This window comes from Bradyrhizobium sp. Rc2d (assembly GCF_900099855.1).
Classification (GTDB): domain Bacteria; phylum Pseudomonadota; class Alphaproteobacteria; order Rhizobiales; family Xanthobacteraceae; genus Bradyrhizobium.
The window spans coordinates 1-83443 of record NZ_FNCU01000035.1 but is presented as its reverse complement, the minus strand read 5'-3'; the positions used below and the strand labels follow the sequence as shown (position 1 = coordinate 83443).

The 83443-nt window shown below is 59.2% G+C and carries 74 protein-coding genes, 1 tRNA gene and 6 pseudogenes; 40 read left to right on the top strand and 41 right to left on the bottom strand.

Translation table 11 applies throughout. The features are described 5' to 3' along the window. A pseudogene (locus BLV07_RS32380) lies at positions 1-415 on the top strand (IS5/IS1182 family transposase); the annotation flags it as partial. A gap of 230 nt (positions 416-645) precedes the next feature. On the opposite strand, the gene BLV07_RS46675 reads toward BLV07_RS32380, so the two are convergent. Both BLV07_RS46675 and BLV07_RS50415 read right to left on the bottom strand, forming a co-directional pair. Next, positions 646-933 carry a hypothetical protein gene (locus BLV07_RS46675; RefSeq protein WP_143035544.1) on the bottom strand — a complete coding sequence of 96 codons (288 nt, stop codon included), beginning with the start codon at positions 931-933 and terminating at the stop codon, positions 646-648. A gap of 115 nt (positions 934-1048) precedes the next feature. Further along, a pseudogene (locus tag BLV07_RS50415) lies at positions 1049-1786 on the bottom strand (Mom family adenine methylcarbamoylation protein). 435 nt (positions 1787-2221) lie between these two features. Here BLV07_RS50415 and BLV07_RS32370 point away from each other — a divergent pair. Further along, positions 2222-3100 carry an SMP-30/gluconolactonase/LRE family protein gene (locus BLV07_RS32370; protein ID WP_165405242.1) on the top strand — a complete coding sequence of 293 codons (879 nt, stop codon included), beginning with the start codon at positions 2222-2224 and terminating at the stop codon, positions 3098-3100. 288 nt (positions 3101-3388) lie between these two features. Then, a complete protein-coding gene (locus tag BLV07_RS32365) occupies positions 3389-3763 on the top strand; it encodes a hypothetical protein (protein ID WP_244551272.1) in 375 nt (124 codons plus the stop codon). 66 nt (positions 3764-3829) lie between these two features. On the opposite strand, the gene BLV07_RS32360 is transcribed toward BLV07_RS32365, so the two are convergent. The 4 genes from BLV07_RS32360 to BLV07_RS32345 all read right to left on the bottom strand — a co-directional run bounded on the left by BLV07_RS32360 (position 3830) and on the right by BLV07_RS32345 (position 6203). Continuing rightward, positions 3830-4138, bottom strand: coding sequence for a hypothetical protein (locus tag BLV07_RS32360; protein ID WP_091894045.1), 309 nt, complete (start codon positions 4136-4138; stop codon positions 3830-3832). 26 nt (positions 4139-4164) lie between these two features. Next, positions 4165-4452, bottom strand: coding sequence for a ParB/Srx family N-terminal domain-containing protein (locus tag BLV07_RS32355; protein ID WP_091894043.1), 288 nt, complete (start codon positions 4450-4452; stop codon positions 4165-4167). Positions 4453-4779: 327 nt separating this feature from the next. Beyond that, entirely contained in the window at positions 4780-5028 is a 249-nt protein-coding gene (locus BLV07_RS50410; RefSeq protein WP_502690266.1) for a cupin domain-containing protein, read from the bottom strand. Positions 5029-5171: 143 nt separating this feature from the next. Then, the gene (locus tag BLV07_RS32345; RefSeq protein WP_091894039.1) at positions 5172-6203 is read right to left on the bottom strand and encodes a Bug family tripartite tricarboxylate transporter substrate binding protein; all 1032 of its coding nucleotides are present in this window, start codon (positions 6201-6203) and stop codon (positions 5172-5174) included. Positions 6204-6270: 67 nt separating this feature from the next. Here BLV07_RS32345 and BLV07_RS32340 point away from each other — a divergent pair, with 67 nt between their 5' ends. Then, on the top strand, positions 6271-7233 hold the full coding sequence (locus BLV07_RS32340; RefSeq protein WP_091894037.1) for a LysR family transcriptional regulator: 963 nt from the start codon (positions 6271-6273) through the stop codon (positions 7231-7233). Between the two features lie 446 nt (positions 7234-7679). On the opposite strand, the gene BLV07_RS46670 is transcribed toward BLV07_RS32340, so the two are convergent. The 5 genes and pseudogenes from BLV07_RS46670 to BLV07_RS32325 all read right to left on the bottom strand — a co-directional run bounded on the left by BLV07_RS46670 (position 7680) and on the right by BLV07_RS32325 (position 12076). Beyond that, a complete protein-coding gene (locus tag BLV07_RS46670; RefSeq protein ID WP_130212571.1) occupies positions 7680-7868 on the bottom strand; it encodes a hypothetical protein in 189 nt (62 codons plus the stop codon). A gap of 353 nt (positions 7869-8221) precedes the next feature. Next, on the bottom strand, positions 8222-9115 hold the full coding sequence (locus tag BLV07_RS32335) for a ferritin-like domain-containing protein (protein WP_091894061.1): 894 nt from the start codon (positions 9113-9115) through the stop codon (positions 8222-8224). Between the two features lie 1016 nt (positions 9116-10131). Beyond that, positions 10132-10386, bottom strand: a complete 255-nt coding sequence (locus tag BLV07_RS47870; RefSeq protein WP_165405674.1) for a hypothetical protein — start codon at positions 10384-10386, stop codon at positions 10132-10134. A 146-nt stretch (positions 10387-10532) separates the two neighbouring features. Next, positions 10533-10820 (bottom strand): annotated as a pseudogene (locus tag BLV07_RS49060) (hypothetical protein); the annotation flags it as partial. Positions 10821-11215: 395 nt separating this feature from the next. Then, complete coding sequence (locus tag BLV07_RS32325; RefSeq protein WP_143035543.1) at positions 11216-12076, bottom strand: hypothetical protein; 861 nt, start codon at positions 12074-12076, stop codon at positions 11216-11218. A gap of 186 nt (positions 12077-12262) precedes the next feature. Here BLV07_RS32325 and BLV07_RS32320 point away from each other — a divergent pair, with 186 nt between their 5' ends. Beyond that, entirely contained in the window at positions 12263-14899 is a 2637-nt protein-coding gene (locus BLV07_RS32320; protein WP_091894033.1) for a bifunctional diguanylate cyclase/phosphodiesterase, read from the top strand. 14 nt (positions 14900-14913) lie between these two features. On the opposite strand, the gene BLV07_RS32315 is transcribed toward BLV07_RS32320, so the two are convergent. Both BLV07_RS32315 and BLV07_RS32310 read right to left on the bottom strand, forming a co-directional pair. After that, a complete protein-coding gene (locus BLV07_RS32315; RefSeq protein ID WP_244551270.1) occupies positions 14914-15891 on the bottom strand; it encodes a DMT family transporter in 978 nt (325 codons plus the stop codon). 1483 nt (positions 15892-17374) lie between these two features. Then, positions 17375-19336 carry a putative bifunctional diguanylate cyclase/phosphodiesterase gene (locus tag BLV07_RS32310; protein WP_091894059.1) on the bottom strand — a complete coding sequence of 654 codons (1962 nt, stop codon included), beginning with the start codon at positions 19334-19336 and terminating at the stop codon, positions 17375-17377. 897 nt (positions 19337-20233) lie between these two features. Here BLV07_RS32310 and BLV07_RS32300 point away from each other — a divergent pair. Then, entirely contained in the window at positions 20234-20998 is a 765-nt protein-coding gene (locus BLV07_RS32300; RefSeq protein WP_091894027.1) for a ferredoxin--NADP reductase, read from the top strand. Positions 20999-21615: 617 nt separating this feature from the next. Here the strand turns inward: BLV07_RS32300 and BLV07_RS32295 are convergent. Together BLV07_RS32295 and BLV07_RS32290 are read right to left on the bottom strand one after the other, a co-directional pair. Then, positions 21616-21897: pseudogene (locus tag BLV07_RS32295) on the bottom strand (ISL3 family transposase); the annotation flags it as partial. A 525-nt stretch (positions 21898-22422) separates the two neighbouring features. Beyond that, positions 22423-22647: a hypothetical protein gene (locus BLV07_RS32290; protein WP_091894025.1), complete on the bottom strand. Its 225-nt coding sequence runs from the start codon at positions 22645-22647 to the stop codon at positions 22423-22425. Between the two features lie 617 nt (positions 22648-23264). On the opposite strand from BLV07_RS32290, the pseudogene BLV07_RS32285 reads away from it, so the two are divergent. The 3 genes and pseudogenes from BLV07_RS32285 to BLV07_RS32275 form a co-directional block, all read left to right on the top strand. Continuing rightward, a pseudogene (locus BLV07_RS32285) lies at positions 23265-23474 on the top strand (tyrosine-type recombinase/integrase); the annotation flags it as partial. A gap of 167 nt (positions 23475-23641) precedes the next feature. Further along, positions 23642-23926, top strand: coding sequence for a helix-turn-helix domain-containing protein (locus BLV07_RS32280; RefSeq protein WP_091894021.1), 285 nt, complete (start codon positions 23642-23644; stop codon positions 23924-23926). After that, positions 23923-25206, top strand: coding sequence for a type II toxin-antitoxin system HipA family toxin (locus tag BLV07_RS32275; protein WP_091894019.1), 1284 nt, complete (start codon positions 23923-23925; stop codon positions 25204-25206). The genes BLV07_RS32280 and BLV07_RS32275 overlap by 4 nt, the downstream gene beginning before the upstream one ends. Here the strand turns inward: BLV07_RS32275 and BLV07_RS49800 are convergent. The 7 genes from BLV07_RS49800 to BLV07_RS32240 all read right to left on the bottom strand — a co-directional run bounded on the left by BLV07_RS49800 (position 25203) and on the right by BLV07_RS32240 (position 30350). Continuing rightward, positions 25203-25331 (bottom strand): hypothetical protein, encoded by a 129-nt coding sequence (locus tag BLV07_RS49800; RefSeq protein WP_283806548.1) that lies wholly within the window; start codon positions 25329-25331, stop codon positions 25203-25205. The genes BLV07_RS32275 and BLV07_RS49800 overlap by 4 nt on opposite strands. 1008 nt (positions 25332-26339) lie before the next feature. Beyond that, positions 26340-26582, bottom strand: coding sequence for a hypothetical protein (locus BLV07_RS32270; protein ID WP_091894017.1), 243 nt, complete (start codon positions 26580-26582; stop codon positions 26340-26342). 445 nt (positions 26583-27027) lie between these two features. After that, positions 27028-27762, bottom strand: a complete 735-nt coding sequence (locus BLV07_RS32260; protein WP_091894013.1) for a hypothetical protein — start codon at positions 27760-27762, stop codon at positions 27028-27030. A gap of 74 nt (positions 27763-27836) precedes the next feature. After that, a complete protein-coding gene (locus BLV07_RS32255) occupies positions 27837-28073 on the bottom strand; it encodes a hypothetical protein (RefSeq protein ID WP_210187827.1) in 237 nt (78 codons plus the stop codon). A gap of 931 nt (positions 28074-29004) precedes the next feature. Beyond that, entirely contained in the window at positions 29005-29361 is a 357-nt protein-coding gene (locus BLV07_RS32250) for a hypothetical protein (protein ID WP_091894009.1), read from the bottom strand. Positions 29362-29412: 51 nt separating this feature from the next. Next, positions 29413-29742, bottom strand: a complete 330-nt coding sequence (locus BLV07_RS32245; protein WP_091894007.1) for a hypothetical protein — start codon at positions 29740-29742, stop codon at positions 29413-29415. Positions 29743-30101: 359 nt separating this feature from the next. Further along, positions 30102-30350 carry a type II toxin-antitoxin system HicB family antitoxin gene (locus BLV07_RS32240; protein WP_244551269.1) on the bottom strand — a complete coding sequence of 83 codons (249 nt, stop codon included), beginning with the start codon at positions 30348-30350 and terminating at the stop codon, positions 30102-30104. Between the two features lie 733 nt (positions 30351-31083). On the opposite strand from BLV07_RS32240, the gene BLV07_RS32225 reads away from it, so the two are divergent. The 7 genes from BLV07_RS32225 (at position 31084) to BLV07_RS32200 (ending at position 40448) form a co-directional block, all read left to right on the top strand. After that, positions 31084-32304: a tyrosine-type recombinase/integrase gene (locus BLV07_RS32225; protein WP_176945898.1), complete on the top strand. Its 1221-nt coding sequence runs from the start codon at positions 31084-31086 to the stop codon at positions 32302-32304. Positions 32305-32398: 94 nt separating this feature from the next. Then, complete coding sequence (locus BLV07_RS47865) at positions 32399-32563, top strand: hypothetical protein (protein ID WP_176945897.1); 165 nt, start codon at positions 32399-32401, stop codon at positions 32561-32563. A gap of 530 nt (positions 32564-33093) precedes the next feature. Then, entirely contained in the window at positions 33094-34620 is a 1527-nt protein-coding gene (locus tag BLV07_RS32220; protein WP_091893999.1) for a Wadjet anti-phage system protein JetA family protein, read from the top strand. Then, complete coding sequence (locus BLV07_RS32215; protein WP_091893997.1) at positions 34613-35251, top strand: DUF4194 domain-containing protein; 639 nt, start codon at positions 34613-34615, stop codon at positions 35249-35251. The genes BLV07_RS32220 and BLV07_RS32215 overlap by 8 nt, the downstream gene beginning before the upstream one ends. Then, positions 35248-38685 (top strand): SbcC/MukB-like Walker B domain-containing protein, encoded by a 3438-nt coding sequence (locus tag BLV07_RS32210; RefSeq protein WP_091893996.1) that lies wholly within the window; start codon positions 35248-35250, stop codon positions 38683-38685. The genes BLV07_RS32215 and BLV07_RS32210 overlap by 4 nt, the downstream gene beginning before the upstream one ends. A gap of 2 nt (positions 38686-38687) precedes the next feature. Next, the gene (locus BLV07_RS32205; protein ID WP_091893995.1) at positions 38688-39866 is read left to right on the top strand and encodes a Wadjet anti-phage system protein JetD domain-containing protein; all 1179 of its coding nucleotides are present in this window, start codon (positions 38688-38690) and stop codon (positions 39864-39866) included. 186 nt (positions 39867-40052) lie between these two features. After that, complete coding sequence (locus tag BLV07_RS32200) at positions 40053-40448, top strand: MFS transporter (RefSeq protein ID WP_244551268.1); 396 nt, start codon at positions 40053-40055, stop codon at positions 40446-40448. Positions 40449-40762: 314 nt separating this feature from the next. Here BLV07_RS32200 and BLV07_RS32195 read toward each other — a convergent pair whose 3' ends face one another. Further along, entirely contained in the window at positions 40763-41992 is a 1230-nt protein-coding gene (locus tag BLV07_RS32195; protein ID WP_244551267.1) for an aminotransferase class V-fold PLP-dependent enzyme, read from the bottom strand. A 264-nt stretch (positions 41993-42256) separates the two neighbouring features. Between BLV07_RS32195 and BLV07_RS50405 the strand changes: the two genes are divergently transcribed. Further along, positions 42257-43408, top strand: a complete 1152-nt coding sequence (locus BLV07_RS50405; RefSeq protein WP_091893991.1) for a diaminopropionate ammonia-lyase — start codon at positions 42257-42259, stop codon at positions 43406-43408. 29 nt (positions 43409-43437) lie between these two features. On the opposite strand, the gene BLV07_RS32185 is transcribed toward BLV07_RS50405, so the two are convergent. After that, a complete protein-coding gene (locus tag BLV07_RS32185; RefSeq protein WP_091893989.1) occupies positions 43438-43920 on the bottom strand; it encodes an Lrp/AsnC family transcriptional regulator in 483 nt (160 codons plus the stop codon). A 134-nt stretch (positions 43921-44054) separates the two neighbouring features. On the opposite strand from BLV07_RS32185, the gene BLV07_RS32180 reads away from it, so the two are divergent. The 7 genes and pseudogenes from BLV07_RS32180 to BLV07_RS32150 all read left to right on the top strand — a co-directional run bounded on the left by BLV07_RS32180 (position 44055) and on the right by BLV07_RS32150 (position 51708). Continuing rightward, the gene (locus tag BLV07_RS32180) at positions 44055-45170 is read left to right on the top strand and encodes an ABC transporter substrate-binding protein (RefSeq protein ID WP_176945896.1); all 1116 of its coding nucleotides are present in this window, start codon (positions 44055-44057) and stop codon (positions 45168-45170) included. A gap of 7 nt (positions 45171-45177) precedes the next feature. Further along, a complete protein-coding gene (locus BLV07_RS32175) occupies positions 45178-46974 on the top strand; it encodes an ABC transporter permease subunit (RefSeq protein ID WP_176945895.1) in 1797 nt (598 codons plus the stop codon). Positions 46975-47073: 99 nt separating this feature from the next. Next, positions 47074-48216, top strand: a complete 1143-nt coding sequence (locus BLV07_RS32170; RefSeq protein WP_091893982.1) for a M24 family metallopeptidase — start codon at positions 47074-47076, stop codon at positions 48214-48216. Then, positions 48213-49340 carry an ABC transporter ATP-binding protein gene (locus BLV07_RS32165; protein WP_091893980.1) on the top strand — a complete coding sequence of 376 codons (1128 nt, stop codon included), beginning with the start codon at positions 48213-48215 and terminating at the stop codon, positions 49338-49340. The genes BLV07_RS32170 and BLV07_RS32165 overlap by 4 nt, the downstream gene beginning before the upstream one ends. A gap of 29 nt (positions 49341-49369) precedes the next feature. Next, a complete protein-coding gene (locus BLV07_RS32160; RefSeq protein ID WP_091893978.1) occupies positions 49370-50764 on the top strand; it encodes a M20 family metallopeptidase in 1395 nt (464 codons plus the stop codon). Positions 50765-50928: 164 nt separating this feature from the next. Next, complete coding sequence (locus BLV07_RS32155; RefSeq protein WP_091893976.1) at positions 50929-51108, top strand: hypothetical protein; 180 nt, start codon at positions 50929-50931, stop codon at positions 51106-51108. Positions 51109-51225: 117 nt separating this feature from the next. Continuing rightward, a pseudogene (locus tag BLV07_RS32150) lies at positions 51226-51708 on the top strand (YybH family protein). A 119-nt stretch (positions 51709-51827) separates the two neighbouring features. Here the strand turns inward: BLV07_RS32150 and BLV07_RS32145 are convergent. The 6 genes from BLV07_RS32145 to BLV07_RS32120 form a co-directional block, all read right to left on the bottom strand. Then, positions 51828-52454 carry a LysE family translocator gene (locus tag BLV07_RS32145; protein ID WP_091893974.1) on the bottom strand — a complete coding sequence of 209 codons (627 nt, stop codon included), beginning with the start codon at positions 52452-52454 and terminating at the stop codon, positions 51828-51830. A 38-nt stretch (positions 52455-52492) separates the two neighbouring features. Continuing rightward, positions 52493-53122, bottom strand: coding sequence for an FMN-binding negative transcriptional regulator (locus BLV07_RS32140; protein WP_091893971.1), 630 nt, complete (start codon positions 53120-53122; stop codon positions 52493-52495). A gap of 103 nt (positions 53123-53225) precedes the next feature. Continuing rightward, positions 53226-54695, bottom strand: coding sequence for a MocR-like pyridoxine biosynthesis transcription factor PdxR (gene pdxR, locus BLV07_RS32135; RefSeq protein ID WP_091893970.1), 1470 nt, complete (start codon positions 54693-54695; stop codon positions 53226-53228). Positions 54696-55294: 599 nt separating this feature from the next. Next, positions 55295-55780, bottom strand: coding sequence for a hypothetical protein (locus BLV07_RS46665; RefSeq protein WP_143035541.1), 486 nt, complete (start codon positions 55778-55780; stop codon positions 55295-55297). A 303-nt stretch (positions 55781-56083) separates the two neighbouring features. Beyond that, positions 56084-56341, bottom strand: coding sequence for a glutathione binding-like protein (locus BLV07_RS49055; RefSeq protein WP_283806547.1), 258 nt, complete (start codon positions 56339-56341; stop codon positions 56084-56086). Between the two features lie 137 nt (positions 56342-56478). Beyond that, complete coding sequence (locus BLV07_RS32120) at positions 56479-56871, bottom strand: avidin/streptavidin family protein (RefSeq protein WP_091893964.1); 393 nt, start codon at positions 56869-56871, stop codon at positions 56479-56481. 553 nt (positions 56872-57424) lie between these two features. Between BLV07_RS32120 and BLV07_RS32115 the strand changes: the two genes are divergently transcribed. Beyond that, positions 57425-57946: a hypothetical protein gene (locus BLV07_RS32115; protein ID WP_091894055.1), complete on the top strand. Its 522-nt coding sequence runs from the start codon at positions 57425-57427 to the stop codon at positions 57944-57946. A gap of 145 nt (positions 57947-58091) precedes the next feature. On the opposite strand, the gene BLV07_RS32110 is transcribed toward BLV07_RS32115, so the two are convergent. From BLV07_RS32110 to BLV07_RS32095, 4 genes are all read right to left on the bottom strand, one after another. After that, positions 58092-59351, bottom strand: coding sequence for a type II toxin-antitoxin system HipA family toxin (locus BLV07_RS32110; protein WP_091893962.1), 1260 nt, complete (start codon positions 59349-59351; stop codon positions 58092-58094). Continuing rightward, entirely contained in the window at positions 59348-59581 is a 234-nt protein-coding gene (locus tag BLV07_RS32105) for a helix-turn-helix domain-containing protein (protein ID WP_176945900.1), read from the bottom strand. Before BLV07_RS32105 ends, BLV07_RS32110 begins: the two co-directional genes overlap by 4 nt. Before the next feature lie 164 nt (positions 59582-59745). Continuing rightward, complete coding sequence (locus BLV07_RS32100) at positions 59746-60051, bottom strand: hypothetical protein (RefSeq protein ID WP_091893960.1); 306 nt, start codon at positions 60049-60051, stop codon at positions 59746-59748. A gap of 74 nt (positions 60052-60125) precedes the next feature. Further along, positions 60126-60347, bottom strand: coding sequence for a hypothetical protein (locus tag BLV07_RS32095; protein WP_091893958.1), 222 nt, complete (start codon positions 60345-60347; stop codon positions 60126-60128). Between the two features lie 446 nt (positions 60348-60793). On the opposite strand from BLV07_RS32095, the gene BLV07_RS32085 reads away from it, so the two are divergent. Next, a complete protein-coding gene (locus tag BLV07_RS32085) occupies positions 60794-61360 on the top strand; it encodes a hypothetical protein (protein WP_091893954.1) in 567 nt (188 codons plus the stop codon). A gap of 772 nt (positions 61361-62132) precedes the next feature. Here BLV07_RS32085 and BLV07_RS32075 read toward each other — a convergent pair. Continuing rightward, complete coding sequence (locus BLV07_RS32075) at positions 62133-62762, bottom strand: LabA-like NYN domain-containing protein (protein WP_091893952.1); 630 nt, start codon at positions 62760-62762, stop codon at positions 62133-62135. 575 nt (positions 62763-63337) lie between these two features. Here BLV07_RS32075 and BLV07_RS32070 point away from each other — a divergent pair. From BLV07_RS32070 to BLV07_RS32055, 4 genes are all read left to right on the top strand, one after another. Continuing rightward, positions 63338-63547 (top strand): hypothetical protein, encoded by a 210-nt coding sequence (locus BLV07_RS32070; RefSeq protein ID WP_091893950.1) that lies wholly within the window; start codon positions 63338-63340, stop codon positions 63545-63547. A 1177-nt stretch (positions 63548-64724) separates the two neighbouring features. Continuing rightward, positions 64725-65489: a tonB-system energizer ExbB gene (gene exbB, locus BLV07_RS32065; protein ID WP_244551265.1), complete on the top strand. Its 765-nt coding sequence runs from the start codon at positions 64725-64727 to the stop codon at positions 65487-65489. 4 nt (positions 65490-65493) lie between these two features. Continuing rightward, positions 65494-65919 carry a TonB system transport protein ExbD gene (gene exbD, locus BLV07_RS32060; RefSeq protein ID WP_244551264.1) on the top strand — a complete coding sequence of 142 codons (426 nt, stop codon included), beginning with the start codon at positions 65494-65496 and terminating at the stop codon, positions 65917-65919. Continuing rightward, positions 65916-66668, top strand: coding sequence for an energy transducer TonB (locus tag BLV07_RS32055; protein WP_091893944.1), 753 nt, complete (start codon positions 65916-65918; stop codon positions 66666-66668). Before exbD ends, BLV07_RS32055 begins: the two co-directional genes overlap by 4 nt. A gap of 25 nt (positions 66669-66693) precedes the next feature. On the opposite strand, the gene BLV07_RS32050 is transcribed toward BLV07_RS32055, so the two are convergent. Then, positions 66694-69870, bottom strand: coding sequence for a TonB-dependent receptor domain-containing protein (locus BLV07_RS32050; protein ID WP_176945893.1), 3177 nt, complete (start codon positions 69868-69870; stop codon positions 66694-66696). Positions 69871-70092: 222 nt separating this feature from the next. On the opposite strand from BLV07_RS32050, the gene mntR reads away from it, so the two are divergent. The 6 genes from mntR to BLV07_RS50395 all read left to right on the top strand — a co-directional run bounded on the left by mntR (position 70093) and on the right by BLV07_RS50395 (position 75842). Further along, entirely contained in the window at positions 70093-70566 is a 474-nt protein-coding gene (mntR, locus tag BLV07_RS32045; protein ID WP_091893940.1) for a manganese-binding transcriptional regulator MntR, read from the top strand. A gap of 1200 nt (positions 70567-71766) precedes the next feature. Continuing rightward, positions 71767-73020, top strand: a complete 1254-nt coding sequence (locus tag BLV07_RS46660; protein WP_176945892.1) for a hypothetical protein — start codon at positions 71767-71769, stop codon at positions 73018-73020. A gap of 30 nt (positions 73021-73050) precedes the next feature. Next, positions 73051-74409, top strand: a complete 1359-nt coding sequence (locus tag BLV07_RS32030; protein WP_091893934.1) for a nucleotidyltransferase family protein — start codon at positions 73051-73053, stop codon at positions 74407-74409. A gap of 307 nt (positions 74410-74716) precedes the next feature. Beyond that, entirely contained in the window at positions 74717-74923 is a 207-nt protein-coding gene (locus BLV07_RS50400) for a transposase (protein ID WP_502690264.1), read from the top strand. Next, positions 74917-75696, top strand: a complete 780-nt coding sequence (locus BLV07_RS32025; RefSeq protein ID WP_502690265.1) for a DDE-type integrase/transposase/recombinase — start codon at positions 74917-74919, stop codon at positions 75694-75696. Before BLV07_RS50400 ends, BLV07_RS32025 begins: the two co-directional genes overlap by 7 nt. Further along, complete coding sequence (locus BLV07_RS50395; RefSeq protein ID WP_502690263.1) at positions 75585-75842, top strand: integrase core domain-containing protein; 258 nt, start codon at positions 75585-75587, stop codon at positions 75840-75842. Before BLV07_RS32025 ends, BLV07_RS50395 begins: the two co-directional genes overlap by 112 nt. Positions 75843-76195: 353 nt before the next feature. Here the strand turns inward: BLV07_RS50395 and BLV07_RS32020 are convergent, their stop codons facing one another. Then, on the bottom strand, positions 76196-76645 hold the full coding sequence (locus BLV07_RS32020; RefSeq protein WP_244551263.1) for a mobile mystery protein B: 450 nt from the start codon (positions 76643-76645) through the stop codon (positions 76196-76198). Between the two features lie 829 nt (positions 76646-77474). On the opposite strand from BLV07_RS32020, the gene BLV07_RS32015 reads away from it, so the two are divergent. After that, positions 77475-77870: a hypothetical protein gene (locus BLV07_RS32015; protein ID WP_143035539.1), complete on the top strand. Its 396-nt coding sequence runs from the start codon at positions 77475-77477 to the stop codon at positions 77868-77870. A gap of 517 nt (positions 77871-78387) precedes the next feature. On the opposite strand, the gene BLV07_RS32005 is transcribed toward BLV07_RS32015, so the two are convergent. The 3 genes from BLV07_RS32005 to BLV07_RS31995 form a co-directional block, all read right to left on the bottom strand. Then, positions 78388-78462, bottom strand: a tRNA-Val gene (locus BLV07_RS32005). Between the two features lie 157 nt (positions 78463-78619). Next, on the bottom strand, positions 78620-79918 hold the full coding sequence (locus tag BLV07_RS32000) for a coiled-coil domain-containing protein (protein ID WP_091893926.1): 1299 nt from the start codon (positions 79916-79918) through the stop codon (positions 78620-78622). A gap of 118 nt (positions 79919-80036) precedes the next feature. Then, the gene (locus tag BLV07_RS31995) at positions 80037-80642 is read right to left on the bottom strand and encodes a DUF1134 domain-containing protein (RefSeq protein WP_091893924.1); all 606 of its coding nucleotides are present in this window, start codon (positions 80640-80642) and stop codon (positions 80037-80039) included. Between the two features lie 138 nt (positions 80643-80780). Between BLV07_RS31995 and BLV07_RS31990 the strand changes: the two genes are divergently transcribed. Continuing rightward, positions 80781-81275, top strand: a complete 495-nt coding sequence (locus tag BLV07_RS31990) for a YHS domain-containing (seleno)protein (protein ID WP_091893922.1) — start codon at positions 80781-80783, stop codon at positions 81273-81275. On the opposite strand, the gene cysQ is transcribed toward BLV07_RS31990, so the two are convergent. Continuing rightward, positions 81269-82093, bottom strand: a complete 825-nt coding sequence (cysQ, locus tag BLV07_RS31985) for a 3'(2'),5'-bisphosphate nucleotidase CysQ (protein WP_244551262.1) — start codon at positions 82091-82093, stop codon at positions 81269-81271. The genes BLV07_RS31990 and cysQ overlap by 7 nt on opposite strands. A 206-nt stretch (positions 82094-82299) precedes the next feature. On the opposite strand from cysQ, the gene chpT reads away from it, so the two are divergent. Both chpT and BLV07_RS31975 read left to right on the top strand, forming a co-directional pair. Further along, entirely contained in the window at positions 82300-82953 is a 654-nt protein-coding gene (gene chpT, locus BLV07_RS31980) for a histidine phosphotransferase ChpT (protein WP_164935214.1), read from the top strand. Positions 82954-83150: 197 nt separating this feature from the next. Further along, positions 83151-83443, top strand: a 293-nt coding sequence (locus BLV07_RS31975; RefSeq protein ID WP_176945891.1) for an Hpt domain-containing protein, incomplete at its 3' end; no start/stop codon positions are given.

Sequence of the window (83443 nt, the reverse complement as noted above, 5' to 3'; positions counted from 1 at the left end):
TCGCGGCTATTACGATGGCGAGGAGATCAGGGCCTGCGACGAAGCCGACATCACGGTGACGTTGCCGAAGCCGATGACTTCGGGCGCCAAGGCTGCTGGCCGCTTCGGCAAACAGGACTTCGTCCATGTCGCCGCCAATGATGTTTAACGCCGCATCTCACGCTGGGAGCATGAGGCCGTTCTGGAAAAAGTTCAGGATCGGCTCGACCACAACCCCAATGCAATGGGTGTCCGCCGTCAGACAGCGGAGCATCCGTTCGGCACGATGAAGTGTTGGATGGGAGCAACACACTTTCTCGCGAAAAAGCTGCCAAAGGTGGCCGCCGAGATGGCGCTCAACGTGCTCGCCTACAACATGAAGCGCGTGATGATGCTCGTGGAGGTAGGCGGATTGCTGGAGGCGATGCAGGCGTGAGGCCGGCCTCTGCGCGACCAAATCGGCGCCTGCATGAAGCTCCTGGTTGCCACCGAGATGACAGGAGGTCGATTCCACCGAATTAGAAGCTCGGCGGCGGAGCTCCCCAAGTTGCCGGATTTTCACACGGCCTGGACCACAAGCTGACATGGCTTGCGTGCCAATGTCGCCCAGCTTTGGGCGTTGGCATCGGCAAATCACAAGCTTGGTTGATGAGTCAAAGCCCTGGTTCAACCTTCTAGGCTTGTCTCTACTTTCCTGGCGGTACGCTTTACGGCGCCGGCCGCTTTCTTGGCTGCACGTTTTGAAGCTTCAGCCGAGTAGCTGGCCGCACGCTTTACGGCGCCAGCCGCTTTCTTGGCCGCACGCTTTACAGCTCCAGTTGCAGCTCCGGCCGAGTATTTGGCCGCACGCTTTACAGCGCCGGCCGAACGACGCGCCTTCTTCGCCGGATCGCGCACGAGGCGCCGGACTTGCTTGCGGCTTCGGGCGGTCTGCTTTTTCGCCTTTTTCGCCATTGCTGATCCTCCCACTTGAGGATGCTGATCCTCCCACTTGAGGATAATACGAAGTCTCGCAGCGGGGTTCCTAAAACCGGAACAAACAGCAAGCGCGCCTCCAATATGTGTCGGCTCAAAGTGGAGCGTGGTGGTTGCCGCTGCCGCGCCGCTGTTCCGATTGGTAATCGGCCATCGCCTGCTTACCACGCGCAATACCGCGATACATGCCGGCGCCGCGGCGCTCGATCTCCGCATATGGGATTTCTTTGGAGGCGAGCCGCGCACGCGCGGACGGATTGAGAAAATAGATATATCGCATCTGGTAGCCGTCGAGCGGCACGCCCTGGCCCGACCATGAACCGCCGGTCTTCGCGAAATGCTCCGCGCGGTTCTTTCCGGTCACTTGCGTCATCTTGTGCGTGACCGAACCGTCGGGCAGTCGCGGCAAGCTCTTGTTCAGCTTGATCCCGGTCAGCACGAAGCCGGCCGCGCGATAGATCGTCCCGTCGCCGCACTGACATCAATCGGCGAACGAGATCACCCACTCGATATGCGGATAATGCTTCCGGATCATCCGCAGCGCGATCGAGAGTGCGCGGCTTTCGGAATTGCGCGGCAATGCCTCGGAGAACGCCAACCGGTTCAATTCGAGAAAGCCATTCCATGCGGTATCGCGCACAAGTCCGAGAATATTGCTCTTGTCCATCGAGGGGCCGAACGTCATCGCGCCTTCGAGCCGGCCATTCAAAAAGACGCCGAGCGCGAGGAAGGCATTGTTGACGGTCTTGTGGCTGTAGTGAAGCCGAATGATCAGCGCGTCCGCGTCTTTCTTCGCAATCGGCGCAACGCGGATTTCTTTAGCCTGTCCCATCGTCGATAGCTCCACGCAGAGCCGGTGACAGCGAGGCCGTGGTGCATGCGCTAAAGATCAACTCATTGGCGACGTCGCCCGGCCCGATGATTCTGTTGCCGAACCGCCCGCCTTATGCCGGATTGCGGTATAGTTTCCTCCCAACAAAAATGGGAGAAAACCATGGCAAGTGCAATGACCTTTCCCTACAGGCAACTCAACCGCCGCAACATCATCAAAGGTGCTGCGGCGTTGGCCGCGACGGCGTCGAGCCTCAAAGCGGCCTCTGCGGCGACCGTGACGCCGTTGGGCCAAACGGGCGCTCCAACACCGGCGAGCGAGCCGTTGCCCTTGGGGCCGCTGCCCGGCGGCCGCTATCCGGACTCCCATCTGGAATCTGCCAAGAAAGGGCCACCATCGTTCGGGCCCCCCGATTTCCCGGCCTTCGCCGGCACTATGGCGGTTGAGCGCGTCGCAACCGGGTTCCGCTGGGCCGAGGGCCCGGTCTACTTCGCGGCCGGGCGTTACGTGCTCTTCAGCGACATTCCCAACAACCGCATCATGCGGTTTTCCGAGGACGACGGTCACGTTAGCGTCTATCGTCAGCCTTCGATGAATTCGAACGGCAACACCATCGATCGGGAAGGACGGCTGATCACTTGCGAACATAGCGGACGGCGGGTCACCCGGACCGAACTCGATGGATCGATCACGATCATCGCTGATAAGTATAACGGCAAGAGATTGAACTCGCCGAACGACGCGGTTGTCACGTCCGACGGTTCGATCTGGTTCACCGATCCAATCTACGGCATCGGCGGTTATTACGAGGGCGTCAAGGCCGAGCCCGAGCAGGAAAAGCATAACGTCTACCGGGTGGATCCGAAATCCGGAGACATCAAGGTCGTCGTCGATGACTTCGTTGAGCCCAACGGCATTGCCCTCTCGCCTGACGAGAAGAAGCTGTATGTCATCGACACCGGCTTCACCGACGGGCCGAATAATCCCTCGCATATCCGGGTGTTCGATCTCGATGTCGCGGCCGGAAAGGCGTCGAATAGCAAGGTCTTTGCGGACATGCCGAAGCCCAGCATCACAGACGGGCTGCGCACGGATACTGACGGACGCGTCTGGTGCTCGGTGGGCTGGGGCGATCCGAACGAGGACGGCGTGCGTTGCTATACTCCCGCCGGCGAACTGCTCGGCAAGATCCATATACCCGAAACTGTTGCCAATCTTTGCTTCGGCGGTCAGCAACGAAACCGGCTGTACATCTGCGGCTCGACGTCGCTCTATGCCGTCTACACCAGTGTGCAGGGCTCTATGAAGCCGTGAGGCCAGCAATATTCCAGCCAATCTTAGAAAGAGAGCCGCTCCCTCCGGGGCGGCTCTTAGGTTTTTCCCAGTCGTCACCATTGCTTGCGGCAGTGGCGCCCATAAGTCGCTCGCTTTACTCAACGCCAGGCTTCATCCTTGCTTTGGCATCAGTTTTGCAAAGGGAATTTGCAAAGGACAAACGTCGAACTTGATGGCGGCTCGTTGGTGCTGCCGTCATCCTCTTCGGCATTTTCGAGAGGCATTAATGCGATGATCGCGCCTGAAGAATCAGGAATACGAGACTGGATGATTTTTGTCGCCTCTATCTTGCCACTCGTTCTCGCCAGCCCCACTCTAACACTTCACAAAGCGGCCGCCCGGGATCTCGAGGGCCGATATGCAAACTCTCCCCTCAAACCCTGGTTCGACAGCCTCCGCTCAGGCAAAGGCCCCTGTTGTTCCGACGCTGACGGGACCGCGTTGGCAGACGTCGATTGGGAAACAAAAGGCGGGCATTATCGCGTCCGCATCGAAGGCCAATGGTGGGACGTTCCGGACGACGCCGTGATCAAAGAACCGAACCGAGTTGGCCGTACGATGGTGTGGCCGGTCTACGTGAGCCCGATGGGTGCTCCAGTACGGATCGACATCCGCTGCTTCATGCCCGGCAGCATGACATAACGGATGGCCGCGATAGCTGGTCGGTACGGGGCATAGCGGAGATCGAGTAAGCCGCACCAATTGATGTCAATTGATGCGCGCTAGATAGTCGGCGCAGATCGCCACCAGCGCGTTGCCCTGTGGCGATCGATTGGGATTGCTCGCCTCGCGCGGCTTGGTCGCCCTGGCTATAGCGCGCTCGACGATCCCGAATTGCTCCCCGTACAGAATGAACGTCATGTCGCGGAATGGCGACCGATCGCCGTCCGGCAATTCGGGCATCTGCTCCAACTCGCCGACCCCTACGGACAGCCGCGATAGTTCGTCCTCGGTTATGCCGGTCAGCGCGATCTCGAAACCGCCCTCCACGAGATCGGCCAATCCGAGCCGCAGCATCTCGTCATCCCAATCGCTCGCATCGGTCAGCCGATTATCGGCGATGACATAAGCGCGCTTTTGCTGATCGGTCCATCCGCGCGCCACGATGACGGGACCTCGGTAAGCAGCTTGCCGGCGGCGAGGCGCCCATGACCGGCGAGAACCATGCCGTCATCGGCCGCGAGGATCGGCATGGTCCAGCCCCATTGCCGGATTGACGCGGCGATTTGCGCGATCTGCTCGGCCGGATGCCGGCGCGAATTGCGCTCATAGGGCCGTAAACGCTCAATCGGCCATGTTTCCACGGCCGGCTTGCTCGCCAGTGCATCCATTATTTGCTGCCTGAAGGGCGGTTTATAGCCCGGGAAAGCCCGTTTTTGCGAGAAACCAAAGGCCCAAAACGCCGCCGCGAAATATCCGCAAAGCGGGCGGTCCCGCGTACCCGCGTGGCGAGGGCAGGCCCAAAGTACCTTTGAAAGCTTAGGAGCCGCCGGTCCGTCATCGAAAGATCACTGACGCCAGCGCTAACGCCAGCCACATGGCAACTACCGCGACGGTCGCTTTCAACTAGGTTGGCGTCTCACAGGTAAGACCCGCTGAATCTGGTCGAAAATGACCCGATTCGGACCTCGGTACCGCGGTCTGCTATGTCCTGCTGATCAGGAAAGTCCGACAAAGTCATAGTCGCCGAGCCCCTGCAGAACTAGAAACACAGCGGAGCTGTCGCCAGCATTCGTGACTCGGTGCGGTCGACCAGGGCGTACAGCGTAAGTTTGGCCAACGCTAAGACATACCTCCTCGTCCGGATCGCGTGTCGTGACGCGGATTTTTCCACTAATTACATAGAAGGTGTCTTGTACTTCGTTGTGATGGTGCCAAGGCACGCATTGTGTTGGGCTGATCTGCATTTCGGCGATCCGGAATCCGGGTCTCGCCGCGTAATAGGATCGGCGTTCGACTTCGTAGATTCGGCTGCTATCTCTCACCGCTTGCTGCATGTCAGCGTCTCCCTTGCAGGCTCATTGCCCATCGACAGGGTTGTTGAACTGGATTAGTCCACCGGCTTGATGCGCGCGTCGCGAATGACTTTTGACCAGCGTGCTACCTCCGATTGGATCTGTGCGGCGAAGCTTGCCGGCGTATTAACGACTGGTTCGAGGCCCAATGAAGTCAGCCGGTCCCGGACTTCGGTCAATGCGACGATATCTGCTATTTCGCGATACCAGCGAGCGACGATGTCCTGTGATGTGCCCGCGGGGAACAGGACGCCTTGCATGAAGATCGACTCTTGATCCTCATATCCGGCCTCCGCCATCGTCGGAACCTCGGGAAGCAGTTTCGACCTCGCATTGCTGGTGATTGCCAGTCCGCGCAGCTTGCCTTCTTTGATAAAAGTGACCGCGGCCGGCAAAGAGATGAAGGCAATCGGAACGTGGCCGCCTACCACCGACATCATGGCAGGTGATGCGCCATTGAAAGGGACGTGCACAAGGTCAAGACCGGCAGCAAGTTTGAATAGTTCGCCAGCGAGGTGTGACGACTGGCCGGTACCTGCCGAGGCATAGCTGTATTTGCCTGGATTCGCCCGCACGAGGGCGACGAATTCCTTGAGATTGTTCGCTGGAAAGGACGGATGCACGATCAAGACATGCGGCGCCGCCGCAATGACGGTGACAGGCGCGAAATCCTTCACTGGATCGTACCGAAGCTTGGCGTAGAAGCTCGGGTTGAGCCAGAAGCTCGACGTTACGATGACGACCGAGTAACCGTCGGCTGGCGCGCGTGCCGCCACGGCAGTGCCGACATTGCCTGCACCAGCAGGAATGTTTTCGACATAGAACGCTTGCGCCCAACGTTCGGATAGCTTTGCGGCGATGATGCGGGCGACAGCGTCGTTCGGACCTCCTGGCGCGTACGGCACAATGATACGAACCGGGCGAGCTGGATAAGATTGCGACCATCCCGGACCGGACACAGTCTCAATAAAAGCGGCCGCGGATAGGCTGAGAAACGCTCGACGCGCAATCATTGTGGTACCCCGTGTTCGATTGGCCTCGGTGTACTGCGCCAGTGAATTCGTCATTGCGATCGTACGTCGGTGGGCTATAAGGAGAACCCGGTTTCTGCCCCTAGCCTTATAGGTGGCAGCTATGGCTGGCGTGACGATGGAATGGGAAAGCCGTCTCGGGCGCCGCCTGCGGGTGCGGGACCTCTACATCCTTTCGACCGTGGTGAAATGCGGCGGCATGGCAAAGGCTGCTCGTGAGCTCGCAATGACCCAGCCAGCAGTCTCGGATGCCATTGCCAATCTCGAACTCTTATTGCGTGTCCGGCTGTTAGACCGTAGCCCGCGCGGAAGCGAGCCGACGCATTACGCTGACGCGCTGCTCAAGCGCGCATCCACCGTATTTGACGAACTCAAGCAGGGCGTCCGCGACATCGAATTTTTGGCTGACCCAACTAGCGGCAATGTCAGGGTTGGATGCGCGGAATCGTTCATGGCTGGGTTATTGCCGGCAATTATCGAAAAACTGGCGCAGCGGTATCCGAAGATCACGGTTCATGCGGACTACGCGCAGCACGCAACGGCTGAATTCAGAGAGCTTCGAGAACGCAATGTTGACCTAATCATCGGACGGGTTTCCGAGCCGATCCCTCACGATGATCTTAGTACAGAGCCTCTCTACGAAGAGCGGTATTATGTCGTTGTGGGTGCTCAGAACCCCTGGGCGCGCGCCCGTAAAGTCTCTTTGGGAGATTTGGCGAATGAACAGTGGATTCACATGCCGCCGAACAACATCATTAGCGATTTGATCTCTGCCGCTTTTGCGAAGCAAGGCGTTCCGGTCCCGCAGGAAAGAGTAGCGTCATTGTCGATGCACTTACGAACACAGTTGGTTGCCAATGCCGGCTTTATCACGATCATGCCCAATTCAATGTTTCAGTTTAATGCCAAGCGATGGGGGCTAAAGGCACTCCCGATTGATCTTGGGATCAAAGGACGAAACGTCTCAATCGTTACACTCAAACACCGTACTCTGAGCTCGGTGGTTCAGGTGTTCATTGAGCATGCGCGTTTGGCGTCTAGGCAACTAGGTCAAGAAACCAACTAGGCACTTCTGCGTCTGGCCCATCGCGTCGGTTCGCTGCTGCGCAGTAATTGCGTTGCTTTCGAACAGAATGACAATTGTTTGTTAAAATGGGTTTGGTTGGTAAATGGCAAGTCCTGATCGCAAACACGGCTCGCAGAACCGGGACGTTCCTTACCCCAGAGCAGCGCTGCCGAGGTAGTAGTCGAGAAGCCAAAATGTCCCGTAGAGACTCGCGACAAGCATCAACAGAATGGCGACGCCCATCAGCAACCATTCTCGTTTGGAGAAAAGATCGAAGTCCCACATAGGCCACCACCCTCGCAGTAGAACCAATCACCTTGGACCTGGTTCCACCGCCGGGCAATACGAGCTTATCCAAGCAGGTTCGGCTTCAGCCGCAACAGGCGCCATTGTCCGAGCCTGTCGACGAACCGAGCCGACCCGCCGGTCCAAGAGCCTGGCCGCCGCTAAATGATTTCCACGCCAGGATCGTTGCCTGGTACGGCAAAATCCGGGTTTGCAGGTGACGGGGATATACGGCGCTCAACGACGCCAGTGGCTATCAGCCACTCGTTTGCATTGAAGCTTGCAATGATTACAAGTGCATCCTGGTTGGGAAGCGCCTGCAGTCGAGCTATGAGCTCCTTGACCGTCATTGCGATTTCACCTGACGATAGGCTTGACGGACGGGAGATCATCGCCGCCCAAACCCGTTGCCCTGTTCCGCCTGTTGCGCAAGCTTCAGCCAATCCTCGGCAAGCCGCAACCAAGCCTCCTTATCCAGCGGACTCGTCGCCTCCTCCGCCAGCTCACGGCACTCCTCAGCTGCCTTACGGAACCTCTCCGCATTGGCTGGAGGCGACGTCATCGGCAGTCCCTCCCCGATTTGTACATTGGGGTGGAGGTTGTCGATGTGGGAACACGCAGTGCAACATCGCGGCCCGCCGAACTCAATGGTCCCGGCCTCGCCTCATTGCGAAGGCCGATCCGAAGTACAACAGGAGAGATCTCACGTGGTCCTGAGAGCTCCATTCATCCCATTGGGGTAGAACCCACCCTTATTAACGCCGGTCTGATCGGTCAGGTAGACGATATGCAGAACCTCTTGCGGCGTCCGCCGGAAGGCAATCGCGTCTGGCGTTGAAGGCACAAAGTTGGCTTTGCCGTCGATCCTAATCCCCTCGTCTTCTTTTTCGGGGGTCCCATCGATCTTGTCCCGTGCATCCGATATTGCGTTGGCGGCATCCCAGGCCTTCTCGCCCATCGTGTACAGCTGGGAGCGGGCCATTCCCATATGGTAAGCCTCGACGGCGAGGATGCCGGCCGCTGCTTCCACGAATTCCTTTTTCTTCAGCAGCGGAGCCGCACCCGCATAGGCTGTCACGCCGACGTCTTCAAACAGCATGCCCCCGAGCAGAACCGACATGTCATCGGCAAACGGATCAAAATCGGCAGGCAATCCCGCAGCCTGAGCGGCGGCCTTGAAGCCCGCATCGAAGTCGATCGCCGGTCGTGAAATAGCGCTCCGGCCAAGCGTCTTGCGGTAGAACCGAACGTGGGCCAGCTCATTCCCCGCAATCTCTTCGACGAACTCGCGAATCGCCTTCTCCTTGAACTGGGCCTCGTGTCCCCCGACCACCCTGCCGGCGTCCGCGCCGGCATCGGCGTCGCTGATACCCTTGCCAGTGGTGGCGCGCAGATAGAACTCAGCTTCCATATACTCCAGGTTCAGAGCGAAGGTAAAAATGTCCTCATCCTCGATGGCTGACCCTTTCGGGCCGATCCCCACGCCCGTCGTCTCGCGCTTCTTCTGCGCATAGGCAGAGGGCAGTAGCAGTCCGGAGAGCCCGGCGACCGACAGACCGGCAAGCGATTGCCGCCGGGAAATACGAAATCCGTCCATGGCGTAACCTCCTCTGTTCTGATTGAGGGGCCGCGCCATCGGCATACCCATCGAGGGCGCATATTGGCCGCGACCTCGGCACCAGCGCCTGATGCTCGGAACGCACAACGTGAACCGATCGTGCCTGTTCCTAGCATTCACGCGGTGAGCAAAGGTCCGAATACGTGAACTGCCGACCAGACCGGAGCCACCGCGGCGGTTCGGTGGTCGCCAGACAGCGCTTTTGACCTAACGCCGGCATCCTTTGCCGTCTGTTTCCGATCCCGCATTGCAATTGGGAACTGAAGATGGCCCGGTCTGTTTGGTACTTTAGCCAAGCGGAGATCGCAGTGCGGCTTATTCTGATAGCGACGATTTGCTGGGCGTTGTCGTGCGGAGTCGCAACGGCACAGGCCGATTCGAAGAGAGATTTGAACTCGGCAACCGGACGCTCGGCTCCCGAAGAAAAAGGTCAATTGCAGCCACAAGGTTGGAGCGGACCGGTCGACACGAAATCAGGTGGCGCGCCGCCGGAAAGTCCGCAAGGCCAAAGCCCACCGGGGATGCAGGCAGCGCCGGATGGATCAACAAAAACAGTCGTGGAGCCCCGGAAGTGAGTCCCACGCGCGCGTCTTGAGAGATCAGCTTCGCTCGCGGCGAGCCCACTCCCCAACGTCTGGACAGTACCCGCAGCGGATCTAGACATGGCCCGGACTGCAGTCATCGTCTTCGGCCGGAGGTGCTGAAATACACTGGAGAAGCCGGCCAAATGGAGGATTAGGTGCGAACGTGCGTCTCGTTGCATTAATCGATTAAACAAAGCGCTCCAATGTGAAGCCGACACGACGCAAATGTGAAGCCGAGACGATACACCCAGGTAAGAAAGGAGATTGTTCGTTCGTTTCGTACAGTGTTGGTCGAGCAAAAGCGCCCAAAGAGCTGGCAAAGTCAGTGTGCCGGCCAAGCCTAACAGGGGCAGCGCGGATGGGAGATATAATGTTCGAGCGCGATGGTGACTTGATCTCTCAACTTCTGCTTTACGCGATCCTGTTGCTTATTCTTGCGTCTCTGATGATCGCTGCATGGCAGACTGCAGGATGACAGAAACCGATCGCCGCGAGTTGCTGGAGACTTTGATCGAGCGCGATCGTGGCAGGGAAGTCGGGTTCGGGCGGCAACACTCTCTGCTGCGTAACGATCATTCCGTTGCCGCGTAGATCCAATGTCAGGTTCGTGCCCGAATGATAGCCCCGAACAAGGTCGCGCTCTTCATCGACGGCGCCAATCTCCATGCAACCACCAACCAGAGCTGCGAAAGCTGGCATGGCCCCATGGGTGCGTCCTTGCTAACGGTCCCGGCGGCCTCGTTCACAGACTTTACAAAAGGTGCATTTTAGAGGGGTCCAAAGGCCACAGCCCAGCCGGGGATTAACCCAGGTCAGCGAACTGTGGTGACGGGTATTGGTGCCGGCCGGTTAGGCGTTGCGTTCCTAGAAATGCGGATGGGAGCGGCGGATTCCGCGGGGCGTTCAGAGTCTCTCTGGCACTCCGATTTTCGAGCCCGGCGCTCGTTCTGACGTGGGTCTAACGGATCGGACAGATTGCGACCCAGCTTCAGCTTCGACTGTGCCAGGTCGATAAATTCGTCCGCCTGCCGTCGAAGTTCGTCGGCTATCATTGGCGTCTGGCTCGCGATCGTGGACACGACAGTCACCCGCACGCCGCGCCACGTGGATTCGCGCAATTATGCCACAGCGCAGGAGGGAGCTTTCGATCAAAGTCGGGTTGATGATGATTGTCTGTGTCGTTATCGCTTCGGAGCCGGCCTACGCGGCGCGAGCAACACCGGCTGCGCAAACGCCGCAAAGTGCCAAGGGCAAATAGTGCGCACGCGAGATGGCAAGGGCGGTCGCGATTCGATGGGCGCACCCGCGACCAGATCTGAGCCGCGTGTCTTGGTCGATGATGGTCGCTTGACTTCCTACACGAGCCTCGAAATTCCCACGCGTTATCGACGTTCGCGGAGCGAGGCTAGATCAGGCGGCCGCTGTTGTTGCGCTTCGGGGCTCATGCGGCGTGAAGGAATTTCATCCACTAGCGCGGCCTTTCCAATACGCGAGACTAACTTGCTCGCTGTTCGCAGGCGGCCGTATCTGGGAAGAGAAACCAAGGTTTGATGCTGATCCCTTTGCGAAGCGAATACATGTAGAAGATTGGAAGGCTTTGGGGAAAAAGCTCTCGAAATTCGCTTCCATTGAAGGTGATGAAAATTGAGTCAGGAAATGCGCGTTCGACCGCACGTTTTTCGACCATGTTCATCCGGTAATATTCTAATGCGCCCTCTTCACAACTTCCATTTCCACGATACCATTTCATCGCGCTAGCAAGCAGCCGCTGGAACGTCGGCTCCGGTACGATTCCATCGATTAAAGGACTTGTGTTATCCGCTTCCGCGGCCTTTGTGAGGTCACCCAACCAACAGCTCTCGAAACCGCGTTCGCGGGCGCCATCCGCAACCTCATCAAAATATTGGCGTATGTTCTGTGATGAATGTCCGTTCAATTCCGCATGGGTATCGGTGAAAATCAATCTTAGTGCCGCCCCGGGCGCGTATGTTTTACTGATTCGGTGGGTGAAGGCAGCCAAATAGTTCAGACATTCGAAGTCTGGCTTGTCGATGTTGGACCGCGGACCTTTGCCCCAATAGAGCACAAACGGAACAGGATTTCTGACCGCAATTGATTTCGAAATGCTCTGCAACATTGCAACAGAGTTGTCAGGTTGCTCACGCTTAAAAGCCCAGGTATTGAAGGCTTGCAGGACCTTTTCTGGCGCGATCTCCTTGGCTCGAGGAGTGACAGGCACCGCAATTTGGATTGATCGTCCGTCAACAGCTTTGTTGCCAAAGGATTGCGGACAAGCCGTTATTTGAGTGTTGGTTAATGTGTCTTCTTTCGAAACAACCGTATCGCAACCCGACATATGAACTCCGAAAGAAGATCTTTTTATCGCGAGTTAATAATCGGTTATTTTTCTCAGCGTCAACTCGGAAGAGTGGTGACTCATCTATTAAGGTTAACCTTCCACGCTCCGGTGGCCGATCAATGAAGTTAAGTCGCCCGAAATATCCGACGAGTAAGCCCTGCCGATAGGGGGCCTGTTTTCGGCATGAATTTACAAATCCTAGAGCTGCCAAAGCTGATTGCTGAGCGTCGAAGCTCGGCAATTTTCGGCCTGGTGATCATCACCATGGTGTGGGCAGGAGTTGCTGTAAAATACTTCGGCGATGTTCGGGGGGATCAAAGAGAGGCGCATCGGGACGCTCATAACTTTGCGCTGGTATTCGAAGAGAATGTTCTTCGATCAATCGGAGAAATTGATAAGGCGCTCCTATACTTGCGACGGAGCATTGAGACCCGGAAAAATTCGGTTAGTTTCAGCGCTATTGCCAACACGACCGACGTGCTGAGCGACATTATCGTCCAAGTCGCCATTATTGATGACAAGGGAATTATGCGCGCGTCGAACAGCGGTCCTCAACCCGCGCCTGCCCTGGATCTGAGCGATCGAGAGCACTTTAAGTTTCATTTGAACAACATCGCGGATCAGCTTTTTATCAGCAAGCCGGTGGTTGGCCGTGTCAGCGGAAAATGGTCCGTGCAATTCACGCGGCGCTTCGTGAACAGTGACCAGACGTTCGGCGGCGTCGTCGTGGCCTCGCTCAATCCAGACCATTTGACGAAATTCTACAACAATATCAATTTTGGATCGGCGGCGGCGATCGCCCTGATCGGAAGTGATGGCGTGGTTCGTTCGAGTGGCGGGAGCGCGGTCGGTTACGCACTTGGAGACGATCTTAGCGGAACAGAACTGCTCGACCAAATGCGAGCCGGGGTCGAAACTACATTTGAGAGCATTGATCCTGCCAACAACGAGACGCGTTTCATTACTGTCCGCAAGGTCAAGGGCTATCCATTGTGGGTCAGCGTTAGCTTGAGCAAAAGCCAGATCTTGGAAAGCTCTCGGAACGCGCTCAAGTTGAATTCGTTGGTGGGCACCGTACTTACTTTGCTGGTTCTCATTGCTCTTGAGCAGCTTCTACGGATAGACGCGAAGGCAAGACAAAAAGCGAATCAGCTTGACCTTACGCTCGAGTATATGAACCAAGGAATTATGCTGGTTACCTATGACCAGCAGATTCCGATTATCAATCGTCGCTGCGGCGAGTTGCTCGATTTGCCCGTAGAGTTCATACAGAACCCACCAAGAGTCGATCAACTCGCCGAATACGAGACACCGACGGGCAGATTGACCGCGGTGTCTGTTCGGATCTTGGCAGATCTTGTCGCAGGAGAACTCGGCGTTAGCGAACGAACGATGCCGGATGGATCAATCATCGAGATTCGCAGGGAAAGTCTTCCCGATGGTGGATTCGTTCAAACCTTCACTGACGTCACAAAAAGATCGCGCGCTGAAGCAGATGCAGTCCGCCTTAGTTCCGAGGATTCACTCACCGGTCTCCCAAACCGGCGGATGTTCCGCTCTATGCTCGACCAGATGAGCCGCCGGCAACCATCGGCAGTAGACAACGGGCAGCCACCGGCGGAATTCGCCGTCCTGTTTCTTGATCTCGATCGTTTTAAAGCTATCAACGATACGCTCGGCCATCAGACCGGCGACTTGCTCCTTCAGGAGATGGCCCGGCGCCTAAAGAGTACGCTCGGTGCAAATGAAGTGCTGGCACGCCTCGGTGGCGATGAATTCGCAGTTGTTGTGGCGACGGTTGAGTCTCGACCAGCGCTCGAGGCCCTGGCGAATAGGATGATCGAGGCAGCACAGAAGCCCTTTGAGATTGGCGGCCACCGAATCCGTTCTGGAATCAGTATCGGCATCGCCGTTGGACCGTGCGATGGAGTAAATTGCGACGACCTTCTAATTGCCGCCGATCTGGCACTATACGCGGTCAAAGCCCAAGGTCGGGGCAGCTATAAATTCTATCATGCTGCAATGAACAGGGAGCTTAGGCAACGACGGCGGCTTGAGATCGATCTGCGAGAGGCGATCGAGCAAAATGAGATGGAATTATACTATCAGCCCATCCTCAATTTGCGGAGCAACATCATAACCGGATTCGAAGCCCTGGCGCGATGGCGCCATCCGGTCAATGGCATGATACCGCCGGCAACATTCATCGCGGTAGCGGAGGATACTGGACTCATTCAACCTCTTGGCGAATGGGCTCTGAGAGAGGCGTGCCGTTGCGCCGCGCATTGGCCGAACGATCTTAAGATTGCGGTCAATCTTTCTCCGATTCAGTTTGCGGCTTCCAATCTCTCCGAGGTCGTGAGACACGCCCTTGCGGAAACCGGACTTCAGCCGCATCGCCTTGAGCTTGAAATTACCGAGGGAGTATTCATGACCAATAATGAATCCACCCTATCTACCCTGCGTCAGTTGAAGCAACTCGGCGTCCGTATTTCCCTGGACGATTTCGGTACCGGGTATTCCTCTCTCAGTTATCTGCGCAGCTTCCCATTCGACAAAATCAAGATAGATAGGTCGTTTGTTTCTGACCTTGCCGAAGGCACCGAGCACGTTGTGATTGTGCAAGCCGTGGTGAGTATTGCTCGCGCTCTGGGAATGACGACGTTGGCAGAAGGCGTCGAAACCGTCGGACAGTACGAATTTCTCGCGGCGCTCGATTGCGACGAAGGGCAAGGCTATCTGTTCAGTCCGCCTGTTCCAATAGCGAAAGTTCCTGAAATGATTGCCAAATGGTCGCTCGGGCGCAAATTTGTCGCCTAGAGCTTGGGACCAGCTTAGCCAGCGACTTTCTGAAGACCGTATTCTCCAGTTTGTTCACTGGAGATCGGCTTCTTGGTTGGCCGCCGAGCCTCGTGCACGAGCAGGAACAGGCCCGATGCAACAACAATGCCGGACCCGATCAGAAGCCAAAGCGTCGGTACGTCGCCCCAAACGAAAAATCCGATCGCAAGTGCCCAGACGAGCGTCAGGTAATAGAATGGTGAGACGGCGGCGGCCGGGGCTAGGTGAAGCGCTTGCGTCCAAAAATATTGTGCCGCGGCGTTTGTAAGACCGCTCAGGGTCAACATGATTGCGTCAGCCGGGGCGGGCATCCGGAATCCAAACAGCAGCAAGAAGGAGTGAAAGAAGGTCACCGTAAGCATCTGCCACATCAACAGCGTCTTCGCAGACTCAGTTGCGGTCATTCCGCGAACGGCAACCGTGACGCTGCCATACATAACCGCGTTTGCCAGCGCAAACAATGCGCCAATCTGCAGCGAATCTGCACCTGGATTTACCACAACGAGAACCCCGACGAATCCCGTTACCAGCGCACTCCAACGCGCGATTCCGGCACGCTCCTTAAGCCAGATAAACGACAGCAAGGCCGCCCACAACGATGCAGAAAAATTGATTGCGATCGCTCCTGCAAGCGGCATCAGACTAACGGCGATGACAGTGAACGTCTGCGAGATCGACTGCGACAGCCCGCGCGCAAGGTGGGCGCGGGGCCGCCGAGTCTTAAAGACTGACATGCCCGTTGCCGGGAGGATCAATGCGGCGCAGAGAACGAACGCAGAAACGGAGCGAAAGAACATAACCTCGCCAACTGGATAGAGAGCGGCTTGCCATTTCGATAGTGCGCTCGATAGTGCGAACATCACGCTCGCGGCGATCATGCAGTATATTCCGCGAACAACGTCATCCTTCCGTAAGCCGGGAATGGCAATTGGGTTCTGCGGATGGCGGGCGGTGTCCGTAAGATCGCTCATCATGCGTTCCATAAAATTGGATAGATAGCGTCAGCGTTTGCCGCGCGACTATTGCTCGCGAGCCACTAGCAAAAGTTGGTCTCGCTTAGCTTTAAGTCTTAGGGAAGTGTTATGGGTAACAGAAACAATTCTTGGTTAATTTTCGCGACACACGGCGGCGTCCGATTGCCGACCAGCCGAGCCGAACACCCCCTTGCCTGGCCCAGTGCCCCGGGCAATTGCCGAGGAAATGTCTAAAAGTCTTCATTTTCTTCCAACTAAATCTGGAGCCATTCGGGATAGGTTGCCGACACTGAAATCTGAATTGGGTGGGAGCGGAAATCGTGAAAGTTGAGCTTAACGACGTGCGTTCTGGCAAGGGAGATAAAATTCTCGTCTCTTCACCCTTGATATGCTTGGACGGAACGTGGTGGGCAATTGATGTCAACGATCCAGATCTAGAAGCTCATTTGAAGCAGTCGGCTCGCTGCGGCATTGTGCTGTCAGCTGTGCGTGAACGGAAAACCATTAATGGACCCGAACTGCCGCGCAAGGGGCGCCAGCGGCGATCGGCTCAAGACCGCGGTGGTCGAGGAGCAGAAGCTCGATGCGGTCGAGATCGTACAATAGGCGTTGATGGCAACCGTCGCCGCGCGCCAGGCGAGCTCGGCGAACAGTCGCGGTAGGCGCTCATAGAGCACGAAACGATTGTCGCGGCAGGGCTTATTTGCCGAACCTGAAGGTCAGCCAGTAGGACGCCGCCGGCCCTTCTGGCCTCTGGTTCAGATGGCCATTTTGACAGTCGCACGCATCGCGCTCCTAAATGTTAGGTCCTCGTTGAGCGGCTCCGTTCATTTTCCGCAGAGCTTGTTGGGTCTCGCCGGAGATTTCAGCCAGCTGTCGTCAGTGCATGGATGTCGCTTCGGCCGTGGCGCTGGATCGATGTGGAACAGCGGAAGCTAAGGTCGAGATAGGTTTCTAAGATGGCAGAGTTCCTATCATCTTCATAATCACGGTCTGATCCCCACGGCGATGAGATTGCCTGTCCCGATCTCGTCCTCCAGGAGCTTCATGGGGGGCGCAGCGATCTCGGTGCGCTACGGCTCGGGCAGCGAGTTCACGTGCGGCTTAGTCTACTCGACGAGGTTGAGAAGTCACGCGACGCCAGCGGATGAAGCTGGTCGAAGACGTTGATACGGCTATTCGTACGCAAAGTGGCGCGCAAATTATCATCGTGGAAGTGGTTCGTTATTTGCGGGATGCCCTGGTGCTGCGGAACGGCGGCTTCGCGCCTCCGATGTACCTACCGATAGACCTTCGACCTAGTTGATCGAAATCGGCCTTACCGTTGACGCTGGACAACAAGACGATGTGACGAACTTGGTGCATTAGGGTGCTATCGCAAGTTGGTCACATTCCTGTCCTGGGATTAATTCGGCTAGCAATGCGAGCGCCGCACGCCGCATCGCGCTTCATCATGGTCTGTCGGTTTGCCCAAGGCGTTTCAAGCGGCAGGCGTCGACCATTGCTTATTTTGGTCGAGCAGGGCGAAGATGCGGTCGGCCGATACCGGCCGACCGATGAGATATCCTTGGACTTCATCACAGCTGGTTTGGCGCAAACACTCGAGCTGCTCGGTGGTCTCGACGCCTTCCGCGACCACGCCAATGTGCAGATCCTGCGCTAGCGTGATTATTGATTTTACGATCGCCGCGCTATCCGGCCGTGTCAGCATGTCCCGTATAAAGGATTGATCGATTTTGATGCGGGTGTAAGGCAGTTTTAGCAAATAGGTCAGCGACGAAAATCCCGTTCCGAAATCGTCTAGCGCCACCGTCACCCCCAGTTGCAGGAGTGAACTCAGAATCGATGACGCCGGCCCGTACTTTGAGATCAGCATCGACTCCGTTATTTCGATTTCAAGCCGGCTAGGGGCGACTTTGGCCTGCGTCAGGGCCTGCACGATTGTTTGCAGGATGCTGGTGTTATGGAATTGAGCTGCAGAGAAGTTCACGGCGACCCTGAGATCAGAGGGCCAGTTCGACAGCGTTGAGCAGGCGCGTCGGACCACCCACTCACCGATCGGGTGGATCAAGCCGGTTTCCTCGGCAATTGGAATGAACTCAGCCGGCGAAATGACTCCCCGGACAGGGTGTTGCCAGCGCAGCAAGGCCTCAAAGCCGGTTACTCGGTTTTCGCGAATATCAAAGAACGGTTGGTAGACGAGAAAAAGCTCGTCTCTCCCGATCGCCTCCTCCAGATCCCTTTGCAGCGCCCTTCGATCGCGCGCTGATTTGTCGTCGCTGACCTCAAAGAAGCGAACCGTTCCGGGCCCCGCTTTTTTTGCGCGATAGAGCGCAAGGTCGGCATTTTTCAGGAGCTCATGAGGCGTATTGCCGTCGCGTGGGGCCAACACGATTCCGACGCTCGTCGTGCTCGCGACCTCGCATCTTTCGATCAGGAATGGCTGGCCGAAAGCGCCGACGAAGCGCTCGGCGATTTCCAACGCGTCTTCTACTTTGGCCAGATTGGTCATAGTCAGCGCAAATTCGTCCCCGCCGATCCGCGCGACAGTATCGGTCTCACGCGCGCATCGCTGCAGTCTCGCCGCGGCCTGAATGAGAAACTCATCTCCTGCGGGGTGGCCGAATTTGTCGTTCACTTCCTTAAAGCGATCGAGATCAAGGAGCAAAACCGCGAATTCCTCGCCCGAGCGAGCCAACCGGTTGAGGGCAGCTTCGAGGCTTTCGTTGAAGGCGAAACGGTTCGGCAACTGGGTCAGGGGATCCCGCCGGACCCTCCGTTCGGCTTCCAATTGAGCAATGGTGCGTTTCGTGAATTCGAAAGAATGGGCGAAAACGCCGCGCAGAAGCACGAAGCCATAGGCCACAACGAGGATAGCGACGAGCAGATAGACGAAATCGCCGTTTCTGCCGAGGCAGATTGCCGTACCCACGAAAATCGGAGCCGTGAATGCAACGGCCGCCACCGGAATCGTAGCGAAGGCGAATGCTCCGCCCGCGAGCATCCCGGAGCAAAGACATGTGATCACGAGTTGGCCGCCATTCGAGGCGTCGGCGAAGAAAGCTACCGGAACAACCGCCCAGGCGGTTCCAAGAACGAGCGCATTTCGCACCAGCCGATGCATGGCCTGTCGGGAGACGAACTGCGGCTTCGTAATCCGTCGGGATAAACGCGCCTTCAAGCCTATCGATAACGCGCCGCAAACCACGGCAGCTGCCCAGATCAAGGCATAGTTTCTGTTGGGCGAGTGCCAGAGGGCAATTGCAAGCACCGTCGCATTGCAGGCGTTGGCTAGCATTATGCCCAGGGAATAACCAAGCACGAGGGAGATCTGCTCCGCGCGAATGTGCCCTGCCACCGCTTCATCAGTCGCCGGGCCGCCGAAAGCCGCCAGATCCCCCGCGAATAGCTTTGAGAGATACGAGCTCAGATATGTCCTCATCTGGGACCCCCGCAGGACTGGCTCTTGCCGCCAGTACTGAAAGGTCGCGGCAAACATTTGAGAAAAGATAAATTCTTGACATTCGCCACGTCCGGCGCGGCATGGGGGGCCGAACTCATTATTTCGGTGGCTAAGGCGGGGCCGAGAGCTGGGCCGACCCCCCTTGTCCTCTGTCACCGCAAACGCGGGGGCATAGTTCTGTACGTTGCGTACTGACCTATGCCTTTAATCGATCGCCGAATTCAGCTCAGCGGCCATGATGGCAGCTTGTGCGCTAACCTGCGGTGGGGCGGTATGAGATCGATAGTTCTCGACGAAAATGAGATGCCGAACGCATCGTAAGTTACGGCCGCCTGCGCCGACGACTTTCTCTATCGATGACGTCGGTAGGATGACGCAGCCCTGCCGATCGTGGCCGCCCGAGATCTCGCCGCTTTCCCGCGCCATGTCCGATAGAACGAAGCAATACTGCGGGTTCAACCCAAAACACGCACGATACGAACGCAAGGGCAGGTCTAATGTCGCCAAGGCCATAGAGGTGATGTGGGCACGACGATCTCCGCATCCCTCTAACCGGTGTCCCATTCCCGAGACCTAAGTACGAGCGCTGGCGGCAGAAGGCGTTTGAGGCGGTGGCCGGCTGTTCTCTCGTTAAGCCAAGGCGGGACTGCTGCCCTCGCTCCTAGGAGCAATCGTGGGTGTTTCATGCGCAATCGTGACATTGTCTCCGACAGCTTCCTGACACTGACTGTGGTCGGTCTGGTGGTGCTCTGCTCGAGCCTGCTTGCCTTTGCGTTCGCTTAAAGCGAACGCGCTCGTTGCGTTTGGCGCCTTGACCATGATGTTTGCGGAAAACAGGTGCCCGGATCACACTCTAACCTTCGCGGGAGCGGTGAGATGAGCAACTTCAGCCAGGAAAGCGTGCTGAGCGTCCATCACTGGACCGACAATCTCTTCAGCTTCACCACCACGCGGAATCCATCGTTCCGCTTCCGCAGCGGCGAATTCACTATGATCGGGCTCAAGGTCTACGAAAAGCCGCTGCTGCGTGCCTACGGCCTCGCCAGCGCCCATTACGAGGACCGGCTGGAATTCTTCTCGACCAGGGAGCCGAACGATCCCTTAACCTCGCGTCTGCAGCATTTGAAGGAAGGTGACAAGATCACCGTGAGCCGCAAGGCGACCGGGACGCTAGTCATCGACAATCTCGAGGATGGGCGCAATCTCTATCTGATTGGCACCGGCGCTGGTCTTGCTCCGTTTCTGAGCGTGATCAAGGATCCTGAAACCTATCTGCGATTCGGAAATGTCGTGCTGCTGCACGGCTGCCGCCGCGTTGCCGAGCTTGCCTATGGCGAAATGATCACCGAGAAGCTACCGAGCGACGAGCTGCTCGGGGATTTCGTGCGCTACCAGCTGATCTACTATCCGACCGTTACCCGCGATCCTTTCCGCAACCGCGGCCGGATCACCGACCTGATCGCGTCAGGCAAGTTGTTCTCGGATCTCGAACTGCCGGAAGTCGAGCCGCAGCATGACCGCGTCATGATTTGCGGCAGCCCTGCGCTGGTGCGCGATACCCGCGAGCTGTTGGTGGGGAGGGGCTTGGTTGAGGGCAGTCACGGCAAGCCGGCGCAATTCGTGGTCGAAAACGGCGTTTGAACAGTAGCCCTAGATTGTGTGAGATCGAGCCAGGGCCTCAACTGTCACCGTCGCCCGCCGGTGGCCCTCAAAGCGTGCTTGTTCTTTACCCCGTTTGCAGGCTCGGAAGTCCGGCACCTTTGGCGATCTGGCCGTGCACTTTGCTCACGCTGCACTCGCGCGAGAGTCCGCTGTCATGTGGCCATGCCGCTGTCGCTATCACTGCCCCTCCTGTCGGCAAACGGTCTAGTCGCCCGCGGGGCACGATCAGCAGAAGTCGGAGGATCTGCAACAACACCTCGAAAGCTTTAGCAAAGAGTCCGAACAGGACGGCGCAATGCGATCGATTCCATCTGTGTTGACGTACCACTTGCCGACGTCCGCTGGTTGGCCATTCGAGTCGTCGAATACCGCGCGCTATTCGATCTGACTTCACAGCCCGACCCGCTTCAAGTTCTGTTTGAGGGCGCGTGCGGCTGGCTGACAGGGGACACTACCCGTCGAGATCATGGAGCCGCGTCTTGGTGGAAAGCTCGCCAGCGCCCTTAAATCTTCTGATTGTACTAGCCGACTTCCTGTCAATCGGCGTTCAAATTTGGCTCTCGTCTGCTCTGACGCGGCTTTGATGCAGCACCATTCTATTCTGCGCCGATTAGTCTGGCCTGAAGCAGATCGATTTTGCCGCGGCCGTACATTTGCCGTCTAACGAGTTTGAGGCGGATGATCTGCCCCTCGGTCTGCCCGTTAGACCAAGGCAAAGTGATTGCCGCCCGAACTGCCGCTTCATCAATCGTAACGCCACGAGCGAATGAGCAGATGAGACTGGCACGAGCGCGCTCGATCCATGACGATAGCTCGGCGGCGGCTCCGCGCCGGATCATCAAGTGGAATTCGGCTATGATCTCTCGAGCTTCGACAAGGGTGGGAGTGGCCGCGGCTTTAGCGAATGCTCAGACCAAGATATCGGCGGGCTCAAATGGACGCGAACCCACTTTTCATCGGCTTAAACCCGGAAGGGCCTTCCGATGCGCAAGCGTTTGAAACGACGATGCGGTGTACAGCGGAGCTAGAATAGAATGCAATAGCCGGCGAATGGTAGGTAGTAGAATCTGTTTCAATGCAGGCCGAATGACACATTGGAGGGGTTTGCTGTTCCGAGCTCCTCCATCTCGAGCAATCTCGACAACGGTAAAAGCGCCAGAGGCCGAAGCAAAAGAAGTCTAATCCGACTTCGTCACCGGGCAATGCCACGACAGTTTCCGTCGCGTGCGAAAACTTGCTCAACTTGATCGCGATATTTGCCGTGTCAGGCACCGTGCTGCTGGGCTTGCTAGCCGCCAAGCACTTTTAGCTTGGCACCGGGTCCGGCGCACCAGCGCACCCGACCCACCTAACCGAACATAGCGTCTCGCAGCCGGCTTGCCGTTCTGGTAGCGTCGCGCGATTTACGCCAGCAACTCCCGCTGACGCGCGTCACGTTGCGCTTTGAAAGCAGCGACGAAGGCCTCAAGGCCGGCCGAGGTTAAACCGTTCTCAGTGACGAGACCCAGCCGCGTGAGGTTGACCGTCTCGATCAGGCTGTCGCCATGCGTGGAACCTCCGCCGTACAGCTTAATGACAATTCTCTGCTCCTTGCGAGTCAGCTTGTTCCAGAGCGTCAAGTCGGGCATTCCATGCCTCACGCGAATCGCTGCATGACACTGAATGAATTAGCCGATCGCCCAGAGGCGAAATCGTGGCAGCGGTCTCAACGCTGTGAGTAGAGGCTAGTTTTTTGTAGATGCCCTGATGGTACCGAGCTCGCAACGCGGCGATGATGGTCGTGCACGGAGCCGACCCGCGCTAGAAAATGCGAGTTCGCTTGCGAATCTTACATCGCCGACGCTCGATCGCCAACACCTTGCGCGCGAGCCGATTGGCGTAAGCGGGAAGTGGCGCGAATGCGCCGCGATTCTTGAAGATCGCCTGATGCACGCAATCCCAGTGTCTTTGGTTCGTCCAACTCTGGTCTTGACGGCTATGCCGGGCTCAGGCGAGGACAGTACATACTCTACATTCACCCATAATTCATTTGGCAGGCCCGCAATTCTGATCCGGCACGCAAGTGCCCCTCGTTACCGCAAGCACTTCGATTTGAGGCCGGATTTTGCTCGATGCTGTTGAACTGAGCTTTGCAAGAGATCCCGAACTGGCGGAGCTAATCAATGCTGTCAGCCCATCAACGAAGCTGTGCTTTGTAGGCAGGCCCGCAAGCTCATCGATCCCCGCAGCTTCGAATAAACCCTAATATTCCGGGCTGCACTCACTGCGGCACTTCTTCGCGAGCTGGTGTATCAACCGCAAGGTCGATGGCCGCCTCGAATTGCCGCCGAAGGTGGTTCAGGAGCGCCTTGGTCATTCGACCATCGTGATGACGCTGGACATCTACGGTCACCTGTTTCCGCGTCATGATGACAGCGAGGAACTGGCCGCAGCGGAGCGGGTATTGCTTGGTTAATGCCAGGTTTTATCCGGGTTAAGCTATTGAAAAAATTAATACTTCGGGATTTTTGCTATGTCGTCGATCGATGACATCTCGAAATGTCGCCGAACGACGACTTTTTTGGTTGTCAGCGAACGGTGACATACGCTAACGTAAGCGAACGCTGACATTTGGATTGCCCCATGCTCATACGTACACCTGCCGAGCTCGGCGCCGTCATTCGCGACAAACGCAAACGCCTCAAGCTCGACCAGTCGACACTGGCCAAGCGCATCGGCGTCAGCCGTCAATGGGTGATCGAGGTCGAGCACGGACATCCGCGCGCAGAGCTGGCGCTTGTCCTCCGCGCTCTCGACGTCCTCGGCATCCCTGTGGACGCAAACAGTGGAACGCCCACCAGCCGCGGGTCAACCTCCGCGGTTGATATCAACGCCATCGTCACCAAAGCCAAGAAGGGCAAAGCATGACGAGTGAACTTGTCGCGCTCCTGGACGGCAATGAAGTTGGCCTGGTGCGCAGCGATGCCCGCAGCCGGCTGACCTTCGTCTATAACGACGACTGGCGCGGATCAGCGGGAGCTTACCCTCTCTCGCTGTCCATGCCCCTTGCCGCACAGGAACACGGCCCTGCCGCCGTGCAGGCCTTTCTTTGGGGGCTTCTGCCGGACAATGAGCGCGTACTCGATCGTTGGGCAAAGAAGTTCCAGGTCTCAGCTCGCAACGTCTTTGCTCTCATTTCCAATGTCGGCGAGGATTGCGCCGGAGCCGTCCAGTTTGTAACGCCGGATCGGCTGGAAGATCTAAAGACAGGCAAAGACGACAAGATCGAATGGCTGGACGAGCCCGAACTAGCAAACCGGCTTCAGGCGTTGCGTGAGGACCATGCTGCCTGGCGTCTGCCCCGCGACACGGGCCAATTCAGTCTTGCGGGCGCCCAGCCGAAAACGGCTCTTGCCCTGAAGAACAAACGATGGGGCATTCCGTCCGGACGCATTCCGACCACCCACATCCTGAAACCGCCGACAGGCCACTTCGATGGTCACGCCGAGAATGAGCATATTTGCCTGCAACTCGCGCGCGAACTCGGGCTGCCGGCCGCTGAAACCAAGGTGATGTGGTTCGAAAAGGAAATCGCGATCGTGGTTGAACGCTACGATCGGCAAGTCCGTGGGAACGACATCATCCGCGTGCATCAGGAGGACATCTGCCAAGCCATGGGCATCCTCCCGACCAAGAAATACCAGAACGAGGGCGGACCAACGCCCGCCGATGTGATCGAGCTCCTACGCACCTACTCGACAGACCGCGAGGCTGACCTTGAGACGTTCGTCAGCGCTTTGGGCTTCAACTGGCTCATTGGAGGCTCCGACGCTCACGCAAAGAACTATTCCTTGCTTCTGGCTAGCGGCCCGCACGTACGCCTCGCACCGCTCTATGATATAGCCAGCATTCTTCCTTACGATCACGTCGACCAGCGGAAGGTCAAACTCGCTATGAAGGTCGGAGGCGAATACAAGCTCGATCAAATTGGGCTGCGCCAATGGCAGAAGTTCGCGCGCGAAACGCGGGCTGACGCGGATGTGGTCATTGGGACCCTGATCTCCATGGCCGGGCAGATCCCCGACCTCGTGAACGACATCCGCGCGCGCGCGCAAAAGGAGGGGTTGGAGAACGCCGTTATCGAGCGATTGGCAACGGCTTTGACCAAACGAGCCCAGGACTGCGAACGCCTTCTAAAGGGGACCTAGCTTTTGGGGGCTGGCAAATAGACCAGCACCAGCACCAGATGATCGTCGGCGTCGACATCGAGACCGCGATCATCGCGGCCATGATCGGCGCCGGCATTGCCGGCGCCGCTGATCATGATCTTCATGCAGGTGGTCAACCCCTGAGCAGATCCAGCGCGTGGCCGACGCGATCAACGCGGGGAAAACAACAGCCCAATATTGCGGGAGGAAAACTCCGGAGCGCATCCTCGGCTTCAACAAGCTGGTTCTGCTTCGAAAGATCAACCCCGAGTTCGACCAGTTCTACCGATCGAAGCTGTTGCTCCGGCGACCGTGGATTTTGCGTCCGACTCCATCAAAGGAGATCGTCCTCACGCCGGAGAGGATCGAGTTCAACCAGATTGCAAACTTGGTCCCACGCTATCTGCCTCATGACGTCAGAGACGACGTGATACAGATGATTTTTCCTAGCTATCGCGGAGGGCTCGCTTCAGCGCGATCAGGTGCAGGCCCGAGTCCGAGAGTTCATCGGCGCTCACTACCGAGATGCTAGGCAACACAGCGTGGGGAAATACGGCCTGCGGTCGATCGACGCCCCGATCTATGCCGATACCCGGCTGACGCTGGCCGACACTGCAACACGCGTCATTTGGGACGCGGTACCCATCTAAGGGAGTCGGCATCTCGTCGTCCAGTTGATGACTGACTTCTGCAAATGAAAGAGGTCACCTTATCGGTGACCTATGGAAGCTGGTGATCTGTGGTGCCACTTCACGTGAGCTATTTTGAGGAATGAGGGGGTTCAAACCCCAGCCCAGAGCGGGTCTAAATTGCCTGTCAGCGGCGCGTATTTCACGATGGGCGAACCCACCGGGTAGGGGCATTTACCTACCAGTTCGTTGATCCTATCAACGTCTGCGGGTTTACCCGAAGAACACCAGATAGAACCGCAACAGCGCGAGGAATAATTCAGTCAGAGCGATGAACAATTCCCAACTCATTCTGCAGCTCCGTCATTAACCCCCCGCTCTGCGCCTTGAAGACATGGTGCAAAACGCGGGGCTAAAGTCAGAGCCAACTCGACATGGGGACGCCAACTGCGTCGCGCAAGGATGGCTAGAGAATTTCGATCTTCGATGCCGCAATCGTGATAGCTACCTAACTATCTTGTACGCCTTGGCAGGTTTGCGAGACGGCTCTAGCTGCTGAATCGGTTTATCGCGATTCAAGGCGCGCATGATCCTGATCCGCGCGAACATCGTCGGGCCGCCTTGCTCCGCCACCAGGATTAGGGCTTCCATCGCCGCTTGCCATTCCGGCGCGTCGTGCTGTTTCTTCGGCAGCTTCGCGATGTACTTGCCGGCATCACGCACCGTGACCAGCTTGCGGCCGTTCATCTCTATCGGATCGTCAAATGATCGGTCCCAGCCCCGATCAACCACAGATCAAACCTCGGGACGTTCGGTAAGGCCACCTCAGCTAGCGGCCTCTGTCTTCAAGAGCCTGACGTAGATCCCACTCTCGTGCAGCTCGAGCCAGGCGCAGTTCGTCTGGCCAGCGATCGGCGCTCAGGACAATGCAATGACCGCAGCGGTAGTCCGCGCAATAGATCAGGACGCCGCGCACGCCCATCTCGCGCATTTGGCCGAAGGTGATCTTTTGAGGCCGCATGCAGCGATTAAAACGGCGGCGGGTCAGGCTGGCAAATTATCAATCCCTTGGGCGTCTGAACGCCGCACACGTACTGCACATCGCGAATCGAGACTTGATCCGAGGGCGCGGGGAGGCGAGACGGAGCATCGGCGGCTGGGTATATCTGAAGGGGATAGCTTAAGAGTTTGACTAGGTCCCTGATTTGGACTTGGCCATTCTTCGGGAAAGTTCCTCGGCATATCGCTTTGGATCTTGGCCGATAGGCACACTGGCGATCGCGACCTGATGGCCAGCATCGCTCATGATTGCTACCCTCTCAGGCCCAGCAGATCGCTGCGGTCGGATCATCAGCTTATGAGCGTGCTCCCATCGGTCATCCATGACCGCTTGAACGTGCTCCAGCGGCAAATCTACTAGTTCGACTATCTCTTGGAGACTGATTTTCCCCGCCTTATAGGGCGTCACGAGTTGAGCTCGGACGGCAAAGGGGAACAAGACCGCCAGTGCATGGATGATTGCGCGACGATCGATGTCGGCGAGCGTTTCGTCCTCAGGCACCGAGTACTTCGAGCCTGGTTCTATCACTATTTGCTCAATCAGTTTTTCGAGCTTCTCAAAGGTGTGAACACGAAAATGCTCTTCATCCAGAAGGTGGAGAAGTTCCTTGCCTTCCACAAGGCGCCTTTCGCTCGTGTGAAGCTCCTCGGCGGAATAGATGTTGGCGATCTTCTTGGGCGGGATAACCGCCTCGTCGATCAAACGCTCGATTTCGCCCTTCAGGATGCCGATATCCAGCTTGGTGGTCGGGAAGAAAAATATCTCGTCCTGAATGCCCACGCCTCGAAGGTAGTTGACGATGTCGTCAACCTGCACAGGAACTTGCTCCCGCGTCGAAAAATGCATGATGAGCCGAACAATACTCACGCGGTCCCTCACATACGAAAAAGCCCAGGGCGTACCCTGGGCTGAAACCGATCAACGATTCGCCGGAAACGATATTACAACTTGGCCACGAAATTGCGAATATCTGTAACCGCTTTGTTGCTGCGGATGGGACCGGCGGCGGGGGCCAACCCTGCCTCACGCTGACGCGCAATAGAACATACCTGCGCGCTCAACTCCTCGGGGGAAATGATATTATTGTTTCCCCGAAAGAACTTGATGTCGACAAGCTTCTGATGGTCCCGCCTCGAGAAGAGGCAGCCCTTTAATTCCTCTTTCTCTTGCAACAACATGGACTTAGCCCTTTTCCCCGTTTGATGCACCACCGCGTTCGCCAACGGGTAAAACGAACGCGAATCTCCTCCACGAGTGATGTCGCCGTAATGGCTACGACGGTTCACCTTTCCAGGGGGTTAACGGCAAATTAAGTTTTTCCGGCTCCCGCTCTGGTTTCGACCACCCTAGAGGGCCAGCAGCGCACGTCAAGAAAATTTTCCTTGACACCCTGCGAATCTGACCCATGTGATCCGTCCCGGAATCGGCCTTTATTTAGGTCCACTTATCGCGAACACAACCGCGGGCTGTCAATGCGCAAACCGCATAGGTGGTTCCGAATTTCGCGCCCTGTGACGTTTAGGCCTGAGGCTTAAGCGCCGTCGCGCTGCGAGTAAACTGGCAGTTTACACAATCCTAAGTAGCTAACGACTGGGAGGTACTCCTTCCGAACCGACTCAGGCACTATTGGCGATCGCGAGGCCCATCCGTTCTGGGAAGTCCCACTCCTTCCCCGCGCACCGCCACTAGATGGTCCAGCGCTTTAACGTCCGGCGCAATTCCCTTGGCATTGCACCAGCTCAAAAGCTCGTCCGGCCGCACCAGAACCCGCACAGCCAAAAACCCACGCCCTTTTAATCTTTGCTCCCTGAGCTGAGCAAGCTCGTGCCAACGATTCCAGTCCCTCGAAAAGTCTTCTGGGTATCCCAATGTCTCGAGGATCTTGGAATAATCTTCGCGATCAAACCAAGCGAGCGCCGATCGATGCTTCCCGCCTCGGAGCGTGCGGGAGCTTCGCTTTCTGCAAAAGCCCATCCTAGCCGCTCCGCAGCCACGAGGGCGTATCGGCGATGGCCGGCGGCAAATCGTGCCCGCGTTCGTAGACGAGGTCCCAGAGAGTGCGGGCCAGCGATCGTTCACCCAACGATCGTTGCCACCAGCCGATCAGAATCATTTGGCATCGAGACGATCCGCGCGCCCGAGCGACAGTGCCAGCAATTTAGCTAAGACCTTGCGGTGCTGCTTTTCGCCGATTCTCAGCGAGCAGGAAGCCAAGAGGTTGGAGACAACGATTGCAGCGATGAGCCCGAGTGTCCTCGCTTGCGGGAAGGTCTTTATCGCAACCATGACCGTGTGATGGATCAAATAGAGGGTGAACGAATAGTCGGCGAAGAAGTGGATGCGCTCGGAGGCAAGCTTTGAGATGCCACTTGTTCCCTGCGACCAAGACACGAGCCCGACGAAGGCGATCAGTAGCAGAATATACGTTTGAAAGCTGTATTCCTCGCCCGGTCTCGTCAGAGCCATGCATGCGCAAAAACCTACAACGGCGAGCACGATTCCGAGTTCTCTCGAGATTTAAAATCTTGGGATCAGAGAGTAGGTGGCAGCCGCCGCTGCTACACCGTCAGCCTGGTAGGCTCCCCAAAGATAATGGATCGGCGTCTGTCCATAGAAAAGCAGCACCGGAACTAGAACTGCCAGCCTGCCGCGACCCTTGAAAAGAAAGAAGGCGGCACCTGCAACGATGTGCCATTCGATAGCCAGGGTCCACAATTGCGGGGCTGACCCGAATGGTTCGCGCGGTAGGACGTTCGGAAAAATGCCACGGTAGCCCTCGTTCATGAGGACATTGGCCAAGAGGCTGAGCAAACTATCGTTCTGACCAATGGCGGCATCGGCGAGCATAATGAACGCCAGCGAGGGCAGTAGCCCTGAATATATTCGGGCAGAGCGCTCAGCGGCGTATCGGAAGAATCCGTATTCGGGATTGATCGCCTTCCTTTAAAGAGTATGAGCGATCAGAAAGCCAGATAGTACGAAAGATGTGTCGTTCTTGCTCTTGTCAAGAAGCAGCATTAGCGGACTGATACCACTTCGCGGCGAACCGGAGCAACCGGTGGCAGAGGAAAATCGCGAACCGCGGCACTTTTCCCAGGGATAAGCCCGAAGCGCCTGCGCTGCCAACCGAGACCCGTCCGGATCGGCCGGAAGTTCACGGTAGTTCTGCACGGTAAGTCCTAAGAGAAAGCCCGCCATCTGGCGGGCTATTCGACTTCAACCAATTTGCGCATCGGAAGGGGCTCTTCCGGTCTCGGCTGTGGAATGGGTCGCCCGAGTTCGTGAGCGGCCTCGATCCAGCACGCAATTGTGTCCTGCGCGTTCTCCAGAGCCTCCTGAGGTGTCTCGCCATCCGACATGCAGCCCGGCAGATCGGGAATAACTGCGATAAAACCGCCCCCATCAGCGGCAGAAAGCGGCCTAATCATTACAGGGTAATCAGTCGAGATACTCACTTGATCCTCCTGACCGCTTCGAGGAACCTAACTAGGAGGCGAGTATATACAGCCTTGATGGGCCTTTTAAAGGATATCGTTAGAATGTGATTTATGCCGGGATGGGATACCTTGTAGTGGCCTCCGCCCCCGGTGGGCGGCTTGCACGTTACCCCGCCATGCTGCGCGCAAACCGTTTCCACGTCCTTAATCGTCCACGACGCCAAAGAGCAACGGGTAGGGCGGACGAGTCTAATGCTTTGTCGAGGGCGCAGAGACGTCAGTCGCTGCGGCGACCAGGTTGGCTCCGAGACCGGCCGCGCATCACAAAGATCTCAGTTCTTCAACCACTCTCGTTCTCGCGCGCACAGCTCATATGGCGATCTCCGGCACGCCAGCCTCAGTAAGTAACTGATAGAGTTCAGCCACGTTGTTTCGGTCGCCTGCTCAATTTTGCGACGAAATCGCCAATCCTGCGATGGAACGAAGGAAAGCTTTACTCTCAATAAGGCGCCGACATCCTATTTCGGTCTTTAACAGCCGCGCCGTGGGCGTCGATGCCAACTCGAACGCAACCTGAAATTACACCTGACACTCCTCTTCGCCTTGCTGATGCCGTGAACATCGCATTTCCTTTGGGAGGAATGACGGTCGCGGGTTTGCGTCGTGAGCGCGATCGTAATCGATTGGTTATCGAGAAGATTGCCGGCAAGGAATTTACAACGCTGGCTCATATCGAACGGATGCGAGCGCTATGCCGCGAAGAAGCAAAGGAGCCCGACTTCAGCTCAAGGCTGCCCGCCGAAACAAGAGCGGAAAGATCACTCACCAGGCAATCTGGATCATCAGAGACAACGGCCGGGATGTCAGCACAGGCTGCGCTGCAGATGAGATTGCGGCCGCGGAGGAAAAGCTAAGAGACTACATAAGCTCCAAACACAGCCCGAAGCGACGAATTCGCCACATAGACGATATCGCTATCGCGGATGTCCTCTCGATTTATTTGGACGCGCAGTTGGACAAGCTTCGCGGCCGTTTCAATGTCGATAGCGAGAGCGAAGATACCATCCCCGATATCCGCAAGTTCAAGAAGCGGATCGAACGGTTGAACGAGTGGTGGGGAGCAAAAATGTTGGGCGAGGTAAATGGCGAGGCATGTCGCTCGTACGCCAAGAAGCGCGGCAAGAGAGGAGGCGCGCGCCGAGACCTTGAAGACCTCCGCGCTGCCATTGGTCACCATGCAGCCGAAGGATATCATCGGGAAATTGTGAAGGTGTCGCTGCCGGAGAAGGGCCAACCGCGAGACAAGTGGCTGACGCGCAGCGATGCGGCCAAATTGGTTTGGACCTGCTGGCGCTATCGCGAAATGCAGAAGGGCTCGCGTCGATCGACGGATGATGTAAAGATCCCCACAAGTAAGCGTCCGCTGCGCCACCTTGCTCGGTTCATTTTGATCGGGATCTACAGCGGGTCCCGTGCGGGAGCTATCGCTGCGGCATCTCCCATTCCGGCGATCGGCCGCTCGTATGTCGATTTGGAGCGCGGCCGCTATTACCGTCTCAAGCAGGGCAGCGCTCAAACCAACAAGCGGCAGCCGACAGTGCCGATTCCTTTCCGCTTGCTTGCTCACCTACGACGTTGGCATCGGATCGACCCGGAGGCGAAACATTTCGTCGAATACAGCGGGAAGGCTGTTACCTCGGTCAAAACGGCGTTCAAGAGTGCTGTAAGGCTTGCGGGGCTCGCTCCGGGAGTCTCCCCCCATACCCTGCGGCACACCGCAGCGACTTGGCTCATGCAGAGAGGCGCAGATCCTTGGCAGGCTGCAGGCTATCTTGGAATGTCGCTCGAGGTGCTGCTCAACACCTATGGCCATCACCATCCCGACTATTTGTCTGATGCGATCGACAAAATCGCGAAGCGCGATTCATATACGGCCTCCGAAAGAACGATTCGGCTAAATCGCGGGTCGTGAATGTCGCCGAGTCGTCACCCGCCCACTCGAGCTTCCACCTGGCAAGCGCGGCGTCGGCCACCGTGCGGCAATATCCGTCCGGGGTCATGAACTGGTGCTGCTCTCCGGCGGAGGAAATCCCGCCGATGCGCGCAGTGCCCTCCATGAAGACCTGAAGATCCTGGACTTCGTGCTCGCCGAATGTATTCAGCCGACTGCGATTGAACGCGAACTCATACGCCCGCTCGAACGAGGCCGTGATGTCCGCAAACAACAATAGCTCCAGCTTCGAGGGCGACTCGTGGACGTACTCGCCCTTGTCTCGGGCCGGGAATCCGATGAAGGCCTCCGCCTTCGCCATCCGGAACTGATCAGGACGTGGTCGGCCTCGAACAGGAAGATGGTCCGCAACTCATCGAGCATTTGGTCATTGGTGGGAGGTGAGGGATGCGCAAAGCAAAATATGCATAAATGTTTGCATATATGCGTTTAATTGCTTCGCCGAATCTACGTATGTCGAGAAAGCAAAATGATTTCAACAGCTAGGCAGTAGTATCGCTGGCCGACACCCGTCGAACCTTTGGGAGCCTAGAGCCGCTGAAGCCAGCGGCGGTGGGATCCCTGCTGCGACTTTCGGAGACTCGACAACGCCGGGACTGGAAAGCTATATCAGGAACATAGTAAGAACTATTCCCCTGGTTGCACCCTATTGAACCCACCCTCAACCACAATATTCTGCCGCATATCATGAGTTTAGGGGCCGACTTGATGAGTCCTTCGGGATGAAGCCGGTCCAAGGAGCAGCGCCCATTGTCCTTGTTCCGCCATTTGCATGACGACGCGTTTCTGGCCTTTTCGCGCGATCACAAACACCTGTACGCAGCGTGTCTGCTCGACCTCCATGAGCGCTTCTTTTCGGGCGCGCCGGCGTTTCCGACGCCCCAACAGGTCGTCCACGCCGTCTACGACGTCATGCGAACGAATCCTGCGTTGTGGAACGAGGGCGATGATTTCGGCGCGCTGCCGGAAATGATCTCGGCGGGCCGCCGCCGCATCCGGAAGGCGGATGTCGCGCTCGCCTCCGAGAAGGGCGACAAAGCACTCGGCCTGGCACGGCAGCTCTACGCGCGGTTACTCGCCTGGGGATGGCTCGAGGAGGAGGAATACGGTCTGAGGGTCACCGTCGACATGGCGATGGGACCACTCCTCGTCATCCAGCGGTTGGCTAGTCTCAACAAGGATCTCTCGCAGCGGTTCGGCGGACTGATCGTGCAGATCCGTCTCAATCTCGAGGCAGTCGAAAAACTCACGCCCGAGATCACCGACCGTAAGCAGCGCGAAGCCGCACTAGCTGTCCGCGAGGCGCGCAACCAGGCCGACCAGTTCACCAAGAGCTTGCGGGCAATTCTCGCCGACCTGAAGCGCATCCGCCGGACGGTCATGGAGTCGAAGACCGTGGGCACTCGCCTGGAGGCCTTCTTCGAAGAGTTCGTCGACCAGCTCTTGTTGAAGGATTTCGAGTCCATCCTGACCGTCAACCATCCGTACCGGTTCCGCGACGCCATCGTCGACCTCGCCCGACGGGTCTCCTATACCCCCGAGACCATGCAGGTGCTCGCCGAGGAATACGTGGCAGCCAGTATGGCGTCCGATGTCGAGGACGGGCGAATGGCCGCTGCGGACGATCTGTTGGCGATCGAAAACATCTTCGAGCAGATCGGCGAGATGTTCGATCGGATCGAGACCTTCCGCAGGCAGCTCGAGGCCCGGGTCCGCAACACGATCAAATACGCCGAACGCGGAGCCCAGGGGCTCGTCGGACGGGCCGGCGACTTGGTACGTCGCTTGGACGCGCTGCTGCGCGACGGCCGGCACGACAAGGCGACCGTCGAGTGGAGCATCGAGCCGCTGCGGTCACCCTGGTCGGAGCATCATCAGGCGCCGACCAGGCTGCCGCGCCGCCCCGTCGAGGCGAGGGCGCTCGCCGGACCGCCATCGGATCCGCTGTACGAGCTGCGCAAGAAACTCCGTCTCGAATACATCGCGCGCATCGCGCCGAACCCCGAGGACGTAAGACGCTTTCTCGAAGGGCAGGTACCTCCCTTCGCGACCAAAGAAGCCCGCTTCATGGAGATCGACACCGTGGACGACTTTCTCGCATTCGATTGCGCCCGTCGTTATGCGCTGACTGGCGAAGTGCCGGTGCAGATCGCCGCCGGATTCGAACTCGAGCCGTGTCCAGACACGCCGCCGCACGACAGCGACTGGCTTCGGTGCGCCAACTTCCTGGTCCGGCGTTCGGGCCCGCTCCGGAAGGGCAGGACGGTCCATGCTTAGCGAATTCGAGAACATCGAGAATTCCGCCGGCGCCGAGAAGGCGGCCGATCTCCGGAAGGCGCTGCACTTCCTGTTGCGCCGACAATTCGTGTTCGCGGGAGACCCAAGGACCGGTAGCGTCTTCAACACGATCATGGACGGCCGCTTCCGCGATGTGATCGACGGCTTCTTCGACAGTTGCGGCTATCGGGTGCATCGCGATCCGGAGGCGCAGTGGGCAGGCATCGTCGCCATGGACGAGGACGTGCCATTGCCCCGGATGAAGCTCGACGAAACCATCGTGGTGCTGGTGCTGGCGGCATATTGGCAACAGGAGGTCAACATCGGCGCGGTCGAAGATCGCGCGGTCGTGGTGACGACCTTGAACGACCTCTTCGACCGTTATCGGGAGATGGCCCAGCACAGTGGCGGAGGGGCGATCTCCGCAGCCCGTTTCCGCGACATCCTGCGCGAGGTCGCCCAGCGCAACCTGGTCGAGATCGGCGACTTCGATGACGAGCAGCAGGATTGGGAGGTCAGAATTCGCCCGATGATCAAGCTAATCAGCGGCGGTGACGCCCTTCAGCGCCTGGAGCGTTACGTCCGCAGCGAGGAGGCTCGTTTCCCGCAAAGGACGGGAGGAGAGACATGATGGAGCTCCGCCATCTCACGATGGTGAACTGGCATCTGTTCGATGTTGCCGACATCGAAGTGGCCGGTCACGTCGGCGTGCTCGGCGAAAACCGCTCCGGCAAATCGACGATCCTGGACATGGCGCAGGTCGTTCTCACGGGCGGCAGCCGCCGCTTCCTGCGCCTGAACGCGGTCGCCGGCGACAGCGGAAAATCTCGCAGCGCCTCGAAACGCAGCGTCGTCGACTACTGTCTTGGAACTCTCGGCGAAGACCAGCGGCGGCGCGACGAGGCGCGCACCTACATCGCGCTCGGCTTCGAAGACGCGGACGGAGAGCGGCCGTCGGTCACCATCGGAATGGCACTGGAGGCCCGAAAGTCAGACACCAGGGAGACCGTGCTTGCACTGTTCGTCGCGGTTGGAGCGATCCTGACCTCCAAGGACTTCATCGAACAGAAAGGAGAGTCGCAGTACCCCGCGCAGTGGGACGACGTGCGCGCCAGGATCGTCGCCGCGGTCGGCGAGGCGAATTTCGTCAATCACCGCGACCGGGCGGGCGACTACGTCCGCGAGTACATGCGGCATCTCCTGCCGCACTCGCCGTGGGGCGAGCAGAACGCGAGCGCGCTGCAAAAGTCGATCGTCAACGCCATGACACTCGACCACAATCAGACCGCCACTCAGTTCGTGCGGAACTACATCCTCGAGGACAGTCCGATCGGGATCAAGGAGCTGCGCGAGTCGATCCAGACCTACCGCAACATCAGCGATACCATCCGGAAGATGCGCCTGAAGCTGGAGGCACTCAAGCAATTGAGGGAAATCCTGGCCAACCTGGAGGCGACATTCGAAGCCATTTTCCGCGAACAGTGGATCGCCAAGCGCGCGGAATGGCTCGCTGCGCGAGCCGCCAACCGCGAATTCAGGAACAAGCTGCGACTGGCTACGGCCCAGCGCGACGCAGCCACTGGCGAACTCAAGTTCCTGGACGACGACATCAAGGCGATCGACGACGAGATCGAACGACTGACCGAGGCCATCGCCCAGCACGACGCCAAGACCGGCAGGAAGTCGCTGCAGCAGAGCGCCTCGGTAGCCGAGCAGGCAGCGCAGCGCGCGACGTCCGATTTCAAGGCTCGGCTCGAGACCATCCGGCGGCTGCAGCCGCTGCGCGCGATGGCGGGCCACGGATTTGACGATCTCATTCCCGTCGTCGAGAGTCTCCTTGCCGTCGCAGGGACGAGCTCCGTCACCTCAGTTTCCGGGGAGCTCTCTGCCGCGGAAGCTGCCGTGACGGGCTTGGGCGCGCAGCGGCTCGCGAAAGTGGACGAGGGGCGTCAGACGATCATCGCACAGGTGTCGAAGCTGCGCAGCGAGCGGAACGAGCTCCTCGAGCGGATCCGGCAGCATGCATCCGGAGGACCCGGAGCGCACCTGGAGGATGATACGAAACTCCTCTGCCAACGGCTTCGGCAGAAAGGAATGGCGCCGCGCGTGCTTTGCGAATTGATCGAAGTCGCCGAGCCCGAATGGGCAGGAGCCGCGGAGGCCCTACTTGGCCGCGACCGCGATGCGGTGTTCGTCGACCGGACGCAGATCGGAGTGGCCACGGGAATCTTCAAGGAAGGACGCCGCGAATTCCGCCGTACCTCCCTTGTGAGTCTCAACAAGCTTGAACAGTTCAGGGCCAAGCCGGAGCGAGGAACGTTCCCCTCGATCTTCCGGACGCAGGATCCGGACGCGCTTTCGTTCATCATGCGCCGGTACGGCTCGGTGCGGCTTGCCGACACGCTCGACCAGTTCAATAGGCCCGGCCGCGCCATCATGAAGGACGGCCTCTACGACGACGGTCTCGTCCGGACGCATCGGTCGATCGACCCGTCGCAGCACAAGATCGGCAAGGCGGCGCAGGCGAGCGCGCTGCGCGCCCTGCAGGAGCGAGCCGAAGATCTGGCGGACTCGTTGGCGCAGGTAGAAAGGGAAGCTCAAATCGCCGACAGCGCCTTCATGGCGCTGAAGACGCTCTGTGATGACCCTTCCAACGACCTGAAGGCCGCAGCCACGGCGTTTGCCGCAGCGCAGGTCGATGCAACGGATGCGCAGGCGAGGCTCGCGGCCCTCGACGGCGCCGGCGACGGCGGCCTTCGGGACAAAAAGCTGGCCCAGCAACAACTCAAGCAGAGAAGGCTTACGGAGCGCAAAACCCAGCAGGATGCCTTCAACAAGCACGACGGCGAGGTGAGAACGGCGCGAAGCAGATTGAACGATGGCGAAAACGTGCCTGGCTCTCAGCTCAACCTGAAGATCGCTTGGTCGCTCTTCGCCAAGAACCTCTCGCTCTACTCGGTGGCGAAAGGCCGCCCCGTGCACCGGGCGCGCCTCGACGCCCGGCCGCACAAGAACGACGTCGAACGCCATCGCGTCATTGCGGAGAAGTCCGCCAAGGATGTCGAGGCGGCGAACAACAAGCGCAGGGAGATCGAGCGGGAGGTGCGCGAGGCGCTGGAGGTGTATTTCGGGGAGTTCGGCGTCAGCTCCCAGGTCGGCATCGAGAGCGAGCCTCTCCAGGAGGTCAAGCCCTGGATGACGCAGTTGATCGACGACATCGAGTCGAACGAGTTGCGCCAGTACGAGAGGCAGGCGCGTGAAGCGGCCGAGAAGGCAGCCACGCTTCTGCGCGGGGAGTTCATCAACGCGCTGACTTCGCGGATCGGCAAGATGGAGCGGGATCTGCAGTCGCTGACCCGCAGTCTTCATGCCCATCCCTTCCACAACGAGCGCTATTCGTTCCACCGGACCCAGGTGGTGGAATTCCAACCGATCCTGAAGATCATCGAGATCGGCAAGACGTCTCCGGAGGCGTTGGACATGCTGTTCCGCGGCGACGTCCCCGACGACTTTCCGCACAAGGACACGATCCTGGCGCTCGAGGCGTTGCTCGAGGATCCGGACAAGGATTTCACCCAATTTGAGGACTACCGAAACTTCTATACCTTCGAAATCCATATGGAGGACGTCGCGACCGGGCGGTCGAGCCGCTGGGAGCAGCGGCGCGGCACCGGATCAGGCGCCGAACAGCAGGTGCCGATCTACGTGGCCATCGGCGCCTCGCTTGCGGCCGTCTACGGCAGCGCGGAGCGGCGTGCCGGAAAGCCTTCGGGTTTCGCGCTTGCCATGTTCGACGAGGCCTTCTCTAAGATGGACGGCAAGAACCAGCGGCAGATGATGAGCTTCTACAAGAATTTGGGGCTGCAGTTCGTGATCGCGGCGCCATTCGAGAAGCGGGTCGCGGTGCTGGAGCACATGGACACGATCGTGGAAGTGGATCGCATTGGCGAGCAGTCGAGGGCGACCGTGGTCGCGCTAAAGGAAAAGGCCAAGCGCGAACTGATGGCGATCGATCCGGATCTGATGTCCGAAGATGAGCTCGCCACGCGCCTTGCCGCCGAGTAGCCATGGCGCGGCGCTTCACTGACGCAAACGAGCTACTGAACGACCTCCTGGACCGATACGAAGGCGGGGCCGCGAGCCCCATAGCGCATCCGGACTACGACGCGTTTTCTTCTGTGGTAGCTGCCGATACATTCCTAAAGCAAATCGCGCGCGCCGAAGAGGCCGGCGCAGTCAGTCTCGGAATGGGGAAGGGTGCCAGACGAGACCAGATCGCGCACGTCAGGCTGCGCGCGGCCAATGCGCTGTATGGCCATTTAGGTCGCGTTCCGGCCGGACAGCTCGCGCAAGATGCCGGTATGCGACTCGTCGCCGGCCTCGCCTTGGACGGGCGCCTGGTCGAGGCAATCCCGTCGATCACAGATGCTTGGGGAAGAGGGAAGAGCTGGCATGGATTCGGGGCGTCGGATGTCAACAAGCTGCGTGATGCCTTCGCTCTCGCTCAGGCGATCCTGGACAACAAGCATCTGGACGTCGATTATAAAACATTTTCACGAAGGACGGTGGGTTACAGCAAGACGCTCGAGCACATAGAAGGCGTCGTCGTGCGGCTTCTCAACGGAATTCTCGAATTTCCGCCCGGCGCCCGCCCGCGAGAGGCGCTGCGAACCATCGGGTTGGAGCGTTTCGCTCCGCCGCTCCTGATCGCGGGGCGGATTGATCTAGATGGGGCCGATCTGTCCCGCGCCTCACCCCACTATCTCGGAATTACGCCCAAGGAGGCAGATCGCATCCGCTTTCGCGAGCCTCCGACTTACGTCCTGACGATAGAGAACTTCGCAAGCTTCAACAGGCACATTGCCGAGGCGGACCCTGGTCGACTTGGCGCGACAATGTACGTGGGTGGCTATCCTTCGCTCGCCACCCAACAGGCGCTGCGAACGATCGCGGGCATGGTGTCCGAATGCACGCCGCTCTTCCATTGGTCGGACATCGATCCGGACGGCACCTGGATCTTCCATACGATCGAGCGTGCCGTCGGTCGCCCGGTTCGACCTCATTTGATGAGCGTCGAAATAGCTGAAAGATTCGGCGCGGTGTCGTCGAAAAAGTCCGCCCCGGCGAGATGTCCGCCGGAGTCCGGGATTGCAGCTCTGGCGGCGTACCTGGCAAAGGAAGATGCCAAGACGCTGGAGCAGGAGGAACTCGATCCCATCCTGCCTCTGCCTTTTTCCAACGAATAGAGGATGTTGAGACTGTACGGACTTCGACCATCTTCCGATGCGGAGCGGCGTTGTCACTCGCTTTCTATTGGGCTCTCCTTCGGCAAGCTTCAGCTCTAGCGAATCAGCAGGAGTTCCAAACTTGAGCCGTGGTCCTCGACACCCTTCCATAATCAGCAGAAGCAGCAGCAGAGGCAGCGGATCATTGTGATCACAGTCGCAGGCTTCGATAAAACCAAGCTTGTGAATGTGCTGACCGAAAAAGGCCTGCCATCGGCAAAGACGCCGGCGCAGCCCAACAGGCCGATGGTCATAGCCATCTTGTTAGCCATGGTCTTCCTGGCGACCATGGTTTACGAGCCGCTCGGAGTGCTTCTCGTTGAACTCTTTCCGGTCCGCATTCGATACAGCGGCGTTTCCGTAGCCCTGGAATTCGGAAACGGCTGGATCGGCGGATTCGCTCCGTTCGTCGCGACGGCGGTCGTCATTGCGACCGGTAACATCTTCGGTGGGCGCTGGTACACGGTGGTGTTTGCCGGCCTGACGGCGATCGTCGGTGCGCTGTTGTTGCCGGAAATTCGTGGCCGCGACATCAACGTCTGATCGGGTGCGATCTGCGACACGTGGCGTCAATGTTTGGCGCCCCGGTGTCGTCGTACCTGTGGGCACGCGGGTGTTGCCGCGTAGCCGATGGCTTCGTGATGGTCGGGGATGGCTTAGTTGGATGCTACCAGCACGGTGACAAGCAGTAACAGCCTAACGAAGCGTTAGGCCAGTAGCTTAGGCAGGTTCTCAGCTCTCGCGGAGTGGAAGCCGTCCAATTGTGCAGCGGCTTGCTTGCTGTCGTACCTTAATTATGAGCCGCTGCCCGATCGGGCGCCGATGCTTCCGACTAGGAAGCCTCGGCGAGGCTACCATCAACTGCTTATTCGGCGGACCGCCGACACGAAAGTTTCAACCTCCTGGAATGTATTGTAGTAATGCGGCGACGCGCGAACGACATCGGGAAGGTCTCTACGCGTTGCGTCCAACGGGGTGCTTGTTGGTGGCGAGACTGACACATTGATTCTCCCTGCTGCCAACTGACGCATGACCTCGCGTGCACCCACGTTGCGAATTGTGAAGGAGACGATTGAAGCGGGATGCTCTCCCAGATCATGAATCGACACTTCAGCGATTGCAGCGAGCAGTTCGCGCAGTCCCTTCGCAAGCAGACGGCAACGTCGTTCGATTCTCTCGATGCCGATCGAAAGCGCGTAATCGACAGCTATCCCAAGTCCAAGCCGCGCTGCATAGTTTGCTTCCCACGTCTCGAATCGTCGCGCGTCGGATCTAAGTTCGTAGCGCTCAGGTCCAACCCACGGTGCTCCGAACAGGTCGATCATGGCAGGTTCGACACCCTTCAGGAAATCGTCACGTATATACAGGAACCCTGTCCCGCGCGGACCGCGCAAGAACTTCCGGCCTGTTGCGGTAAGCATATCGCAACCAAGTGCACAGACATCGATCGGCATCTGCCCAACCGCCTGACACGCATCTAGCAAGTAGGGGATACCATGTCGGCGCGCGATCCGTCCCACGGCCTCAGCCGGATTCACGAGGCCGCCATTGGTCGGCACCCACGTGATCGCGATCAGTCGTACGTGAGCATCAATCATACGCTCGAGCGCTTGCGGGTCGAGAACACGATTGGCGTCGTCGGGTATGACCTCAACCCGTGCACCGGTACGACGCGCTACCTGCAACAACGCAACGTAGTTGGCCGCAAATTCGGCTGAGGTCGTGAGAATTCGGTCTTCTGGGCCAAAGGAAAGGGAATAAAAGGCGCGCTGCCATGCCAGAGTGGCGTTCTCGGCTAGCGCGATCTCCTCCCGTCTGGAGCCGACGAGCCGGGCGATGCTGTCGTATACGCCGTCGAGGCGAGCGGTGTTCTCAGCGCTTGCCTCATAGCCGCCAATCTCCGCTTCGCGCTGCAGGTATTCGATCATGCCGCCGACAACCTGCTTCGGCATCAATGCCGCGCCCGCATTATTAAAATGGAGTCGATTTGCGACGCCTGGTGTATCTTCTCGCAAACGAGCCACGTCGGAATCGGAAAGATCCGCGAATTCCGAATAGCCTGTCGGCTGTGAAAAAGACGGCTGCACCGGAAATCACCTTTCCTCAACTTAAGGCCCTGCTTATCGGCCAAGTTCAGTGCACGACTCTTCGAAGGGTAACTGGAGCTTCAGGCCCAAACCAGGCGTTTTACATCGAACAATGCCCAATTCTGTCATCGAGCAGCTCAATCTTTGCGGTAATCGCCATCGGGTTTCGCCAGAGTATGGTCTGACACGAGGGAGGACGAATTGCGAGCGCCCCTACAGCCTGTCAAGGCTGCATCGACCGATCCATCCAGCCATCTTCGACCCATGCTGCTGCGTCCGTCCTCGGACCTAAAGCACATTCCTTGGTGGTGCGACCGAAACGCAGGGGAGGAGCCGCTCTGCCTGCTTCGAGCTTGTCCGCGCTACGCTCCTACCAAACTGATCTCTCTGCCGCGTACAGCCGAGAAGCTGGGCGTCGGCGAGATCTGGATCAAGGACGAGACACAGCGACTCGGCATAGGCAGCTTCAAAGGGCTCGGCGGCGCATACGCGGTGCTGAAGCTCGCTATGAAACACGTTGAGGGACGGACGGGACGAGCGAGTCTGCCGGCAGAGTTGTTGGAGCCTGGTGTGCGATCCATGCTTTCCGAGCTCACATTTTCATGCGCTTCGGATGGGAATCATGGTCGTTCGGTATCGGCAGGAGCGAGGCTCATCGGAGCGCGGGCTGTCGTGTATCTCCACGAAGGTGTGAGCGACGAGCGAGCCGCTCATATCTCGAGGCTCGGCGCTGCGATCGTGCGTGTGGCTGGAGACTATCACGACTCTGTCGAGGCCGCGGCCAAGGCAGCTTCGCAGGACGGTTGGATTGCTGTCCCGGATACAGTCGGGCCGGGAGAAGATGCGACTGCCTGCACGCTCGTGGTCCAGGGCTACTCAATCCTGATCGACGAAATCATTGCAGCGACGGCGGGACAACCAAAGCCATTTACGCATGTTCTGGTTCAGGCTGGCGTAGGAGGCCTTGCAGCAAGCGTGTTCGGCCACGGCTGGGCGCGAGGTCTATTCGGGCGCGATACCCATCTGTGGATCGTGGAGCCAGAACGGTCGGCATGCCTCTACGAGAGCGCTCATGCAGAGAGGCCTGTACGTCTTCCGTCGGGGCCGCCCACGAACATGGCCATGCTCGAGTGCCAGAGCCCGTCGTTGCTCGTTTGGCCCATCATCGAATCCATGTCCACTGGCTTCCTTACTGTCACAGACGAGCAAGCGGCCGATGCGGTTCGTCTACTAAATGCAGGCGTGTCCGACGATCCGCGTCTTCGGGTTGGCGAGTCGGGAGCGGCGGGATTTGCCGGTCTCATCAGAGCAGCTGGCGAAGATCGAGACAGGCTCGCACTCGGACAGTCTTCGAAAGTTCTGCTGTTCGCGACTGAAGGCCCCACAGACCTCTCAGCCTGGAGCGGGAGCCGTTAGGCTGCGGCAAAGAGAGCGCGCACGCCCAGTCAGGAAACGTCGAGATTGATGCGCGTCGTGAACTTGACTGTCTGCATCGCAACGAAGGTTGTGAACGACTTGATATTCTTGTCAGGGAAAAACGCCCTTTCAGTGAAAGCTCCATACTCTTCCATCGAATCCGTATTGACGACCAATATGAAGTCGGCTGCCCCGGTCACGTAGTAACATTGCGTGACCTCGGGATAGCCGCTCATTCGGCTCTTGAAGGTGTCGAGCAGAGGAAGGTGTTCCTGTTCCAGAGCGACGAGCACAATTGACGTCACCCGCTTTCCCGTGACCGACGGGGCTACGATCGAAACATCAGACATGATCGCGCCGCTCTCGCGTAGCCGCCGTAGTCGACGCAGGCAGGATGTCGGTGACAGGCCTACACGCTCCCCAAGCTCTTCCGAGGTCTGCTGATTGTTCTCCTGAAGCAACATCAGCAACTTGAGATCGAGGCGATCGAGATCCGCGCGCGTGACGGCCATCCGAACTTCCCTCAAGATTGCAACTTTCCGGCACCGAGGAATGAAAAACGGCGAATTCCGCCGCCGGCACGTCACATTATATGCGCGAGCAGTGTCGGAGCAAGCGTCGTCATCAGGTAAAGGGAGAGCAGCTAATGGTCGACATCGTGAGACGCAGACTTCTTCAGGGCACCGCGCTCATCGGAGGCGTTGCGGCGACGCGCTCGTTGTTTCCGGCCCCCGCGATCGCTCAAATTCCAAAAGGCACCGGCGCAGTCGTCGTCTATGACGGCGGCGGGTCCTGGGGTGAAGCAAAGCGGATAGCCTACTTCGAGCCTTTCGAGCGCGAGACCGGCATCAAGGTGATCGCGCAACCTCGCACCGATACGGGAGCTGTGCGCGCGAGCGTTCTCGCGGGGGCGCCTCGGTATGACGTCACGATTCTGCCGGGTGGTAAGGCGCCGACATTCGAGCGAGATAATCTGCTGCTCCCGATCAACTACGGTTATTTCGACAAGTCCGACCTGGAGGCGTTTAGTCCTGTCAAGGTCGGCAAGTTCACCGTGCCTGCGATCGTCTATTCACTCTTCATCGCGTACGACGCGTCGAAGTTTACATCCAATGCTCCGAACTCGTGGGCTGATGTCTGGGATGTCCAGAAATTTGCAGGCCGACGTTCGTTGATGGCCGGTACCTGGGCCTCCGATGGCGGGACGTTCGAGGCGGCACTGATGGCGGACGGTGTTGAGCCCTCGAAGCTCTATCCAATCGATTGGGATCGGGCGTTCAAGAGCCTCAGTCGCATCAAACCGAACATCGTGAAGTGGTGGAACAACGGGGCGGAAGCGCCCCAGCTTATCATCGACAAGCTCATCACAGCTGGCAGCGCCTGGAATGGCCGGGTTTCCGCGGCGAACGAACAAGGGGCGAAAATCGGCTACACCTGGAATCAGGGTATCTTGCAATACGACTGCTGGGTCGTCTTGAAGGGTACCAAAAACGCGGAAAACGCGTTCAAATTCCTCGCCTTCTCCGCGCGAGCCGAAAACCAGGCGAAATTCGTGCAGCAGATACTATATGCACCGCCAAACTCGCGCGCTTACGACTTCATCCCGCCCGACCGCGCCAAGCTTCTGCCCACCTCGCCGGATGCGCGCAGACAGCAGTTCGTGCAGGACTATGAATTCTGGAACGCTCGGTCCGCTGGGGAGCGCGCGAACAACGAAATCGCCGTGGCTCAGTGGGAGCGATGGTTGGCTGGTGCGCGGTAGGATCGGGATGTCGAATTCGAGCGCAACCATAGAACCCAGGCGGAGCTGGTCGATTGGATGGGACAAGCTCACGCCTGTCCTTTTGCTTCTTCCGATCGTGGTGCTGTTCGCGTTCGGCTACCTGATGCCGCTGTCCCAGCTTGCGCTCAAGAGTCTGCAATCGGATGGTGGTTGGTCCCTCAAGAGCTATGTCGAAATCGCGAGCTCTTCCTCATTCTTTTGGATCGTGCTGAGGACGCTCACGCTTGCCTTGACGGTGACCGGCATCTGCCTGGTGATCGCATATCCACTGGCTTATACGATCTCTCGATGTTCACAGAGAGTGGCGACGCTTTTGCTCTTCATCGTCACTCTCCCGTACCTCACAAGCGTCCTCATCCGAACATATGCCTGGATCGTTCTGCTTAGTCCCAACGGGCCGATAAACAAGGGGCTTCTCGCGCTTGGTGCGATTTCCGAGCCGCTCCAGATGGTCTTTAATTCCATCGGGGTCTATATTGGCATGGTGCAGGTCCAGCTCCCGCTTATGGTATTTCCTCTGTATGCGGCGCTGACACGAGTCAATCCGAATTTGACGAGGGCCGCACAGAGCTTGGGAAGTCCACCATCGGATGCATTCCTTCGCATTACGCTTCCGGCATCGATGCCCGGCCTTGTCAGCGGATGTACGCTCGTTTTCCTCTCCTGCCTGGGATTCTATATCACGCCGGAGCTTCTTGGCGGGCCTGACGACTATCTTATTGCGCAAGGCATTAGCCTTAGAGTCCTTATCCTCGGGAATTTTAGCGAGGCGGCCGCGCAATCCTCTCTGCTCTTGCTCGCAGTCGTTGTGATCTTTCTTGTATTTCGGCGGCGCATTGCGGAAGAGCTCGACGACCGCCCCGGATCGGATGTTATCCCTACATCGAGCGTCCTCGACTTGCAGTCTCCCGTCAGGCGACCATTCGCAGAGCGCTTGTCCTCGCTGTCGCACGGTCCCATTTTACGCCTGCACGAATTTCTGTCTAAGATTCGTAAGCCGCTCCTGTACGCGTCAGCAGGACTCGCCCTTCTCCTGCTCGTCCTCCCCTTTGCCGCGGTCATTCCGCTGGCGTTCAGTGACGCTCCGTATCTAACGTTCCCGCCGCCAGCCTATTCGCTTCGGTGGTTTTCTCGGCTGTTCAGTAACACCCAATGGCTGGATGCGCTGAGCTTCAGCTTGCGCTGGGCGGGCTTGTCGGCGCTCTTGAGTGTTGCCGTTGGCGTCCCAGCCGCCTTCGCATTGGTCCGTCATCGCTTTTTGGGGCGACTTCCGATCTACCTTCTTCTGATCTCGCCCCTTATCGTTCCGCATGTCGTCATGGCCGTCTCGCTCTTCTTTGCGCTTGCGGGATCTCCGTTGATCGGCTCTCCCCTGGCATTCGCACTCAGCTACACGATCATCGGAACGCCATACGCTGTCGTCGTGATGATTGCCGGCTTGAAGCGCTTCGATCGTAACCTCGAGCGGGCGGCATCGAGTCTTGGCGCAGGCCCGATAACCACCTTACGGACCGTGACTTTGCCTCTTCTGTTTCCGACACTCGCGAGCGCGGCGATATTCGCCTTCGTCGTGGGCTTCGACGACGTGGTGTTTGGCCTTTTCCTGAGTGGGCCATCCGCGACCCCGCTGCCTATGCGAATGTGGGACAATATCCGCCTGGAGATCAGTCCGCAGATCGCGGTGATCGCTGTCTTGTTCCTGGCCGTGCTGCTTCTGCTTTGCTTATTGCGTCTCTTCGTCGGAGCAGCCCTTGAAGGACGCCGGACGCAGGTTGGAGCTTGACAATGAAGATGACGACTTTGGCACGCGTCGCATCGCATTGGCACACGGGTGATCTCGTTGGTGTCGCTAGGCAATAGTTTAAGAGCAGAAAGTTGTAACATGGTTCGCGATCTCACCTTCTCTGTCGACGAGTACAGGCGGCGATTGTTGTTGGTTCAGGCGCTGATGGCGGCTCGTCGCTTGGACTGCGTTATTCTCGATGAACCGGAGATGATGGCGTGGCTGTCTGGCTACACCGTCTCTGAGAACCTCTGGCGTACATGCGTCGTGCCGGCCTCGGGCGAGCCCTTCCTTCTGGTTCGCAAGCTCGATATACCGCCGGCGCGCCAGCGGAGCTGGATGGAAGATATCGTCGGCTTCGGCGACTGGGATGATCCGCTGGTCGCCCTGGTAGATGCCTTGCGCGAGCGGAGCATTACCCACAAGCACATCGGTGCCGACTTTCAATCGAACTCCTTCACCGTTCAGCGACACAATCGCCTTCGCGAGCTTCTCCCTGGCTCTGACATTCGCGATCTCGAACGCTCTGCATGGAGCCTCAGAGGACGAAAGTCGGCCGAGGAGATCGCCCACATGAAGCGCGCGGGCTCCCTTCTGGACAGCGCCCTGCAAGCGACCGTGAGGGAGATCGGACGTGGAAAGAGCCAGCGCGATGTCGCGGGGGCCGCTGCAAGCGCCTATTACAAACTCGGGTTTGACGATGGCTTCGTCGGTCCGCTGAATGTCGGATCCGGCTGGGACTCTCTACACGGATTTCTGGAAGAGCGACCTCTGGCGGACGGTGACATCGTTCACATCGAGCTCCTGCCTCGCCTGCGCTTCTATACTGTTCGCATCATGCGCTCTGTCATCGTGGGGCGAGCAACCGATGAGCAGAGGGCGGCTGCGGAGACCCTAATCTCGCTACAGGACCAGCAAATTGCTGCGCTTCGGCCTGGTGCGGCAGCTGCCGACGTCGATCGCATCGTGCGGGAAGGTGTTGTGGCGGCGGGCTTGCGTGATTCCTACGACAATATCACCGGCTATACGCTTGGAGTGACGCCACTCGTCTCTCAGCATACCAGTGATCTACATCGGTGCTTCACTCCCCACTCGGACTGGGTGATTGAGGAGGGCATGGTCTTCCACATGTATACCTCGGCCGCAGGTCTTGCGATGAGCGATTCCGTCGTCGTGACCAGGAGCGGAGGCGAACGACTGAGCAAGACGCCGCGCCAGATCTTCGAAACGGACGCAACATGACAATCATTGCAGCGATGACCGCCGAGCATTCGGCTAGCATTCCTGTGTCCAGCAAGGACAAGCGGGGCGCGGTGTCGGTCGACGCGATCACCAAGATGTTCGGTTCGGTGAAAGCAGTCGACGGCGTCTCGTTGTCGGTAGAGCCCGGCGAGTTCGTCGCCCTGCTCGGATCCAGTGGGTCCGGGAAGTCCACGCTCCTGATGATGATCGCTGGCTTCGAGATTCCTTCTTCGGGCGATATCAAGCTTGATGGCGTCCGGATCAACGATGTTCCCGGACATCGTCGTGGTTTTGGAATGGTTTTCCAGAACTATGCACTCTTCCCGCACATGACGATCGCTGAGAACATTGCGTATCCTCTTCGTAGGCGCGGCATGAGTGGTCTCGATGTCGAACGTGAGGTCACGAAGGCATTGAAGCTGGTCGCGCTCGACGGTTACGGTGCGCGGCTTCCAAGCCAGATTTCGGGAGGGCAGCAGCAACGTGTCGCGCTGGCCCGTGCATTGGTGTTCCGTCCGCCTCTTCTGTTGATGGACGAGCCGCTCGGGGCTCTCGATCGCAAGCTTCGGCAGCAGCTCCAGATGGAGATCAAGCTGATCCATAAGGAGGTAGGCAGCACCATCATCTTCGTCACTCACGATCAGGAAGAAGCCCTGTCAATGGCCGATCGCGTGGCCGTTCTTGAGCATGGCCGCCTGCAGCAGTTCGGATCTCCTCGTGAACTGTACGAGGAGCCGGCTACGGCCTTCGTCGCTGATTTCATCGGCGAGACGAATTTCTTGCCCGCCGAGCTAAGCCGGTCTGGCGAAAATGTTGAAGTAGCAACGCCGGATCTCGGGCTGCGCGTTGACCTAAGCAAGAAGCAGGTGCTCTCTCAGCAGGATCGAGGGCTGCTCGCGGTGCGCCCCGAATTTATCCGTTTGGAGATCGATGACGAGGGCAAAGCGACGGTGCTGGAGTCCGCGTACACCGGCACCAACCAGAGCGTTTTGGTGCAAGTGGGCGGGCTGAGGCTGACCGCGCGGATTCCGGTCAAGCCAGGACGGCCGCTATTCCAATCCGGTCAGCGGGTCCGCGTTGAGATCGAAGCTGTGCATACTCGCGTGTTTCCGGCCGCCCGTTGAGTTCCCTTTGGCGTAAGGAGGTGCCCTAGATGAGCCGGAACGCCGCAATCTCGCGCGCGAGAAGCCATCTCGATTCTGGGGACTTCGAGACCGTGCTTTCGCGGCTCGTCGCCATTCGTTCCGAGAGTCAGAATCCGGAGCGAGCACTTCAGATAGTCGAATATCTCAACGAACTCCGCTGCATGCTTGAAGAGCTCGGCTGCGATTACCAGCATTTGACTGCTGCAGGCGCGAATTTCCTCTATGCAGAGCGCAGAGAAGCGGGAGCGTTACTGACGGTGCTCGGATATGGGCACGGCGACGTGGTTCGAGGAATGGACGAATCGTGGGCCGCAGGAATATCGCCTTGGCGCCTCGCAAAGCTCGGTGATCGCTGGTATGGCCGTGGTGTCGCCGACAACAAAGGACAGCATGCCATCAATATTGCCAGCCTCCGCGCTGTCCTCGAGACGAGGGGGCGGCTGGGGTTCAACCTGAAATACCTCATAGAAATGGGCGAAGAGGTCGATTCCCACGGCCTCCGCGAACTATGCACGACGCACAAGAACCTCCTCTGCGCCGATCTTTTCTTGGCGTCTGACGGACCCCGTCTATCCGAGCATCGGCCTACTATATTCCTGGGCTCGCGCGGATGTGTCACATTCGACATCTCAATTGACGCGCGCGAGAGCGCATATCATTCGGGCAATTGGGGCGGTCTGCTTTCCGATCCTGCAATCCAGCTTGCGCATGCCCTGGCCACGATCGTCTCTCCGACCGGCCGCATCCTGATTCCAGAATGGCTTCCAGGTGGGCTGCCTGACTCCGTCCGGAGGGTGCTGGCCGATTGTGTCGTTGACGGGGGACTTGGCGGGCCTGATATCGATCCGGCTTGGGGCGAGCCGGGACTGAATCCGGCAGAGCAGGTGTATGGCTGGTGCTCGTTTGATGTTCTCGCCATGAGTTGCGGAAATCCGCGGGCGCCGGTCAATGCCATTCCCCCGAGTGCCTGGGCACGCTGTCAACTCCGCTTCGTGGTTGGAGTTGATCACGAGGATATTGTACCAGCGCTTCGGCGACACCTCGCGAAGTCCGGTCTCGACATGGTCCAGGTGACGCCAAGCCCCGACGATGGTGTTTTTCTTGCCACGCGCCTCGATCCTTCGGATCCCTGGGCTAGGTGGGCCCAAGCATCGATCGCTCGGACGACGCAGAAATCGCCGGCACTCTTGCCCAATTTTGCAGGATCGCTTCCGAACGACATCTTTGCGAACGTGCTGGATTTGCCCACGGTGTGGGTACCCCATGCCTATCCTGGATGCCGACAACATGCAGCCAACGAGCACCTGCCGATCGGACTCGCGCGCGAAGCTCTGGAGATTATGGCGGGGCTATATTGGGATCTTGGTGAGCCAGATACCCTGCCTTCAGTTCGACGAGGATGAGCTGATCGGCTGCGCTTTGCTGGCGCCCGTGGGCCGGGTGATCGCTTTTCCGCGAAGGCCCCTTGCGCATTTTCGAAGTACCGCTTCCCGGCTGATACGCCAAGCTCCGTCAAGGCGGCGCCGAGCGCCATCTTTGAATTCGCACGCTGAAGGGGGAAAAGCACATGGGTGATGCATCGGATCGTCATGGCTTCGCCGGCAAGAGTTGCAATTGCTGCGAGCTTGGTCCTGCTCAGCCGAGCCTTGAAGCTGCCGTCTCGAACCGAGTCGAGCAGGCGCTGCTGCAGGGTCTGTTTCCGCAGCCGACGTTGCGGCGCGAATTGTTGCGAAAGCCCTCGCACTAGCATTCGTGATCGAGTTCAGCCTCGGGACTGTCATTGCTGCACGGAGAACAAAATCTCACGATAGGCCTCACGAGGGTGACCCATTGCCCCCTTGACTGAAGAAAGGAGCCATTTGAGATGTCCTCAACTCCAACTGAGATATCCGGCGTCGAAAGCAAGAGAAACGACGGCGGCGCGCTCGATGCGCTGATCGACTTTTATCGCTGCTTCAACGCGCGGGACCTCGATGGTCTCGCGGCAAATTAGGCGGAAGGCGATGTGCCGAGCATGGACAACCCTATCGGCGGAATTCGTCGCGGTTGGCCCTCAATCTGTGATGGCTATGCCAAGCTGTTCGGAGGAGGCGCAGTCGTGAACGTGACGTTTCATGACTTTTCCTCGCAAGGCGGGAGTGACTGGCACCTTTTCGTGGGGCGTGAGAAAGGCGCCTGCAAGACGCCGTCGACCACCATCGACCTGCGCTTCCGAACTACGCGCTGGTTCACGAGGATGAACGGTGTCTGGAGGCAGCTCCATCATCACGGATCGATTGAGGAGCCCGCTCTGCTGGCCAAATACCAGCGAGCGATCTTCGGCGCTCCGCTGCAGAAGCCGGCGTGAGGCTTCTGGCCAGCCCATCACATGCAGGCTGGTCTGCCCAATCTGTGATCGCTGAATTCGGACCCTGCATTTCCAGCGAGGGCGTTGGCTTGCTCGCGCGGATAAATCAGCCTCCGGGTTCAATTTGCGCGACGCGCAAGTAGAAGCGTAGCTCCCAGGCCAACCATCACGGCGCCCGACGCCTGTCGCGTCTTGGCAATGAATGATGGTCGCTTGGCAAGTCCGGCTCTCGCTCTCGCGGCCCAATAGGTCACAACCAAGTCGACGCTTGTGTTGAGTGCAACCGAGATGAGCCCAAGCACGATGAACTGCGCGGCGACGTGCGCGGTTGGGTCGACGAATTGAGGAATGAAGGCGAGAAAGAATGCGGCCGTCTTCGGGTTGAGCGCTTCGACCACGATGCCTTCGCGAAAGGCGCGATGCGCCCCCGTCGTTCGAACCCCTGTTGGTTCGAGGACGCGGGCTTCGCGCCATGTCTTGATCCCGAGCCAGATGAGATACAGGGCCCCCGCGATCTTCAGAAAAGTGAACGCCTCCGCGCTTGCCATGACGAGCGTAGATATTCCGACGGCGCCGCCGAAAACGTGCACAAGCCCGCCGAGTCCGAGGCCAAGGCTCGATGCCAATCCTTCGGTGCGCCCGCCGGCAAGCGTTCGCGCCACGATGTAGAAGATGCCTGGCCCCGGCGTGATTGCGACAACGACGGCCGCTGCCAAGAACAAAAGGAGGGTCTGAAAGCCAGGCATCGTTTACCCGTGATCGTGTTAATTTGGGGACTCTCGCCTCAGCCCTGAACCGGAATGAGCAGTCCCGCTTCTCGATCCCTCGGCTCCTCGCTTGTCACAAGGCCGGCGGCGACGCGGGTGCGGTCAGCTTCGGGACGGTTCTGGCTCATCTTGCGCTTGCCTTCGAACCTGGTGACGGGAATGCGCACCCCAACGATCCCGCGCAACTGTGCTGCGATGTAATCGGCGGGAGCTTCGTCAACGGTCCAAGGCGTCGCGCGCGGCCTCTCGTGAATGTTCGTAAGGCGTGTGACAACCTCCAACAAGCGTTCGGGATCATGGAAGAAATCAACCGGGCCATAGGCGTGGACAGCGATGTAGTTCCATGTCGGCACCACCTTCCCGGTTTCTTGCTTGGTGGCGTACCAGGAGGGCGTCACATAGGCTTCTGGACCCATGAAGATTGCGAGGGCTTCGCCGATCGAGGAGGCCTTCCATTGTGGATTGGCCTTTGCCACGTGCCCGTACAGCACGCCGCGCTCGCCTTCGGTCTCATCGAGGAACAGCGGCAGGGGCGTCGCAATTGGACCGTCAGTCGTGGCGGTGACCAGATTGGCCAGCCGGGCAGAGCGGATCGTCGCTCGGATATTGTCGAGGTCATCGTCCCTGAAGGCGGGGGGCACATACATGGTGTTTCTCCATTCTGCGCCTGAGATAACGCCCGCCTGGTATGGATGAAACTGCCAGTTACTGAAAATTGTGGTAGTCCAGTTAGCCGCGCCGCTATCGGCGTTAACGAAGCTGCTCCACCGCTTGAGCCAGCAGTTGACAGCCACGCTCGATCTGGCGGGGCTGCAGGGCGGCATAACCCATGACCAGCCCAGCAAGATCCGGCCGGCGCCCACCACTGGCATGACGTCGATCGAAGAGCGGAGAGACGGGGTAGATACCTACGCCCCTCGTACGCGCAGCCTCGATCAATATTGCTTCGGACGCCTGGGGCAGATCGCAAAACCAGACTACGACATGCAAGCCGGCTGCGGCGCCGTCGATCTGGATGCGATCGCCAAATCTGCGGCGTAAGGCATCGAGCAGCATTTTCCGACGCTCGCCATTGCGCCTTCGGATGCGATTGACATGGCTGTCGTAGGTCCCGGTCTCGAGCATCGTGGCAAGCGCCTCCTGCTCGAACAACGGCGTGTGCCGGTCGATGCCCTGCTTGGCGGCAGAGAAGATGGACTGTAGTTCGGGCGGCACAACCAGGTAGCCGATCCTCAGCGTGGGCGAGAGCGTCTTCGAAACGGTACCAAGATAGATAACGTTCTCGCTATCTTCGAGGGCGTGCAGCGGGGGAATGGGCTTGGTGTCATAGCGGTACTCGCTGTCGTAGTCATCTTCGATCACGTAAGCGTTGAATTTCTCTGCCCAGTTGAGTAACTGCTGCCGGCGCCCTATTGGCATGACGCTCCCCAACGGAAATTGATGCGACGGCGTCACGTAGGCAACGCGTGCTTCCGTCTTTGTGAGCCGCTCTGTGAGCAATCCGTCCTTATCGACCGGAATTGGCACAGCGGTAGCCCCCGTGGCCGAGAAGGCGTGCTTTGCCATCAAGTAGCCGGGATCTTCCATGACGAACCGATCGCCGGGGTCTAGCAGTAGACGCGCGCACAGATCGAGCCCCTGTTGCGAACCATTCACGACAATGATCTGATCGGTGTCGCATCGGACAGCCCTCGAGCGCCAGAGATAGCCCTGGAGCGCGGCGCGTAACCGCCGACATCCGCACGGATCGTTGTAGGCCAATCTTTCGGGCCGCTGCGTAATCGCGGCAACCACGGCCTTTTTCCACGCGAGCACGGGGAAATCCGACGGAGAGAGGTCGCCATACCGAAAGTTTGCCACGAGGTCGCGAACTCGCTCCTCCGGCCGCGGCGCTGTCTGCCTCACACGCTCGCCATACATCGACAGCCGCACCTTGCGCGAGGACGGCCGGGACTTCGTCCCGTTGTGCTCCATTTCAGCAACAGCTCTTGCAACGCGCGGGCGGGCGCCATGACGGATATTGATGAAACCTTCGGCCGCGAGCTGTTCGTAGGCGACTGTCACGGTGCTGCGAGATACGCCGAGCTCGCCGGCAAGCCCGCGAGACGACGGCAGCAGGCCATCGGCGCCATAAACATGCCCCAGGATCTGGCCCTTGAGGGTGTCGTAGATTTGACGTGCTCCTACGCTCCCAGTGCCCTTTGGCGTGGACGTCTTCATCTGGCCATCAAAGTGAGTTAGCGTCGCTTCGCAGTCGGGCTAGTCTGTAGGCTTTCTTGCTGAATGCCAACTAACTTTGCCCAAGTCGGAGAATGGAGCAAAGAAACCTCAATAGGAGGCTTCTTGTCGAGAGCCGCATGCTTGAGAATCGAACGTTGTCGCTTGCAGCCGCGGCATTGCTGCGATGGCCACTTGCGGACCATTATGGCCCCGAACTTGCGTTTCCTTTCCGTACTTCCGCGAGTACCGATGTTCTTGCCCAATCCGAGGTTCGCACGAAGTTGAACTCGCTTGAGAACTCGCGAGTGACGCACGCGAACGGCGGATAATACGTTGGTTTGATTGGTGTGAGAAACGCGGATCGGGAGCAACTGAGTTCAGCGGCCGCGGCGTAGAAAACTTAAACCTAACTATCTCCCCAAAGTCCTGTCATGGACGCGAAGGGCGAGAATTCCACGCCCGGATCGGACCGAATGGACGCGGTTTCCGCCAAATATCCATCTCCGACATGTAATCGCCAGGCCCTTTGGGCGCCTGAATAGCCAGCTATCCGCGGATCGTTCCAAAGAATTTCAACGCGGCCGCGAATGTGTACCAGATCACCGGTCGAAAAATCGATGAAGAGCAACGCTGCATATGGATGGACTGAAAGTTGCCCAACGTGTTGAAATACAGGTTACCGGAGAAGTCACAGGCACACTTATCTCGTGATCGCTGGCAAGGACGAATCCGGGGCGTCCGCCACGATGGGATATATCGCAGTCGTAGGTGCCGGGCACTCTGTCCTGTGCCGGAGTGCAGGACGCCACAAAGAAAGTGTCCGCGTTCTGAATGACATGCTTCACCCGATCGTTGAGCTGTTTGAATTCAAATCTCGGCTTCTGGCCTGACCCGAGGCCATCCGCGGTTATGCCTTTGCGGATCTGGATGTATTTGGCGCAATTGCCGAAGCTTTGATGCACGATAAGCTCAAAGCCGTCGGCATCGACGCTTACAGTTCGTCCGTTGAGCCTGTTTCGCCGTCGATTGGTCAGGTCTAGACCTAGGAGCCCCAAATTCGCACCAGCCACCAGATTCTCGTTCAAGGGGTTGTCCGCAGATCGGCCAGCCCTTACCAGCAGGCGCGTCGGATCTGGCGACGATATGAACCCTCGCGGCCCAGTCAGGACCGATGCGCTTGGCCGCCCGTGTCGGCTGACCCGACAAAAACATAAGTCAGGTTGGTGAAGAAATCCCGATGCTGTACCGGCATCTCCTTTCGAATTGCCACCTTTGCATGCTTGCGGATGTTGTCATCCACACCAGCCCCGCCGCTGGACTTCTAGTTCACCCGAGTGAAACGGAGACGAATCGCGTTCCGGCACCATGATGCACTCTCTAGGAGCCTGCTATCGGGGCGCTGGCGGCATTGACTCGAACTTCGGCAAAGCCTCGATACGCTCAAGCCATCGAACGATGTTCTGATGGGACTTCAACGACACGCCGCCTTCCGGTGCGGCGCGCGTATAACTGTAGCATGCGATGTCAGCCACAGTGGGCAGGCCGGTCGCCACGAACTTCCGTTCTGCGAGATGCTCGTCCATCACCTTGAAAAGCCGATCCGCCAGCTCGATGGACCGCTCACGATCTACCGATCGTCCAAACACGGTGCCAAGAGGAGCGGTAGCTGGGCCAAACACGAGCGGGCCGGCAGCGACGGAGAGCTTACGCGTCTCAAGGAAACCCAGACCGAGACTCGCGAGAGCGAGTTCGATCTAAGGTCGCGACGTTGCAAGATTGAACACTACCATACGCGCGTGAATATATCCGCGCCCTTCAACTTGCTAGGCTTGCCGTTCTTATCAACGTAGAACAGCGTCCATGACGTTGGCATGTGAGGCCCGTTAACTTTTCCAACCCACTGGGTGAAAGAATTGCACTGGGCAAAAGTAACAACAAAATGCAGTCCGGTTGGACGAACGGCCCCCGATGCAGGATAAGGGATACCTTGGCAAGCAAACCCTTGAGCATGGTTTGTGAAAGTCCCTTGTATTGACCCGCTATTAGCGGACCAAACAAACAGTTCTGAACCCCGTTCATTCTTCCAGTATGAGGGAGCAGGAAGCCCTTGCGCCCTGGCCTCGGCGCAAAGCAAGCAAAACTGAGCGATCAACAAAAATCCCAGTAGTCTCTTCATATTGAAACCCCAAGAGAGTTCGCTTAAAAGTAGCAACTTAGATAACTAATTTGGTATAACTTGAGGTGACGTTCGCTGCTCTTTTCTCGCATTCGACAACGGAATGCGGCGCATATTCACGAAATCGGGCTGGATCGCGGCGAAGTCAGCGTCCCTCGATCCCAGCGGCCTTGCTTCCCTGCGTCGGTTCGCCTGGACGGCCGAGCTCGAGCCGATGCTCGGTTATTTTGGTGAGGCGCGCTTCCTACGACGGGGCGGGTCCTACTTCTTGATCTGCACCCGTTTTGCGGACCCGCCGAAGACAATGGATGCATCGGCGACCTGCGGGCTACGATGCTCTCACCGAGATCGTCGATTGATGGTGCCGAATGTAAAAGGGCGCTTCACCTGCAGCTGCGCGACGAGGTTCTGATCTCGAATCGCTACATCGCAACGCCATTGCTGACGCGGTGATAGCGAGATTGCGGTCAGCACCCGTGCTTCACGGCAGCTCTTGACGGTTGCCCGTTAGCACGTCAACGAGAATGACCGATGAATGGGAATGGCAAGGAGGATGATGGATGTGATTGACCAAGCGAGCGCCTCGGAGTTGCCACCCGTCTTGCACAAATCCCCACGACGTTTTTCCTGGATTCTCGCGATCGTGGTCATCTCCTTTGGTCTGTGCGCCGGGGCAGCCTACTATTGGACTGACATCGAGGCAGTTTCCGCGACATCGTCGGTGCGTGAATTTGCCTCAACACCAGGCTTGCCACCTGAAGATAGGGAAGCTCTCTCGGAGATTCGATCAGGGCAACAAAGGGCGAGAGATGAACTTGCAGAGCTCAATCGCAACATCGGTGCGCAACAAGCCGATTTGAAACGGATGGCGGACCAGATCGAGGCGCTCACCGCGAAGATCGAATCTTTGCAGAATATACCCGCGCCTGCCTCTGTGCTGTCGGCTCCTTCTCCGCCGGCCGCCCATCCCGCTTTGAGGCCAGCGAAGAGAGTGGTTCAGCCATCTAAACCAGAAGGGCCAATCTCGGTCGGGGGCGCGCCACTGATTCCTGAGCCCGGCTCCGACCAGCGTTGATCCAGAATACGGCTCTGACGTGGACTGATTTCGTGGTCATAGCGCTCCTGACACTGCGAGCCCTTGGCCATGGCTCGGTTGATGGCTCTGTGCGTCTAAAATGAGTGCCTGCGCAGATTCCATATCGCTAGTGATGCACTATTCTTCACCCTTTCTCTGTAATTCGCAGCAGATGAGAGGCGCGGGTTTCAATGACGGCCCGGATCGCCTTGAGAATAGTGTGGGTGATGCCTGCCTCTTCCAGCTCCATCAGGAGGCTGTCGGCCGCGCTTCTGATCCTGTCGGCCGATTCCTTGATATTCTTGATGAGCAGACGTTGTGCGCCGCGTGTTGCGGGAACGAGTGACAGCCAGTGCTGCAACTGAATCGTATCCGGAACCGAGCGCCCGCCGATGGCCATGGCGAGCTTTTTCGCCAACCGCTGGTAAGCGGCCGTGCACACGACGTCATAAAGCGGGGCGAGGTCCGGCACTTCACCTCGATAAAGCAGAGCATAGTTCTTCCCATGCGCGTCGGCATTGCCGACCAGATATTGGAAAATAAGCATGCGGATGAAATTCAACCGGTCGGCTGCCGGGCGTGCTGTGGCACGATCGATGAGGTCTAGTGAACGCTCGGTCCCTGGTCCTCCTTCCTCCTCGTACTTGAGCTCCGGAGGAACGCTCAATGCTTGGCAGAAATCCTCCTGATGCAGACGTGAGATGGCGCCGTCGTTGTGCCTTGAACGGTCGTGTCGTTCGACCAGAAGAAATGAAATGGTCCCCTGCCGGCGCATCTGGACGTCAGGCACAGACAGCTTCAGGCGCGCAGCGAGACGCAGACAAAATAGTTCATTCTCGACGCTGCCCTCCAGCGCCTGAATGAAGGGCTTTAGAATGTGCGTGGTCGGCCGCCCCCCCTTGGCGAGTCCAATTGTCTCTCCCTCGAGACAAACGGCGAGCTTGTCCTGCACTCCGGCGAGCGACAGCCGCACGCCCTCCTCGCCGCCGAGGAGAGGGCGCTCGCGGAGTTTGCCCAAAATTTCTTCGAGCCGGGCAGGGGTCAGCGCTTCGAGCCCATCGTCTTCCGAGGAGGCGGGTGCCTGACCGGGTGGATAGAGAGACAAAGCCCCGGCGCATTCCCCGCCGATCACTTCAAGCAGGCCGAAGGCATTTCCCGCGGAAATTCCAAGCGCGCCGGCGAGACGTTGCCGGGCACTCTCATCGGGCAAAAGGCCTGAAAAAAATGGGCGGACAATGCGATCCGGATGGGGCGCCTCCTGCAGCGGCAAGGAAAAGGAGATTGCCTGAGGTGCCCCGCCGGCAAGGTAGCCAGTGTCATAGCTGTAGCTGAGCATCCCGGCATCATCCTGACTGAGGATGCCGGCCCTTGTCCTTCCGAAATAGACATCCAGCAGATGGTTCATCGGGCAGTCTCCCGACGGCTGCTGACCGAGACGGTGAGACCCAATGCGGCCGCGACCTGAAGCGCGCGACCGAGCTGACAGCTTTCTTTTCCCGCTTCCAATTCGCGCACAAAACGCACACCGACCCCGGTGAGACCGGCAAGCTGCTCCTGAGTCAGTCCTTGACCCTTGCGCTCATCCCTGATCAGCGCTCCGAGGCTTTTGCTGGTTGTGATTGTTGGCAAAATCATCCCTATCGGGACGATCTTGGCAAGTTCCAAGAGCAATTACAATAAAAAAGAACCGATCGGGACGTTTTACGGTTGATTATTCCTTAGTTCCGTAAAATCGTCCCGATCGGGACGATTCGGGGTCCGGATGGGCTGTGCAACCGGAAACACATAATTCCATCATTTTAGCGCGCCCACGGCACCAGCACGGTTCGCCTTGCGATCGTTTTGCCGTCGCACAACTTGATGGGACCGCTTGCCAACTGGCCCAGTGCCAGCTTGCCGCTGTCAAGATCAAGCTTGCCCGGACCAAGACCGCAAACTCCGGAGAAGGTTTCATCTGAAGGTATTTCCCTCGGTCCCACAAACCAAAGTCGCAGAAAGTGATTCGCAGGCCGATATGTCGGGGCCGAGTGAGTGATGAAAAATGACCGCCTCCAAATCTCAAAGAGGCGATCTAAGCTGATTGCGTCATCGTCGTCGGTAATCATAAATCCTCCGCTGCGCGCGAAAGAATGCGCCAAGGACCAGCGAAGGTTGAGCACGGTAGATGACATGCGCCGGGCTATTGGTCCTCCACCGAATGCAAGTCCACGCCGTGGAGGCGGATCATCTCGCGATGGGACCGATTGATGAAAGCGCGCTCGACGCAAAAGCCGGAAGCGACTGAAGCGGCCAGCGCAAGGCCACAGGCGACGTAGCTATTGATGAAATTCCAAAAAATGTTGCTGCCGGCGACGACAATAAAAGTGAGTGCCATGACCGTATTGCGTATTGCCCCAACCATGTAGTTTCCCCGGCTAATCGGCGAGGGAGGTTAACATTGTAGTCACGACGATCAGCAGCGTTGATCGTGGTGATCCGCCGTATTTCTGCTAGACCAGCATGGGTTCGGGCGCCGTGGGTTTACTCCGTTGGTTGGCGCAGCTCGCACCGGGCGTCCTCAGCCACATGGCCCTAGAATTACAGCGCCGGTACAACAAGCACCAGTACGCAGACGAGAAGCGCGAGGCCTTGGACGCATATACTAAGCACGTTGCGGCGACCATGCTTAGGCGGTCCGGCCCGGAATTGATGCTGTCTACGGGTTGGGCGCGAGTTCCTGAACCCGACACTTCGTGCGAACGCGATAGCAATTCGCTAAGCACGACTGCAGCACTTAAGGCTCGTTAACAGCCCGGTGACCGCGCGAATGTACTTTGTGCGACAACCCCTGATAAGCGGAGAAGGCGCATGAATATCGCTATCAAGACCGCTGCTGTTTGCGGAGTTGGTGCGCTCCTCATTGGTGTGGTCGCCGGTCGCGGCAATTCGGCTCCGCCGCCGCCATCTGTTCCGGTACCTTACGACCAATCTGGTTTTATCCGGTCGATCTCTACGGCAAAGACTGCTTACAAAGCAGCAACCAACCAATTGGCCGCAGGAGGCGCCCGCAACAGTCGGAAGCAAGCAATCTGCAACGTCCTGCAAGGTCAAAGCGCGACCGGATGGATCGGAAAGATTGCGCAGCTCTCTTCTAACGGCGATGGAAAAGGAGTGATTAGCATCGAACTAGCACCTGACGTGCACGTCGCTACATGGAATAATGCTCTTTCCGACATGGGCTCGCGTACGCTGATCGAGCCAACGTCTTCTCTCTTTAAGAGCCTCGCTGGGATGAAGCGCGGCGATATGGTAAAGTTCTCCGGCAGCTTTACGTCGTCTGACGTCGATTGCGTGCGTGAGCAGAGTGTCACGCTAGATGGATCGATGACCGATCCGGTTTTCACGATGCGTTTTTCGTCCGTCGCTAAGCTCTGATCGACCCGGGCCAACAGCGCCTCCAAGCACATTTTCGAGCTGCGTCAAAGCAATAACAAGCGCAGGGTGCACGCGCGTGCCAATGGACGAGAAGCGCGAGGTGGTTCTCCGGGGATATGGGCGGGCCAGACGAGTACCGCCTCATGCATCAATTGTTCCTGCACGACACAACAGTGGCGCTTGTCTTGCTCGATCCCACGTGGTCGCACCGCGCTCGAAGAGGCGGAGGGGTGGACGAAGCGACCAGCAACTCGTCGGCAAAACCCCAGCGAAATTGCTGGTCGGCACGAAACTGGATGCAGAAAATGACCCGGTGGATGTGCGCGGGATAGACAAGCTCATCAGAAGTGCCGCGAAGCTTGACTGCGTTGACGAGCACTCTGCGAGAGATCGAGCCGAGCAAATGTGTGGCGAGCACGACGTTAAGCTTTGGGAAGTCGACCGGCTCGTTCTGTCTTTCGGTCGACCGGAACCAAAGTGCGCAGCGAAACGTGATTGGTGAAAGCTGAACGAAGGCGCAATAACCGTCGCGTTCTTAGCGGTATCCTCAAGCGTGGTGCGCTGCGCGGCTTGTTCGATAGCCTTAACTTGATGGCAGCCCAGTCACTCGTCAGTGAGTTCGTAGCGCATGATTCACCCCTCAATGAGGCGCTTGAATGACCGCTCGGCAGTGAAAGCCCGCTCAATGGCTTCCGGTGCGGCGACACGTCAAAGGCCGGATTCCGATTCCAGGAATCTACGGGATGAACAAGTTCCGACGTAGGCGTGCCGCTCAGCCCTCGAATTCGTCCGCCTTGTCGCGCGGCCTTGGCGAGGCGGGACGTTGCGCATTCTGCGCACGCGCCTCGTCTCGCTCGCGTACGGCTCGGCGCTCGGTCGGATCGCGGCCGACGTTCGCTTGCAAGTCCGCCAAATCGGTGAAGACATCGGCCTGGCGGCGCAGCTCATCGGCGATCATCGGCGGCTGGGTAGCAATTGTGGAGACCACTGTGACGCGGACGCCGCGGCGCTGCACCGCCTCAACCAGGGGACGGAAATCGCCGTCACCCGAGAACAGGATCATCTCGTCGATTTTTCCGGCAAGCTCCATGGCGTCGACCGCGAGCTCGATATCCATGTTGCCCTTGACCTTGCGGCGTCCGGAAGCGTCGACGAATTCCTTGGTCGGCTTGGTCACGACGGTGTAGCCGTTGTAGTAGAGCCAATCGACCAGCGGACGGATCGAAGAGAACTCCTGATCCTCGACAACGGCCGTATAGTAAAAGGCGCGGAGCAGGGTGCCCCGCCCCTGAAACTCCTTCAGGAGGCTCTTATAATCGATGTCGAAGCCGAGCGTCTTGGCCGTGGCGTAAAGGTTGGCGCCGTCGATGAAGAGGGCAATCCTGTTGGGTACGGTTGACATCCTGACACGGCCCGACTTGCCTCAACTGCGGAAATGCGCTCCCGCATGGGCCTGATTTAACGACCAATCCGAAGTTGATTTCGGGCGGCCTTGGTGCCGCTCGCTCGGCCCCTTTACGGCGTTGCCGTCCGAGCTCCGACAGCGACAGGCTACCTTCGATCGTTCGAGCTTTCAAAACCTTTTTCATGAACTCTTGAACCTTGCGTAACGCAGCAACGACGACAGAAGTATATAGCTGACAAGAAGGCGATGCCCGAGCACCTGCCGCTCTTCGAGATCCATCTGAGACAACGCCGCCGGACGTGCAGATGGTATCTCTGTACGACCGACGGCCGGCCGCTCATGCACGGATCGGAAGCCAGCAGGACCGCCGCCCGGTACCAGGCCAATCGCGCACTGTTTCTGATGTTGCTGGCCTCGGCCCACGGACGACCGGGCCTGGCGAAAGCGCCTATCGGGGCAAGTCCCCGGCATGTTTAAGATTGAAGAGGTATGTTGAAGCCAGCATCGCGGGTGCGATTTGACCAAAGGAATTCTCCTCAAAGGAGATCGGTGTCTGCGGCCTTGCCGAGAGATTGAAATCGCCGCACGATGACCTTCTCGTCGATCTCGAAACTCACCAAGTCCTCACCAACCTGGCTTTGTCGTCGCATGACGCCGCTGCCGCCTGCCTGGGCAACGTATGGCAGCTCTGCCCAGGCGCTTTAGACCTCGATTTTCCGCGCTCTCAATTCATCAATTTCGACGACGCCGAGATATCGACCATGCTCTCGATGTTGGTATAGCCCCTGCAGTTGAACCGCAGGCAGGTTGGCGGTTCGCCATTACTCAGCCTCCAAGCTTTGGCAGCGTGACGAATAAGCCAAGAATCCAAACCGTGCAGGGTTTTACAATGACTCTCACATCGCGTCATCAGAGGGATGTCCGCTGGACGGCTCCTCCACGGCAGAAGAGTGCCAAGGAGTGGGCGCCGTTTGAGGCTCCCACGATTCGGAGGAGCAGCCCAGCAGTGAATTCAACGATTGGTCTGGATATCGCGAATCAAGTGCACGGCGTTGATGCAGCCGGCCAGGTGGTGATACGCCGTCAGTTAGGCGCCGGCATGTTTAGCTTCTCGGGAAGATGACCAAGGTAGGAGCCATCCGCAAGGCACTTTTCGCTTCATTCCGACCTTCGGCCTCATAACCTGAAGGTCATAGGTTCAAATCCTATCCAGGATTTAAATATGCGCAGCCCACATTGGATCGCGCATGAATCGCCCCACTTGCATGCCATTCCGACAAAGAGAAAACCTATTGCGGGTTCAATGTAGGTTGAACGGCACGTTTGTTGAAATGACCTTTGATTTTCCTGCGAAATCACACGCCTCTTAATCAGCGGGTCCCAGGTTCGAGCCCTGGTGCGCCCACCATTTCAAGGCCCTGCTGATGCAGGGCTTTCTCAATTTAGGCAGTAGAACAAAGCGCGTCCCGTGCGACGCTTTCGGTGGTCGGACGTCGCACGGCCAGAGTGTGATTTTCGTACCTTCATCTCATTCGATAGGGCGCGCGGATCCGGCATAGGGCGACGAGCCCGTCGTAGAATAGGATACCAGGTCGAGCAAAACGGACCGTTTGTTCGTCTCGTCGCCGCACCTGTTGACGATCATAGAGCGAGATGCGCTGCTTGCTTGGGAAGGTGCGATCGGTGTCCTGACGGAGCAACTCGGTCTGCTTTCCAACCTTTTTCTTCAATTCGCCTCGCGCTGGTTGACGACCTCCGGCGCGCAAACGTCACCAGTCACGGGTTCCGTTAGCATTTGCACCAAGATGTAGTACATGCTACATGATGTGGCCTAGACCTAATCGCAAGTCGAGGAAGGCTTATTCCATGCAGTTGTGTTCAGGCTCGCGGCGGGCCGCTCGTTGCCCTGTCAGGGTGTCTTGCTTCGTTGCTGTAGGAGTATCGGTCGTTTTGCTTTGCTTGGCCGGATTCGCGGGGCCTGCCTTCGCAGAGGGAGCATCCGAAGGCACGGCCATCGGAATTGCGGTCCTGCCACGCGACCTCAGTCCCTGGGGCATGTTCCTGCAGGCCGATATCGTCGTGAAGGCCGTGATGACCGGGCTTGCCTTGGCCACTGTCGTGACCTGCACGGTGTGGCTGTCCAAGACCATCGAGCTGTTCAATGCGCGCCGTATCGTGCGGCGCTCGCTGCGCGAGCTCGCAGGGGCCGGAAGCGTCGAAGACGCGGTGCGGACGGTGCCTGCCGGGCCGGTGGCGAGGCTGCTCGACGGCGCGGCTGCAGAGCTGAAGCTCAGCGACGATCGCATGGACAGGGACGGGATCAAGGCCCGCATCCTGTCGCGCCTCCAGCAGATCGAGGCCGCTGCCGGACGGCGCATCGCTTTCGGCACTGGCGTACTGGCGACCATCGGTGCGACCGGGCCCTTCGTTGGCCTGTTCGGTACGGTCTGGGGCATCATGAATAGCTTCATCGGCATTTCGAAATCGCAGACCACCAATCTCGCGGTGGTCGCTCCCGGCATTGCCGAGGCGTTACTGGCGACCGCGCTCGGTCTCGTCGCGGCAATTCCGGCGGTGGTGATCTACAACCTTTTCGTCCGCCAGATCGGCGCCTACCGGGCTCTGCTCGGCGATGGGGTCGCCGAGATCACGCGGCTCGCAGGCCGTGATCTCGACAGTGGTGCGATCGTCGTGCGACGAGCGCACCTCACGGCCGCGGAGTGATCCGGTGGCGGTCAATCTCAGCCAGTCCGGCACCGAGCTTGCCGAGGTCAACGACATCAACGTGACGCCGTTCATCGACGTCATCCTCGTGCTTCTCATCATCTTCATGGTGGCGGCGCCACTGGCGACCGTCGATGTCGCGGTCGATCTGCCGGCTTCGAATGCGCAGCCGCATCCGCGTCCGGACAAGCCGGTGTATCTCACCGTGAAGCCGGATCTGTCGCTGTCGGTCGGGGACGAGGCGGTGAGCCGCGCAGCACTGGCCGCGGCGCTCGATGCGGCGACCCATGGACAGAAGGACAGCCGCATCTTCCTGCGCGCCGACAAGACGGTGCCCTATGGGGAGGTGATGCAGGTGATGAACGGATTGCGGACGGCCGGCTACCTCAAGGTCGCCCTGGTCGGCCTGGAGCAGTCGACTGCACCATGATCAGTCTTGCGGCGGAAGACGTCTCCGATCTGAGACGCTGGACGTTCAGCGGTCTTGCCGTGGTGACGCTGTACGGCGCGCTGACGGCATCGCTCCTGGGATGGCGCGAGCCGGATGACGTCCAGCCGGCCGAACCATCAGGCGCGGTCGTGGTCGACCTTGCGCCTGATGCGGCAGCGCCGCCGGTTACACCGTCCGATCTCCCGCCCGGTCCGGAACAGACGATGGCAGAGTCCCGGCCGGAGCCGAAGCCGGATGTGTCGCCACCCGACGAGACGCCGGAACTGCCGCAGGCAGTCAATCCCGAGGCCGTCGTCGATACTGCGACCAAGGCGCAGCCCGAAGCCGTCCCCGACCAGCAGGCCGTGGCGAGCACTTCGGCGCCGGCCGCGGTTTCGGAGCGCGTGGCGCCGGTGGCTGCCGCGCCGATCCAGGGCAGGCCGGAATTGAAGAACGAGCAGGCGGTCGCGACCTGGCGCTCGCAGATCCTCGCACTGGTCGAGCGCAACAAGCGCTATCCCGAAGCCGCGCGGTCGCGGCGCGAGCAGGGGATCACGCAGGTCCGGTTCATGCTGGATCGCAAGGGACAGGTGAGCAATCCTGAGGTTACGCAAAGCTCCGGCTCCAGCGCCCTCGACGGTGAAGCCATCGCATTGCTGCAGCGGGCGCAGCCGTTTCCAGCTCCGCCCGATTCATTCGAGGGCCAATCGGTGGCCGTGAGGCTGCCGATCCGTTTCACCGTCAAATAGATCTGCCCTGACGCGGCCGGTCGCGTCAGTTCGCCACGGCAGCGCGATCGGCCGCGCCGAACCTGTAATTGACCCCGACGCGCAGCGTGTCGGTTTTCACCCGCGCATCGGCATCGAACGAGGTCGCCATGCCGGCCGGCAGGTTCGGCGTCGCGCGGAACGATCCCAGGTCCGCGTGCAGGTATTCGAGCCGTCCGGACCAGTTGCCGGCTAGCCGGGTCTCGATGCCGGCACCGGCGGCCCAGCCAAAGCGGAACGTGTCCACATTGTAGGGCGTTGCGACGGGAGCCCCCGCGGCCGTGAAGCCTGCCACTGAACCCGATGCCGTGACGACGCCAAACGGAACGCCAGCGGTGACGTAAGCGACGGCGTTTGGCGTGACCGCGATGCCGATGCGTCCGCGAATGGATGCCAGCCAGTCGAGCCGGTAGCCGAGGTCAGCCGACATCGGCGCATTGAGCGGCAGCAGCGCCGCGTTGCAGACCGCACCGGGACAGTTGCTCGCCGAGCGGCCGTGCTGGTTCGCGTAAGTGAAATCGCCCTCGATCCCGGCGATCACGGGCCCCGCCGTCCAGTCGTATCCGGCCTGCACGCCGATGCCGGCATTGTCGAGCCGGGCCGTCGGCGTGCTGCCGAACAGCGGCGTCTGCGATGCATTGTCGATGAAGCCGGCATATGTGGTGGTGGTTTCCCAGACATAGCCGAGATTGCCGCCGGCGTAGAACCCGCTCCAATCCCAGGACGGCACTGTGGTCGCCTTGCGGTAGATCGGGTCCGCTTGCTGTGTCCGCACGGCGCTGATCGGTGCATTTGCAGGCGTCTCGGCGCCGTATTTGACGTTGAGGAACAGTTTGAACGTCCGCCCGGGCTGAAGAATCTCGTCCTTGTGGAATTGCACGGAGTTGCGGATATCGGCGTTCAGGAGATTGTCGCCGATCAGGCCGGTCGCGACCTCCACCGGTCCCCAGGGCGAGGTCTGCCATCTCTGCCGGTGCTCGATCTGAAGCTTGAGCAGGTCGTAGCCGTTGGTCGGCGTGTCGAATTCGGCGAAATCGTTCTGCGTGAACGCGTGCAGATAGTTCAGTCGCGTGTACCAGTTGTCGTTGCGCCAGTAGATGCCGCCTCCGGCCCGCAACGGCGGGATGCGCGGCACGTTGGTGCCGTCCACGAAGGTGGCGCGCACGGTATCGAACTGTCCTTCCACGCCGAATATGCCGTCCGAAAGCGGCAACACGTCCCACTGCCACGACAATTCACCGCCGCGGAAAATCGCGTCGCGCTGCGAGTAGGCGACCTGGATATAGTCCCCATCGCCGCCAGCGGCGCAAGTCGCGAAGGTCGCGCCGCAGAAATTTCCGGTGGCGCGGCCGTAGATGAACTTGTCGTAGAACGTATAATAGACGTTCGCATTGAATCTGAAGTCGCCGCGCGCCCGTTTCAGGCCGATCTCCGCGGTGTTGGCCGTCTCCAGCGTCAGGTCCGGATTGCCGATCTTGAAGGTCTTTTCGGAATCGTCCGGACCGGACGCGAACAGTTCAAGCGCACGCGGAGCGCGCTGGACGCGTTGGAGCGTGAGGCTCGCCTCGAGGTTCGCTGGGAGATCCTTGATCACGCCGAAACTGACGCTGGTCGGCAGGAAGCTCGATTTGGACGGCGAACTCGACGGCGCGTCCGGCGGCGGCAGATTGGTCGACGGAAAATCGAACGACGTGCCCGAGACGTTGACGGACTCGATGCGCCCGGCAAGCTGCGTTCGCAGCGTGTCGGTGTGCCTGAGCTCCTCGAAGAAATAGGCGGCGGCAGTCGTCGTCTGCGCGGGAAGCAGGATAGCCTGGCCGAGCGTGTCCAACTGCTGATAGGCGCCCTGCGTGCCGACGATGCTCCTCAGCATTCCGAGCGGCGTCGAGACCGGCACAGCTTCGAGCTCGAGCTTGCCCTCGGTCTGGCGGTTCTTGAAAGTCGCGCCGATGGTCTGGAAATCGCCGAGGTTCGTGCTGTTGACGTCGACTTCGTCGTGCCGATAGTCGGAATATCCGAGCCAGTAGCGGAACGCAGCGATGGCTGCGGCATCGGGCCGGTATTCGCCCTTGCTGGCAATCTTGGTCTGCTCGAGCTGGTTGTGCTGCTGGCTTTCCGACGAGGCGATGCCCGGGACGTGGTAATCGCTGGTGAAGCGCGAGATCGACAGGCCGGCAAAGCCCCCATCGAACAGATAGGAGCCGCCGATCGAGGCGCCCGCGCTCTGCGTGGCCGAATTCGGCTGTCGCCCATTAAACGCCGGCGCGGGAGTGGGGGGCACGAGGTAGGGATAGCTGGGGATGCGATAGTCCTGGGCGCCGCGACCGTAGACGTCGGCATGCACGGCGGCGTTGCCGCTTCCGGCGTCGAGCAACAGCCCGTTCTCCCAGCCGCTGTCGACCGAGGTGACGGCAGACCGCAGCTCCGTGGCCACGCCGCCGATCGGAACGGCCGTGGGAATCCGGTTGTTAGTCACATCGACGATGCCGCCGACCGCCTGCGATCCGAACCGGAGCGCGCCCGGTCCGCGGAACACCTCGGTCTTCTGGAGCGCCAGCGGATCGATCGGGACGCCGTGATCCTGCGCGATGTCCGACACGTCGACGCTGCCGATGCCGTTTTCCTGGATGCGCACCTTGGCGTCCGACAGTCCGCGCAGAACGGGGCGTGCAGATTGGGTCGACAGACCCGCCGACGTCGCCCCTGGGGCGGTGAAGAACAGGTTTCCGAAGCTTGCGCTGGTGCTCGACTGGATCTGGCTGCCGGTCTGGACCGAAGGCGCAAAGGGGGCCTGGCTGAAGGCCGTCGTCGAAGCGGGCGTGGGCGCGGTTGTTGCGTTGCCGGGCGCCGGCCGGCTTGGGGCTCCGCGGTTGGCGCGGCGGGCCGGCTTTGACTGGCGGCCTTCGACCGTGACGACGGGAATGTCGACCTCGGCCGGCGCAACGGATGATGCAGGTGACGCTGTTGTGTTCGATGGCTGCGAGGCGGGAGGCGCGGCAGCGTCGGATGGGGCCGGGGTCGCCGGAGTGGCCGTTGTGGCAGGAGGCGGCTGGCTCGGCGCGGCCTGCTCGGTTGGCGAAGCCGCAGGCCCCCCGGGAGCGGCTGGCTGGGCATATGCAAAGCCACCGAGGCCAATCATCACGATCGATGTCGTGCCCAGAAGAGCCGAACGGGTTACACGCATGTCCATCTTCAACCCCCGATGCGCAACCGGGGAGACGGATGCACTTAGCTTATGCATTAAAATGTAGCTTAGGCTACAATTGCGATGTCGAGGCTACAGAGTCAAGGCAGGGCTGTTGCTATTGCGAAGCTGTTGCAAGTGGGTGACAGGAGGGATGCCGCGTGTGCTTGCAATGTCGCCATGCAGAGCCCATGGTCAGATGGTGAGATTCTGGGTTTTTAGATGCGCCGGAAGACTGTGGACGTTGTGACATCGCTTCACGCCCTCCCCACCGAGCAGGCGCAGGCAAGGCGTTTTGGCAAGGCCCGGTCGGCGCGCTCGACTGCAATCCTTGAGGACTACGTCGAGCTGATTGCCGACCTGCTCGAATCGTCCGGCGAAGCTCGCGCCACTGATATCGCGCGCCGGCTCGGCGTGTCTCATCCGACGGCAATCAACACGATCACGCGGCTCAAGCGGGAGGGCTTGGCGATTGCCCGGCCTTATCGCGGTATCTTCCTGACCGAGAAGGGGGAAGCGCTCGCCAGGCGCGCGCGCGCGCGCCACCGCGTTGTGCTGGAGATGCTGCTCGCGCTAGGCATACCCCGGGAAACTGCGGAAGCGGACGCCGAAGGCATCGAGCATCATGTTTCCGAAGCGACGCTCAAGGCATTCTCGGATTTCATCAAGACGTCTGGAGTGAAGAAGGCCAGTTGACGAGCCGTTGAGATCCGCGTGGCTTGGAACTCTTAGCTTCGACACGCGGGTCCATCATGGCGGGCATCTGGCTGCGCCTCAGGCTCAACCTTACCGATTGCCAATCATCGGCAGGTTGAGGGCAAAATGAGTCTCGCGAAAACCATGAACCGAGCAGCTTTCCGTCAAGCGGGACTGCTCGAAGTCGCGCAATCCGTTGTGGACGGTCGCCCGCGAGATCCTGCGACCATTATCTTGTGCACGCGTGATGACCGCCCTGATCGTGGCCGGTCGTCCGCCGTCTTGCAGTAGGAAGTCGATCAAGATGACGGTCGAAGGCCCCGGGCGACCAATATTCCCCGAAGTTCATCGGTCGGACATGGAAACGACACCGTGCAGATACTACAAAATAAGCATATGCATTATGGCAGCGGCAGGTCAACATGGGCTTGGAAAGCCTGCGCCAGGATTGCGCAACGAAACTAGAATCAAGGCGGGGTGAGGAGCGCAGCCATTATGATCGTGCGACGAATTCCCCTTTTTCATCGGATAAGCCCAAAGGTGCGACCGGCAAGTCTTTGATTGTCCATCACCTGTGGCTGACTCTTAATCAGCGGGTCCCAGGTTCGAGCCCTGGTGCGCCCACCAAGCAAAAACCCTTGGTTTCCAATAACTTCGCCGGATGTCGGTTGAGAACAAAACGGGTCTCGTGCGACGTTTTCTGTGGTTGATGTTGCGCGGCCAGTTTGCTGTGCGACTTTTCCTTACTTCTGTATCTTCACCCCCATTCGATACAGCGCGCAGATGCGATGGTACAGGCCGTGCACGTGCTCGTCGCAGAATAGGATACTAGAGCGAGCAAAACGGACAATCTGTTCTGCCCGTCGCCACAGGAAACTGCTTGCTGCAGAACTAGAAGCGGATAGTTCAGCTCGGGGATTCGACTCGCTCTCCCGCCCACGATTTCCGGCGCCAAACCGCGATCGCCACGACTTCGTACGCGATGGTAGCGAACGCCGAGCTTAGGGGCTCCTTAAACCCGCCGCCTCGCTTTTCGTCCGGCAGACTGCGCGAAACTTGACATCGCTTAAAATCCCGTGGTTCTAGTTCAAGTTATAAGTCGACGATGGCCTTCGAATGCGTCACCAAGCCTTCCTTCTTCTCCGCTCCGTTTTTAAAGTAGTGCCACATTCCTCCTCGTAGGAGGCAGATCATCCCAAATTGGCTTTAAAGGCCCAAATCAATATTTTCACAGAAGTGAAATCGGAGAACGAGATGGCCAAAGAAGCGGGTCGCAAGGGTTCGCGACGCATCGTTCACCCACCGATGCCCCCCAAATTAAAGCTGTTCCGTCCTGTCAACTGGTACAGCGGCGCCATGATCGAGCCTGTTGGCGAATATGTTTCTCATATTCTGAGAGAACTTGGTCGTCTTGGCCTTCAAGTCCGCGATATCGAGCGACATGACCGGCCGCCAAATACGAAGACGGTTCTATCCGATCTGATCGGTTGGCTGAGCGATCGTCCTGGAGAAGCCTTTGCAAAACTCTTTAACTGGCAGACGCTCGATTTTGCTCAAGTTCGATCGCGCTTGGAAAAGGACCGTTTAGCCAGGCCACGTATCGAGGTGTCTGCGCATATCACCAAGATGAACAATCTGTCCGTGCGCTGGCATCCAGGTGGCTGGAAACTGACAGATTTTGACTGGCATCGAGCGGATCACCATTATTCCAATCTGATTACGCACCGAAAGTGGCGTGAGCCGCCCGACTTCCACTGGTTCGTCGGCGATGAAGATCCGACCTTTGATAGCCGCCCTTCCAATGAACTCATGTACATTCGTGGGGTAGGAAACTTGCGGCCAGAACCGCGCGAAAATTATGGCCCCTACGCTACCTACAATGCGGATGTCGTGGACTCTATTCTGATTTGCGCCGTTCGTTCTGCCTACGAAGGTTTGATCAGTCAGCTTGAATATAGCTTCGAGGTTGATGTCGTTGATGCGTTTGATTTTGTGACTCAAGAGGAAGTCGCTGAGGCTGATGCTTCCCGATATCGGTCTTCGATCCGCCGAGTGACAGCTTGGAGCCTTGAGGATGCCGCCGAACTGCGTGCCCGCCGCGAAAGGGATGCGGCGGCTGCGCAGGATAAGCGCGATCGCGCGGAGCTCGCAAACATTGCCGTCAGCCACGGTTTTTCACTCGAAATACTCGTCGCGGCGGTCCTTCGCGCATCTTCAAGGAAACCTACTGGACCTGCCCCATCTGGCGAGCATGTTAACCGAAACGCAGCCAAGCATTTGCGCAATGTCGGGTTCAAGGTCGATGCTGGGGACGTGCGTCGCATCCGGCAGCTCATTGAGCGTTACAATCCAGAGATTCTTCCGGAAGAGTTGCGGCCTGCTTCGTTGGCGCCGCCAGCGGCGCCGTTATCGTCAAACAACGTCGTACCGCTCCGTGGAGATGATGGTCGATAGTTTCTGCAGTTTCCGTTCTCCGAGCGCACGATGGGCGTCAGTTTTGGACGAGATATACTGATTGCGGGTTACAAGCCCGCCGTTTTCAAGAACGCGCTCCGTGGATTCATGAGAACGGGGTCACCCGGAAATCTGATTGACCTCAAGTCGGTTTTTCCGCTCCGCCGTGACGGCGCTATCGTGTTTGAAGAGTGCCTCGATCGCGGGCTGATCGAACTCAAAGATGGATTTACGGTCTCGGAAAAAGGTGAGACTGTTGCGCGCGGAAGGGTCGTGCGCCGGACTGCTTTGGCTCAGGCGCAGATGGTACTGGACGATTTCCTGCGCCATGTCGAAATGCTCAACCAAGACACAGATGCGGTACGATACGTTGAACGGGTCTGGGTTTTTGGCAGCTTGATGCGAGGTGAGGAGACAGTAGGAGACATCGATCTCGCGCTAGAAACGAGTCGGCGCCCAGAATATCTCGCGGATTATGCTTTGATGAAGCGGCATCTCAAGGAGCTTCTGTCGCGCCGCGACGACGTTCCGACCAGCCGCGGCTTGGTCTGGTCGGCAGAAACATGGATAACGGAACGCGCTCTTTATGGACCACGGCGGCATCCACTCCTCGCCGGCGTCCAATCCGATGTCAGCGATCTTGTCGACCTAGGGGCTCCCTGCCGCCTCATCTATGACCGAGCGAGAGGCGGACGGGTCAACGATCCGATATTATCTTGTCATCCCCAGTCCAATGGGCGACAAAATGACTTGGCCCCGCCTGCTGAAATGCCGGATTTTACTCCAAACGGTCTGCGCCCGATGGATGGTCGGTGGGTGGCGGGGTTCTCCAAATGGGGCGGTGTTTCTCCGTACGACATCTTTCGCGGTTGGACAGACGATGCACACAAGTTGTTCCCTCAGTACCCCGAGGGATTACGCATTGTCGGGGACAATCGCGATCTTGCTAGCTATCCGTGGGTGCCCAAACGTCTGAAAGCCGGAGGATTCGATGGTCGGGAAGCGATCGCGCTGGTCAATGCCACGCCCTTCAAGGGCACCAGCGTCGCACTCCGGCGCAAAGTTGAACACGGCTCCGATAAATGGATCCTGCACGCTTGGTTCGAACATTTGGAATTTTATCGGAGCCGCAAGCGGGTTGACTATTCAACGCTTCCTGACCTCGCAGCCGCAGCAGCTTTGATCCTCGCGGTCGACGCTGAAAGGATGCTGCGCCGAGCCGCAGAGGAGTCGGCCGGGGCGGGAATCCAAATATGCGTCAGACGTGATCTCGACGAAGATGTGAACGTGCACTTCATCGACGCCGTGCATAACCACTTGCAAGCGCGCAGGATCAGAATCGAACCCGAGGGATGGAGCAGCCCACCGGCCTCAGTTGTCCGCGCTTAATGCCTGTTTCCATTCAGAGTCGCGGTCTTCGGCAGGAAGTCGGGACCGTCCTTGCCCGCCGCTAACTGGCGCGCACCGCTCCCGACCTGTTTCCCGTCGCTTCCGAATATGACCTCGCGCAAGTCGTCCTCGTCCATGCCGAACAACCGTCAGAACCGGCGCCGTGCTGCTGACATCGGTTCACGGTGACCTGCCACTGCGTATTTCCTCCAGATGGAGTTAGAGTCCGGCCCGAAGAAGGACGGACAGATGAAGCGAGCAAGGTTCACGGAAGAGCAGATTATCGCAGTGTTGAAGGAGCATGAGGTTGGGGCAAGACGGCCGACCTGGCTCGCAGGCACGGGTCTCGGAAGCAACGATCTACAATTGGAAGGCCAAATTCGGCGGCATGGACGTTTCAGAGGCGAAGCGGCTGAGGGCGCTGGAGGACGAGAACGCGAAGCTGAAGAAGCTTCTAGCCGAGCAGATGCTCGACGCCGCCGCCCTTCGCGAGCTTCTTTCAAAAAAATGGTAGGGCCCGCCGCCAAGCGCGCTGCGGTCGCGCATCTGCAGGCCGTCATGAGCCTGTCGGAGCGGCGGGCCTGTTCGATTGTCGGAGCGGATCGGAAGATGATCCGCTATCGCTCCAGCCGTCCTCCGGATGCGACTCTCCGTGGCCGGCTGCGTGACCTTGCCAACGAGCGGCGGCGTTTCGGCTACCGCCGGCTGTTCGTGCTGCTGCGGCGGGAGGGTGAGCCATCGGGGATCAACCGGATCTACCGGCTTTATCGGGAAGAAGGGCTCACCGTCCGCAAGCGGCGGGCTCGCCGCAAGGCCGTGGGGACCCGTGCCCCGATCCTAGTCGAGGCGATGCCCAACGCGCGCTGGTCGCTGGATTTCGTCCACGACCAATTCGCCAACGGTCGGCGCTTCCGCATCCTCAACATCGTCGACGACGTCAGCAAGGAATGTCTGGGCGCCATTCCGGATACGTCGATCTCAGGACGACGCGTCGCTCGCGAACTGACGGCCGTCGTCGAACGACGCGGCAAGCCAGGAATGATCGTGTCCGACCACGGCACCGAGTTCACCTGCAATGCCATGCTCGCCTGGTGCAGGGACGCAGCCATCGACTGGCACTTCATTGCACCGGGAAAGCGATGCAGAACGGCTTCGTCGAGAGTTTCAACGGCCGGATGCGTGACGAGCTGCTCAACGAGACTCTCTTCTTCGATCTCGACGACGCCCGCGCCAAGATCGCCAATTGGGTTGCCGACTACAATCTTCAGCGGCCTCACTCGTCGCTGAAATACATGACTCCCGCGGCTTATGCCGCCCACCTCACCGCAACGGACGATCGGCTACGCAACCCCGACCAGCTCCGCCGATCGTCCGTTGCTCCAACCGCGCCACTTGGCGTACAAAACCCCGAGGCTCTAACCGCGGCCGGATGAAAGTTCGGTGGCAGGTCACCGGCATTTGATCTGCTCTCCTGGTCTCGGGGGAGGCCCAGTGTACGAGTAATGGCGCCTTCAAAGCTGCAGGATGAAGGAGGCTAGTCAAAATCAAGCGCGGGCGATTTCCCGATATGTGCGGCAGGCCTCGAACCAGCAACCAGGCCGTTATGAGCGACGGGATAGCGTCTGGCTTCGTTGAATATGCGGACTTTTTGTTTGAATCTGATCGCGTTCGTTGCGCCTCGGCCGGGTCGTTTCTGGTGCCAAACTGGTGCAGTAATCCGGCTATGAGCTCTTCGTTGCGATGCGGGACTTTGTCGAGGCTTTGCCGGAGTGATGATTTGACCAGCTCATGATCGTGCGAAAGCGATGAGCGGCCCAAGATCATGATTGTCGGCCGCCTGGAGCGCCGCGATGTAGGCTGTGCGGGCGGTGCCGGCTGTCTGCAAGTCGGCGGCGCCCCATGTGAAGCGTTGGCTGCCAAGCTGCACGATCAACACATCAGCAGCCAATCGTGACCATCGGCCGTTGCCGTTTGGAAACGGGTGTACGGATACGAGGCGGTGATGGAAGCGAACGGCAAGTTCGTCTGGTGGGTAAGTGTTGTTCTCGACCCAATACCTTGCGTCGTCGAGCACCTGATGCAGCGAGACTTCGATTAGATGTGGTGCGACGCCGAGGTTGGCAGCTTCAACAAATCCATATGCAGCGTGCCCGGCAGCCAGGACTTGTCGGGAAGTTGGACCGAATGAATTCGTCCAATCCAGCCTGACCAAAGTAGGTGCGGTACTGTTCGGCAATACGAAGTGGGTCCTTTGGCGCAGCGTCGGGATCGTGCGAATAGAGCCGCGCGACCATCTTCTTCAGCAAGTCCCCCCACAAGGGAGGCTCGGGCGAGTCGTCGGCCGGGCGTTGCGCGTTTTTGCTCATCCCGGCTCCCACCAGGATCGAGGCGCCCCGCTCCGACTACGACAACTGCAAGAGCTACATTCTGATGTTCTTGGGTGTGAAGGACGAGGCTGCCCGTTATCACCTGCAAGGCTGATGGCAAAGCAAGCTCGACCTCGCTCCGGGACGTCGTGAGGAATGCGAAAAAGGTGGGGGTCGTTCCATCATTCAAGCGCTTACGACCGTCGCGGGTGTTGCGTTCGCGGCCCAGGATGCGATCAAGTTTTTGGTTGGCGGCCACTAACGCTGGATTGTTCTTCATCAAGGTATTTCGCAACTCCGTCGCCGTGACACTTGATCCCACCGACGCCTCCATTCTGTGGGCCCTCAAGCGACTCGGAAACCGCGAAACCTGCTAGGAACTGCTCAGCGAGTGGCGCAATGTTGTAGCAGAGTCAAAGGACGTTGACGCCGTGATAAGCGATGTAAAGCTGTCCGCTCGCCTCGTCGAGCTTGAAAAGCTAGGATGCGTCACCATCGAAGGCGGCGCGTGGCGTTTGCGGAGAGCATTGCGGCCGACGACACCATCGCTCACTCGGCTTAGATTCGCTTGCCTTCGCTGCTGCATGCCATCGCTCCAGTGGCTGAGGCTGGCGATTTTTAGGTGAGGTATTGAAATGGGCCAGCGCTCAGCAGTCTTCGTTCGTGAGCATGCAAGCAGCGTCTCGGAGGAAAAATATCTTGACGGAAGGATTCGTGAACTCATTCGTCGTCGGGGTGGAAATCGTCTCGTCGACGCCAATTCTAGTCATCGGCATCGATCTCAATCACACCGAGACGGTAGGCATTCTGTTGGGCCGAGAGACTGCTGCCAACCTTCGCGAGGCGTTGGGCAAACTTTCAAGAGAGCCGCATTTCGGGAACATAAACTCGAGTGAGGTTCTGGCTAGACGCGCTGAGATCTTCCGCGCACGAGAAGAACTACATGGTCGGAAAATTGAAAACATCTACCACGCCTGGAAAATGAAAGTAGCCGTCCGGGCTGTGGGTGCGGTGCTAACGATTAGACCGAGGCAGGCGAAGAGGTCGTTCTCACGCTCGACCTTGCCATCATTCACGAACTGCTCGATGCGATAAATAGTGCCATTCCGATCGATGGACGGGAAGTATCACGGGGCAAATGTTCTCCAGGAGTGGCGCTCGCTGTTGTGCAGGACTTGAGACGAGTGGTCGCAGCTGGTCTGGCCGATTCATGCCTCGCGGCGAAGTCCCGCCTCATCGAGCTAGGCCTCCAGCCGGGCGGCCTCGGCGTCCTCTTACTTTGCTGCTCGAGGCCGGACAGGATCCTCGCTGTCGCGAACGTCGCCGAGGTCGGTCCAGATGTCGTAACGCAATTCCAGGAACTCGCTGCGAGAATGCTCGGCCCGGGTTCAGCGCCTTAGTGAGCAATGCATTAGTCGCCGCTTCGCCAAGCCGATCAACGGGCCGCGAATGTGCGCCGCCAACCACATCGACAATCTTGTTGGCCAATAAGGCGAGCGATTGCTCGCGCCCCTAAAGGTGAGACAAGCGGTGTGCCCCCATTGTGCCCCAGTTTCTTCCGGGCACACCGCGAGGGAAGCGAGGCAGTAAGTTACTGAATTTTCGGGGCTAATGGTGGGCGCACAAGGGATCGAACCTTGGACCTCTCCCGTGTGAAGGGAACGCTCTCCCGCTGAGCTATGCGCCCGGGACCATCATGCAGGCGGCCGGACTTTCGGCCGGCCGGCAGATCGGAGCCCGCGATTTAGAAGTGCGGGCCGAAGGTGTCAAGTTTCCAGGCGGGTTGCGGCCGGAAAACCTGCCGCAAGCCACGCAATTCGGTGGGAAGCCGGGTTTTGGCCCAATTACGCGCCCTGTTGGCGGGCGCGGGAGGCGTGGGCCTGGAGCGCGCGGATGCGCTCGGCGAGCGTTCCGCCGCCTTCGGGCAGGGTGCTACCGGCCGCGCCGTTGCTCGCGGCGTCGTTGGCCGGGCGCGGCGCCGGCTTCGGCGGCTGGCCCGCCTCGGCCGCGAGCAACGCCTCGATCGGCGAGTTCGGGCCTTCGAGCTGCATCGCGAGCTTGGCGACCTCGGCGGCGATGTCGTTGATGCGCTCGCGCAGCAGCGCATTCTCCATCCGCTCGGTCGCCCAGGAGCTCTCCGCCTGCTGCTGGATCGCGTTGATGTCGCGCTGGAGCTTTGCGCGCTCGTCGCGCGCGGTACGGAGCTGCTCCTCCAGCGCTGCCTTTTCCGCGCGCAACGCTTCGAACGCGGCCGACGACTTGCCGCCGCTCAAGGCGGCGATCTCGACGCGGAGCTCCTTGACGGTGCGTTCGGCACTTTCATTGGCCTGGCGGAGCTGGTTGTTCTCGTAGTCGCGCTCGGCGAGCAGCTTGCCCTGCGTGGCGAGGCGTCCCTCGAGGTCGGCGACGCGGCCCGACAGCATCTCGGCCTCCTTCACCTGCACGATGAGCTGGCGATCGAGCTCGGTGACGCGCTGGCTCAAATTCTCGACGCGGCCGCGCGCCTCGCCGAGTTCGCGCGAGGCGGTCTCGGATTCGGTCCGCTCGTGCGCGAGGCGCGCCTGCGTCGCGGCAAACTCCTTCTCGGCATCGCCGACGCGGTTCTTCAATTCCTCGATCTGCGCGCGCACCGCGACGAGCTCGACCTGGCGGCTCTCCGCCATGATCGAACGGTCGGACAGTTCAGAGTTGATCTTGGCGAGCTCGGCCTGCTTGTCGCTCAGCGCCAGCTCGGCGGCGTGCAGCGCCTCGGTCTTGGCGTTGAACTCCTCCTCGGTGGCGCGGAGCTGCTCCTTCATCGCCTTCTCGCGCGCCTCGAGTGCGAAGATCGTGGCGTTCTTTTCGCCCAGTTCGATCTTCATGCGGTTGATGGCGTCGCTCTTCTTGCCGAGCTCGGCGAGCTGGCTCGTGGTCTTGTTCTTGAGCTGCTCGACGCTCATCTCCAGCCGCCGCGCCGACATGGCGAATTCGGCGCGGAGCTGGTCCTTGTCGGCCTGGATCTCGGCCATCGACAGCGGGGTGGCGGCCTCGAGCCGGCGCGTGGTCAGGCGCACCGCACGGTTATGCACCAGCGGCACGAGGGCAAGCCCGCACAGCATCGAGAGCAGGAAACCGATCGCCAGGTACATGATCGGTTCGACCATGGGCCAAAACTCCCAGAGCTAAGGAAAAATTTACCAACGACAATGCCATGGCGGGCCGGCAAAAAGCCAGCCCCGCTCTGTCGTTAACCTTGATCCGTACCCAGCTGGGAGAGGAGACCTAGAACGGGTTCCAGGTCGCACGCGGCGTGTATTTGAGATAGCCGATATTGGCTCCCAGCCGCAGGCCGAGGCCGGAGCGAATCGGCACCAGCACGATGTTGTTGGCGGTGAGCGCCGTCATGCCGAAGCCGCCGATGATATAGGCCGATCCGTCGAGGCCGGCGAAGCGCTGGTAGATCGCGTTGGTCGCGGGCAGGTTATAGACCAGCGTCATGGTGCGGGCGCCGTCGCCGCCCCAGTCGAAGCCGAGCGAGGGGCCCTGCCAATAGACGCGCAGGTCGCCGGCGTTCTTGGTGTAGAGCGTGCCTTCACCGTAGCGCAGGCCGGCGACGAAGGCGCCGGAACCTTCCTCACCCAGGATGTAGCCGTTGGGCAGACCCCATTGGCTGACCGCCTTCTCGATGATCGAGGCGAGCCCGCGCGAGACGTTGCCGAAGAAGCGATGACCAGCGGTCACCAGCTCGTCCGGCCCATAGGTATTGGGCGTCGGGGAGCGCTGTGGCGGCGGCAGGTTGGGCGGCGGCGCCTGCTGGGCGGAGGCCGGCACGATCCAGCCGACCATCGCGGCGAGCGCGAGCGCAGCAAGGCGTGATGCGAAAGTCATAAAAGAACCCCTGGTATCGAAACCGATCGCTTCCTTAACCTGACGCCAACAGGCAGGTTCTAGGTTGCGCCGGATGTCCCCTCGACTCGGATGTTATCCGCAGCAACTATGACGGCACAACGGCAGGAAGATAGCCCTTTGCGCCCCGGAATTGCCTTGATCGGCCGCCGCGTTTGCCTCGTCTGCCTGCTGGCGGGCATTTGGATCATCTGCGCAGGGTTGCCGGCGGGGGCTGCCACCACCGAGCGGATCGTCGTCAACCGGTTCAGCGGCGTTGCCATCGAGGGCTTCGATCCCGTCGCCTATTTCGTCGATGGCGCGGCCATGCGAGGGAAGGCGCAGTTCGAGGCGAACCTCTGGGGCGCGGTCTGGCGCTTCCGCAACGAGGGCAACCGGGCCTCCTTCCTCTCCCATCCCGAGATCTACGGGCCGCAATTCGGCGGCTATGATCCGGCCGATATCGCCCGCGGTGTCGTCATCGCCGGCAATCCTCGCTTCTTCGCGCTCGTGGCGCAGCGGCTCTATCTGTTCAGCCGGGAAGCCAATCGCGACGCCTTCGCCGCCAATCCGGAGCGCTTCCTCTATGAGGTCGGCAAGCGCTGGCCGGCCCTCCAGGACCAGCTCGGTCAGTAGCGGTCGACCGCCTGCGGGTCGCCCCAGGCGATGAACTCCGGGATGATGAACCCGCTGCCGCTGCGCTGGCCGAAGCGGAGCTCGCCGCCCTGGCCGTCGGTCACCCTGCCGCCCGCCGCGGTCACGACCGCAGAGCCGGCCCCGACGTCCCATTCAGAGGTCGGTCCGAAGCGGGGATAGATGTCGGCGCTGCCTTCCGCGATCCGGCCGAATTTCACGGCCGAGCCGACCGTCCGCCTGACGGCATTGGGCCTGCCATCGATGAACGCCTCGCTCTTGGGATCGCCATGCGAGCGGCTCACCGCCGCGATCCAGGGCTCGCCCGGCGCCGGAAGCTTGCGAGTATGGATCGGCTCGGCCGCGCCGATGGTTGCGCCGTCAAACCTCACGCGCTCGGCGCCGCGGCCGACAATGCCGCGCCAGAGTAGCCCGAGCGCGGGCGCAGACACGATGCCGAGCAGCGGCACGCCTTCAGTCACCAGGGCGAGGTTGACGGTGAACTCGTCGCGGCCGGCGACGAATTCCTTGGTGCCGTCGAGCGGATCGATCAGGAAGAAGCTCTCGCGAAACGGCGGCGAGGCGAGCTGGCTCCGTTCTTCCGACAGCGTCGGCACGTCGGCTGCAAGCTGCGCCAGGCCCTCCGCGATGATGCGGTCGGCGGCAAGATCCGCCTCGGTCACCGGCGAGCCGTCCTGCTTGCCGTCCACCCGCATCGCCGCGCGGTTGACGGCAAGGATCGCTTCGCCCGCCTTGACTACCAGCGCGGTGAGCGGCTCCATCAGGCCGGATGCGGCCGCGGCGTCGATGATCCTTTTCACCTGGATGCCTCATTCATCGGCAATTTCGTTCCTCCTCGACTGATTCGCCCGGATTGATTCGATCGGGGGCTTATGGCCGCCTCGAAGTGATCGCAAGCTAGCTGCCGCGGGCTTGCGAATGTTAGAACCCGCAGCATCCGTCAAGCATGCGTGATTCGCGGCGTCCAGCGCCGTGCAATTCCAGGAACCCTCCAGGACCCCATTATATGTCTGACGCCTCGTCGCCCGCGACCGTTACTGCTCCCGATATGCTCGAACTCGCTGCGCTCTTGTGCTCGCGGGTCTGCCACGATCTCATCAGCCCCGTCGGCGCCATCGTCAATGGGCTCGAAGTGCTCGACGACGATCCCAAGCCCGAGGACCGCGAGTTCGCGCTCGACCTCATCCGCAAGAGTGCCAAGACCGCCTCGGCCCGGCTCCAGTTCTGCCGCCTTGCTTTCGGCGCCGCTGGGTCCTCCGGTGCGCAGATCGATCTCGGCGATGCCCAGACCATGGCGCGCGGCCACATCGAGGACGGCAAGTGCTCGATCACCTGGAATCTGCCGCGGCTGCTGCTGCCGAAGAATCGCGTCAAGCTGCTGCTCAACATGCTGGTGGTTGCCCAGCACACGATCCCGCGCGGCGGCATGCTGACGATCGATCCGATCGGCGAGGGCGAGACGATGAGCTTCCGCATCACCGCGACCGGACACAATGCGCGCCTGCCGCAGAACATCTCCGAGCTCCTGAGCGGCGAGCGCGGACCTGCCGCAGATGCGCATGCAATCCAGCCTTATTATACCAGGCTGTTGGCGCAGGCCTGCGGGCTCACCGTGAGGCTCGCACCGGAAGGCGAAGCCATCACCGTTACCGCTTCGTAAACGCGCCCTTCGCTCTCGAAGTCTTAATCCAATCTTTACGAGGCGCTTCGGTTTGTCCGGAGCGCCTTATCTCTTTGTTGGTTCCGTTCTTTTGCACTTACTCAACCAATATTAAACGCTTTGCGGTGAAGCTGGCCCCATTCCGAAATGGCGCATCACGCCTCGTGCGCGCCCTTCCTGTATGAAGGCCTGTTTTCATGGATGATCTGTTGCGGGAGTTTTTGACGGAGACCAGCGAGAGCCTGGACACCGTCGACAATCAGCTGGTGAAGTTCGAGCAGGAGCCGAACAACGCCAAGATCCTGGATAACATCTTCCGCCTGGTCCACACCATCAAGGGCACCTGCGGCTTCCTCGGCCTGCCGCGGCTGGAAGCGCTGGCGCATGCCGGCGAGACGCTGATGGGCAAATTCCGCGACGGCATGCCGGTGACCGGGCAGGCGGTGACGGTGATCCTGTCCTCGATCGACCGCATCAAGGAGATTTTGGC

Bases quoted from the DNA above. Each gene is read 5' to 3' on its own strand.
- BLV07_RS46675 (WP_143035544.1), bottom strand. From the start codon at position 933: ATGGCGAAAAAGGCGAAAAAGCAGACCGCCCGAAGCCGCAAGCAAGTC.
- BLV07_RS32370 (WP_165405242.1), top strand. From the start codon at position 2,222: ATGGCGGTTGAGCGCGTCGCAACCGGGTTCCGCTGGGCCGAGGGCCCG.
- BLV07_RS32365 (WP_244551272.1), top strand. From the start codon at position 3,389: ATGATTTTTGTCGCCTCTATCTTGCCACTCGTTCTCGCCAGCCCCACT.
- BLV07_RS32360 (WP_091894045.1), bottom strand. From the start codon at position 4,138: ATGCTGCGGCTCGGATTGGCCGATCTCGTGGAGGGCGGTTTCGAGATC.
- BLV07_RS32355 (WP_091894043.1), bottom strand. From the start codon at position 4,452: ATGGATGCACTGGCGAGCAAGCCGGCCGTGGAAACATGGCCGATTGAG.
- BLV07_RS50410 (WP_502690266.1), bottom strand. From the start codon at position 5,028: ATGCAGATCAGCCCAACACAATGCGTGCCTTGGCACCATCACAACGAA.
- BLV07_RS32345 (WP_091894039.1), bottom strand. From the start codon at position 6,203: ATGACGAATTCACTGGCGCAGTACACCGAGGCCAATCGAACACGGGGT.
- BLV07_RS32340 (WP_091894037.1), top strand. From the start codon at position 6,271: ATGGCTGGCGTGACGATGGAATGGGAAAGCCGTCTCGGGCGCCGCCTG.
- BLV07_RS46670 (WP_130212571.1), bottom strand. From the start codon at position 7,868: ATGACGGTCAAGGAGCTCATAGCTCGACTGCAGGCGCTTCCCAACCAG.
- BLV07_RS32335 (WP_091894061.1), bottom strand. From the start codon at position 9,115: ATGGACGGATTTCGTATTTCCCGGCGGCAATCGCTTGCCGGTCTGTCG.
- BLV07_RS47870 (WP_165405674.1), bottom strand. From the start codon at position 10,386: ATGGAGATTGGCGCCGTCGATGAAGAGCGCGACCTTGTTCGGGGCTAT.
- BLV07_RS32325 (WP_143035543.1), bottom strand. From the start codon at position 12,076: ATGTCGGGTTGCGATACGGTTGTTTCGAAAGAAGACACATTAACCAAC.
- BLV07_RS32320 (WP_091894033.1), top strand. From the start codon at position 12,263: ATGAATTTACAAATCCTAGAGCTGCCAAAGCTGATTGCTGAGCGTCGA.
- BLV07_RS32315 (WP_244551270.1), bottom strand. From the start codon at position 15,891: ATGAGCGATCTTACGGACACCGCCCGCCATCCGCAGAACCCAATTGCC.
- BLV07_RS32310 (WP_091894059.1), bottom strand. From the start codon at position 19,336: ATGAGGACATATCTGAGCTCGTATCTCTCAAAGCTATTCGCGGGGGAT.
- BLV07_RS32300 (WP_091894027.1), top strand. From the start codon at position 20,234: ATGAGCAACTTCAGCCAGGAAAGCGTGCTGAGCGTCCATCACTGGACC.
- BLV07_RS32290 (WP_091894025.1), bottom strand. From the start codon at position 22,647: ATGCCCGACTTGACGCTCTGGAACAAGCTGACTCGCAAGGAGCAGAGA.
- BLV07_RS32280 (WP_091894021.1), top strand. From the start codon at position 23,642: ATGCTCATACGTACACCTGCCGAGCTCGGCGCCGTCATTCGCGACAAA.
- BLV07_RS32275 (WP_091894019.1), top strand. From the start codon at position 23,923: ATGACGAGTGAACTTGTCGCGCTCCTGGACGGCAATGAAGTTGGCCTG.
- BLV07_RS49800 (WP_283806548.1), bottom strand. From the start codon at position 25,331: ATGAAGATCATGATCAGCGGCGCCGGCAATGCCGGCGCCGATCATGGC.
- BLV07_RS32270 (WP_091894017.1), bottom strand. From the start codon at position 26,582: ATGAACGGCCGCAAGCTGGTCACGGTGCGTGATGCCGGCAAGTACATC.
- BLV07_RS32255 (WP_210187827.1), bottom strand. From the start codon at position 28,073: ATGTTGTTGCAAGAGAAAGAGGAATTAAAGGGCTGCCTCTTCTCGAGG.
- BLV07_RS32250 (WP_091894009.1), bottom strand. From the start codon at position 29,361: ATGGCTCTGACGAGACCGGGCGAGGAATACAGCTTTCAAACGTATATT.
- BLV07_RS32245 (WP_091894007.1), bottom strand. From the start codon at position 29,742: ATGCTCGCCGATGCCGCCATTGGTCAGAACGATAGTTTGCTCAGCCTC.
- BLV07_RS32225 (WP_176945898.1), top strand. From the start codon at position 31,084: ATGCCGCGAAGAAGCAAAGGAGCCCGACTTCAGCTCAAGGCTGCCCGC.
- BLV07_RS32215 (WP_091893997.1), top strand. From the start codon at position 34,613: ATGCTTAGCGAATTCGAGAACATCGAGAATTCCGCCGGCGCCGAGAAG.
- BLV07_RS32210 (WP_091893996.1), top strand. From the start codon at position 35,248: ATGATGGAGCTCCGCCATCTCACGATGGTGAACTGGCATCTGTTCGAT.
- BLV07_RS32205 (WP_091893995.1), top strand. From the start codon at position 38,688: ATGGCGCGGCGCTTCACTGACGCAAACGAGCTACTGAACGACCTCCTG.
- BLV07_RS50405 (WP_091893991.1), top strand. From the start codon at position 42,257: ATGCTGCTGCGTCCGTCCTCGGACCTAAAGCACATTCCTTGGTGGTGC.
- BLV07_RS32185 (WP_091893989.1), bottom strand. From the start codon at position 43,920: ATGGCCGTCACGCGCGCGGATCTCGATCGCCTCGATCTCAAGTTGCTG.
- BLV07_RS32180 (WP_176945896.1), top strand. From the start codon at position 44,055: ATGGTCGACATCGTGAGACGCAGACTTCTTCAGGGCACCGCGCTCATC.
- BLV07_RS32175 (WP_176945895.1), top strand. From the start codon at position 45,178: ATGTCGAATTCGAGCGCAACCATAGAACCCAGGCGGAGCTGGTCGATT.
- BLV07_RS32170 (WP_091893982.1), top strand. From the start codon at position 47,074: ATGGTTCGCGATCTCACCTTCTCTGTCGACGAGTACAGGCGGCGATTG.
- BLV07_RS32165 (WP_091893980.1), top strand. From the start codon at position 48,213: ATGACAATCATTGCAGCGATGACCGCCGAGCATTCGGCTAGCATTCCT.
- BLV07_RS32160 (WP_091893978.1), top strand. From the start codon at position 49,370: ATGAGCCGGAACGCCGCAATCTCGCGCGCGAGAAGCCATCTCGATTCT.
- BLV07_RS32155 (WP_091893976.1), top strand. From the start codon at position 50,929: ATGGGTGATGCATCGGATCGTCATGGCTTCGCCGGCAAGAGTTGCAAT.
- BLV07_RS32145 (WP_091893974.1), bottom strand. From the start codon at position 52,454: ATGCCTGGCTTTCAGACCCTCCTTTTGTTCTTGGCAGCGGCCGTCGTT.
- BLV07_RS32140 (WP_091893971.1), bottom strand. From the start codon at position 53,122: ATGTATGTGCCCCCCGCCTTCAGGGACGATGACCTCGACAATATCCGA.
- pdxR (WP_091893970.1), bottom strand. From the start codon at position 54,695: ATGAAGACGTCCACGCCAAAGGGCACTGGGAGCGTAGGAGCACGTCAA.
- BLV07_RS32120 (WP_091893964.1), bottom strand. From the start codon at position 56,871: ATGAAGAGACTACTGGGATTTTTGTTGATCGCTCAGTTTTGCTTGCTT.
- BLV07_RS32115 (WP_091894055.1), top strand. From the start codon at position 57,425: ATGATGGATGTGATTGACCAAGCGAGCGCCTCGGAGTTGCCACCCGTC.
- BLV07_RS32110 (WP_091893962.1), bottom strand. From the start codon at position 59,351: ATGAACCATCTGCTGGATGTCTATTTCGGAAGGACAAGGGCCGGCATC.
- BLV07_RS32105 (WP_176945900.1), bottom strand. From the start codon at position 59,581: ATGATTTTGCCAACAATCACAACCAGCAAAAGCCTCGGAGCGCTGATC.
- BLV07_RS32100 (WP_091893960.1), bottom strand. From the start codon at position 60,051: ATGATTACCGACGACGATGACGCAATCAGCTTAGATCGCCTCTTTGAG.
- BLV07_RS32095 (WP_091893958.1), bottom strand. From the start codon at position 60,347: ATGGTTGGGGCAATACGCAATACGGTCATGGCACTCACTTTTATTGTC.
- BLV07_RS32085 (WP_091893954.1), top strand. From the start codon at position 60,794: ATGAATATCGCTATCAAGACCGCTGCTGTTTGCGGAGTTGGTGCGCTC.
- BLV07_RS32075 (WP_091893952.1), bottom strand. From the start codon at position 62,762: ATGTCAACCGTACCCAACAGGATTGCCCTCTTCATCGACGGCGCCAAC.
- BLV07_RS32055 (WP_091893944.1), top strand. From the start codon at position 65,916: ATGATCAGTCTTGCGGCGGAAGACGTCTCCGATCTGAGACGCTGGACG.
- BLV07_RS32050 (WP_176945893.1), bottom strand. From the start codon at position 69,870: ATGCGTGTAACCCGTTCGGCTCTTCTGGGCACGACATCGATCGTGATG.
- mntR (WP_091893940.1), top strand. From the start codon at position 70,093: ATGCGCCGGAAGACTGTGGACGTTGTGACATCGCTTCACGCCCTCCCC.
- BLV07_RS32030 (WP_091893934.1), top strand. From the start codon at position 73,051: ATGGGCGTCAGTTTTGGACGAGATATACTGATTGCGGGTTACAAGCCC.
- BLV07_RS32025 (WP_502690265.1), top strand. From the start codon at position 74,917: ATGGTAGGGCCCGCCGCCAAGCGCGCTGCGGTCGCGCATCTGCAGGCC.
- BLV07_RS50395 (WP_502690263.1), top strand. From the start codon at position 75,585: ATGCGTGACGAGCTGCTCAACGAGACTCTCTTCTTCGATCTCGACGAC.
- BLV07_RS32000 (WP_091893926.1), bottom strand. From the start codon at position 79,918: ATGGTCGAACCGATCATGTACCTGGCGATCGGTTTCCTGCTCTCGATG.
- BLV07_RS31995 (WP_091893924.1), bottom strand. From the start codon at position 80,642: ATGACTTTCGCATCACGCCTTGCTGCGCTCGCGCTCGCCGCGATGGTC.
- chpT (WP_164935214.1), top strand. From the start codon at position 82,300: ATGTCTGACGCCTCGTCGCCCGCGACCGTTACTGCTCCCGATATGCTC.